The following is a 95,552-nucleotide window of genomic DNA, read 5'->3' on the forward strand; positions in this document are numbered from 1 at the left end:
AGAGTTCGAGGATCGGGATGCCCTCTCGGGCGGCTGTCGCCCCGATGTCCTCAGCTTTCGCACCGTCGACGGTCCACAGTCCGCCGCCGTCGCCTCCCTCCAGTGCGAATCCGGCGCGGGTCAGTGCGGTGCGGAGCCGGTCCGGCTCGGTGGTGCGCAGCCTGACGCGGGGCCGGCTGCGGGCGTCGAGGAACTCCTGCATCGGGGTGTCGGCCAGCAGCCTGCCGCGACCGAGGACGACGAGGTGGTCGGCGAAGGACGAGGTCTCATTCATCAGGTGGCTTGAGACGAGGACCGTGCGGCCCTCGCGGGCGAGCCTTTTCATCAGCTCGCGGATCCAGATGATGCCCTCCGGGTCGAGACCGTTCGACGGCTCGTCGAGCATCACCACCGATGGGTCGCCCAGCAGGGCGGCGGCGACACCCAGCCGCTGCCGCATGCCCAGCGAGAACGTTTTGATCCGGCGCGTGGCGACCTGCGCGAGGCCGGATTCCTCCAGTACCTCGTCGACGCGGCGCAGGGATATGCGGTTGCTGGCGGCGAGGATGCGCAGATGGTCCCGGGCGGTGCGCGACCCGTGCGCGGACTGGGCGTCGAGCAGCGCGCCGACCCGCCGCAACGGCTCGTCGATCGCTGCGTATCGCTGACCGCCGATCGTGGCTGTGCCGGACGTGGGCCGGTCCAGGCCGAGGACGAGGCGCATGGTGGTGGACTTGCCGGCGCCGTTCGGGCCGAGGAATCCGGTGACGCGGCCCGGCCGCACCGTGAAGGTGAGCCGGTCCACGGCGCGTTTGGTGCCGTATTCCTTGCTGAGTTCTTGGACGTCGATGCTGTTCATGGATCCAGATTGGCTTCGGCGCCCTGCCTGCTGCCTCCCCCACGCGTGGGGATCATCTCCCCCGTGCGGGGGAGCCGTCGCACCATGGCCCGCTGGCAGGATGACCGCATGTTCCGATATCTCCGCCGGCTGACCCACGGGGTCACCTACACACGATGGCTGCACCTGTGCATCCCGGTGTCGATCTTCAGTGTGTGGATGTATATCTCGCTCGATACGTGGTACTTCCCAGCGCTGTTGATGCTTCCGCTGGGTCTGATTCGCGCGGTGAGGCTGGAAGAGGGGCTGCAGGCCCAGCTGTTGCTGACGCCCGACGAACGGGGGCGAGCCGATCCCACCATCGCCGCCGCACCGTCCGTCACCTGGGCCGAGCGCTGGAAGACGGTGTGCTGGATCGAGGTGCGGATGGCCCTCTCCGTGGTCGCGACGATCGTAACCTTCTGGCTGCCGATCCTCACCGTCGAAATGATCCTGTTCTCGTCCGGAGCGGCCACGACGGGAAATATCTGGCTGATGTCGGACATGGAGCCGCACTGGTGGTACGCGCCGCTCGCGCCGGTGCCGCTCGCAGTGATGCTCGTCAGCATTCCGGCTCTTGGAGACCTGGTCACGTTGATGGCCCGCCGCCTGCTCGGCCCCTCGCCCAAGGAGCGGTTGCTGGCCATGGAGGAGCGCACCGAGCAGCTTCTCGAGCGAAATCGCATCGCGCGCGAACTGCACGACTCGATCGGGCATGCCCTGACCGTGGCCGTCGTTCAGGCAGGCGCGGCGCGGGCGGCGAAGGACCCGGAGTTCACCGGCCGGGCGCTGGCCGCGATCGAGGAGACCGGGCGGGACGCGCTGGAGGACTTGGAGCGGGTGCTGCGCGTGCTGCGGGAGGAGCGGAAGCCGACCACCCAGCGTCCGACACTCGCCGAGGCGAGCCGCCTGTTCGATTCCGCCCGCGCGTCGGGGGTGAAGCTCGACGTCGAGGTGGCCGGGCCCCTGTCCGGCGTGCCGGGCCCGATGTCACGCGAGGGTTATCGCATCCTCCAGGAGTCGCTCACCAATGTGCTGCGCCACTCCGGCGCTGTCCCGGTCCGGGTGCGGATGGCTGTCGCGGATGGGCGGCTGGAGCTACAGGTGTCCAACCCGCTGAGCGGATCGCCCGGTTCCCCCGGCGGTGGCAGTGGGCTGCGAGGGATCCGTGAGCGGGCCGCGCTGCTCGGCGGGAACGCCAAGACTGGTCCGTACAACGGGGAATGGATGGTGCACGCGAGCCTGCCGCTGGACCGAATACGCTGATCGAATGCCGGTTACCGTTCTTCTGGTCGACGACGAGCCTCTGGTGCGCGCGGGTCTGCGCGCCGTCCTTGAGGCACAGCCCGATATCGAGGTGGTGGGTGAGGCGGCCGACGGCGCCGCGGTCGTGCCGCTGGTGCGCCGGCTACGTCCCGATGTGGTCGCCATGGATGTACGGATGCCTCTGATGGACGGCATCGAGGCCACCCGCGTGGTGCTGCGCACCATCGACTCGCCGCCGAAGATCCTGGTGGTGACGACATTCGAGAACGACGAGTACGTGTACGAGGCACTGCGGGCCGGGGCCGATGGCTTTCTGCTCAAGCGCGCCCGGCCGACCGAGATCGTGAATGCGGTGCGGCTCGTTGCCGAGGGCGAGTCGCTGCTGTTCCCCGCCGCCGTCCGCGCCCTCGCCGCCGAGTACGGCAGCAACAAGGCGCGCGCGGCCCTGGACCGTGCCGCGCTCACCGAGCGGGAGGAAGCGGTGCTCCGGCTCATGGCGCGCGGGCTGTCCAACGCCGAGATCGCCGGGAAGCTCGTCGTCGGCAGCGAGACGGTGAAGACCCATGTCAGCGCTGTGCTGGCCAAGTTGGGTGCCCGGGACCGCACCCAGGCGGTGATCGCCGCATACGAGTCCGGCTTCGTCTCCCCGAGCTGATCCGGCCCCGGTGCGCAGACCTGCCCGGGCGCGGCTCGCTGTGCTCCGGAACCAGCGAGTACGATCCGGCAAACACGCGACGAGCTGGGAGGAAACACCGTGGGGCGGTTGACCGGCGGGGACCCCTCTCTGCTGCGGCGGATCAATTCCGCCGTGGTCCTGCACGCCCTGCGGGGCGCCGGCTCCCCCACCCTCACCGACCTGACCCGCGTCACCGGGCTGTCCCGGCCGACGGTCGAGGGTGTGGTCGAAGGGCTGATGGTGACCGGGCTTGTCGTCGAAGCCCCGCCCGAAGAAGGTGAGGCCCGACGCCAGGGGCGGCCCGCGCGCAGGTTCCGGTTCCGGGCCGAGGCGGGCCACCTGATGGGCGTCGAGATCGGTCCGCACCGGATCGCCGCCCTGCTCTCCGGCCTCGACGGCCGCGTCATCGGAGCCGGCTCCCGCGAGGTGTCCGAGACCGCGTCGGCGGACGAGCGGCTCGACCGGGTACGCGCCATGGTCGCCGACGTGCTGCGCCGCGCCGGCGTCGCGCGCGGTTCGCTGCGCGCCGTCGGCGTCGGCACTCCCGGCATCGTGGAGGCGGACGGTACCGTTCGGCTCGGTACCGCCCTGCCGGACTGGACCGGGCTGCCGCTCGGCGAACGGCTCCGCCGCTCCTTCCGCTGCCCCGTGCTGGTCGAGAACGACGCCAACGCCGCGGCGGTCGCCGAGCACTGGAAGGGCGCCGCCGTCGAATCCGACGACATCGTGTTCGTCATGGCCGGGCTGAGCCCTGGCGCGGGTTCGCTGATCGGCGGGCGGCTGCACCGCGGCTTCGGCGGCGCCGCCGGCGAGATCGGCGCGCTGCACCTGCTGGGCCGCGAAGTCACGCCGGAAAGGCTGCTGTCGACGACGGACGAGCCGCTGCATCCGCTGGACGAGCAGGCGGTGGCCGCGGTGTTCCGGCAGGCCAGGCAGGGGGATGCGGGCGCGCAGCAGGCCGTCGAGCGGTTCATCCAGCGCCTGGTGCACGATGTGGCTGCGCTGGTCCTCGCGCTCGACCCCGAGCTGGTCGTGGTCGGCGGGTGGGCGGCCGGTCTGGACGGCGTACTGGAGCCGCTGCGGGGCGAGTTGGAGCGCTACTGCCTGCGTCCGCCGCGGGTGGCCCTGTCCCTGCTCGGTGAGGCGGCCGTGGCGACGGGCGCGCTGCGCCTCGCCCTCGACCACGTCGAGGAGCAGCTTTTCGCCGTCGAGGGAACGGTAACGGCCCGCCGCTGAGTGCGACGGGCCGCCCGAAGTCCAGCAGCGGGGCGGGCGATCAGGACGCCTTGCGCTCCTGCGTGTGGTGACTGATCTCCAGGTCGCCCGAGTCGCCGAAGGTGAGCCGGCAGGTGTCGGCCCGGTACGTGGCCACCGAGACCGCGGCGGTCCTGCCCTCGGCGAAGTAGCGCGTGGTGACGACCAAGACGGGCGCCCCGGGCAGCCGGTCCAGCTCCTTGGCGTCGTCGGCGCGGGCGGAGCCGAGCTCGACGGCGCGGTCCTGGCCGTCCATTCCGAGGCGCTGCAGACCGCGCAGCACGCTGCGCGCGCGTGCCGCTCCGGACGGGGCTTCGATGGCGGGCAGTTCGGGCACGGACGCGACAGGAACGTACAGCAGCTCGGCCGCGACCGGCTGGCCGTGGGTCACCCGGATCCGGCGCACTGTGTGCACCTCGTCCTCGCCCGCCACGTCGAGCAGCCGCGCCACCGCTCCCGGGGGCACGGCATCCGTGCAGTCGACGGGCTGCCAGGCGTCACCGGCGGCACCGGGCCACCCGTGCTGCGAGGTTCCGACGTCGACGCCCATGCGTGGCGGGGCGACTGTCGTGCCGACGCCGCGGCGGCGTTGCAGGCGGCCTTCCAGCTCCAGCTGTTCCAGTGCCTGGCGGAGCGTGGCGCGGGCGACGCCGAAGCGCGCGGCGAGTTCACGCTCGTTGGGCAGGATCTCTCCGACCGCGAAATCGGAGTCGAGTGCCTCGCTGAGGACGGTCTTGAGGTGCCAGTACTTCGGCTCCGGCACAGTGTCGAGCTGCGTGGTCCCCACCCTGATCCTCCGCAATCTCCGTGTCCGCGAACGCATCCGCGGACGTGTCCACGGACATGTCCCCGACGTGCCCGTGACGGCTTTCCGTGCCCTTGTTTATTAAAGGTTCCTGCACTAACTCTGCGACCATAAGTCTGCGGTCCCCCTTGGTCAAGACCAATCCCAGGGGGCAAACGCGGACTTTACGGGGCGAGTGCGGCAATTTTGTCGGGGTTACGCACGATATAGACGCACTGGACCAGACCGTCCACCACATCCAGCTGGAAGACGGCGTCCGGCACCCCGCCGGACAGGATCAGCAGCGCCGGCCCGCCGTTGAGCTCCAGGAACCGGAACTCGCTCTGCACGATGGGCTGCTTGGCCACGGCGAAGAGGAATCGACCCACCTTGTCTGCGCTCTGCATGACCCGCAGCGGCGCCTTTGCCTTGCCGCCGCTGTCGCCCACCAGCCGGACGTCCGGAGCAAGCAGCAAGAGCAGTGCGTCGAGGTCCCCTCCCGACGCGGCGGCGAGGAAGCGCTCGGTGACGTCGCGGCGCTCGGCCGGGTCGACGTCGAATCTGGGCCTGCCCTCCTCGACGTGCCGGCGCGCACGTCCCGCCAGCTGCCGTACGGCCGATTCCGAGCGGTCGAGCGTGGCGGCGATCTCTGCGTACGGAAAGCCGAACGCCTCCCGCAGGACGAAAACGGCGCGTTCCAGCGGCGAGAGCGATTCGAGGACGACGAGGACCGCGAGCGAAACGGAGTCGGCGAGCATCGCGCGCTCGGCGGTGTCCGGGACGGCGGCCCCGAAGTCGGTCACGACCGGCTCGGGCAGCCACGGCCCGACGTACGCCTCGCGCCGTGCCTGTACGTGCCGCAGCCGGTCGATCGCGAGCCTGGTGGTGATGCGGCACAGGTAGGCCCGTGGTTCTCGCACGTCGTCGCGCGTCTCGGCCGACCAGCGCAGCCACGCCTCCTGTACGACGTCCTCGGCGTCGGCCACCCGGCCGAGCATCCTGTAGGCCACTCCCGTCAGGACGGGCCGGTGCTCTTCGAAGACGTCGGTCACGGTGTCGGCAGTCACGTTCCCCATCCCAGCCGACCACTTCCACGCTGTCCAGGCGGCATCGGTGCGGGACAGAGCACATTGGCCGGTACGGGTTGGCCCCTTGAACTCCAAGCTACTGAGCGGTAATTGTTGTTGACGCGGTGTCTAAACGCCGACCCCCGACCCCAGGGAGCAGCAGCATGGCCGCAAAGGTCTCCTTCACGACCGAGTCCGCCACGGGCAGTCACACGCTCTCCGTGGCATACGAACGGGCGGGCGCCGGCGAGCCGCTCCTTCTGCTGCACGGCATCGGCCATCACTGGCAGGCCTGGGAGCCGGTGTTCTCCGCACTGGCCGCCGAGCGGGATGTGATCGCCGTCGACCTGCCCGGTTTCGGCGAGTCGCCCGCGCTTCCCGACGGCCTGTCCTACGACCTGTCGACGGTGGTCCCCACACTCGGCGCGCTGTGCGAGGCCCTCGGCATCGAGCGTCCGCACGTCGCGGGAAACTCTCTCGGCGGCCTGCTCGCCCTGGAGTTGGGCCGCCACAAGCTCGTACGGTCGGTGACGGCCCTCTCCCCCGCAGGTTTCTGGTCGCAGAGCGAACGCCGGTACGCGTTCGGGGCTCTGCGCGGAATGCGCTTCGGGGCGCAGGCCCTGCCGCTGCCGCTCATCGAGCGCCTGGCGGGCACGGCCGCCGGGCGGGCGGCGCTCACCAGCACCATCTACGCGCGGCCCGGGCGGCGTTCACCGAAGGCCGTCGTCGCGGAGACCCTGGCGCTGCGCGACGCGACCGGGTTCAGCGAGACGCTCGCGACCGGGGGTTCAGTCCTGTTCACCGACGACGTGCCCGGCATACCCGTCACTGTCGCGTGGGGCAGCAAGGACCGGCTGCTGCTTCGCCGGCAGGGCATCCGGGCCAAGCGCGCCATACCCGGGGCCCGGCTGGTCAGGCTGCCCGGCTGCGGCCACGTCCCGATGAACGACGACCCCGCGCTGGTGGCCCGTGTCATCCTCGACACCAGCCGCTGAGACGACGGGTACGACGGGTGCGACGGGTACGGCAGCCGCTGCAACGGGCCCGGGGCGCCCGCCGAACGCGCCCGATCCGAGCCCCACACCGGCGCACACCAGCGCGCTGCCCGCGATCTGTGCCGCACCGTACGCCCCGGTCCCGACCAGCGGTGCGGTCATCGCGGCCGCGACGGGGATGAGCCCGGAGAAGAGCGTGGCCCGCTCGGCGCCGATCCGCTGCACGCCCATGTACCAGCACACGAAGCCGACGACGGTGACGACCACGGCCTGCCACACCAGCGCAACGCCCTCACCGGGACTGGGCAGCCGCAGCCAGTCGGCGCCGTCGTGCAGCACGCCGATCAGGGTGGATTCGACGGCGGCGACACCGCAGCCCGCGGCGGACAGCAGCTTGGGGCCGAGCGGTCGCAGCACGGGCACGGCGATGACGGCGAACCCGACCTCCCCTGCAAGTGCCGCGACGGACCAGCCGATCCCGGCCGCGTCGGTACGCCCCCACCCCTGCACCGTGAAGGCACCGGCGGCGACCAGCAGGGCGCCGTATACGACGAGCCGGGTGGGGCGTCGGCCGTCCAGGAGGGGGACGAGCACGGCGACGACCACCGGGGCGCAGCCGACGAAGACGCCGGGTACGGCCGGCTCTGCGGTGCGTTCCGCAGCAAGGACGGCCAGGTTGAAGCCGACCATTCCTACGGCGGAGAGCAGGGCGATCCTGCCCCACTGGCGGCGAGTCAGTTTCCGCAGCGGTGCGGTGCCGCCGCGGCCGAGGAGGGGCAGGAGGAGCAGGCAGGCAAGGCCGTAGCGGATTGCCTGGCCCCCCGCGTACGGATAGTCGCCGAGGACACTATTGGCGGTGAAGGAACCGCCGACCAGGACACAGGCGAAGGCGGCGAACAGCGACCCTCTTACGGATGTGGCGTTCATGGAGCCCACGCTAGGCAGTGAACCGGCCTCCTTTAAGGTCCACTTCCATGGCGCTGTCGGAGACCAATTCGGCGGCGTACGCCTCCGATTGGGCCGCCGCTCGCCTGCGCGACATCAGTGGTTCGTCGAACCGGTTCCCCCTTGCCCGGGGCGGTTGTTCACTTGGGGTTCGCGTGGTCGCCGTGGCCGGGCACTAGGCATGGCGTCGCACACCGGACCCGACCGAATCGCCCCTGGAGGCGCCTCGATGCCGTACCGACCGCAGAGCCTGTCCCCCGACCGACGCGCCCTCCTGCGCGGCTCGCTCGCCGCATCGGCCGCGCTGGCGTTGCCCGCTGTCGGCGCGGCGGCGGCCCCCGCCCTGGCACTCTCCGGGCGGCCGCGCGCCGGATGGGGCGTACAGGCCGGCGATGTCACCGCCTCTTCCGGGCTGGTGTGGGTACGGTCCGACCGCCCGGCCCGGATGATCGTGGAGACGTCGGCAACCGAATCGTTCCGCCACTCCCGCAGATGGCACGGGCCCCTGCTCGGGGCGGGTACCGACTTCACCGGTACGACACCGCTGCGCGGGCTCCCCGCGGGCGAACAGGTGCACTACCGCGTGGTCCTGGCCGATCCCGACGATCCGCGTCGCACCGGAGAGCCGGTCCACGGGACGTTCCGTACGGCCTCGGCGAAGCGCAGCGACGGCGTCCGTTTCCTGTGGTCCGGCGACATAGCCGGGCAGGGCTGGGGGATCAATCCGGACATCGGGGGCTATCGGGTGTACGACGAGATGCGCCGCCTCGACCCGGACTTCTTCCTGTGCAGCGGCGACACCGTATACGCGGACGGGGTGATCAGGCCGACCGTGACACTGCCGGACGGACGGGTCTGGCGGAACATCACCACGGAGGAGAAGGCGAAGGTCGCCGAGACGCTGGCCGAGTTCCGGGGGAACTTCAGGTACAACCTGCTGGACGAGAACCTGCGGCGATTCAACGCACAGGTGCCGTCGATCGTGCAGTGGGACGACCATGAGGTACGCAACAACTGGTACCCGGGCCAGATCCTCGACGACGTCCGCTACACCGAGAAGAACGTGGACGTACTGGCTGCGCGGTCCATGCGCGCATTCGGCGAGTACTTCCCGGTCTCCACGCTGCCCGCCCGCGGCAAGGACCGCGACGGCCGCATGTACCGGGTCGTCAGGCAGGGCCCGCTCCTCGACGTCTTCGTGCTGGACATGCGGACGTACCGCAATGCCAACTCCCCCGGCCGCCAGCCGGACGACACGACCGGCATCCTCGGCGCCGCACAACTGGCGTGGCTGAAGCGGGAGCTGTCGCGCTCGCGCGCGGTGTGGAAGGTCATCGCGGCGGACATGCCGCTGGGCATCGTCGTCCCGGACGGGGCGGCCAACTTCGAGGCGGTCGCACAGGGCGATCCCGGGGCGCCGCTGGGGCGGGAGCTCCAGATCGCGGAGCTGCTGCGGCACATCAAGCACGCCCGCATCACCGGCACCCTGTGGCTCACGGCCGACGTGCACTACACCTCGGCCCAACACTACGACCCGTCCCGCGCGGCCTTCAAGGACTTCGCACCCTTCTGGGAGTTCGTGTCCGGCCCACTGGCCGCGGGCGGCTTCCCGGCGACCGGACTCGACGCCACCTTCGGTCCCGACCAGGTCTTCCTCAAGGCACCGACGCGGGCGAACGTGTCGCCGATGGAGGCCCCGCAGCATTTCGGCGAGGTCGAGATCGACGGCGGGAGGGGTGAGCTGACGGTGCGGTTGCGGGCCGAGGGCGGCGCGGTGCTGTTCAGCAAGACGCTGCAGCCGGGCCTCGTCGGCCAGTAGAGACGGACCGTAGAGATGGACCGTAGAGATGGATTCGTAGAGATGGTTGAAAACGGTCACTAAACTCCCAGAAGCACACTTAACCCATCAGTCACAAAGCGTTCGTGATCACGCAACACCGGTCGGCCACAGTGGTGCCATGAGGAAACTGACTGACCCAGCTCCCGCAACTGACGTAACGTCCGCGAAGAGGACCCGCCGTACACACCACTGGCGGCGGGACCTCGTCGAACTCGCCGCCCTGTTCACCGCGGTGGCCGTCGCCGACGCTATCGCGAACATGGTCGCGCACGGGCCGGACGGGCCGTTCCTGCTCATCGCATCGGCCGTGGTCCTCACGGCCACGGCCGGATTCCACACGTGGTGGGCACGACGGCACAGCCATTCCCCGCCGACCGCCGCACCGGGCAACGGGAAGTCGGACAAGAGCGAGTCCGGTGCCCCGGAGCCCGGCCCGGACACAGCGCTGTGGCGAATGCGCACCACCGTCAAGGACGAGCCCGGCAGCCTGGCGCTGCTGTGCACTGCCCTGGCCAGGCACCGGGTGGACATCCTCACCCTCCAGACGCATCCGCTCGCCGAGGGCACCGTCGACGAGCTCCTGCTGCGCGCCCCCGCCACGCTCCAGGCCGCGCAGCTCAGCGGGGAGATCGCTGCCGCCGGCGGCAGCGACACCTGGCTGGAGCGCGCCGACGCCCACGACCTGGTGGACGCGCCCACCCGGGTGCTCGGTCTCGCCACCCGTACAGCTCTTGATGCTGCGGAACTGCCGCTGGCCCTGCGCCAGTTGCTCGGCCGTTGCACCATCCACTCGCTGCCCGCCACCACCCTCACCGGCCGCCCCACCGGCGAGACCGCACCCGTCGAAGGGGTGCTCGACAGCACGGTGATGAAGCTGCGCGACCCGTCGGGCGGCGCCATCACGATCGAGCGCCCCTATCTCCCGTTCACTCCCACCGAGTTCGCCCGGGCCCGCGCCCTCGTGGAGCTCGATGCCCGGCTCGGCCCCCGTATGCCGCGCAGCGAGGACATCCTGACTCTCCCGGAGGGCAACGAGATCACCGTGCGCAGGGCAGGCCCCGACGACCTCGAAGCCGCCCGCGCGATGCACGACCGCTGCAGCGACCGCACCCTGAACCTGCGGTATCACGGCCCGGTCGGCGACGCCGACCGCTACCTGAGCCACCTGCTCAGCCCGCGCTACGGCCGCACCCTCGCCGTCCAGACCGCGTCCGGCCGCCTCGTCGCTCTCGGACATCTGCTCTGGGACGGCGACGAGACCGAGGTCGCGCTGCTCGTCGAGGATGCGTGGCAGCGCCGCGGCATCGGCTCCGAGCTCCTCGGCCGTCTGGTGGTCATGGCCCTGGACGCACGGTGCGAGAGCGTCTACGCCGTCACCCAGTCTTCCAACACCGGCATGGTCGCGGCCATGCGCGGCCTCGGCCTGCCGCTCGACTACCAGATCGAGGAGGGGACGCTGGTGGTCACAGCCCGGCTGAGTGCAGCGACCGTACGATCCCGCCTTCCGTACGAGCAGACCCAAGAGTCCGAGCTGACCCAGCAACATCACCAGACCCAGCAACCTCAGCAGGCCCAGCGGCGCTGAGTGCCCCGCACAGGTCCCGCCACGGGTCCTCGGTGTCCTCCAGCCCGACCGACATCCGCAACAGCCGGTCGTTGACGCCCGCGGTCCGCCGGTCTCCCTCGGCCACAATGCGGTGGCTGATGGAGGCCGGGTGCTGGACGACCGAGTCGACGCTGCAGAGGCTGACGGCCGGTGTGATCAGCCGTACGCCCGCGATCACCGCGTGCGGGTCGCCGCACACCTCGAAGGCCACCATCGCGCCGCCCACCTTCGGGTAGTGGACCTGCGCCACGCGCGGATCGGCGGCCAGCCGCCGGGCCGGCTCTGCCGCGGTCGCCGATGCCGCCCGCACCCGTACCGGCAGGGTGGAAAGCCCGCGCAGCAGCAGATATCCGGCCAGCGGATGCAGTACGCCACCGGTCGCGAACCGCACCTGCCGCAACAGCCGTGCGAACTCCTCGTCGCAGGCCACTACCCCGCCCATGACGTCGCCGTGCCCACCCAGGTACTTCGTCGCTGCGCCGATGCGGCGTGATTCTCGGGCATCAGCTGCGTCTGGATCCGGCCAAACTCGGCCGTGGCCTTGAAGCGCTGCTTTCGGTCCAGGTGCGGCCGCACCGCCGCGAGCTGATCGGCCCGTTCGTCGAACGGATCACGGCGCTGCCCGAGTCGCGCGCGCTCTAACCTCTGCTGCCGCCGGTCCAGGGCGCATCCCAAGACCATCGGCATCAGGCCGCTCACCCCGGACGGTAGTGACGCGGGGCTCATCCTCGTACGAGGATGTCCGCATGTCTGATACTTCGAGCAGCGCGCTCCCGCGCCAGGTCGCCGACGCGTACGTCGACGCACTCATCGCCCTCGACCCGATCCTCGGCACGTACCTGGGAGTCAAGGAGAGTTCCAGCAGGCTGCCGGACTTCTCCCCCGCAGGGCAGGAGGCAATCGCCGAGCTGGCCCGCACCACGCTCGCCGGGCTCGACGAGGCGGAGCGGCCGACCGGCGCGGACAGTGACGCCGAGCGCCGCTGCGGGCGGCTGCTGCGCGAGCGGCTGACCGCCGAACTCGCAGTCCACGAAGCCGGCGAGAGTCTGTGCACCGTCAGCAACCTCCACTCCCCCGCGCACAGCATCCGCGGCGTCTTCACGGTGACGCCGACCGAGACCGAGGAGGACTGGGTCGCGGTGGCCGAGCGGCTGCGCGCGGTGCCGGAGGCGCTTGAGGGCTACCGGGCGTCGCTCGCGCTCGGCATGGAACGCGGGCTGCTCGGCGGGCCGCGCGCCACGGAGACGTTCACCGGCCAGCTGACCGAGTGGGCGGGCACCGAGCGCGGCTGGTTCGAGGACTTCGCGGCGGCCGGCCCCGACGCGCTGCGCGCCGAACTGGACGCGGCGGCGCGCGGCGCCACCCACGCGGTCGTCGCGCTGCGCGACTGGATGCGTGATGTGTACGCCCCGGCGGTCAAGGGGGCGCCCGACACGGTGGGCCGTGAGCGGTACGCCCGCTGGTCGCGCTACTTCAACGGCACCGACCTCGACCTCGACGAGGCGTACGCGTACGGCTGGTCCGAATACCACCGGCTGCTCGGCGAGATGAAGGCCGAGGCCGAGAAGATCCTGCCGGGCGCGGCCACCCCGTGGGAGGCGCTGGCCTGGCTCGACGAGCACGGCACGCACATCGAGGGCGTCGAGGAGACCAGGGCCTGGCTGCAGGGCCTGATGGACGAGGCCATCGAGGCACTGGACGGTACCCACTTCGAACTCGCCGACCGCGTACGGAAGGTGGAATCCCGCATCGCGCCCCCCGGCAGCGCGGCGGCCCCGTACTACACCACACCCTCCGAGGACTTCTCGCGCCCGGGCATCACCTGGCTGCCGACGATGGGCGAGACGCGCTTCCCGGTGTACGACCTGACGTCGACCTGGTACCACGAGGGCGTCCCGGGCCACCACCTCCAGCTCGCGCAGTGGGTTCATGTCGCGGACCAGCTGTCCCGTTACCAGGCGACCGTCGGCATGGTCAGCGCCAACGCCGAGGGCTGGGCGCTGTACGCGGAGCGGCTGATGGACGAGCTGGGCTTCCTCGGCGACCCGGAGCGCAGGCTCGGCTACCTGGACGCGCAGATGATGCGGTCGACGCGGGTGATTGTCGACATCGGCATGCACCTGGAGCTGGAGATCCCGGCGGACTCGCCGTTCCACCCCGGCGAGCGCTGGACGCCGGAGCTGGCGCACGAGTTCTTCGGCATGCACAGCGGGCGGCCCGCGGACTTCGTGGAGAGCGAACTGACCCGCTATCTGTCGATGCCGGGACAGGCGATCGGCTACAAGCTGGGCGAGCGGGCCTGGCTGCTGGGCCGCGAGAACGCGCGCAAGGCGCACGGCGACGCCTTCGATGCCAAGGCGTGGCACATGGCGGCGCTTTCGCAGGGGTCGCTGGGCCTCGACGACCTGGTGGAAGAGCTGTCGAAGCTCTGACCGCTGTTTGTACGGGTGCGGTATCGGCGGCCGGGGTTCAGATGAGCTCAACTGAGCTCAACTCCATGAGCCCGGCCGCCGTCGCACGGAACCTGCGCCACCGCTCGGCGGTCAGCAGCCGCAGTTGTCTGACCCGACGGGCGCCGTCAGCGGGTCGGCGTCGCGCTGCTGCCGCCCCTCCCACGTCTCGACCTCGAAACCCTCGCGGATCCAGTACTCGATGCCGCCGAGCATCTCCTTGACCTGGTAGCCGAGTTCGGCCAGGGCGAGGGCCGCGCGGGTGCCGCCGTTGCAGCCGGGGCCCCAGCAGTACGTGACGACCGGGACGGACTTGTCCAGAAGCCGCTCCGCCTGCGCGGGGATCAGCGCCGTCGGCAGGTGCAGGGCGCCGGGGATGTGCCCCTGGTCCCACGACTCGGTCGAGCGGGAGTCGATCACTACGAAGCCGGGGTCGTCGCCGGAGGTGAGGACGGAGGCGACGTCGGACACGTCGGCGTGGAAGGCGAGGCCGGCGCCGAAATAGGCGGCTGCGGCTGCGGGAGAAGCCGGCGGGACGCGAAGAACGGCGTTCGTGGCGGCAGTGACGGTGGCGGACGTGGGGGCCTGGGGAGTGCTGAGCGGTGTCGTTGTCATGGCTGAAAATCTACGAGCGTTGATCAACTTCCTGAAGTGAGATTCCCCGGCTCTTCTCTTGATCTGCCGCTGGTTTCCCTGTTGTCTCTCCGCATGACCGGATATTCACCGGACGCCACCGACTGGCGCATCCTGGAAGCCCTGCAAAGCGAAGGCCGGGCCAGTTTCACCGAGCTGGCACGCACCGTCTCCATGTCCGCGAGCGCCGTGACGGAGCGGGTACGGCGGCTCGAAGAGGCCGGTGTGATCTCGGGCTACATGGCTGTCGTCGAGCAGGACCGGCTCGGAATGCCCATCCTGGCGTTCGTACGGCTGCGCTATCCGCACGGCAACTACAAGCCCTTCCACGACCTGCTGGACGTGACGCCCGAAGTTCTGGAGGCGCATCACGTCACCGGTGACGACTGCTTCGTGCTGAAGGTCGCGGCCCGCTCGATGAAGCACCTCGAAGAGGTGTCGGGCCGGATCGGCTCGCTGGGCTCGGTCACCACGAGCGTCGTCTACTCCTCCCCGCTGCCGCGCAGGGCGCTCAGCCGCTGATCCCCGTCATGTGGTGCCGCACCGCGGAGCCGTGCCGGTCCTTCACCACCTCCAGTTGTGTGGTGACACGGCGGCGCAGGTCGGCGACATGGCTCACGATGCCCACGCTGCGGTCCCGCTCGCGCAGCGAGTCCAGTACGTCGAGGACCTCGTCCAGGGTCTGGTCGTCGAGGCTGCCGAAGCCCTCGTCGATGAAGAGCGTGTCGAGCTGTACGCCGCCGGCCTCGTCGGTGACGACGTCGGCAAGGCCCAGCGCGAGCGCCAGGGAGGCGAAGAACGTCTCGCCGCCCGAGAGCGTCGCCGTGTCGCGCTCGCTGCCCGTCCAGGCGTCCACGACGTGCAGACCGAGCCCTGAGCGGCCGCGGCCGCCGGACCTGGCGTCGGAGTGGACGAGGGTGTAGCGGCCCGACGACATGCGCTGGAGGCGTGCGGTGGCCGCGGCCGCGACTTGTTCGAGGCGGGCCGCCAGGACGTACGACTCCAGGCGCATTTTGCGTTCGTTGTCGGCGGAGGTGCCTGCCGTGAGCGATGCGAGGCGGGCAACCCGCTCGTACTGCTCGCGCAACGGACCGAGGCGGCGCATCTCCTCGGCGGCCTGCTGCGACAGCCCGTCGAGCGCGGCGCAGCGCTCGCGGGCGGCGTCGAGTGCGGAAGCGGCATCGAGCAGTCCGCGCTCCGCGGCGTCGAAGGCGGCCTGGGCCTGCTGCGGCGCGGCGTCGGGCCGTTCGGCAGCGGCGGCGGTGTCCGGCTCGGCCAACCGGTCGGCGACGGCGGCCTGTTCGCGCTGCCAGGCGTCGAGTTCGTGCTGGAGGTCGCGCTGCTCCGCGTCGCCGAGCAATGCCTCTGCTGCGGCGCGCGGCGTGTCGAACCCGGCCTTGAACGCGGCGTCGGCAAGCCGGTCGTCGGCCTCCTTGAGGCGCCGGGCGGTGGTTTCGAGCGCCCGTACGGCTTCGGCGGCCTCGCCGAGGAACCGCACCCTGCGCTCCAGCAGCGCGGCATGCTCGGCGACGCTCCCGGCATCACCGCGAGCCCGGACCAACTCCGCCTCCAGCGACGCCTGTTCCCGGTCGAGGGCTTCGCGCTGCGAGGTCCGGGCGGCGACGCGCCGCTCCGCCTGCTGCTGAGCGTCGACGCGCCCGGCGTGCTCACGCTCGGCACGGTCCAGCGCCTCGCGGGCGTCGTGCATGCCCCCGGCCACGGCATGCGCCTCGGCGTGCTCGCGCCGCAAGTCGTCGACGAGGGAGGCCAGTTCACTGACGTCGACGTCGCAAGACCGGTCGGCCGAGACGCTCCCGGCCAAGGCGCCGGAACCGCCGTCCGCCTCGGCAGCGCCACCAGCACCCCAGGTCACACCACGGACGCCCGCCCGCTCCGGCCCAGAGCTCGCGTCACCCTTGCCATGGCCGTCGACCCCGGCGGCGCCAACCGCATCCCCGGCCAAGACGCCGGTGCCCCCCGGCGCCGGCCCAGAGCTCGCGCTGCCCGCCCCGCCGATGCCGCCCGGCTCAGCGGTCCCGTCCGCTGCTTCCCAAGGTGCCGTCGTACCGCCGACGCCCCCGCCCACCTCGGCTCGTGCCGACGCGTGGGCCTCTCGTACCGTCGCCAGTGCGCGCTCTGCTTCGCCGCGCGCCCTCTCCGCGGTCGTGTGCGCTTCGTACGCCGCTTCTTCCGCCGCGCGGTCCACCTGGTCGTCCGCGGGGCGTGCCGGCTCCGGGTGTTCGGCGGAGCCGCATACTGCGCACGGCTTCCCGTCGCGCAGTCCGGCCGCCAGCTCGGCCGCGATGCCCCGCAGCCTGCGCTCCTTGAGGTCGAGCCACCTCTCGTGTGCGTCGGCGGCCCGCTCGCGGGACGTGCGCAGCCGGTCGTCGGCGGCGGTGACCTGCTCGGCGAGTGCGTCGCGGCGGCGGGCTGCGTCCAGTCTGCGGCGGGCCGGTTCGAGCCGGCCCGCCAAGTGCTCCGTGCGCGTCACCGCCTCCTGGGCGGCCTCGATGCGCTCCTGGCAGCGGCGGCGGGTCGTGTCCCACCCGGTGAGCCAGTCGGCCGCGTCCCTCAGCAGTTCGTCGTCGGCGCGGGCCTGCCGCTCCAGCACGGTGCGCTCCCGGCCGATCTCCTCGCTCCGCTGCTCGGCCCTGCGGGCGGCTTCGAGCCCGCCGAGGTCCTGGCGGATCTTGCGCTCCAGCGCGGCGAGCTGCTCGGCCCCGGCGTCGGCGAGATCCGGCGACAGTACGGCACGCGAGCGCTCCCGCGCCGTGCTCGCCGCCCGGTGCTCGCGCTCGGCGTCGTCGCGCAGCGACAGTGCGGGGGCGACACGGTCGGCGCGGCGGGCGCGGTCCTGCCGCTCGCGCAGCCGCTCGTACTCGGGGCGCCGGGCTTCGAGGACGTCGGCGCGTCGGCGCGCGTCGGCGTAGCGGTGCTGGAGGGCGGCCAGTTCACGCTCGGCCTCCAGCGTGCGGCGGGCGGCCGCCTGCCTGCTCCCGGCGGCGGTCACGGCCAGTTCCGCGATGTCGAGGCGCTCGCGCGCACCGCTGCGCGCGACCGCGGCCCACTCCCGTACGGCCTCGGCGAGTCCCGGCTCGCCCGGCTGCGCGCCGGGCAGCGGCCAGTCGCGGGCATCGGCGTTGTCGCCCGCCGCTTGCGCCATCCGCTGCGCGACGGCCAGGAGGCGCTCGTCGCCGCTGCGCACCTGCTGCTCGGCGGAGCGGCGCAGTTCGGCGAGACGGTCCTCGACGGCGGCGAAGCGGCGGGTGTCGAAGAGGCGGCCGAGGAGCTTGCCGCGTGCTTCGGCGTCGGCGCGCAGGAAGCGGGCGAAGTCTCCCTGGGGCAGGAGCACCACCTGGCAGAACTGCTCCCGGCTCATGCCGACGAGCTGGGTGATCTCCTCGCCGATCTCCTGGTGGGAGCGGCTCAGCGCCTTCCAGCCCGCTTCGGGGACGTACTCGCGGAGCCAGCTCTGTGCCTTCTCCGTGGTGAAGCCTGTGCCCTTCTTCTTCGGGCGCGGCTGTGCGGGCCGCCGGGTGATCTCCAGCCGCCGCCCGCCGACGGTCAGTTCGAGGCGGACCTCGGTCGGCAGGTCCTGCGGAGCGTGGTCGCTGCGGAGCGAGGCGCCGGGGCTCTGGCGCGCGCCCGGCACCGCGCCGTACAGGGCGTAACAGACGGCGTCGAGTACGGAGGTCTTCCCGGCGCCGGTCGGTCCGTGCAGCAGGAAGAGCCCGGCGGCGCTGAGCGCGTCGAAGTCGACTTCCTGGGTGGCGCCGAAGGGCCCGAAGGCCGTGATCTGCAGGGCGTGCAGTCTCATCGGGCGACCTCGCGCACGACGTCGTCCACGCGTACGTCGTCGAACGCCCCTGAGAGCACGGTGCGTTCGAGGTCGTCGGGACCGCTGCCGCCCCGCACATGCGCCACGAAGTCCTCCGCGATCTGCTGGTCGTCGCGGCCCCTGAGCCGCTGCGCGTACGAGGCGAGGGGGTCCTCGGCGGCGCGCTCGGGGTCGAAGACGAGGCTGATGGTGTGCGGGAAGCGTGCGCAGAGGCGTGCCATGGGTTCGGCGGGGCGGACTGGATCGGTGAGCGTCGCCTCGGTCCACGCGTCCTCGTGGCGTTCCAGGGCCGGGTCGGCGAGGAGTTCCTCCAGGCGGCCCCGGATCCGGGCGACCGTCCTGGGCACCGGGCAGTCGATGCGCTCGGCCGCGATCTCCCCGCCGGGCCCGAGGTCGACCAGCCACATGGTCTTGCGGTGATCGGCCTCCGAGAAGGAGTACGCGAGCGGGGAGCCCGAGTAGCGCACGCGCTCGGTGATGGCCTGGGAGCCGTGGAGGTGTCCGAGGGCCACATAGTCGACGCCGTCGAATACGCCGGCGGGGACGGCGGCCACGCCGCCGATCGTGATGTCGCGCTCGCTGTCGCTCGGTTCGCCGCCCGCGACGAAGGCGTGTGCGAGGACGACGGACCGGGTGCCTTCGGGACGTGCGGCGAGGTCGGCACGTACGCGCTGCATGGCCGCCCCGATGACGGCCTCGTGTCCTGCCTTCGCGGCCTTGAACTCCTCGCGGACCAGGGCCGGTTCGAGATACGGCAGTCCGTAGAAGGCGACTTCGCCGTGTGCGTCGGAGAGCACGACGGGAGTGGCGCAGGCTGCCGGGTCGGTACGGAGGTGGATTCCGGCCCGGTCGATGAGTCCGGCGCCGACGCCGAGCCTGCGGGCCGAGTCGTGATTCCCGGAGATCATGACGGTCGGTACGCCCTCGGCCGCGAGGCGGTGCAGGGCCTGGTCGAAGAGCTCGACGGCGGCGAGCGGCGGCACCGCCCGGTCGTACACGTCACCTGCCACCAGCACGGCGTCCACGTCGCGCTCGCGCACGGTCGCCACCAGGTGGTCGAGGAACGCGGCCTGGGCGTCGAGAAGGTTCACCCGGTGGAACGACCGCCCGAGGTGCCAGTCGGAGGTGTGCAGAATTCTCAAGAGACGACTCCGACCTGCATGTTTCCCTTCCAGCGCCCTCAGAATCAGCACGGCAACGGGCCGAGCCCGCTCCGGAGCCCGGTTACCGGCACCCAGTCACGCTAGCGCCGGCCGGTACCGGATCCACCACTGACCTCAGTTTTCCACTCTCGCCCGACGCCAGGTGACCGTCCGCCGTCCGCGCAGGGACGGCCGCCACCGCATCATGCGGGTCGCCAGTGCGGCGTACGCGATGCCCACGGCGAGTGAGGCGACCAGTGCCAGCACCGCGAACTGGTCCTCCAGGCGCGGGAAGACCTGCCAGTGCGTCACATAGATGTAGAGCGAGCTGCCCGCGAGTACGCCCGCCACGCGGTTGACGGAGGCGAGGCTCGGCAGCTTCGGCACCCACACCAGCAGCGCGAAACCGGCCATGATGACCGCCTCACGGGCGGGCTGCCCGAACAAGCCCGGAACGGTGACCAGGGCCACAGCGGTCACCAGCAGCCGCTGCCGCACGGTGGTCGCCTTCGCGGCGGCCCAGCCCATGGCGAACAGCCAGAAGAGGCCGGCCACAAGCGGAACGTGCCCCCGGGCGTCGAGACCGAAGACGTCGTAGCGCCCGATGAGCCCGAGAGCTGTCAGGACGGCCGGGAAGGCGAAGGGGAAGCGTCGCTCGGTGCGGTCCAATCGGGGGACGGCGAGCACGGCGGCCACGACGACCAGCATGTAGACGAGGGCCTCGATGAACCAGAAGCCGTCGTTCGGTCCGACGAGGCTGGTGAGCAGCAGGACCGTGGTGAGCCCGTAGTCGTCGGTGACGAGCGTGATCAGGGCGAGCCAGGCCATGCTCGGCACGGCGATCCGGGTGATGCTCCGGCCGAGGTTTCGCAGGCGTTCGCGGCGGTCGGCCGAAGTCAGGTGGAAGCGCGCGAAGTTGTAACCGGCGACTCCCAGCAGTACGTGGGCTCCGCCCTTGATCGTGAAGAGGTGGATGTGCGAGCCGACGATCAGCACGATGGCGACGGCGCGCAGGGCGACCCCGGTCTCCAGGGTGCGGGTGCGGCGCCGGGTGTTCGGCCGGTCCCCGGCCTGCTGCCCCGGCGGCTTCCTGAGTTCGCGGATCGGGAGCGTGTGCCAGTTGTCGGGCAGACGGCCGAGTACCTCTTCGAGGCGCAGTGACATCTCGACGTACGACAGTGAGTCGCCGCCCAGGCCGACGAAGCTGCTGTCCTCGGTGACGTGGTCCCGGTCGAGGATCTGTGCGTACAGCCGGCACAGGTCGGCCTGTGCGGACTCCGCCGCGACGGCCGGGGCTTCGGGGTCGGGCCGGGTCAGTTCGCGTACGGCCCGGTAGTCCGGCTTTCCGGTGGCGAGCCTGGGCAGTTCGGGCAGGACACGGACGTGTACGGCGCGGGGTGGCAGGCCGCACTCGCCGGTGACCAGGCGCCGTACGAGAGCGGCGTCGGTGGTGTCCGGATCGCCTGCGACGGCCACCGACAGCGCGTCGTCGTCACCGGTGCAGCAGGAGGTGATGCCGCGCTTGCCGAGCATCGCCTCCACCTGCTGCGGGTCGATCCGCAGTCCGAGGATCTTCGCGAACCGGCTGCGCCGCCCGATCACTTCGTACAGACCGTCGGGGCTCCGGCGGGCGATGTCCCCGGTGTGCAGCTCGTCGACGGTCCGACCGAGCCGGAGGTCTTCGGGGCTCTCGGCATAGCCCAGCATGACGTTGGGTCCCGCGTACACCAGCTCCCCGGTGTCCTCTCCGGGCCAGTCCTGGTGCGGCTGGAGCCGGAAGGAACCGCCGGGGATGGCGACACCGGCGGCCTCGGGTCGGGTTGCCGCGAGATCCGGTGGCAAGTAGGCCATGCGGGCCGTCGCCTCGGTCTGGCCGTACATGACGAACAGGTCCCAGCCGGCGGCCCGGCCGAGGGCCGCGTACCGGGCCACCCGGTCGGGCGCCAGCCTGCCGCCCGCCTGCGTGACGTAGCGCAGATGAGGGAGCTCCATCGCGGCGAAGCCGACCCGGTCGAGCAGGTCGAAGGTGTACGGGACGCCGGCGAGGGTCGAACCGCGGCCGGTCCTGAACAGCTCCCAGAAGCAGGAGTCGGCGACCGACAGGTCGGTGAGGATCACGCCGGCGCCGCGCAGGAGATGGCTGTGGACGACGGAGAGGCCGTAGCAGTAGTGAAGGGGCAGGGTCGTCGCCGCGCGGTCGGTGTCCCGGATGCCCAGGTATTCGGCTATGGACTCGGCGTTGGCCTGCAGGTTCTCGTGCGAGAGCCGGACGAGTTTGGGCGAGCCCGTCGAACCGGAGGTGCTGAGGAGTAGCGCGAGGTCCGGGTGCAGGGTGTGTGCGGAGATCTCGCGTCGTTCGTCGAGCACCCATGCGCCGCCGTCCGGGCGTGCCACGACGTCCGGGTCGTACTCGTCGATCAGCGAACGCACGGCTTCGGCGTGGTCTCCGGGCACCAGGAGGACGGGGTGTCCGGCGGCCAGCGCGGCGAGGTGGACCACGAGGGCGTCGGTCGTGTTGGCGCCGACGAGCAGGATGAGGCGCCGTTCCCGGCCGAGGCGGCGTGCGGTCTGCTCCACCCGTGCGGCGAGTTCGCGGTAGGTCACCGGGCCGTCGGCGGTGATGACCGCGGTGCGGTCGCCGTGAGCCGCGAGGCCTGCGGCGAAGGGGACGGTCTTGGCGCCTTTGAGCAGGCCGGGAGCGGGTATCACGCCTGCATCTTAGGAAAGGCTTACCTTGTTGGATAGTCACAGGGACGTCACAGCCGACCCATTGAAGATCCACAGAATCGACACCAGTAGGGTCGGCTCCGCCGCCTGGTCGACACTGCTGAAATGTTGTGTGCGTCACTCTTGACGTTTAGGTTAGCTTTACCTTATTCATAGGGCGTTCGAAGGTTCCTCCGCGGCACCGCTACGCCGCTCGCTCCTGGACGACGCGACGCGCGGCGGCGGAAGTGAGCCATGCAGGAAGGCATCCACATGCGACGCCCCTTGTCCCGACGTCTGACCGCGCTCGTCTCGGCAGCCCTGCTCCTGCCCGCTCTCGCGAGCTGCGGCAACGACGAGGAAGACGCCGGGCTCGTCATCTACTCCGGCCGCAACGAGAATCTGGTCGAGCCACTGCTGGACGAGCTGGAGAAGGCTGTCGGCACCGACATCGCCGTCCGCTACGGCGACAGCGCCGAACTGGCCGCCCAGATCCTGGAAGAGAGCGACAAGACCAACGCGGGGCTGTTCTTCTCGCAGGACGCCGGAGCCCTCGGGGCCCTCTCCACGCAGGGCCGCCTGAAGAAGCTGCCCAAGTCGTCACTGGACAAGGTCGACAAGGCGTTCCGCGGCAGCGAGGGCGACTGGGTGGGAACCTCCGGTCGCGTGCGCGTCCTCGCGTACAACCCCGGCAAGGTCACCAAGGTGCCGGACAGCGTGCACGAGCTGACCAAGCCGGAGTGGAAGGGCAAGGTCGGTTACGTCCCGACCAACGCCTCCTTCCAGGCGTTCGTCACCGGCATGCGCGTCCTTGAGGGCGACGAGGCCACCCGCAGCTGGCTGAAGGGGCTCAAGGCCAACGACCCGAAGGTCTACGAGAACAACCTGAAGGTGCTGGAGGGCGTCGGCAAGGGCGAGGTCTCCCTCGGCCTGGTCAACCACTACTACTGGTACGAGCAGGTCGCCGAGAAGGGCGAGGACGAAGTCGGCGCGAAGATCCACTTCTTGCCGGGCGGCGACCCCGGTGCGCTCGTCAACGCGGCCGGAGTCGGCATCCTCAAGGGCAGCGACCAGACCCCTGTGGCGCAGAAGGCCGTCGACTTCCTGCTCTCGAAGAAGGCGCAGACCTACTTCGCCGACGACACCAAGGAGTACCCGCTGGCCGCCGGTGTCACCAGCAAGGTCAAGGACCTGCCGCCGCTGGAGTCCCTCGACGCCCCCAAGATCGACCTCGGCAAGCTCGAATCGCTTCAGGAGACCCTGAAGATGCTGCAGGACGTCGGGATGGTCTGAGCCGTCATGCCTGCGAAGGAACCCGTCGTACGAACGGGTCCCGCCACCGGGCCGGCCGGTCCTCCGGGGCCGGTCGGCCCTCCCGGCCCGGCCGGTCCTCCCGCGTCGGCCGGTCTGCCGCGTGCCGCGAAGGGTGCCGGGACCACCAGGCCGCCGGCCGCCCTGGTGGTCCCCGCCGCCGTCGCCGCGGCGTTCGCGCTGCTGCCGCTGGGCTACCTCGCGGTCCGCTCGCTGGAGCGCGGCCCCGGATTCGCCTGGGAGGTCGTCGCCAACGAGCGCACCGCTCTGCTGCTGGGCCGCAGCCTGGGACTCGCCGCCGTCGTCGTAACGGCCTGCCTGGTGCTGGGAGTTTCCCTGGCCTGGCTGACGGTACGGACCGCGCTGCCCGGCGCCAGAGCCTGGTCGGTCCTGGTGACCCTGCCGCTGGCCGTGCCCAGCTATGTCGCGGCCTTCGCCTGGCTGTCCGCGTTCCCCGGACTCGCGGGCTTCACCGGCGCCGCACTCGCACTGACCCTGGTGAGCTTCCCGTACGTCTACCTGCCGGTGACCGCCGCACTGCGCGGCACCGACCCGGCTCAGGAGGAAGTGGCCCGCTCGCTCGGCCTCGGGCCGCTGCGGACCTTCCTGCGCGTCACACTCCCGCAGGTGCGCCCCGCGGCCGCCGGGGGCGCGGTGCTCGTCGCGCTGTACGTGCTCTCCGACTTCGGCGCGGTGTCCCTGATGCGCTACGACACCTTCACCCGGGGCATCTACACGTCCTACCGAGCCAGTTTCGACCGCACCCCGGCCGCCGCGCTGAGCATCGTCCTGGTGGTGATGACGGTGGCTTTGGTCGCCGCCGAGGCGCGTACGCGCGGCCGCGCCGGGCACGCCAGGACCGGCACCGGCACTGCGCGCCCCGCCGCCCCAGCGCCGCTGGGCCTCTGGCGGGGGCCGGCGCTGGCCTGGTGCGCGGCGGTCACGGCGGTCGCGGTCGTCACTCCGCTGGCCACCCTCGGGTACTGGCTCGCCGTGGGCAACTCCGCGACCTGGGACCCCGTGCGGCTCCTCGACATCGCCGGTACGACACTCGCGGTCGCCGCCGCGGGCGCCGCGCTCACCACCGCGCTCGCCCTGCCCGTCGGGGTGATCGCCGCCCGCCACCGGGGCCGGCTCGCGCACCTGCTGGAGCAGTCCGCCTACGCGGGCCACGCCCTGCCGGGCATCACCGTCGCCCTCGCGCTGGTCTTCTTCGCGGTCCGCTACGCCAACCCGCTGTACCAGGAACTGCCGTTGCTGGTCTGCGCGTACGCCGTGCTCTTCCTGCCGGTCGCGGTGGCGGCCACCCGAGCGGCCGTTCTCCAGGCCCCGCCCGTACTGGAGGACGTCGCCCACTCCCTGGGCCGCACCCCGCTGCGGGTCCTGCGTGACGTCACCGTGCCGCTCGCCGCTCCGGGCGTCGCGGCGGGGGCCGCTCTGACCTTCGTGGTGTGCATGAAGGAACTGCCCGCCACCCTCCTGCTGCGCCCCACCGGCATGGACACCCTGGCCACCCGTCTGTGGACCGAAACCGGCACCGGATCGTTCGCCGCCGCCGCCCCGTACGCCGCGACCCTGATCCTGCTGGCCGCCGTTCCCTCCTACCTCCTCGGGAGGCACCGCACATGACCGATCTGCAGATCGCCGGAGTGTCCAAGGCGTACGGCCGAGGTCGCCCGGACCAGGCAGCCGTACTCGACGGGCTCGATCTCACTGTCCCCAGCGGCGCGTTCGCGGCCGTGCTGGGCCCGTCCGGCTGCGGAAAGACCACCCTGCTGCGCATCATCGCGGGCTTCCTGCGCGCCGACGCGGGCACCGTCACGGTCGGCGGACGCACCCTCGCCGCGCCCGGTACGCATCTGCCGCCGGAGAGCCGCCGCGTCGGCATCGTCCCGCAGGAGGGCGCGCTCTTCCCGCACTTGAGCGTGGCCCGCAACACCGCCTTCGGCCTGTCGGGGCTCGACCGCGCCGCACGCCGCAGGCGTACCGAGGAGATGCTGGAACTGGTCGGCCTCGGCGGCTACGGCAACCGGATGCCGCACGAGCTCTCCGGCGGCCAGCAGCAGCGCATCGCACTCGCCCGGGCCCTGGCACCGGAACCCGCGGTGGTCCTGCTCGACGAGCCGTTCAATGCCCTCGACAGCGCCCTGCGCGCCGGCGTACGGGCGGATGTCCGCGCCGCCCTGCGCGCCACCGGCGCCACCGCCCTGCTGGTCACCCACGACCAGCAGGAGGCCCTCTCCACAGCCGACCTCGTCGCAGTCGTACGGGACGGCAAAGTCGCCCAGTGCGACACGCCCCAGGAGGTCTACCGGCACCCCGCCGACCCCTGGGTGGCCCGTTTCGTCGGCGACGTCGTCCTTCTGCCCGGCAGCGCCGACGACGGCACTGCCACCACAGCGCTGGGCCGGCTGCCCCTCGGTCCGGCCGCCCGGGACGCCGGCGACGGAACTGTTCTGTTGCGGCCCGAGCAACTGCAACTCACCGATACAGCAACGGCGGTTCAGGGCACGGTGACCGAGGTCAGTTTCTACGGTCACGACGCCATGGTCACCGTCGACGTCGACGGTCTTGCGACTCCGGTGGAAATCCGGGTCGCCGGATTCACCGGCGTACAGCCCGGCCAGCGCACCGGCATCCGTGTCACGGGCGAGGCGACCCTGCATTCCTGAGCGATGGCCCGGCAATCCTGAGCGGTGGCCCGGCATTCCTGAGCGGTGGCCCGGCATTCCTGAGCGGTGGCCCGGCGTTCCTGAGTGGTGGCCCAGCGTTCGCGAGTGGCTCAGGCGTCGCCGTACGCCTCTCCGCCCACCTCGAACCCCGCCGTGCCCGCCGTCGCGTCGGCGAGCCAGGCACGGAAGGGTTCGACGTCCGCCTCCGGCAGGCCGACCTCGATCGTGACCGCCTCGGCGTACCGCACCTCGCGCACCGCCCGCCCGGTCGCCCGCAGGTCGTTCTCCAGCTTTCCGGCCCTCTGGTGGTCGACGGTGACCGTGGCGAGCCGGAAGCGCTGCCTGGTGATCGTGCCGATCTCGTCCAGGGCTTCGCCGACCACGCCGCCGTACGCCCTGATCAGACCGCCCGCGCCGAGCTTCACGCCGCCGTAGTAGCGGGTGACGACGGCGACGGTGTACCGCACCTCGCGGCGCATCAGCATCTGGAGCATCGGTACACCGGCCGTGCCGCCCGGCTCGCCGTCGTCGCTCGCCTTCTGCACGGAGGCGTCCGCGCCGATGACGTACGCGAAGCAGTTGTGGGTGGCCGTCGGGTGTTCCTTGCGGATGCGCGCGATGAAGTCCTGCGCCTCGCGTTCGGTGGCTGCGGGCGCGAGCGCGCAGAGGAAGCGCGACCTGTTGATCTCGGCTTCGTGCACGCCCGCGTGGGCGACGGTCCGGTACTGCTCCTGCATTCGGCCCACCCTATGCGGCGGCCGGAAGGGACGCGTCGGGCGCCTTGCTGCCTGTTACTTCTTGAGCAGCAGGACGACGGCCGCGAGCACCAGGCCGAGCGCCACGGCGGCGACTCCGTACGCGAGACGGTGGGTGCGCAGGCCGGGCAGGAAGCGGTCGACGGCGTACCGGCCGGGGCCGGTGAGCGCGAGGGCGGCCGATGCGGCCGTGAGGAGCAGTACGTACTCGACGCCCTTGGGGGCGAAGAAGCCGCCGCTCCAGTGCATGGCGAGGGCGTTGACCATGGTGCCGACGATGGCCGCGCCTGCCAGCGGGGTGAGCAGGCCGATGACGAGCCCGAGGCCGCCGAGGGTCTCGGTGAGGCCTGCGACGGCAGCCATCACCTCGCCCGCCGGGTAGCCGCTCGCGGTGAAGAACATCCCTGTGCCTTCGATACCGCCGCCGCCGAACCAGCCGAAGAGCTTCTGCGAACCGTGCGCGGCCATGGTCAGGCCGAGGGCGATACGGAGTATGAGGAGACCGGCGTCGTAGCCGTGAAGTGAGGGGATGGGGCGGTCGGTCCCGGCGGTTACGGGGGCGCCGAGGGTACTGGTGGGGGGAGTCATACGGGGGCTCTCTCCTGTGTCGGATGCTCGTTCCTGGCATTGCTTGAAACTTCAAGTCACCAGACGATACACAGCCGTCAAACCTTGAACAACCGCGCATCGATGAAGCCTGGATTAAAAAATTCTTCGTGCAGGATCCGGTCTCGCTCCCTCGCGAAGGGCTTGCCATCCGTGGGAAACGCCGACGAGCGGCCCGACCTGGACGCGATCCCGGCCCGGGGCCTGCGCGTTCCGCGGGACATCCCGCTCGCCGCCTTCGACGACATCCCGTGGTTCGTGCACACCCATCCGCCGATCCCGGCGATCGCCCAGCCGACCGGCGAACTCGGCCGGGCCGCCGTACGGTCGCTGGTGGACGTCATCGAGGGCCGGCCCCCGCAGTCCGTCACCCTTCCTGCCCGTCTCGTCGTACGCAGTCCCTGCGGCGAGGACGCTTCGAACCAGAGGAGCAACGTGTGAGCGGCCCCGACGAGTTGCTGCGCATCGAAGGCATCCGCAAGACGTTCCCCGGCGTCGTCGCGCTCGACGCCGTCGACTTCGCTCTCCGCCGCGGCGAGGTGCACGTCCTGCTCGGTGAGAACGGGGCTGGCAAGAGCACCCTCATCAAGATGAAGAATGTCTCCGACTTCTCCTGACTTCACCCGACTTCGTCTGAGTACCGAAAGTAGGAAACAGGGATGCACAGCTACGACCTGCTGGTCGTAGGGTCGGCCAATGCCGACCTGGTGATCGGCGTCGAGCGACGCCCCGCGCCCGGCGAGACCGTGCTCGGCTCCGATCTGACCGTCCACCCCGGCGGCAAGGGAGCCAACCAGGCGGCCGCCGCCGCGCGTCTTGGCGCCAGTACGGCCCTGCTCGCCCGGGTCGGCGACGACGCCCACGGGCAGCTGCTCCTGGAGGCGCAGCGCGCGGCCGGGGTGGACACCGCCGGCGTACTCGTCGGCGGGGCGCCGACCGGAGTTGCGCTCATCACCGTGGACCCGTCGGGCGACAACAGCATCGTGGTCTCCCCCGGCGCCAACGCCCGGCTGACCCCCGACGACATCCGTGCCGCCGGGAGCCTGCTCGCGCCGGCCAGGGTCGTCTCGGCTCAGCTGGAGGTCCCCCTGGACACGGTCGCGGAGGTGGTGCGCACGCTGCCGGCCGGCACCCGCTTCGTACTGAACCCCTCGCCGCCGGCGCCGCTGCCGTCGGAAGTGCTCGCGGCCTGCGATCCGTTGGTACTGAACGAGCACGAGGCCCGGTTCATCCTCGGGGATTCGGCCGGCGATGCTCCTGAGGACTGGGCGCGGGGACTGCTCGCCCTCGGTCCGCGATCGGTGGTCGTCACACTGGGTGCGGCGGGCGCGCTGGTCGCCGACGGCCGTACGGACGCGCTTGTGCGGGTACCGAGCCCGAAGGTCGAGGCCGTGGACACGACCGGGGCCGGTGACGCATTCACGGCCGCCCTGGCCTGGCGGCTCGGCCTGGGCCAGGACCTCGCGGCGGCGGCAGCGTACGCCGTGCGGGTGGGGGCTGCGGCCGTCACCAGGGCGGGTGCGCAGGAGTCCTTCCCCACGGCGGAGGAGGTCTCCGCCCTGTGAAGAAGGCCGGCATCCTCAACCAAGGTGCGGTGTGGTGGGGCGCGGTTGGTGGTACGGACGGGGGAGGCGCGACCGTACGCGAATGTACTGCTGCGGTGCGGGGTCTTCTTCTGGGACCGGGGTCTGGGGTGGAGCCCCCACGCGGCGGCAGCCGCAAAATGTCACAGCCGGGAAGGGGCGGGGAGGGGAAGCGCCGCAGGCAACCCGCACTGCACAAGGCCCGCACACGCACCCGCACCCCTCCCCCACGGGAATCCGCCGCCCCCGGCCATGCGTTATATGGCCCACCGACACGCTGGAGGCCGTACATGCATGGCGACCCCGCCACCATCCGCAAGATCCTCACCGAGCTCGGCGACACCTGGGCCGTCGTAGGCCTCTCCTCCAACAGGAGCCGCGCAGCGTACGGCGTAGCAGACGTACTGCAGCGTTACGGCAAGCGGATCATCCCCGTGCACCCCAGGGCCGAGACGGTGCACGGCGAGCAGGGCTATCCGTCGCTCGATGCCATCCCGTTCGACGTCGACGTCGTGGACGTCTTCGTGAACAGTCGCCTCGCGGGCCCCGTCGCCGACGAGGCCGCCGCAATCGGCGCCAAGGCCGTCTGGTTCCAGCTCGGCGTGATCGACGACAAGGCGTACGACCGCACGCGCGCGGCCGGCCTCGACATGGTCATGGACCGCTGCCCCGCAATCGAGATCCCCCGGCTGCGCTGACGCACGTCAGATGCACGTCGGATGCACGTCAGACGCCCAGCCCGTCGATCATCACCGCACCCAGCAGTCCCCCGAACACCTTGCCCGGCACGATGAGCTTGCCCCGGCGGCGGCCGCTGCCGATCAGTACCCATTCGGCGTCGACGACGGCGGAGTCCACCAGCAGCGGCCAGCCGGCCGGCAGCCCGATCGGCGTGATGCCGCCGTACTCCATGCCCGTCTCGCCGACAGCCGTGTCCATCGGCGCGAACGACGCCTTGCGTGCGCCGAGTTGCTTGCGGACCGCGCCGTTGACGTCGACGCGCGTACGGGAGAGGACCAGGCAGGCGGCCAGGGAGGTTTCTCCTCCCCTCTTGCCCGCGACGACCACACAGTTCGCCGACGCGTCGAGGAGCTCGCGGCCGTAATGCTCGACGAAGGCCGCCGTGTCGGCGATCTCGGGGTCGGTGTCGACGTAGATCAGCTGCTCGGCGGGTACGTCGTGGCTCCATCCGCGCACGGCGTCCGCGACGGGCGCGGTGAGCAGGTCGAGGCAGTCGGGGGCGGGCCTGGCATCGTCGAAGTTTCCGAGTGGAGCGCGCATACGCGCACGCTAACAGGTGCCCCCGCAGGCCGGTTTGGCCGTCTCAGCGCACCGGCGGGATGGATACCGCCATCGTCATCTCGACCGTCTCCGACCCGTCGTTGCGATACGCGTGCGGGACGTTCGCCTCGAATGTCGCCGAGCTGCCCGCCGGCACGGAGTGCGACGCGCCGTCGACCACGAGGGTGAGCTCGCCCGCGGTGACATGGAGCAGCTCGGTCGTGCCGTCCGGGTGCGCGTCGGAAGAGCTCACGTCGCCCGGCATCAGCCGCCAGGCCCACAGTTCGAGCGGGCCGCGCGTCTCCGTGCCGACGAGCAGCGTGGTGTAGCTGCCGGCCTCCGTGGACCACATGCGGACCGCCTGCTCCGGCGGTACGAGCCTGACCTGCTTCCCCTGCTCGTAGTCGAGGAGCGTGGTGATGCTGACGCCGAGCGCGTCGGCGAGCTTCACCGTGGTGCCGACGCTCGGGTTCGTACGCGCCTGCTCGATCTGGATGATCATGCCGCGGCTGACGCCCGCGCGGGCGGCCAGAGCGTCCAGCGTGAATCCCCGCTCGCCCCGCCAGCGCTTGAGGTTGCGGGCGAGCGACTGCGTGAGCTGGTCGAGGTCCGACACATTCCGTCCAATATTTTGAATGACAGAGTGCAATGAAATGCACTACGGTCTGGTGTACCAAACCGTTCACCACACTGTACTGCGAGGCACCGTCATGACCGCACTCTTCGCCCTGGCCACCAGCCTGCTCTGGGGGCTGGCCGACTTCGGCGGCGGGTTGCTCACACGACGTACGCCCGCCCTCACCGTCGTCGTCGTGTCGCAGGCGATCGCGGTCGTGGTCCTCGGCGCGATCGTCGTCGCGACCGGCGGCTGGAGCGAGGCGGGGCCGGAGCTGTGGTTCGCGGTGGCGGCCGGCGCGGTCGGGCCCGTCGCGATGCTCAGCTTCTACAAGGCCCTGGCGCTCGGCCCGATGGGCGTGGTCTCCCCGCTCGGTTCGCTGGGCGTCGCCGTGCCGGTCACGGTCGGCCTGGTCCTCGGCGAGCGCCCCGGGCTGCTTCAGTTCGCCGGGATCGCGGTGGCCGTGGCCGGAGTGCTGATGGCCAGCGGTCCTCAGCTGCGCGGGGCGCCGGTGCAGCGGCAGGCGATCGTACTCACGCTGATCGCCGCGGTCGGCTTCGGTGCGGTGCTGGCCCTGATCTCGGAAGCCTCCACGACCCTCACCGGGCTCTTCCTCGCGCTCTTCGTCCAGCGCGTGACCAATGTGGTCGTCGGCGGCGGGGCGCTGTACGTATCGGTGAAGCGCGGCGCGAAGGCCCTGCCGGAGGACGGCGGGATGCGCGTGATCTGGGCTGCGCTGCCCGCCCTGGCGTTCGTCGGCCTCGCCGACGTCGCGGCGAACGGCACGTACTCCATCGCCGCGCAGAACGGCCCGGTGACCGTAGCGGCCGTACTGGCCAACCTCTACCCGGTGATCACGGCCTTGGCGGCCCTGCTCATCCTCAAGGAGCGGCTGCGCGGCGTACAAGCGGCGGGCGCGGGCCTCGCGCTGGTCGGTACGGCGCTGCTCGCGGCGGGCTGACGGGGCCCGCTCACTCCGCGGCTTCGGTCTCCAGCTCGGCCAGATACCTCAGCTGCTCCGGAGTGACACCCTCCGGAATCGGTACGGGCGCGGGCGTCCGCAGCGGCGGCTGCCAGCCCTCCACCGCGTCCCAGCTCCGTACGACCCGGGCGGGCGCCCCGGCCACCACCGCGTGGTCGGGCACTTCACCGCGTACGACCGCGCCTGCCGCGACGACGACGTTACGGCCGAGACGGGCGCCGGGGAGTATCACGGCTCCCGTGCCGATCCAGCACCCCGGGCCGATCTCCACCGGCTCCATGCGCGGCCACTGCTTGCCGACGGGGATGCCGGGATCGTCGTAACTGTGGTTCGTGGACGTCACATAGACGTACGGGCCGAAGTAGCAGTCGTCCCCGATGGTCACCGTCGTGTCGGCGATGACGTGGCTGCCGCGGCCGAGGACCACACCGTTGCCGAGCCGCAGAATGGGGTCCGGGCCGAGGTCGAGGCCGGGCATCATCCCGGCGGTCAGAGTGACCTGTTCGCCGATGATGCAGTGGTCGCCGAGGTGGATCCACGGCTCGCCGAAGACGGTCCCCTGCGGGAAGGCGAGCTTCGTACCGGCGCCGATCGATCCGAAGCGCAGGCGGCCCGGGCGCTCGGCGCTCACCGCTCCGGCCTGCTGGACCCAGCGCCACCCGCCCTGCACGGCGCGGGTCACCAGGCGGCGGCGCCAGACGGTCAGCGCAGACGGCGATGAGAACGTGTTTCTGTTCTTCGGCACTCGCATACGGTAGTCGGCCCCGCCCGAGATGATCAGGGCGGCCTGCTGTGATGTTCACCCCACCCGTCGCTTACGGTTCCCCTTGCGCGACAGTCCGAGGCACTGAGGAGCACGTGATGGCAGAGCAGGCGTTGATCAGCGGCGTGGGCGGCAAGGACCCGAAGATCGACCCGGCGGCATTCGCCGCGCCGACCTCCGTCGTGATCGGGGATGTCACGCTGAGCGCCGGCGCCAGCGTCTGGTACCACACCGTGCTGCGCGCCGACTGCGGGCCGATCGTTCTCGGCGCCGACAGCAATATCCAGGACAACTGCACGGTCCACGTCGACCCCGGCTTCCCCGTCACCGTCGGTGACCGTGTCTCGGTGGGCCACAACGCCGTCCTGCACGGCTGCACCGTCGAGGACGACGTGCTGGTCGGCATGGGCGCCACGGTCCTCAACGGGGCGCACATCGGCGCCGGTTCGCTGATCGCGGCACAGGCGCTCGTACCCCAGGGCATGCGAGTGCCCCCGGGCTCACTCGTCGCCGGCGTACCCGCCAAGGTGAAGCGGGAGCTGACCGACGAGGAGCGCGAGGGCATCAAGCTGAACGCCGCGATGTACCTGGAGCTGGCCAAGGGCCACCGCGAGGCACACGCGGAGTAGGCGCAGGAGGCGTCCGTCAGTCGGCCGTCGCCGAGATCTTCTCCGGCACGGCGGCCGCCGGCTGGTCCCCGGCCTCTGCCTCGGCGCCTGCGCCCGCCCGGGCTTCCGCCTCCGCCCGCGCCTCCGACTGCTCCGCAGCCTTCTTCGCACGGTTCTTGAGAACCAGCATGGACGTGAGGCCGATCAGCACCGCGAGCACCAGGCCCAGCCACGAGAAGCGCTTGAGCCACGCCTCGGCGACGACGCCCACCGAGTAGATGACGGCGGTGGTGCCGCCCGCCCACAGGATGCCGCCGAAGACATTGGCGATCAGGAACTTCCAGTACGGCATGCGCAGTACGCCCGCAAGCGGACCCGCGAAGATCCGGAGCAGCGCCACGAAGCGGCCGAAGAAGACCGCCCACATGCCCCACTTCTCGAAGGACCGCTCCGCCATCGCGATATTGGCTTCGCTGAAGTGCTTGGGGAACTTGCGGCCGAGCTTCGCCAGCAGCGGCCTGCCGCCCTTGCGCCCGATCGCGTAGCCGATCGAGTCGCCGATGATGGCGCCCGCCGTGGCGCATGCGCCCAGGACGTACGGGTCGATGTCGCCGTGCTGGGAGGCGAGGAGCGCCGAGCTGACGAGGACGATCTCGCCCGGCAGCGGAATACCCAGACTCTCCAGCCCGATGACGATCCCCACCAGGAGGTAAATGCTGACGGCCGGGATGGTCTCGAGCCACTCCGTGATGTGCAACGCCGGTTCCTGTCGTCGAGAAGATGCGGCTGCCCTGCCCGCCGTGCGCCCCCGTGGCACACGGCGGGCAGCCTACCTGGTCACGCCGTGGCGGCGGCGTCCCAGAGGTCGCACCGGTGCTCGCGGCCCACCGTCGTACTGATGGTGTTGCCGCCCGCCGACGCGGTTTTCAGGGAGAGCACGTGCCCCGGGTCGCGCCGCTGGTCGGGCATGTCCGGGCCGCCCGTCGCGCGCGGCACGCCGTCGTGGATGAAGGAGCCCCAGTACTGCGTCATCTGCCGCGCGAGCACCCGCTGCTCCGCGTTGAGCGGGCTGTCGAGGCCGAAGTGCCGGAAGAGGTACTGCACCTCATTGACGTGAGTCGCCCCGAAGTCGAAGTCGGTGTCCAGGTCGCGCAGCGAGGCGAAGGGCGGCGACGTACGGTCGGCGAATTCGTACGCGTACACCGGCCCGCGCCGGGCGAGCGCCCCGTCCATGCGCAGGGCGGGGCAGGCGAAGAGCCGGTCGCCCATCGCCGCGCCGTACGCGAGGGTCGGGGACGCGTGGTCGCGCAGCGGATAGCGGGCCAGGACCTTGGCGCCCAGTTCGGGACCGTACGCCCTGGTGAGCGCGGCGGGGTACTGGGCGGCCGTCAGTGGCTCGCCGCGTCCGTCGAACTGGCCGAAGGCGAACAACGTCCCTTCGTCGCTGTTGGCGCCGTTCAGTACGGGCACGCGCGCGGAGCGGCCCGTCGCGTACGCCGTGGCGGGCTGGACCGGCAGGAAGGAGCCCCCGGCCACGGGCGCCCAGTCGAATCCCGCCTGTGCCTCAAGTACCTCCCTCGCGGGCTTCCGCCGCAGGCAGCCGGCGGCCGTACGGGCGTCCGTACAGCCGAGACGGGCCGCGAAGTCCGCCCCCTGCCGAGCCGCCTGCTCGCGGGTCCTGGCGGCACAGTCTTCGTACGCGCCGCTCTGGATGATCGCTGCGCCGAAGAGGCCGCGAGCGGGCGGCGAGGCGAGCTGGGTGCAGACGGAGCGGCCGCCCGCCGACTCGCCCGCGATGGTGACGCGCGCCGGGTCGCCGCCGAACCGGCCCGCATTGGCCCGCACCCAGCGCAGCGCGGCCTGCTGGTCGAGCATGCCGTAGTTCCCGGACACGCCGTCCTTCGCCTCGTCGTCGAGACCGGCCGTCGCGAGGAACCCCATCGCGCCGAGGCGGTAGTTGACGGTCACGACGACAGTCTCGGTCGCGGTGGCGAAGGAGTCGGGGACGATGTCCTCGCCGCCGCCCGCGACGAGTGCGCCGCCGTGCAGCCACACCATGACCGGCAGCCCCCTCCGCTGCCGGTCGGGAGTGTAGACATTCAGGTCGAGGCAGTCCTCGGTGTGGCTGGGCTGCTCGTATCCGGGGTCCCAACTGGCCGTCTGTACGCAGCGGTTCCCGAACTCGGTGGCGTCCCTGACTCCCTGCCAGGCCGAGGCCCGGCGGGGCGCCTTCCAGCGCAGATCGCCGACCGGCGGCTCGGCGTACGGGACGCCGAGGAACTGACGGCCGTCGCCGGTGGCCGTCCCGCGCACCCAGCCCGCGTCCGTCCGTACGAGCGTGTTGTCCGTGTTGTCCGCCGCCTGCGCGGGAACGGGCGCCAGGACTGCCGCGCCGCAGGTCGCCCAGGCGGCGACCAACAGCACGGCGCGGCGCATCCGGCCTTTGCTCATCATGTTCTCCCTTGCCCTTGCTGAGGAGATGGCTGGCTGCATGAGCTGATTACACGTGCCAATGAAAGTGCCCGACGAAGCTAGGACCAGCCCTTCGAAGAGTCAATAAGTTGAACAAGAAACAGCCGGACCGCCCCTCCGAACAGGGGGCGGCCCGGCTGCCTTCAAAGCAACTACGGACGTCAGCTGTTGGGCCGGAGCGTCCAGACGACGGTCATCTCGCCCGTCACCGCACCGTCCTCACGCGTGATCGAGATGACCACCGGGAACTCGGGACGCTGCCCGGCGTCCAGCTCCGCGACGACGTCCGCCACCGGACGGCCGAGCGTCGCGGTAGCCGTCACCACACCCATGGCGAGCTTCTTGTAGCCGATCTCTGCACTGACGGCGAGCGGCACGGCTCGCGACAGCTGGTCCCCGAAGGCGGCGATGACGATCGCGCCGCTCGCCGACTCGGCGAGGGTGAACATCGCGCCGGCGTGCGGTCCGCCCACGTGATTGTGGTAGTCGGCCTGATCCGGGAGGCGCACAACGGCACGCTCCGGGGTGGTCTCCAGGAACTCGAGGTTGAGGGTACGGGCCATGGGAACCGTGGCGACGAGCATCTCGCCGACGGACATCTGATCTGCGCTCATGGGGCTCGATGTTACCCATGAGTAGGCAGGCTTGACCATCCCCTCGGGGGGCGGACGTGGCACCCGTGATGCCGCGCCTCTATGGTTACTCGCCATGTGGCAAGGACAGCAGCCGCCCGGGGGCGAGCAGAACCCGCAGGACCCTAACCAGAACCCGTATCAACAGCCGGGATACCAGCAGCCGGGTTACCAGCAGCCGGGCCGGCCGTCCGGATATCAGCAGCCCGGGTACCAGCAGCCGGGATATCAGCAGCCGAATCCGTACCAGCAGCCGACCGTGCCGCAGTACGCCGTTCCGATGCCGCCGGGCACGCCCGGGCCGCCGGGCGGCAACCGGAAGAAGACCACGATCGTCGCGATCGTCGCGGCCACCGCCGTCGTCGCGGCCGCCGTGATCACCGGCGTAGTGGTCATGGGCAAGGACGACGAAGGAGGCTCCACCGAGGCGGACAAGAAGGCGAAGTCCTCGCCCTCCGCCACCGCCACATCGGAGAAGCCCTCAGCTCCCGCCTCGCCCGCCGAGAATCCGCGCGGCGGCTCGACCGAGGAGGCCAAGCCGACGATTCCCGGCTGGAAGGTCGTGACCAACCCGAATCACGGGAGCCGCTTCGACGTACCGCCGGAGTGGGAAGTGCAGAAGCCCGGCCTGACCATCAGCTACGAGAATTCCAAGAAACCGGACGAGCTTCTCATCGGGATGTCGTCGCCGGCGTATTTCAAGAGCAAGTGGTGCACCGCCGTCGTCGACGGCCGCAAGGACGAGTACAGGCTCGGCGCAGCCGGGACCCGGGGCGCGAACGGCGCCAGTAACGGGGGCACCGAGGCCGAGAATGTGGCCGGCAATTGGGTCTTCGCCGCGTACGACCAGAACGAGACCGGCAAGTTCAAGATCTCCAAGGCCGTGCCGTTCACCTCCACGTCCGGACTCAAGGGCAGCGTGTCCACCGCGACCGTCACGGGCGTCAGCAAGAAGAACACCTGCGACAGTGACGGCAAGGCGATCGCCTTCGCATTCAAGAACGCGGACGGCGACTTCGCCGTCTGGAGCCTGCACACGGCAAAGGGCGTCAAGGGCGAACTGCCGGAGACGACGATCCGCCAGATCCTCGGCACCGTCCGCCTGTCCGACTGACACGGCCGCCCGGCCGGCCGACTGACCGGCCGTCGGCTGGCCGGATTCTGAGCAAATCTGTCGCTCAATCGGTTTGGCAACGCGGGGCAATGACAGCGATAGTCCGGAAGTGACATCTCCTGCCGCCGCCCCTCGCCGCATCAGCCGCCGCCCCGAGTGGGCCGGCCGCAACTACACACTGCTGACCGCCGCCGCGATCGTGACGAACCTGGGTACCCATGGTGCGTTGATCGCGGCGGCGTTCGCGGTTCTCCAGGCGGGCGGCGACGGCAGTGACGTGGGCCTAGTGGCCGCGGCCCGCACTCTGCCCCTCGTCCTGTTCCTCCTCATAGGCGGCGCGGTGGCCGACCGGGTACCGAGGCACCGGGTGATGGTCGCCGCCAACGCCCTCAACTGCGTGTCCCAGGGGGCTTTCGCCGTCCTGGTCCTGGCCGGCGACCCCCAGCTGTGGCAGATGATGCTGCTCACCGCCCTGTGCGGCACCGGCCAGGCGTTCTTCAACCCGGCGGCCGAGGGCATGCTGCTCTCCAGCGTCAGCGGCGAGCAGGCCAACCGTGCCTTCGCCCTCTTCCGGATGGCCATGCACGGCGCCGGCATCGGCGGCGCAGCGCTCGGCGGTGCGCTGATCGCCGCGTTCGGTCCCGGCTGGGTGCTCGCCGTCGACGCCGCGGCTTTCGCGGTGGCCGGCGCGCTGCGCGCCTTCCTCGACGTGAGCCACATCGCGCCGCGCGAGCCGGGCGGCGGGATGCTGTCCGATCTGCGCGAAGGCTGGCAGGAGTTCGTCGGCCGGCCGTGGCTGTGGAGCATCGTGGCGCAGTTCTCGGTGGTCGTCGCCGTCGTCGGAGCTGCCGAGGCGGTGTACGGGCCGTTGGTCGCCCGCGACGAACTGGGCGGCGCGGCGCCCTGGGGCCTGGCACTGGCCGCGTTCGGTGTCGGCACGCTCGGCGGCGCGCTGCTGATGATGCGGTGGAAGCCCCGGCGCCTGCTGCTCGCCGGAACGCTGTGCGTCTTCCCGCTCGCGCTGCCCTCGGCGGCGCTCGCCGTACCGCTGCCGGTGGCTGCGCTCGCGGCGGTGATGTTCTTCAGCGGCATCGCGATCGAGGTGTTCGGCGTGTCGTGGATGACCACGCTGCACCAGGAGATCCCGGAGGAGAAGTTCTCGCGGGTGTCGGCGTACGACTGGTTCGGTTCGGTGGCGATGCTGCCGCTGGCCACCGCGGTCGCGGGCCCCGTGGAGAGCCTCTTCGGGCGGCACGAGGCGCTGTGGGGATGCGCGGCGCTGGTGGTCGTCGTCACGGCCGCGGTGCTGTTCGTGCCCGACGTACGGAATCTGACGCGGCGTACGCACGAGGTGGCGAAGGCGGTCGCGCCGGCCTCGTCAGCCTCGTCAGCCGATGCTGAAGGCGCCGCCGGGCGGCTCGGGTGACTCCACCGCGTCCTCGTCCCGTACGACGTCGGCGGCGGCGATGAAGCGCTCCAGCGAAGGCCCATGCTCCACGCGCGCGGGGAAGACGTCCGCGGCGGTGCGGCGGGCCAGAGCGGCCGTGGGCAGTGGCTCGTGCGAGGCGAGCAGCACCGCGTTGCCGAAGCGGCGGCCGCGCAGTACGCCCGGCTCGGCGATCAGCGCTATCTCTTCGAATGCGGCCGAGAGGTTGGCCAGTTGGGAGCGGAGGAAGGCGAACGGCGCACCGTCGGCGAGGTTGGCGGCGTAGATCCCGTCGGGACGCAGGACGCGTTCGGCTTCGCGTGCGTACTCGACGGATGTGAGGTGCGCGGGCACGCGGGAGCCGCCGAAGACGTCGGCGATCAGTACGTCGGCCGAGTCGGGCGCGGCGCTTTCGAGCCACTGGCGCGCGTCGGCGCCGTGCACCCGTATCCCCGCTCCGTCCGCGAGCGGCAGATGTTCGGTGACCAGTGCCAGCAGGCCCCGGTCGGCCTCGATGACGTCCTGGCGCGAGCCCGGCCTGGTCGCCGCCGTGTAGCGGGGCAGTGAGAGCCCTCCGCCGCCGAGGTGCACCACGTCGATGGCCGCGCCCTCGTCGGCCGCGCAGTCGACGACGTGGGCGAGCCGCCGGGCGTACTCGAACTCCAGGTAGGTGGGCTCGTCCAGGTCGACGTACGACTGGGGCGCACCGTCGACCGTGAGCAGCCACGCCCTCGGCCGGTCCACATCGGGCATCAGCTTGGCGGTGCCCCAGTCCACGTCCCGGATCACGGGTATCGGCTCGTCCACCCCACCATTGTGCGCCGCCGGGTCACCCGGACCAGACCGCGGCGACCGCCCGGGCGTGCGCGGCCGCCTGGGCGTAGCCCGCGCGGGCTGCCGGTGCGCGGCGGGTGGGGTCGAGGGTGTTGCGGCCGAACGCCTTCCTGGCGGCGGCGTCCGGCGTGATCACCTCGACGCGCGCGCCCGCGGCGGCGAGCGCTGCCGCCTGGGTGCGCGGTGAGGCGATGGCCTTGGTGCCCCAGGCGTTCGGGGCGATGATGACGACGCGTCGATATCCGGCTGCGAGGTGGGCGTTGGCCGAGGAGTGCAGGGCGCCGTCGATCCATTTGCGGCCCTCTATGGTGACGGCCGGCCAGACCCCCGGTACGGCACAACTGGCGCCCACCGCGTCCACGACCGGGACACCGCTGTCCCGGTCGAAGGGGCGGAGTGCGCCGGTGAGGGCGTCGACGGCGGTGACGACCAGGGCCCTTTCCGGCCAGTCGTGGGACACAAGACGCCCCGCGATCACCTTGCGCCGCGCGGCCTCGTCCCCGTCCATGGTGTCCGCTTCGAGCGCCATGCGCCCCAGTTTCTGTCCGCACGACTCGGGGGTACGGGAGGACAGCACCGCCCGCGCGTAGCGCAGGAACGTGGCGCTGCCGATGCGTGCGGGAACCTCGCCCGCGGGGTCGCGGAGCTGGCGCTCGTACAGCTCGGCGAGGGTCAGCAGCCCGGAGGTGAGCTGCGCGCCAATGATCGACCCCGCGGAGGAGCCCACGACAAGGTCCGCGTCGCTCAGATCCGTGCCGCCCTCGGCGAGCCCATGCAGTACGCCCGCTTCCCACCCGGCTCCGGTAAGCCCGCCGCCGCCCAGTACCAGTGCCGTATCCGTCATGCGAAGAGTGTGCCGCACCCCCGAACGCCCGCCTCCCCGGGGTTGCTCAGGACAGCCAAGTGCTACCCCCCAACACACACCTAGGCACCGCCACCCGGGCCGCGCCCGAAGCACGGCACGCATCAGGCCCCGACCCAAGCACGTGCCCTGCCCGATCCGCCCCGCCCCGCCCTCATGCGACGCGTCAGGACGTCCGCCCTGTCCGGCCTCCCGTCAGAGCCCGGCCAGGCCGACGCGTCGGCGAGCGCCCGTGCGCTCGCGCGACGCGTCGGGCCGGATCGGGTCGCGTCGGGCCGGGTCGGGCGATCAGCCGGGCCACCACTGTCGGGCGATCGGCACGGTCAGCGCGTCAGGCGACCAGCCCCGTCACCGTTCCGGCGCCGACCGTGCGGCCGCCCTCTCGGATTGCGAAGCCCAGGCCGGGCTCCAGGGGCACCGCGCGGCCCAGCTCTACGGTCAGGGTGACCGTGTCGCCGGGGCGCGCTACCGGCGTCTCGCCGAGGTCGATGTCGCCCACGACGTCCGCAGTGCGGATGTAGAACTGCGGCCGGTAGCCCGTCGCGACCGGTGTCGTGCGACCGCCCTCCCGCGCCGACAGGACGTACACCTGCGCGGTGAAGCGCCGACTGGGCGTGACGCTGCCGGGGGCGGCCACCACGTGGCCCCGGCGCACCGCGTCGCGCGGCATGCCGCGCAGCAGCAGCGCGACGTTGTCCCCGGCCTCGGCGGACTCCATCGGCTTCCCGAAGGTTTCCAGGCCGGTGACGACCGTCTCGCCCGCTTTCCATGTCACAGTCGCGCCCAGGACCTCCACCCGGTCGCCGACCCTGATGGTGCCGCGCTCGACGGCGCCGGTGACGACCGTGCCGCGCCCGGTGATGGTCAGCACGTTCTCGACGGGCATGAGGAACGGCGCGTCCGTGTACCGCTCCGGAATCGGTACGTACGTGTCCACCGCGTCCAGCAGTGCCTCGATCGCCGCCGCCCAGCGCGGGTCTCCCTCCAGGGCCTTCAGCCCGGAGACCCGTACGACCGGCACGGCGTCGCCGCCGTAACCGTGCGCGGAGAGCAGTTCGCGTACCTCCAGCTCGACCAGGTCGGTCAGCACAGCGTCCTCGCCGTCGTCGACGGCGTCGGCCTTGTTGAGGGCGACGACGATGTGGTCGACACCGACCTGGCGGGCGAGCAGGACGTGTTCGGCGGTCTGCGGCATGATCCCGTCGAGCGCGGACACGACGAGGATCGCCCCGTCGAGCTGCGCGGCTCCGGTGACCATGTTCTTGACGTAGTCGGCGTGGCCGGGCATGTCGACGTGGGCGTAGTGCCTGGTGTCGGTCTCGTACTCGACGTGCGCGATGTTGATGGTGATGCCGCGCTGCGCCTCCTCGGGGGCCCGGTCGATGCGGTCGAACGGCACGAAAGTGCCCGCCCCGCGCTCGCTCAGGACCTTGGTGATGGCGGCGGTCAGGGTGGTCTTGCCGTGGTCGACGTGGCCCATGGTGCCGATGTTCAGGTGCGGCTTGGTGCGCACGTATGCCGTCTTGGGCATGGTGATCTTCCTCGGAAGCTCGAAGCGTGATGGGGACCCCTGGGCCTTGCCGACCCTCCCCCTGTGGGGTCCGCCGGACGATCCGGGAAGGGTCAGCTTCGGGCGCCGCCGAAGGGCGCTGCGGCAGCGGCGAATGCCGGTGCCAGTGCGGTTGCGAGCGCGGTTGCGACTGCGACTGCGGCCGCTGCGGGGAATGCCCGGAACGCGGCAGCCTTCGGCGCGTCCGCGACTGCGGACCGCGCTGCGAGGAAGGCGTACCTGGACATAGCGCTGATCATGGCTGACGGGCGGGGCCGCGTCGAATGGTTTTCGCGCCCCTGGTACGGGAGTTCAGCAGGGAGGTCAGAGGTTCTTGAGTGCCTCGCGCACCGACAGCGGCGCGAGCCGGTCCCTTGATCCCTCGACGAAGTCGCGTACCGCCGCCGGATCGGTCTTGGCGTACTCGCGCAGGCTCCAGCCGATGGCTTTGCGGATGAAGAAGTCGGCGTGGCGGGACTGGCGCAGGCAGTAGCCGAACAGCCGCTCCGCGTCGGTCGCTTCCTTGTAGCGGAGCTGGTGGAGCAGCGCCGTGCGTGCGACCCAGAGGTTCGCGTCCTCGATCCACGCGTCCATGACGGCCTTCAGCTCGGGATCGGCGGCGACCATCGGGCCGACGACATGCGCGGCGAGCGTGTCGACGGTGTCCCACCAGGGAGTGGTGACGACAAGATGCCGTACGACGGGCAGGAAGCCGGACGAGCAGCGCGCGACGTGGCGGCGCAGATAGTCGACGGCGAAGTAGTGGTACTCGCGCTCACGCAGGTCCCACGCCCTCAGCGCGATCGCCGTGCAGTCCGCCTCGTCGGGACGCGGGAGGCCGCTGAGGACCGTACGGGAGAGGACCCGGCGCTCGGGCGTGGGGATGCCGAGGAACGGTGCGATGCCCTTCATGTACGCCGCGGCCTGCGCGGCGCGCGTCGCGTCGGCGGCGGCCGGGTACACGGTGGTGAGCCGCTCCAGCACGGTGTCGGCGAGTTCGCTGGGCGGGACTCCCAAGGTCATGCGGTGCACATTACGGCGATCACATACCTTTCTCGGTTACTCTCCCCGGATGCTCCAGCCCGCCGCCGAGCCCGCGGCCCCGCCCGCACTCCCCCCGCCCGCTGTCCCTCCCGCCGTCCCGCCCGCCGGTTTCACTCTCCGCTGCACCAAGCTGCTGCTCTCCCCGTGGTCGCGGCTCTCGCTGCTCGTGGTGGTGCTGGCCTCGGCCGCGACGACGATGTTGGTCCTCGAACCGCAGCGGCTGATCGGCGCGGGCTGGCCGCCGCAGGTGAGCGGCGGCGCGGCCGTCGTGCTGTTCGGGGTCGCGTACGGGCTGTGCACCGCAGCGTTCGTGCCGCGGCCGCTTCTCAATCTGGCGGCGGGCGCCCTGTTCGGTTCTCAGGCCGGGCTCGCATCGGCCGTCGCGGGAACGGTACTTGGTGCCGGAATCGCATTCGGGCTCGGCCGCGTGCTCGGCCAGGACGCGCTGCGGCCGCTGCTGCGCGGGCGGGCGCTGCTGGCGGCGGACGGCCAGCTGAGCCGGCACGGATTCCGCACGATGCTGGCGATCCGGCTGTTCCCCGGTGTGCCGTTCGCGGCGGCCAATTACTGTGCGGCGGTCTCGCGCATGGGGTGGCTGCCGTTCCTGCTGGCGACGGGGCTCGGTTCGATCCCGAACACGGCGGCGTACGTCGTCGCGGGCAGCAGCGCTTCGTCCCCGACGTCCCCCGCCTTCCTGATCTCGATGGCGTGCATCGCGCTGCCCGCGCTGGGCGGGGCGGTGGTCGCCTGGCGAAAGCGCCACCGCCTGCGCGGCCGTTGATCCGGCGGATCGATCCATCGATCGAATCGATCCTTCGATAATCCAATCGATCGACGATCCAGCAGTCAGAGGGCTTCCAGCACAGTGGCGTTCGCGAGTCCGCCCGCCTCGCACATGGTCTGCAAGCCGTAGCGCGCTCCGCGTGCGCGCATCGCGTGGACGAGCGTGGTCATCAGCCGCGTGCCGCTGGCCCCCAGCGGGTGCCCCAGCGCGATCGCGCCGCCGTGCACGTTCACCTTCTCCGGGTCGGCGCCCGTCTCCTGGAGCCAGGCGAGGACGACGCTCGCGAACGCCTCGTTGACCTCGAAGAGATCGATGTCGTCCAGGCCGAGACCGGCCCGCTGCAGCACCTTCTCGGTGGCGGGCAGCACGCCGGTGAGCATCAGCAGCGGGTCCGAGCCGGTGACGGCGAAGCTGTGCAGCCGGGCGAGGGGGCGCAGGCCGAGCCGCGTGGCCGTCTCGCCGGACGTGATCAGTACGGCCGATGCACCGTCGTTGACGGGGCTGCTGTTCCCCGCGGTGACCGACCAGTCGATCTGCGGGAACCGCTCGGCGAAGACGGGGTCGACGAAGGACGGCTTCAGGCCGGCGAGTATCTCCGGTGTGGTGGCGGGCCGTACGGACTCGTCGGCTGCCACCCCGGCGATGGGCGCGATCTCGGCGCCGAAGAGACCGTCGGCCTGTGCCCGCGCGGCCCGCCGGTGCGAGGTGGTGGCGAACTCGTCCATCTGCTCCCGGCCGATGGACCACTTCGCGGCGATGAGCTCGGCGCTGATGCCCTGCGGGACGAGCCCCTCCGGATAGCGGGCGGCGACACCGGGGCCGAAGGGGTCGGCGCCCGCGGGCACGTTCGACCACATCGGTACGCGGCTCATCGACTCGACGCCGCAGGCCACGACCATGTCGTACGCACCGGACATGACGCCCTGTGCGGCAAAGTGCACGGCCTGCTGGGAGGAGCCGCACTGCCGGTCCACGGTGGTGGCGGGCACGGCCTCGGGGAATCCGGCCGACAGCCAGGCGTACCGGGTGGTGTTCATGGCCTGTTCGCCGACCTGGTCCACGGTGCCGCCGACGACGTCGTCGACGAGGGCGGGGTCGATGCCGCTGCGGTCGACGAGAGCCCGCAGCGCGCGGGCGAGCAGCTCGACGGGGTGTACGTGGCTGAGGGCGCCGTTGGCCTTGCCCTTGCCGATGGGAGTACGTACCGCTTCGACGATGACGGCGTCACGCATGGGTGTCTCCTTGCCCAGCCAGTGAGGGTTAGTTGGAAAACTGGATCCACAATAACTCCGCGAGTTGGAAAAACAAACCCTCCCCCTTAGAGTGGCCGCATGAAGGACCCTCGCCCGTGCTCGATCGCCGACACCCTCGCCCTCGTGGGCGAGAAGTACTCGCTGCTCGTACTCCGCGAGGTGTTCCTGGGCGTACGGCGCTTCGACCGCATCGCGCGCAACATCGGCGCCCCGCGCGACATCCTCACCACGCGCCTGCGCCGCCTCGTCGAGGCCGGAGTACTGGAGAAGGTCCCCTACAACGAGCGCCCCCAGCGCTTCGAGTACCGCCCCACAGAGGCGGGCCTCGAACTGGAACCCGTACTGCTCACACTCATGGCCTGGGGCGACCGTCACCTCGCCGACAAGCCCCCGGTGGATCTCGAACACTCCTGCGGCGCCCGGCTGACCCCTGTCGTCACCTGCGCGACCTGCGGCGACAAGGTCGAACACGACGCCCTGACCCCGCACGTCCGCGCGCCCGGCTGGACACCGGCGGGCCCGGTCTCCACCTGATCCGGTACGGATACGGGGGCTTCCCGCAGCGGCGTTCCGCGCGGACGATACGCTGCGCACCAACTGACCTGACGGCACCTGCACGCTGCTGCACAAATACATCTGGGACGGCATTAGCCCCATGAGTTGGTTCGAATCATTCATCCTCGGACTCGTCCAGGGGCTCACCGAGTTTCTGCCGATCTCGTCCAGCGCCCATCTGCGGCTCACGGCGGCTTTCGCCGGCTGGCACGACCCGGGTGCGGCCTTCACCGCGATCACCCAGATCGGCACCGAGGCGGCCGTCCTCATCTACTTCCGCAAGGACATCGCCCGGATCATCTCCGCGTGGTGCCGGTCCCTCTTCGACCGCTCGATGCGCGGGGACCACGACGCCAAGATGGGCTGGCTCGTCATCGTCGGCTCGATCCCCATCGGCGTGCTCGGTGTCACCTTCAAGGACGAGATCGAGGGCCCGTTCCGCGATCTGCGCCTGATCGCCACCACGCTGATCGTCATGGGCATCGTCCTCGGCATCGCCGACCGCCTCGCGGCCCGCGACGAAGAGGGCGGCAAGCACCGGGCGGTCAAGGAGCGCAAGACGCTCAGGGAACTCGGCGTGCGAGACGGTCTGATCTTCGGCGTCTGTCAGGCGATGGCCCTGATCCCGGGCGTCTCCCGCTCCGGCGCCACGATCAGTGGTGGCCTCCTGATGGGCTACACCCGCGAGGCGGCGGCCCGTTACTCCTTCCTGCTGGCCATTCCCGCCGTGCTGGCGTCAGGCGCGTTCGAGCTCAAGGACGCGAGCGAGGGCGGCCATGTGTCGTGGGGCCCGACGATCTTCGCGACGATCATCGCTTTCGTCGTCGGATACGCGGTCATCGCATGGTTCATGAAGTTCATTACGACCAAGAGCTTCATGCCGTTCGTGATCTACCGGATCGTGCTCGGCATCGTGCTGTTCATCCTGGTCGGCATGGGCGTACTGAGCCCGCACGCGGGCGAGTCGGCAGGCTGATCAAGGCAGGCCGCCAGGCCGGCCGATCACCAATGCGAGGGGCGAGTCAGTGACGGCGAAAGCCTGGTACTGGCGTCGCCCTTCGCCGCGTTGACCTGGGACTGCGTCAGGAAGAAACTCCCCGTGAGGTCGGCGCCGCCGAGGTCCGCGTCCCGCAGGTCGGCGCCGATCAGGTCGGCCACCCTCAGGTCGGCACCCCTGAGGTCGGCGCCGATGAGGTAGGCGCCTCTCAGGTTCGCACCGTGCAGATCGGCGCCCCTGAGGTCGGCCCCGATGAGGTCGGCGCCCCTGCGGTCCTTCTTCTTGGTTCCCTTGCGGCCCTTCTGGTGCCGGACTCCGGCCCGGACCAGTTCGCTCGTACGCAGCAGCAGAACGTTCACCTCCTGCCGGTGCGCCGCCACGTCCAGCTCCAGCAGCGAGTCGGGGCTCCCCTGCGAGAGGCGTTCGATCGTGTCGAAGGCGACGCGGAGGTCGGCGTGTATCTCGCGGGCCGGTTTCAGCGTCAGGGCCTCGGTCAGGTACCAGAGCAGCTCGTGGAGCTGGCGCACGACGGGGAGCAGGGCGAACATCTGCGGTGCGGTCTGCGGTGCCTGCCGCCAGTCCTGTCCCGCGTAGGTCACCTGGGAGATCTTCTGGCCCGCGCCGAAGCAGTCGTACACGGTGCAGCCCTGAAAGCCCTGCGGCCTCAGGCGCTCGTGAATGCCGCAACGGAAGTCCGTGTCCAGATTGGGGCACGGCTGCCCGGCGTCCTTGTCGATCGCGAAGTCCGCGGAGGCCGAGAAGGCCAGTGCGACACAACACAGTCCGAAGCAATTCCCGCAGTCGGACCGGAGGACGGAGACACCGCGGCCGGGGCGGGATTCGGCGAGTTCGCGCTGATCGGACAAGGTGCGCAGTCTCCTGGCGTACGGCGGGCTCCGCGGCTCGGCGCCCGGCTCCCCCACCGTATCCGGTGGTCCCACAGCGAAAACCGCTGACGCCCTGGTGCTTACTGTCAGTGCCTGCGCGTACTCTTATCGCATGTACCGCTCTCCCCCGCCGTCTGGTTCCGTGCGCCCCCTCACCGAGGCGAACGAGGCGATCCGCGCGCTGGTCGAGTCGCGCGCGGACGGCGCATGGCCTGCGGACGAGTACGAATCGCTGCTCCTGCAGTGGGCCGCGGCGGTGCGCGGCGAGGTGGCCGAAGCCGCCTGACGCTCCGGGGCGCCGCTGCTCACGCGGTGTGCACGGGCAGAGCGCGGGCCCAAGTGGGGCAACCGCCGTTCCGCAGAGATCCCCGAACACAACCCGTACAGATCATCGAGCGCCGAGTAGCGCCGTACGGGCTCTTGGCGCGGAGCCCGCGCTGCCACAGACTGAGCCGATGACACAGCGTGTGGAGCTTGCGACCGTGCTGGACCGACTGGCCGTCGATGCGGTGATCACCGGGTACGCGGTCGCCGTGGACGACGCCAACTGGTCCGACTACCGCGCCCTGTTCACCCCGGACGGCCGCGCCGACTACCGCACGGCGGGCGGCATCGAGGGCCCCGCCACCGAAGTCGCCGACTGGCTGGCCGAGACGATGCGGCTCTTCCCCGTACGTCAGCACCTCATCGTCAACCGGCGCCTGCGGCTGGAGGACCTGCACGGGGACACGGGCGACCGGGCGGAGCTCCAGGCCGACTATGTGAACCCGATGCGTTTCGAAGCCGTGCCCGGCGGCGATTCCGAATCCTCCACGGCCCCCAATTTCCTGTCCGGCGGGCGGTACACCTTCGGTCTGCGGCGCACGGAAAGCGGCTGGCTGTTGCGTTCCGTGGTCGTCCACGAGAAGTGGCGGCGTACGAGCTACTGATCCGCCGCGGCGCCCCGCCGCCCACTGTCCGCGATCGCCGCGCTCATCCACACTGGGGACAGGACTAGGAGGCGCAGCATGCGGATTCCGGCCGACCGGTGGGACTGGCTGTCGTCGCGCTGGCGGCGCGGCGCGGTCGCGGTGGTGCTCGGCGCGCTCCCCGCACTGGCCTTCCCCGAGCCGTCGCTTTGGTGGTTCGCGTACGTCGCCCTGGTGCCGTGGATGCTGCTGATCCGCACGGCGCCGACGGGCCGGCGCGCGGCGCTGGACGGCTGGCTGGGCGGCATCGGCTTCATGATCGCTGTGCATCACTGGCTGGTGCCGAGCCTGCATGTGTTCATCGTGGTCCTGGCCGGGCTGCTGGCTGTGCTCTGGCTGCCCTGGGGCTGGCTGGTCAGAAAGATGCTCGGAGGTACGCCGTCACTCACCCGGGCTACGGCCGCCCTGGTAGTCGTCCCCTCCGGTTGGCTGACGGCCGAACTGGTCAGGTCCTGGGAGGGGCTGGGCGGACCCTGGGGGCTGCTCGGGTCGAGCCAGTGGCAGGTCGACCCGGCGCTGCGGCTGGCTTCGCTCGGCGGCATCTGGCTGGTGAGCCTCCTGGTGGTCGCGGTGAACACCGGCATCACCGTGCTCGTGGCAGTGCCCTCCGCCCGCAAACCGGCGGCGGCCGGGGTGGTGGGCTGTGCGGTGGCGGCGGGCGCGGCCTGGGCGTGGGCGCCGCGCACCGAGGAGACCGGCCGGGTGCGGGTCGCGGTCGTTCAGCCCGGAATCGTCGGCGCCCAGGGTGGCCTCAGCGGCCGCGAGGGGCGCTTCGCGCGCAGCGAGGCGCTCACCCGAGACCTCGCCGGGCAGGACCTCGATCTGGTGGTCTGGGGCGAGAGCAGCGTCGGCCAGGACCTGGCGGCCCGCCCCGATCTGGCGGACAGAATAGCCGCTCTGTCCCGGACCGTCGGCGCCCCTCTGCTGGTCAATGTGGACGCGCGGCGCTCCGACCGGCCCGGCATCTTCAAGAGCTCCGTGCTCGTCGGCCCGCAGGGCCCGACCGGCAACCGCTACGACAAGATGCGCCTGGTCCCCTTCGGCGAGTACATCCCGGCGCGCGATGTGCTCGGCTGGGCCACATCGGTGGGCAAGGCCGCGGCCGAGGACCGCAGGCGCGGCGAGAGCCCGGTGGTGATGACCCTGCCGGGCAGCGGCACGGCCGGCCTGCGGGTGGGTCCGCTGGTGTGCTTCGAGTCGGCGTTCCCCGACATGAGCAGGAAGCTGACCCGGAGCGGCGCCCAGGTCCTGGTCACGCAGTCGGCGACCTCGACGTTCCAGGAGAGCTGGGCGCCCGAGCAGCACGCCTCGCTCGCGGCAGTGCGGGCGGCGGAGAACGGCCGCCCCGTCGTGCACGCGACCCTGACCGGTGTCACCGCGGTGTACGGCCAGGACGGCGAAAGGATCGGCTCGACACTGGGTACGGACGACAGCGCGTCCGCGGTGTACGACATCCCGCTGGCCCAGGGCACCACGGTGTTCGTCCGCACCGGCGACTGGGCGGTCTACAGCGCACTGGCCGTGCTGGCGCTGCTGTGCGTGGCCGAGGGCGTACGGGCCCTCAGGCGGCCTGCTCCTGAGCCGCCCGAACCACCCGCTCGCACAGCTCGTGAGTCAGCAGCGCATCCTGGGCGCTGAGCAGCTTTCCGGCCCGTACGGCATCGAGGAAGGACACGACGGCCTGCTCGATGCCGCGCTGGCGAGCCACCGGCACCCAGTCCCCGCGGCGGCGGACGGTCGGCTGCCCCTTGTGGTCCACGACCTCGGCGAGGTTGATGACCTGGCGCTTGGTGTCCTGCCCGGAGACTTCGAGAATCTCCTCGGTGGATCCGTTCATCCTGTTCATGGTGCCGATGGCGGTGAATCCCGCACCGGAGAGCTGGAGGACGACGTGGTGCATCAGCCCGTCGACAACCCTGGCCCGTACGTCGATGTGGTCGACCGTTCCGGGCACCAGGAAGCGCAGGGTGTCGACGACATGGATGAAGTCGTCGAGGACGAGGCTGCGCGGCTCCTCGGGGAGGCCGACGCGGTTCTTCTGCATGAAGATCAGGTCGCGCGGATGCTCGATGCATTGTGCGTAACCGGGCGCGAGACGGCGGTTGAAGCCGACGGCCAGGCTGACGCCGCGCTCGTCCGCGAGGCGCACCAGCCGCTCGGAGTCGGCGAGTTCGTACGCGAGGGGCTTGTCGACGTACGTCGGTACGTCCGCTTCCAGGAGCCGGGTCACGATCTCGGGGTGCACGGCGGTGGGCGCGTGTACGAACGCGGCGTCCAGGCCCTGGGCGAGCAGCGCGTCGACGCCGGTGTGGCGCTGGGCCGGTGGGATGCGGTAGGTCTCGGAGACCCGCTCCAGGGTGGTGGGAGTGCGGGTCTGCAGGTGGAGTTCGAGCCCCGGCACGGTCGTCAGTACGGGCAGATATGCCTTCTGCGCGATGTCTCCGAGACCGATGACGCCGACCTTCACAGGGGCCTCCCTAACGCTGACTTACTGGTTCCGGACCTGAGAGTCCCGTGCCTCGGCAGCATACGTGCGCTGCGGCGGCTGCCAGTCGGCGATGCGGTCGAAGGCGCGCAGGGCGAGGCCGGGGCCGAAGCGGGCGAGGGTCATCAGGGTGTCGCGCGCGGCGACGGCGGGGGCGCTGCTGAGGGACACCAGCTTGGCGATCTGCGCCGACTTCCGGACGATGCCGCTGGTACGCGGCAACCGGTCGGCGCTGTACGCCGCGAGGCCGGCCCCGAGGGCACCGGCGTCCGGGATGTGGTGCGCGAGGACGATGCCGTCCTCGATGGCCTGGTTGCCGCCCTGCCCCATGGTCGGGGCCATGGCGTGCGCGGCGTCGCCGAGCAGCGCGGTCCTGCCCCGGTGGAAGGCGGGCAGGGGCGTGATCAGGTGGTGTACGTCGTGCCGCAGGACCTGGCCGGGTTCGGCGGCAGCGATGATCCCGGGTACCGGGTCGTGCCAGTCGCCGAACCTGCGCAGCAGTTCGGCCTTCTCGCCGTCGGGCGCGTGGCCTCCGGCGGGGGTCACGGCAGCGGCGTACGCGTAGACGCGGCCGTCCTTGAGCGGCTGGGTGCCCCACAGGGCGCCGCGGCCCCAGGTCTCGTGCGGGGCGAAGGGCCGGCCGGGGGCGGGCACGACGACGCGCCAGGTGGTGATTCCGGCGTACGCGGGGCCGGGGTGGCCGGGGAACAGGGCGCGGCGCATCGCGGAGTTGATGCCGTCGGCGCCGATGACGAGGTCGGCCTCGATGTCCCCGTCGGGCGTACTGACCACGGCTTTGCGGCCGCCGTGCCCGTCGGCCGCGGCCGCCGTGCCCGGGTCGGCGAGCGACGCCGCTGCCCCGGTGCGTACGGCGTCGTCGGGCAGGCGGGAGACGAGGCGGTCGACGAGGATGGCGCGGTGGACGAGGACGAGGGGGCCGCCGAAGCGTTCGGTGGCGGCGGAACTGCTCATCCGGGAGAGCCAGCGCCCGGATGGGGTGCGCATGCCGCCGTCGCCCTGCCACGCGGCCAGTGCGCGGATCTCGTCGCCGAGGCCGATGACGTCGAGGGCCCGGTGCGCGTTGGGGGCGAGGCCGATGCCGGCGCCGACGGCTTCCAGGGCCGGGGCGCGCTCCAGGACGGTGACGTGCCAGCCGCGCTGGTGCAGGGCTACGGCGGCGGTGAGGCCACCGATGCCGCCTCCGACGACGACGGCGTGGGGCTTGGGAGTGGTGCGCATAACGCCTCCTCGGCAACTACAGGTGTAGTGACTCCGCCAACCGTACTACAGCTGTAGTCCTCGCGGTAGGTTGTTCCCATGACCGCCGCACGCACCGCCACGGGACGCTCCCGCGCTGAGCTGATCACCGACACCGCGCTGACTCTGCTCGTCGAGCGCGGCATGCGCGGGCTCACCCACCGGGCGGTGGACGAACTCGCCGGACTCCCCCAGGGCTCGACGTCCAACTACGCGCGCACCCGGCAGGCCCTGCTCGAAGCGACGGTGCGGCGGCTGGCGGAACGTGAGGCGCAGGTGCTCGCCCTGGAGGAGATGCCGTCGCCGTCGGCCGGTCTGGACGGCCTCATCGACGCGCTCTCCCTCGTCCTGCACCGCCATCTGACTCAGCACCGCGCGCTGCTCGTGGCCCGTTACGAGCTGGGCCTGGAGGCAACGCGCCGGCCCGAGCTCCGGGAGTTCTACGACGCGGCGGGCAGGCACCGCTTCCGGGAGCCGCTCAACGCGCTGATGGCAGCGGCCGGTTCGACGGAACCGGAGCGGCACGCTCTGTCCCTGGTGGCCTGGTGCGAGGGCCTGATGTTCTCCTGCGCGGCGGGTGCGTACCACTCGTCGGTGCCCGGCCGGGAAGAACTGCGCACGGGCTTCGCCGAGTTGCTGCGCGGGATGCTGGGCAGCCGGCCGGGCGAATAAGTCCTGGCGGTGAGCTGCCCGGTGAGTGACGATGGCCGTCATGACTACACCTGAGCGCACCGAAGCGTCCACCACAGCCGGCGAGCGCGACATGCTGGAAGGCTGGCTGGAGTTCCACCGCGAGACACTCGCCCAGAAGTGTGCGGGCCTGACCGATGAGCAGTTGCGGGAGACGGCGGTACCGCCGTCGGAGCTTTCCCTGCTCGGTCTCGTACGGCACATGGCGGAGGTCGAGCAGGCCTGGTTCCGCAATGTGCTCGCCAACGAGCAGGTTCCGCCGCTCTACTACACCGACGAGGACAGGGACGGCGACTTCCATGTCACCGACCAGGACACGTGGGCGGAGGCGGAGGCGAGCTGGCGCGATGCGATCGCCCGGGCGCGGGAGCTGGCCGCGCCGCGCTCGCTCGACGACCTCGGCGAGGGGAAGCACCGCCGCGGGGACATCAACCTCCGCTGGATCTACGTCCACATGATCGAGGAGTACGCCCGCCACAACGGCCACGCGGACCTGTTGCGAGAACGCATCGACGGCACGACTGGCGACTAGGAGCGCCTTGCGGGGCGGGCCCCCACCCCGCCCCTTCCCGCTGTGACATTTACGGCTGCCGCCGCGCGAGGGGCTCCGCCCCAGACCCCGCCCGAAAAGCCTCCGGGGCCTGGGGGCTTGCCCCTCGTTACGGGAAGGGGCGGGGTGGGGAAAATCCAGCGTCCCGCCCCCGCGTCACCCATGTGGGCCAATCTGCGCCCCGGCCTCCCAGAAACACGCTCACGCCCACGAGAGTTGCGCGGGTGAACCGAACTCGAACCACAGCGATGATCCTGGCGGGCGTGGCCGTCTCGGCCGTCTCCGGATGCGTGGCGGTGGAACCGCAGCCCGCCCGCTTACCGGCGACGGAACCCCCGCGTCTCTCCCAGGACGTACAGCCGCACATCCTGAAGCCACCGATCGTGCAGGCCCCCGCGCTGGAGGCCCTCGACGCCGCTCTCCCGCCGAAGCCGTCGCCGAGCGCCACGCCCAGGACGTCGCCGCGCGAGACCCCCGCCGTACGGCGTACCGCACCCCCCGCACCGCCCCGGAAAGCCACGCCCGCGCGGCCCGCGCCCCCGAGGACCGCCGCACCGAAGCCCCGCAGCCTGCCGGTCTTGCCCGATCCCGCCGCCCCTCCCTCCATCCCGCAGACGGACGTGTGCGCACTCGGAGAGGGCTACGGCGGGTGGCAGCCCGGCAGCCCCGAGGCGCGCATCTGCCGTGAGGCGTACGGACGTTGACCGCGCATCACGCACATCTCGCGCATCTCGCGCATCACCCCGCTTCCGCGAGCCTTCTCTCCAGACGTTCGATGGCCGCACGGACACCGTCCCCGTAACCGTCGTCCCCCAGCGCGTCGGACGCCGCCCGTGCCCGGAACAGATGGGTGCGCGCGGCGTCGGGCCGGTGCAGCTTCAGGTAGTCGGCGGCGAGATTGAGATGCAACGAGGGGTAGAAACCACGCACCGCCACCGACGAATCGTGTTGCGCGACCCTCTCGTCTGTCAGCCCGTCGGCGGCGGCCAGCGCCCTGAGATCCCAGGCGAGTTCATCACCGGCGTCGTCCTGGGTGTCCGCCATGTAGTGCGCGAGGGTGCAGCGGTGGAAGGGATCGCCGTCCTCTCCGATCTCGTCCCACAGCACACCGAAGCGGTTGCGCGCCTCCTCGCGGTCACCGGCGTGGAGAAGCATGACCGCCTGCCCGATCCGCGTCATGGTGGCGTCCTCCGACGTCTCCTGCTGCTCCATCGCCGCGCTCTCCTGCCGTCCGCGAGCCCATTCAACATGCTGACGATCTCGACGCTAGACCCCACCACTGACAATCCGGCTCAGGCAGAGCCCTGGTAGCGCTCAGCCAGTCCTGTGACCGTCCGGGCCAACTCCGCGCGCAGCTCCGGCGGACCGAGCACCTCCACCTCGAGCCCGAGCCGCAGCAGATCCCCCACCGCGACGGGCAATGCCTCTATGCGCAGTACGGTCTTGAACCAGCCGTCCGCATCCGGCGGCCCTGCCTCGCGCACCGCCTCCGCACCGGCCGCCCCGTACTGCACCGGCAGCAGCTTCGCGCCGCGCTGAGACACCCGCAGCAGGGCCTCGCCGCGCAGCACCCCGGATTCCATCCGGCGTGTGCTCTCGTTCCAGTACGCCGCGAGGTCGAACCCGGCCGGCCGCTCGAAGGTCTCCTCCAGCGCCTGCACCGCGAGCATCCGCGACACCCGGTAGGTGCGCACCGACCCGCCCGCGTCCGCCGCGAGATACCAGTTGCCGCCCTTGAGTACGACGCCCAGTGGCGCCAGTTCGCGGTGCACGTCGCCGCGCCAGGCCCGGTAGTGGACGCGCAGTTTCCGCTGCCGCCAGACCGACCCGGCGACCTCCGCCAGGTACGGCACGGGATCGGCGTCGCGGAACCAGGCAGGAGCATCGAGATGGAACCGCTCCTGGACGAGCCGGGTGCGCTCCCCCAAGCCGCCGGGCAGGGCCGCTCCGAGCTTGAGCTGCGCCGTCGTCAGGTCGGCCGCCAGCCCCAGTTCGGCCGCGGCAGCAGGCATTCCGGCGAAGTGCAGCGACCCGGCCTCGTCGACTGTCAGACCGGTCAGCCGGGTGCGGTAGCCGTCCATCAGGCGGTAGCCGCCGGCGGGTCCGCGGTCGGCGTACACCGGTACTCCCGATGCGGCGAGTGCCTCGACATCCCGGTAGACGGTACGGACCGAGACCTCCAGCTCGGCGGCCAGTTCGGGGGCGGTCATCCGGCCCCGGTTCTGGAGCAGCAGGAGCAGCGAGAGCAGACGGTCGGCGCGCATGGCCCAAGTCTGACCTCCGTACCTGACAGAAGGTGTCAGGTACGGACCGGAGGCTGGTTCCCAGGAGCGCGAGAACAGTCGCGCCGGATCTTGAGAGGAACGTCCATGCCCACACAGGCCACCGGAACCTTCACCTTCACCGACTGGGAAGAGAAGCCGGTCAGCGGCGCGGAGGACGGCCCCAGGACGGCCGTCGCCACCGTCACCAATGCGTTCAGCGGTGTCGTCGCGGCGGCCGCGACGTCGTGCATGTACACGATCGCGTACGTCACCGCGAAGACCGGCAGCTTCTCCGGTTACGAGCTGATCAGCGGCTCGGTGGCAGGCCGCGAGGGGACGTTCGTGCTGGAGGAGCGGGGCACCTTCGACGACGCGGGCACGGTCTGCGCCTTCGAGGTGGTGCCGGGCTCGGGCACCGGCGAGCTGGCCGGGCTGAGCGGGACGGGCGGCTTCACCGCGCGGCACGGCGAGCCGGCCGTCCCGTACACCTTGACGTACGGCCTCAGCTGATCAGGGCGGTCAGCCCAGGTTGGGTACGGTCCAGTCGATCGGCTCGTGGCCCTGCGCCGCCACCGCCTCGTTGATCTGCGTGAACGGACGGGACCCGAAGAACTTCTTCGCCGACAGGGGCGACGGGTGCGCGCCCTTCACCACCGCGTGCCGCTCCTCGTCGATCAACGGCAGCTTCTTCTGGGCGTAGTTGCCCCACAGCACGAAGACCGCGGGGTCGGGCCGCGAGGCCACGGCGCGGATCACCGCGTCCGTGAACTTCTCCCACCCCTTGCCCTTGTGGGAGTTGGGCTCGCCGGCCCGCACCGTCAGTACGGCGTTGAGCAGCAGGACACCCTGCTCGGCCCACGGCATCAGATAGCCGTTGTCCGGGATCGGGGTGCCCAGCTCCGCGTTCATCTCCTTGTAGATGTTCCGCAGGGACGGCGGCACCCTGACGCCGGGCCGCACCGAGAAGCACAGGCCGTGCCCCTGGCCCTCGCCGTGGTAAGGGTCCTGGCCGAGAACCAGGACCTTCACCTTGTCGTACGGCGTCGCGTCGAGCGCGGCGAAGACCTCCTCGCGCGGAGGGTAGACCGGACCGTTCGCCCGCTCCTTCTCGACGAATTCGGTGAGCTGCTGGAAATAGGGCTTCTGCAGCTCGTCCCCGAGGACGCCGCGCCAGGATTCGGGCAGCATGTCGGTGTCGGTCACGTCAACAACCTCCGGTAGGTAATCAGTTCTTCGTCACTGAACCTACCTGCGGCCACTGACAGCCGGACCTACCAGCTGGTCTTCCGGTGCAGCTGCCACACCTGCATGATCGTCTGCGGGTCGAGGGCCCGCTCGCCGCCCGCGATGTCGGACGAGGCCGCGACGTACAGCTTGCCCTGCCACAGCGGCAGCAGGCGAACGTCCTCGAGGAAGATGTCCTGGGCACGCTTGAACTGCTTGGCCACGGCGATGCGGTCGCTCTCACGGCGTGACTGCGGCAGCAGACTGGAGGTGATCTCCGGTGTGTCGTACGGCGTGCCGACGGCGTTCTCCTTGCCGACGAACGGCGCGATGAAGTTGTCGGGGTCGGGGAAGTCGGGGGCCCAGCCACGGCCGAAGACCGGGTACTCGCCCTTCAGGTAGCCGTCCTTGAACTCTTTCCAGGGGCGGTGCTTGAGGGTGATCTTGAACAGCCCGGACGAGTTCAGCTGCCGCTTCAGCTCGGCGAACTCCTTCGCCGTGGACGATCCGTACCGGTCGGAGGTGTACCAGAAGGTCAGCGGCACGGGCTCGGTGATGCCCGCCTTGGTCAGGATCGCCTTCGCCTTCGGCACGCTCGGCTCGCCGTAGCTGTCGAAGAAGCTGGTGGCATGACCCGCGACGCCGCTCGGGACCATCGAGTAGAGGGGCTCGGCAGTGCCCTTGTAGGCCTTGTCGACGAGCGCGCCCCGGTCGACGACCTGCGCGATCGCGCGGCGTACCGCGGGATTGCGCGCGGCCGGGTCCTTGGGGTTGAACACCAGGTAGCGGATCTCCGCGCCGACGGCCTCGACGACCTGGAGCCCCTTCTCCTTCGGCTGCGACTCCAGGTCGATGACCTGCTCCGCGGTCAGACCGCGGAACGTCGCGTCGATCTCCTTGCTCTTCAGCGCCGCGACCATGACGTTGGAGTCCTGGAAGTACCGGATGGTGACGGCGTCGTTCTTCATGTCGGCGAACCCGTCGTACTTCGGGTTCTTCACGAGCTCGGCCATGCTCTCCGGCTTGTACGACTCGAGGGTGTACGGCCCTGAGCCGGTGATCTCGTCGCCCTTGCGGAGCTCGTCCTTCGGGTAGTCCGCGGGGTTCACCAGCGACATCGCGGGCGTGGCGAGGACGAACGGGAAGGTGGCGTCCGGCTTGTTCAGGCGGAAGGTGACCGTGCGGTCACCGTCGGTCTCCACCTTGTCCAGGCTGGTCAGAAGGCCGCTCGGGCCTCCATCCACATCGATCTTGATGATGCGGTCGATCGAGTACTTGACGGCCGCCGCGTCCAGCTTGGCACCGTCGGAGAAGACGAGGCCCTCGCGGAGCGTGCAGGTATAGACCTGGTTCGAGCTGTCCGCGAAGGCGCACTTCTCCGCCGCGTCCGGCTCGGGAATTGTGCTTCCCGTTGGGTAGCTCACCAGGGTCTGGAAGATGTTCCTGTAGAGCTCCCAGGAGCCATCCCAGGCCCCGGCCGGGTCGAGCGTGCTGGGCGTGCTCGTCGTACCGACAGCGAGCTTCTGCTCGGTGTCCGATTCATCACTGGAAAGCAGCCCGCATCCGCTCAGCAGGGATATGGACGCAAGGGCTGCAGCGGACTGCAGACATCTGGTCCGGTTGAACACGTGCACGCTCCTCGATCAGCCATGGGTCGGCAGACCATACCGCAGTGCCCTGTCGGGTCAACGCGTTGACCCGACAGGGCACTTGGTGTGAATACCGAGTAAATCCGGAGTAAAGCGACTCAGCCGACGCCGGCGTTCAGGAAGATACCGCCGTCCACGACGAGGGTCTGTCCCGTGATCCAGTCCGATTGGTCCGAAGTAAGGAAGGCCGCCGCTCCCCCGATGTCCTCGGGAACGCCGAGCCGTCCCAGAGGATACGCCGCCGTGACCTCGGCCTCCCGGCCCTCGTAGAGCGCAGCGGCGAATTTGGTCCTCACCACGGCCGGCGCGATGGCATTGACACGCACGAGCGGCGCGAATTCGTGCGCGAGCTGGAGGGTCAGATTCACCATCGCCGCCTTGCTCATGCCGTACGCGCCGACGAAGGGCGAGGCGGTGAGCCCGGCGACCGAGGCGATATTGACGATCGCCCCGCCGTTCTCCTTCTGCCACGCCTTCCAGGTCTGCTGCGCGAAGCCGAGCGCCGAGATCACATTCGTCTCGAAGACCTTGCGGGCGACGCCCAGGTCCAGGTCCGCGATCGGCCCGAAGACCGGGTTCGTACCGGCGTTGTTGATCAGGTAGTCGACGCGGCCGAACGCCTCCATGGTGCGCTCCACGGCGATCGCCTGGTGCGCCTCGTCATGGGCCTTGCCCGCGACGGCGATGACCCGGTCGGAGCCGAGCGCCTCGACGGCCTCCTTGAGGGCCTCCTCGCCGCGCCCGGTGATGCACACCCGGTCGCCGCGGGCGACGAGCGCCTGGGCGACGCCGTAGCCGATTCCGCGGCTTCCGCCGGTGATCAGTGCGACCTTTCCGCTGTCCTGCACTTCGGTTGCCTTGTTAGCCTCAGTAGCCATGTTCAGTCCCTCGCGTCAGTTGAGCGGGCCGCCGGCCACGTACAGGACCTGGCCGGAGACAAAGCCGGCGTCCTCGCCCGTGAAGAAGGCGATGGCGTTGGCAATGTCTTCCGGCTTGCCGACGCGCTGGACCGGGATCTGGGTGGCCGCGGCGGACTGGAAGTCCTCGAAGCCCATGCCCATGCGGGCGGCGGTCTGGGCGGTCATCTCGGTGACGATGAAGCCGGGCGCGACGGCATTGGCGGTGATGCCGAACTTGCCGAGCTCCTTGGCCAGGGTCTTGGTGAAGCCCTGGAGGCCGGCCTTGACGGCGGAGTAGTTCGCCTGGCCGCGGTTACCGAGCGCCGAGCTGCTGGAGAGGCTGACGATGCGGCCGAACTTGGCGTCCACCATGTGCTTCTGGCAGGCCTTGGACATCAGGAACGCGCCCTTGAGGTGCACGTTCATCACGGTGTCCCAGTCGGACTCGCTCATCTTGAAGAGCAGGTTGTCGCGGAGCACGCCCGCGTTGTTCACCAGGATCGTCGGCGCACCGAGCTCCGTGGCGACGCGCGCGACGGCGGCCTCGACCTGCGCACTGTCGGAGACGTCGCAGCCTACGGCGACGGCGGTGCCGCCGGCCGCGGTGATCTTCTCGACCGTGTCCTTGCAGGCCGCCTCGTCGAGGTCGAGTACGGCGACGGCGCGGCCCTCGGCCGCGAGACGTACCGCGGTGGCGGCGCCAATGCCGCGCGCCGCCCCCGTCACGATCGCGACGCGCTGCTCGGTGGTGGACATGCTGGATCTCCTCGCCCTTGGATGCGGATCGGCCAGGTGGACCGAGAGTGAGTTCTCGATCACTGAGCAACCGCTTAGTCTTCAGCAGACGTGACGCTAGAAGGCATGGCACGCGGTGTCAACGGCCCAAGGATCCGCGCAAGGTCTCAGCGGCGCATTTCAGCGCACCAGCAGGTCCAGCAGTCGCTCGACCTCCGCCTCCGGATCCGTCGTGAGCCCTGTGTGCACAGGCCCCGGCTGTACGACGGTGCTGCGCGGCGCGATCAGCCAGCGGAAGCGCCTGCCCGCGTCGTCGCCCGCCGCCTGTCCGGCCGCGTCCCCGCCGCCGCAGACGCCTTCCACGGCACGCAGGGCGGCCCGTACACCCGCGACATCCGCCTGGGGGTCCAGAGCCTTGAGCTTCGCCTCGTCCAGGTGGGTCCTGGCGGCGACGAAGGACTTGGCGCGGCAGTAGACCAGCACGCCCGCGTTGAACATTTCGCCGCGCTCCACGCGCGGCACGACGCGCACCAGCGCGTACTCGAAGACATCCCGCTGCGTGCTCACGTGCCGCCATCCCTCTTGCCTTGCTTGTCCTGCTTGACCTGCTCGCCCTGCTTGTCGCGCTTCGTCGGGTGCGGTCGTGTCCGGCGCGGGCTCAGGTGGTCCGTCAGCCAGCCCGGTGCCTGCGACGGCTTGCCCCTGGAGGGCTCGCTGAGAGTGATCCGCTCGTGGATCGTCGCGGCGCGCGGCAGCAGCGCTTCGACGTACGCGCGGCGCAGCGCGCCGGTCGTCTCGAAGCCGGGCTCGTCGACCAGCCACTCGGCCGGGACCTGCGCGGCGATCTCCGTCAGCAGCTCCTCGGTGACAAGGGGCGCCAGCTCGGCGGCAGCGGCGGCGACGTCGGGGCCGAAGGGGGCGAGTGCATGGTCGGAGGCGTTGTACGGCTTGGCCGATGCGCTCTGCGCGGTGGGCCAGTTGTGGTGCCAGATCATGGTCGCGCCGTGATCGATGAGCCACAGATCGCCATGCCAGACCAGCATGTTGGGGTTGCGCCAGGAGCGGTCGACGTTGTTGATCAGCGCGTCGAACCAGACGACCCGACCGGCCTCGACCGGGTCCACCTCGTACGCGAGCGGGTCGAAGCCGATCGATCCGGGGAGGTAGTCCATCCCCAGGTTCAGCCCGCCGCTCGCCTTGAGCAGTTCCTGGACCTCCTGGTCCGGCTCGGCGAGGCCGATCACCGGGTCGAGCTGGATGGTCACCAGCTCGGGAACGCGCAGGCCCAGCCTGCGGGCCAGTTCGCCGCAGACGACTTCGGCGACCAGGGTCTTGCGGCCCTGCCCCGCGCCGGTGAATTTCATGACGTACGTACCGAGATCGTCGGCCTCGACGATCCCCGGGAGCGAGCCGCCCTCACGCAAGGGCGTGACGTAGCGGGTCGCTGTGACTTCGGAGAGCATTTCCCCACATTACTGCCGGTCGGGTGGCCTTCTCGATCAGTTATTCGCCTGCCCGGGTGTCGCGCATGGATGTTGAGAACTTCCCGCGCCAGTTCGCCCGTACCCGCCGCTTCTCGCTGGGTGTGCCCCGCCGGTTCACCGTCCCTCGCCCGACGGGAGGCTCGTCGCATACGTCACCGGGGGGCGCCCTACGCGTCGTGAGCACCGATGGGCGGGGCGACGACCGGCTACTGCCGGGCGCGAGCCATCTGGTCACGCAGGAGGGCGTGGCGGACAGCCTGCTGCTGCTTGAGCTCGACTTCCGGAAGAAGTCGCTCGGCGCGTGAACACCACGGCGCGGCCGGCCGTACAACATCACGTAGCCAGAAGCGGAAGGGGAATGCCGGCATGACGGGATCTCAGGAGACAGGGCGGTTGCTCGGCCGCCGCACGGTCGTCGCCGCGGTGGGCGCCGCCGGAGTCGCGGCGGCGCTGACGGCGTGCGGTGGTTCGGACAGCCCCGCCGACACCGCCGTCGAGAAGCCGGCGGGCAGCGGTGGTGACGCGGGCGGGAGCGGCGCAGGTGGAAGTGATGCGGGGGCCGCGCTTGCCAAGACCAGCGACATTCCGGAGGGCGGCGGCAAGGTGTTCGCCGACCGGGGCGTGGTGATCACGCAGCCCACGGCGGGGCAGTTCAAGGCGTTCTCGTCGAAGTGCACGCATCAGGGCTGCGCGGTGAAGGACATCGCCGACGGCACCATCAACTGCCCCTGCCACGGCAGCAAGTTCGACGCGACGGACGGCAGCGTGAAGGCCGGTCCGGCCACGCAGCCGCTTCCCCCGGCCGCCATCAAGGTCGACGGGGGCTCCATCACGCTGGCCTGACCCGCCTCGGCCGGCGCTTCCAGCAGGCCAGCACCTCGTCGGTCGTCGTGATGGTGGCGACGAAGGCGAGTGTGTTGCGGATCATCGCGGGGGTGTACTCGGCGGGCACCCCCGCGATGGCGTCCGAGGGCACGACGGCTGTGTAGCCGAGGTTGACCGCGTCGAAGACGGCGTTGGGAATCGCGACATTGGCCGAGACGCCGGTGACGAGCAGGCTCCGGCAGCCGAGATTGCGCAGCAGGGCGTCGACGTCCGTGCCGGCGAGGGGCGAGAGCCCGTGCAGGCGGCGTACGACGAGATCCTCGTCCGTGACCTCGATCGGCTCGGCGATCCGGACGGCCGTCGTCCCGGTCAGCTGCTGTACGGGCAGGCGTGCGGCGGCGCGGAAGAGGCGCGCGTTGTGGCTGGCGCCGCGTCCGTCGGGACGCCGTTCCGCCACGGCGTGCAGCACCTGTACGCCGGCCTCGTGGGCACCGTCCACCAGGCGCGCGACATGATGGAGAGCGCCCGACGAGCGTGCCACTTGGGCCAGTTCGGGCAGTGCGCTGTCCCGCCCGACGACACCCTGCTGGCATTCCACGGTGAGCAGCACCGTGGTCGCGGGATCGAGCTGCTCCGCGAGCTGTTCGTACGACGGCAAGGCTCCCCCTCGGGTCTGATCCGGACCGGGCGAACGGGCGACCGGGCGCGCGAGGCTAATCGCCATTGCGTGATGAGGGAAGAGACCCCATGATTTCTGACACCTAGTCAGAAACGATGAGGGGACGATCTCGGATGACCGCCACACAGCGCAGGGGCCGCCGGATCATGATGACGGACGCCGAGCGGGACGCGTACCTCACCGAGCAGCGCACGTGCCGGGTGGCGACGGTCTCGGCGGACGGCAGCCCGCATGTCGGCGCGCTGTGGTTCGTCTGGGACGGTGGTTCGATGTGGCTGTACTCGATCACGCGCAGCCGTCGCTGGGCGCAACTGCGGAAGGACGCCCGGCTGGCCGTGGTCGTCGACGACGGGGTGGAGTACGGCGAACTGCGCGGCGTGGAGCTGTCGGGCACGGCCGAGTTCGTGGGCGAGGCTCCGCGTACGGGCGAGCCGTGCCCCGAGCTCGAAGAGGCGGAACGCCTCTTCCCGCGCAAGTACTTCGGCATGACGGAGATGCCGCACGACGGGCGGCACGCCTGGCTGCGGCTCACGCCGGACGCGGTGACTTCGTGGGACTTCCGCAAGCTCGGCTCGGCCGCAGCGGGCTGACGACCTCCACCGGCTGACGACCACCGACGCCTGACGACTCCCCCGACTGACCACTGCCCCCGGCTGACGACTGCCACTGGTTGAAGACTGCCCCCGGCTGAGGACTGCCACTGGTTGAGGACCGCAGCCGGCTGACGGGTGCCACTGTTTGAGGACGCCGCTAGCTGACGACCGCCGCGCCCGCCGCGCACAACGCGTCGACCGCCGCCCGGATCGAGGGCCGCCGGTCGGCGTCCGCGCGCCAGACGGCGTACACATGCCGTCGCATGGCGTGCCGCACCGGTACGACGCGGACCCGGTCCGGCACCGGCCCGCGCCCGAGCCGGGGCGCCACGCACACCCCGAGACCCTCGGCGATCAGCGCGAGCTGGGTGGCGTGCTCCTCGGCGACATGCGCGATACGGGGCTCGACGCCCTTGCCGCGCAGGGTGAACATCAGCCACTCGTGACAGAACTCGCCCTCCGCCCAGGTGACCCAGTCGTCGTCGGCGAACTCCTCCAGGTCCACCGCGGTCCGCCCGGCGAGGGGGTGGTCGACGTGCATGGCGACGTCGGCGGGGTCGTGCAGCAGCTCACGCTTCGCGAGCCCTTCGGGCATGGAGAGCGGCCTGTTGTACCAGTCGAGTACGACGGCCACGTCGAAGTCGCCCCGCACGACGCCCCGTACGGACTCGGCCGGCTCCATCTCCCTCAGCTTCACCCTCAGTTGCGGGTGGTCGATGCGGAGCGTGGCGAGGGCCGAGGGCAGCAGGCCGCGGGCAGCCGTGGGGAAGGCGGCGACGGCCAGATCGCCGACGACCCGGCCGCTCTGCGCCTCGATGTCGGCCTGGGCGAGCTCGACCTGGGAGAGGATGCGGGCCGCGTGGTCGGCGAGCAACCGCCCGGCGTCGGTGAGGCGGACACCGCGGCCGTTCTTGGCGAGCAGCGGCTGACCGACCTCACGCTCCAGCTTGGCCATCTGCTGGGAGACTGCGGAGGTCGTCACATGCAGACCCTCGGCGGCGCCGCTGACCGAGCCGTGCCGCGCGAGGGCGTCGAGCGTACGCAGGCGCTCCAAATTCAACATGTAAGCAATGCTAAGCGATCGGCGGAACAAAATCTCGCTTGTACTAAGAGGTCGGCTGGGCCAGGGTGAGCACCATGAGCCCCGTCACCAGACCCAGCGCCGCGCCGGCCACCACCCCTGACCTCCCGCCCGCGCCGGACGTCCCACCCGCGCCCGCCGGCCGCCGTCCCGCTCTCGACTGGCGTATCCGATTCGCGGCGCTCTCGCTCACCTGGGGCTTCAGCTTTCTGTTCATCAAGGTCGGCACGGAGGCGTACGCACCCTTCCAAGTCACCCTGGGGCGGCTCCTGTTCGGTACGGTCGTACTCGCCGTCGCGATGGCCGTGAAGCGGGTGGGGCTGCCCCGCGGCGCCCGCACCTGGGCCCATCTCGCCGTCGCCGCGTTCTTCCTCAACGCCCTGCCGTTCTCGCTCTTCGCCTACTCCGAGCTGACGATCCCCTCGACGCTCGCCGGCATCTGCAACGCCACCTCGCCGCTGTGGGGCATGGTGCTGTCGGTGGTCGCGTTCTCCGAGGACCGGCCGACCCGCCGCCGCGTCGCCGGACTCGGCATCGGCTTCATCGGCGTACTGACCGTGCTCGGCGCCTGGCAGGGCTTCTCGGGCCTGGACTTCGGCGGTACGGCGATGGCGCTGCTGGCCTCCCTCAGCTACCCGGTCGGCTGGATCTATCTGCGCCGTACGCTCGGGGGCAGCGGCCACTCCGCCCTCTCCATGACCGGCGCGCAGCTTCTTCTCGGTACCGCCCAACTCGCCGTGGTGACACCGTTGTTCACCTCCCTGCCCAGCTCGTTCCCGGTCGTTCCGCTGCTCGCGGTGGTGGCTCTCGGCGCGCTCGGGACGGGATTCGCCATGCTCGTCCAGTACAACCTGGTCGCCGAGATCGGCCCGACCACCGCCCAGATGGTCACGTACTTCGTCCCCGTCATCGCGACGGCCGCGGGCGTCACGTTGCTGGGCGAGCACCTCAGTTGGAACACCCCCGTCGGCGCACTCATCGTCCTGGCGGGAGCCGCACTCACTCAGAGCCGCGGGCGGAGCCGCAGTCGGAGCCGGAGCACCGGCACGCCGCAGCCTCAGTCGTAGCGCCTGCCCGCCGGCGTCGCGGGACCGGCCGCCGAAGCGACGGCGTCGGCGACGGCCCCGATGTCGTCCGGAGCCACGGCCGAGATGGTGAGGCGTACGCCGGGGGGCGCGGACATCCGGAACCGCGCTCCTGGCGCGACGGCCCAGCCCGCGTGCAGCAGCCTCGCCACCACTCCCGTCTCGTCCGCGACGGGCACCCACACGTTGAGGCCACTGCGCCCGTGCCCCTCGGCCCCCCGCTCCGCCAGCGCCCGTACCAGCGCGTCCCGCCGCTCGCCGTACGCACGCGAGACGGCCCGGACATCCACCGCGCCCGTCACCCACAGGTCCACGACGGCGCGTTGCAACAGGCGGCTGACCCACCCCGGTCCGAGACGCTGACGACCCATGACCCGGTCCACTGTGACCGGGTCGCCGGTCATCATGGCGAGGCGCAGATCCGGACCGTACGCCTTCGCGACGGAGCGTACGAACACCCAGTGGTCCGTCACGCCGGCGAGCGGATGCACCGGCAGATCGACGATGCAGTGCCCGTGGTCGTCCTCGATGAGCAGCGCCCCCGGATACGCCGCCAGGACCGTGCGCAACTCCTCGGCGCGCGCGGCGCTCACCGCCGCACCCGTCGGATTCTGCGCCCGGTCCGTGACCACGATCGCCCGCGCCCCTCCCCTCAGCGCCCGCTCGACCTCACCGGGCAGCGGCCCGTCGTCGTCGAGCGCGACCGGTACGGCCCGCAGCCCCAGGGCCGGGATGAGGTCGAGCAGGGCGCCCCACCCCGGGTCCTCGACGGCGACCGCGTCACCCGGCTTCAGGTGCGCCGCCAGTACGCGCTCGATCGCGTCCAGCGATCCGGAGGTGACGGCGACAGGGCCGCCCGGCACGCCGTCGGCGTCGAAAGCGGCGCGCGCGAGCCGCGCGAACTCCGGGTCGACGGGGTCCTGTCCGTACAGCACGGGACGCTCCGCGTTGTGCCGGGCCGCCGCCGCGAACGCGTCGTGCAGCGGCGGAAGCAGTGCGGGATCCGGGTTCCCCTCGCTCAGGTCGCGCACGCCCGGCGGCACGTCGACCCGGATGGAGTCGCGCGCCGTACTGGCCGGGCGGGGCCGCACCCGGCTGCCGCGGCGGCCCGACGTCTCGATCACCCCGCGCTCACGCAGGGTGCGGTACGCGGCCGCGACCGTATTGGGATTTACGCCGAGGTCGCCCGCCAACTCCCGCATGGGCGGCAGCAGTTGTCCGGGCTCCAGCTCCCCGGAACCCACCGCACGCTCCACGCTCGCGGCAATCTCCGATGCGCGCCGTCCACTGATCCGATACTCTCCTAGCACAAAGAACACTATGCACTAATACAATGGAGAACGCAATGCCGGACACCACCATGCCGGAGACCACCACCTCGTACGCGCCTTCCGAGCGCACCGTCCCGACCCGTTCCCGGGAACGGGCCTCGTACGACCGCGACCTGGTGCACGCGATCCTCGACGAGGGCTACGTCTGCCACCTCGGCTTCGTCCGCGACGGCGCCCCCGTCGTTCTCCCCACCCTCTACGGGCGCATCGGCGAGCGCCTCTACGTGCACGGCTCCACGGGCTCCCGCCCGCTGCGCATGACGGGCCAGAGCAACCCCGGCCTCGCCGTCTGCCTCACGGTCACCCACGTCGACGGCCTGGTCCTGGCCCGCTCGGCCTTCCACCACTCCATCAACTACCGGTCCGTGGTGGTCCACGGCATCGCTCACCAGGTCGTCGACGAGGAGGAGCGGCGCACGGCGCTCGACGCACTCGTCGACCATGTCGTCCCCGGCCGCTCCTACGACTCGCGCGCGGCCAACGCCAAGGAGCTCGCCGCGACTGCTGTGATCCGCCTCGACCTGGAGGAGGTCTCCGCCAAGGTCCGAACCGGCGGCCCCAACGACGAGCCCGAGGACGCCTCGCTGCCCCACTGGACGGGCGTGGTCCCGCTCGTCCGCGGATACGGAGCCCCGATTCCGGCGGACGACCTGGACCCGGCCGTCGTCCTCCCCGACTACCTCACCACCCTCTGAGGAGTTCCCGTGCTGATCCACCCCTGGGACGCGCCGCAGAGCGACGGCGAGTGGCAGCAGTGGCTCGCCACCCACGACTTCGGCCAGCTGGCGGTCAACGGGCTGCCGGACGAGGCGCCGTACGTCCAGCCCACACACTTCGTGTACGACGCCGAACGCGGCCGGTACGGCGAGGTCCTCACCCACCTGGCCCGCCCGAACCCGCTGTGGAAGGCCGTCGAGGCCGATCCGCACGTCCTGCTGAGCGTCGTGGACGACTACGCGTACATACCCGGCCCCTGGCAGGCACCGACGGACACCCCTCCCGAGCACGGCGTGCCCACCAGCTTCTACGCCGCCGTACAACTGCGCTGCACGGCACACGTCGTGGACGACCCGGCGGAGAAGGCCGACCTGCTGAACCGCCAGGTCGGCCACTTCCAGCCGGAGGGCGGTTCGGCGGCCGCCGGAGTCGGCGAGGCACCGTACGGCCGCATGCTGTCGGGCATTCGCGGCCTGCGCCTCGAAGTGACGGAAATCCGGGCCAAGTTCAAGTACGGCAGCCACAAACCGGAGGATGTCCAGGACCGAACGGCAGCGGGCCTGGCCGGGCGCGGAGCCCCGCACGACGCAGCGGCCCACACCCACCACCTGCGCCGCCGCACGTAGACACGTACTTTCCCCGTATGGGAGGGGGCGGGGTGGAAAGAACCCCCGCCTCCTCCCATCGGAACCACCTACGTGGAACCACCTACGCGAGAACCGCCGCCGCCCGACGGCCGACCGCCGCAATCCGCGCCTCGGCAACCGCAAGTCCCGCCACCGCCGCAAGCAGCAGCAACGTCCCCACCACCGTGGCCACCGTCAGCCGCTCCCCCAGCAGGGCAACCGCGATGACCGCCGCGCTCACCGGCTCCAGAAGCATGATGACCGAGACGGTTGCCGACCGAATGACGGCCGCTCCCGCGAAGTACAGGGCGTACGCAAGCGCCGTAGGCACCGCCGCCACGTACACCAGTAGCCACACCACCCTCGCAAGTTCCGCGCTGTGCGGCAGCAGCCCTTCGGCGACCGCGAGCGGCAGCATCCCGACCGACCCCACACCGAAGGCCCACGCGGTCGTCGAGATCGGATCGCCTCCGCCACCGTCACGCCCCAACCACCGCGTCAGCAGAGTGATGGCTGCGTACCCCGCCGCCGAAAGCAGCGCGAGGGCGATGCCCGCAGGGCGTACGGTCCCGCTGTCGTTCCCCAGCACCAGCACGCCGAGACCGACGAGCGCGCCGGTCACGGTCACGATGCCGCCGCGCCCCAGCCGCTCCCCCATGGTCAGCCACGCACCGAGCGCGATCAGGACAGGCCCGGCCCCCAGGGTGACGACGGTGCCGACCGCGAGCCCTGTCGCCTGGACAGCCGCGAAGTAGGCGCTCTGGAAGACGGTGAGCCCGATGCCGGTGACGAGGATGCGCGCAACCCGCCGCCTGCGCGGCTCGGGCGCTGCGGACATGGCGGACACGGCGGCCGCCGTACGCCGTCGGCGCCGCCGCACCGCACAAGCGGGCAACAGCAACAGAAGCCCACCGGCGCAACGCCAGAAGGACAGCGACAGGGGACCGAGATCGCTGATGAGGAACACCATGGAGGCAGCCGCCCCTGCGGTGCCCCAGGCAACTCCGGCAAAGATCAGATAGAGCAGGCCGCGCCCGGTGGGCAGGCCGGTGGGCACAAAAGAATGATCCGACACGTGACTTCTCCGCGTGAAGACGGGACTGGTGGTCGCTCGGCTCCGCACGCGGGCAGCGACGAACCGCTCGGGGACTGCCCGAGCCCGGTCTTCGTCTTCGGCAAGCCGCCCGCGTTACGCGGCAGGAGGCGGAAGCACAGTCATTGGCATGGGCGTGACCCTACGGCGCGGTCCGCCCGGCGGACAACTTTCCGTCCGCGTCCGGGAGATCAGTCGCACCGGCGGACTCACCGGCAACCGGCCGACTCGGACCCTTGGGTCCCGTGGGCTCCTTCGGCGCCTTGGGCGCGGACGACTGAGCGATAAAAGCGCCGATGAGCACCACCGCCCCACCGAGAATCTGCGGCGCCGAAAGATGCTCGCGGAGCAGTACCCACGCAAGTACGGTCGCGATGACCGCCTCCAGGCAGGCGACTACGCCCGCCACCTGCGGCGACAGCCTCCGTACGGACACCACCCCGGTGACGTACGCGACGACGGTGGCGATCAGCACGATCCAGCCCAGCAGCAGCGCGGCCGGCACCTCGGTCCCGCCCATGTCCGCGCTTCCGGCGAGCAGCGACCAGTCCATGCCCCACGGCCGCGCGACGACGGTGAGCACGGCGGCGCCGATGAGCAGTCCGTACGCGATGACGCCGAGCGGATCAGCCGCGTCCTCGCCGGAGCTGCCCTGGTCGGACAGGACGAAATAGCCGACCTGGCAGCAGGCCGCGCCGAGCGCGAGCAGCAGGCCGAGGGCGTCGAAGCTCAGCCCGGCCCAGACCTCGACGACGCACGCGAGGCCGCCGACCGCCAGGACAACGCCGACGGCCGCGGCGCGCGTCACCGGCCTGCGCTGCACGAAACGCACCCACCCCAGCACCAGCGCCGGGGCGAGGTATTCGACGAGCAGGGCGACGCCGACCGGGATCCGGGATATGGAGGCGAAGTAGAAAGCCTGCACGCCGGCGACCGCGAGGAGGCCGAACCCGGCCAGCAGGGCCGGCTTACGGCGCAGCAGCGTACGGTGGCGCCAGGCCACGGGCAGCATGACGAGGGCGGCACCGGTCACCCGGAGCCACACCACGTGCAGCGGGTCGAGCCCCGCTTCGATCAGCGGCTTGGCCGCTACACCTGAACCACCGAATGCGAACGCCGACGCCAGGGCAAGTCCCAGGCCGGCGCTCTTTCCCTGAGACGCGTGCATCGGCACATCATGCCAGTTGCCGTCAGGAGCGACACCCCTGTCACACCTGTCGAGATTCGTCCTGCAGGCGCCCGGCCAGCGACTCCGTGTCCACCCCTGCCCGCTGGAGCACCTCGACCGCCCGGCAGTCCCGGTCCGCGGCGAGAACGGCGAGGAGATCGAGCCCGCAGGCACGCTGATCACCGCGCGACGCAGCGCGCTCCAGGGCGCCTTCCATGGCGCTGACGGCGGCAGGCGACCATCCGGCCACACCCGCCGTACCCGCCGCCTCACACATCACCGGCACCGCGCCGGAGTCCTCCACCGTCCCCTGCCAGCGCAGCCCGTAGCCGATGCTGCGCTGGACGAGATAGCCGAGCACCCTGGCGACCTGCGGGGCGCCGTCGAACGCGGCCCTGACGGCGGGGTCGGTCTCGATCACCGAGTGCAGCAGATGCGCCGTGTCGATCTGCCGGTCGCCGTCCCGCAAGGCCCGTCGGCGCGCGCCCGCGACCACCGAGGCGAGCTCCGCGGTGAGCCTCGCTTCGATTTCAGCACGGACGTCTGCACGGAGGTCTGCACGGCTGTCCGGTCGGTTCACGGCAGGCTGCTGGGGAACCCGCGGGGTACGGCTTTGCACACTCCCACCCCATCAGGCACCGGCGGCTGAAACATCCCCGTGGGGAAGCATTCGCGCATCCCACCGGAGTTGGGCAACCCCGCCCGGACCCTCCTCCTTGCGGATGAGATCCGGATTTTCTCCCCCAGGGGCGCGCGCCGCCTTGCCCTGCGCCCCACGCGCAACCACGGCTCCCCTCAACCTCGTCCCCTCCGGACAACGCCACGCGCCCCTCGGAGCCGGGAGAGGAGCCCCATCGCCCATGCCCATGCCCATGCCCATGCGCTGGATGGTCGCCCTCCTCGCCCTGGACGGGCGGCAGTACGTGTACCGGGTGTACGCGCCGTTCGACGCCCTGCTCGCGGATGTCTTCTGGGCGGCCTTCCACTGCCACGACGAGAGCCCGTATCCGCGCGCGTCAGACGCCTTCGACTCCGCCGAGATCTGGCAGAGCTGACAGTTCATCAGTATTGAATGTTCCGCCCCTTACGGCTACGTTCCGCGACACGAGCCGACGAAAAGGGGTGGTCGCATGGCCGAAGCCAGCGCGGAAGCACGCATCGGGGCACCGGCCGAGAAGATCTGGGCGCAGCTGACGGACTTCGCGGCGTACGGCCAGTGGAACGTCACCCACACCAGCTTCCCCAAGGGCGGCCCCGCGGTGCTAGAGGTCTCGGCGACGTACGAGGAGAACATGAAGCTCATGGGCTTCCCCGCCGAGGTGACCTGGACGGTCGAGGAGCTGGAGCCGGCCCGGCTGCTCGCCACCAAGGGCAAAGGCCCGATGGGCGTCAACCTCGCCATGCGCTACTCGCTGACTCCCGACGGCGACGCGACCCGGGTCCGTATCGACGGCGAGTTCACCGGCGCCGCCGTATCGCTGATGGCGGGCAAGCTCAAGGACTCGGCGGGCGCGGCCCTGACCGAGTCGCTGCGCAAACTCGGCGGCCTGGTCACCTGACCGCACGACGGCGGCGCCCCGCGGACGATGCCCGCGGGGCGCCGCCGGGCAATTAGCCGGCTCAGTGTTCGTCGGCAAGGATGAGATAGAGCTTCTTGCGGGACTCGTTGATGACCGCGATCGCCTTCTGCCGCTGCTCGGCGGAGCCGGTCTTCCAGACCTGGCCGAACGCCTCCATCAGGCCGAAACCGGCCTGCCGGATCTCGTTCATCATCTCCCAGTCGACGCCGCGCCCCTCCTCCTCCCACGGAGCCTGTGGCCCCCCTTCGGCCTCGGCGCGCCCGGCGTCGGTGAGCGTGAACAGCTTCTTGCCGCCCTCGCTCTCGCTGACGATCAGGCCTTCGTCCTCCAGCAGCTGGAGCGTCGGGTAGACCGAACCGGGGCTGGGCCGCCAGGCCCCGCCGCTGCGCTCGCCGATCTCCTGGATCATCTCGTAACCGTGCATGGGCCGGTCCGTCAGCAGCGCCAGGATCGACGCGCGTACGTCGCCGCGCCTCGCCCTGCCCCGGGGCCCGCCCCGACCACGCCCGCCACCACCGCCGGCACCCCACGGCCCGCCGAACGGCGGCCCGAACGGGCCGAAGGCGGCACGCCGCCCCTCCGAGTCACCCCGACCGCGATGGCCGGGCCCGCAGTCCCCATGTCCATGTGAACGCATCGCTACGCTCCTTCCATCGCTGATCTGTCGCGATGCGTCAACGATATATCGGAATGGCTCGTCCGACAAGAGTCGACAGGAGTCAAATGAGGCCAGCCACCCACAATTGGCCTTGGCCTGCGGCTTTGCTCCGCCTCTACGTTCAGGGTCATGCGGATTCGAATCGTCGACGCCTTCACCGACCGCCCCTTCGCCGGCAACGCGGCCGGAGTCCTGCTGCTGGACGCCGACTCCTTCCCCGACGACACATGGCTCCAGCAGGTGGCCACCGAGGTGAACCACCCGGAGACCGCCTATGCGCACCCGCTCCCGCCCGGCGGCGAAGCCGACTGGGCGCTGCGCTGGTTCACCCCGGCCACCGAGGTCGACATGTGCGGCCACGCCACCCTGGCCACGGCACACGTCCTGAACACCACGGGCACCGCGACCGGCACCGTGCGCTTCGCGGCGCGCTGCGGCATCCTCATCACCACCGCGCACGAGAACGGCACCATCACGATGGACTTCCCGACCGCGCCGCTCACCCCGGTGGCGGTCCCCGACGGCATCTCCGAAGCCCTCGGCGCACAGGTCCTCTCCGCCCACGACACAGGACCGCACATCGGTGACCTGGTCGTCGAACTGGCCGACGAGCGGACGGTACGCGCGCTCACTCCCGACTTCGCCGCTCTCGTGGCCCACTCCAAGCGCGGCATCATCGCCACGGCCGCCGCCGAAGTTCCCTCCCTCGGCTACGACTTCGTGTCGCGCGGCTTCTTCCCGCGGGTCGGCATCGACGAGGACGCGGTGACCGGCAGCGCGCACACGGCCCTGGCCCCGTTCTGGTCGGCCCGGCTCGGCCGCGACGAGCTGACGGGCCTCCAGGCGTCGGCCCGCTCCGGCCTGGTCCGTACATCACTGCGCGGCGAGCGCACCCTGCTGACCGGCCGCGCCGTCACCGTCATCGACGGCGAGCTGCTCGCCGCCCCCTGACAGCACGAATGACAGCACGGATGGGAGCGTACGGAAACCTCCGCACGCCCCCGTCCGTGCTTCCTCAAGGCGTCGGCAGCCAGCCGACATGCCCGGCCAGCAGCGCGTATCCGACGAACGCCCCGACATCGAGCAGCGTATGGGCCACGATGAGCGGCCCGACCCGCCCCCAGCGCCGGTACAGCAGTACGAAGACCACGCCCATCACCACATTGCCGATGAAGCCGCCGATCCCCTGATACAGGTGGTACGAGCCGCGCAGCACCGAACTCGCCATCAGCGCGGCCGTCGGCGACCACCCCAATTGCCCGAGTCTGCGCAGCAGATACCCGACGACGATCACTTCCTCCAGTACGGAGTTCTGCATCGCCGAGAGGATCAGTACGGGGAACTTCCACCACACCGCGGGCAGCGACTCCGGCACCACCGTGAGGTTGAACCCCACCGCGACGGCGACCAGATAGAAGGCGAGCCCGGCGCTGCCGATGCCCGCCGCGACCAGCGCCCCCCGCCCCAGGTCCGGCCACGGCCGTGTCCGGTCGAATCCGATCGCGCGAAGCCCCGCCCCCTCTCGCATCAGCAGGTACGCGACCAGCGCGACAGGCACCAGCGCCGAGGTGATCCCGAAGAGCTGCCAGGCGAGATCGAGCCACGGCCGCCCGGGAGCGTACGACGCATTGAGCCGCGCGGCCTGGTCCTTGAGATCGCCCGGCCTCGTCACTGCTCCGACGAACCTGATCAGGGACGAAAGCCCGCTCGCGCCCAGCGAGAGCGCGAGCACGATCAGGACTTCGGCCCGGAAAATCCCACGTGTCAGTCCCTGCCCCGGTTGAGAATCGGCCACCAGCCCCGCCTCCACCTGCACACCAGCCTCCAGTTGAGCATTCCCGCCTCATCCCCGACACGGCCCCGCTAGGGTCTCGAATGCAGGTACGAAGATCGCGCGCGACAGGCCGGGGGACGAACGCCAACCGATGGCGCGGTCCCCTTTTCCTTGTTCGAGATTCGAGGAGGGGCACCACTTCCATGGGACGTCACAGCTTGCCCGACGACGCCGCGACGGACGGAACCAGGTCCCGCCCACCCGTACACCGTCGCACGGTCGCCATCGCCACCATGCTCGTCCTGAGCGTGGCTGCGGGCACCGCGGTCGCGGTGCAGGGCGGCCTCCTGTCCTTCTCCGGCTCCTGCGCCGACTCGGCCGTACGGCTGAAGGTGGTCGCATCCCCCGATGCCGCCCCCGCCGTACGCGCGGCCGCCCAGTACGCCCGCGACGAGGAGGTCACCTCCGACGGGCGGTGCCTCGACGTGGCCGTCGTCGCCCGCGACGCGTACAAGGTCGCCGACGCCGTCACCGCCGGTACGGCCGAGCCCGACTACCAGGTGTGGATTCCGGATTCCGATCTGTGGGTCCAGCGCGCAGAGAGCTCCGGCGACGGATCACCCCTCACGTCGGTCGGCAATGTCGCCTCGTCGCCGGTCGCCCTGGCCATGGTTCCGTCGGCGGCCAAGTCGCTGGGCTGGCCGAGGAAGACGTACACCTGGGCCGAGATGTCGGCCGCCGCGACCGAGAAGGACACCTTGCGCCTCGGAGCGGCGGACCCCGCCCGCAGCGCCACCGGTCTCCTCGCGCTCACCAGCATCGGCCGGTCGGCGCACAAGAAGTCCCCGGAGGGCGATACGAAGGTCGCGGCCACCGCCAAACTGCTCTCGCAGCGCATATCGGACACCGACGCCCAGGTTCTCCAGACACTGGCCCAGGACGACTCCGGTACGGAGAAGGGCAACCCCCGCCGCAACCAGGCCGTACTCCTCTCGGAGCAGGCGGCCTTCGCGCACAACACCGCCGGCGGCAGCCCCGGCCTCGAACTCTTCTACCCGAAGGACGGAGCGCCGCAGCTCGACTACCCGTACACGCTGGTCAATGAGCCCGAGCTGTCCACCGACCAGAGCCGGGCGGCTCTGCGTTTCATGACCCTGCTGGGCGAGCCGGAGAGCCGCAAGTTCCTCGTCGACCGAGGCTTCCGTATGCCCGACAAGCCCGTGTCCGAAGGCGTTGTACGGGTGGCGGGCGGCCGCGCGCCCCAGCCGTACGCCCTGGCCACGACCGAGCCGCCGTCCCAGAAGGACATCGAGGAAACGCTCGGCATGTGGACCATCACCGTGCAGAGCGCCCGGCTGACGACGGTGGTCGACGCCTCGGGTTCGATGGCCACGGCCGTGCCCGGTCGCGGCAGCCAGTCGCGCATGGATGTCACCAAGGCATCACTGCTCCAGGCCCTCTCCCAGTTCACGCCCGAGGACGAGATCGGTCTGTGGGACTTCGCCACGAACCTCGACGGTGACCGCGACTACCGCAAGAAGGTTCCGACCACCCGGCTCGGCGACCCCGCGTCCGGCGGCGGCACTCACCGCGACAAGATCTCGGCGGCCTTCTCCGCGCTGGCCCCTGTGCCGGGCGGTGCGACGGGCCTGTACGACACCACTCTGGCCGCGTACAAGGACGCCAAGGCCAACTACGCGAGCGGCAAGTTCAACGCCGTCGTCATCCTCACCGACGGCTCGAACCAGGACGCGGTCAGCATCTCGCGCAGCGCCCTGATCGCCGAACTGAAGCGGATCGCGGACCCGCAGCGGCCGGTCCCACTGATCGCCATCGCGGTGGGCCCCGACGCCGACAGGGAGGAGATCGAACAGATCGCCACCGTGACGGGCGGTGGCGGTTACCAGGTCAGTGACCCGGCCGAGATCCACGCCGTAATCCTCAAGGCGATCATGGAGGCGGGCCAGGGCGGCTGAGCGCCGCGTCCGCCGCGATCACCCCGATCCGCCGCCATCACCCGGCTTCTCACCCGGGAGCCGGGAACCCCACCGGCCAGGTGTGCACCGGCTCGCCCTCGTGCATCAGCTCGCTGTAGCGGCGGGTGGTGGCCGCCAGCGCCGCCTCGCGCTCCAGACCGGCGTCCAGGGCCCTGTGGTACGTGTCCACCTGCCAGGACGCCCCGTTGACGCGCCGCCTGCACCGCTGCTCGATGACCCCGAGGTAGAGGTCGCGGTCCGCGGGCTCGATACCCCAGGCGTCGAGCCCCGCCGCGGCCAGCGGGAGCAGTTCGTCCCGTACGAGCTTCACAGCCGGCACCCGCGTCGTGCCGCTCCCCCGGCCCGGCTTCGGCCAGACGATCTCGGCGTCGATGCCGTCGCGGCAGGCGGCGTCGAAGTTCGCGGCCGCGACCTCGAAGGGCAGCCGCGTCCACACGGGACGCGCGTCCTCGGCGAGGGCCCGGACCAGGCCGTAGTAGAAGGCGGCGTTGGCGACCACATCCGTCACCGTGGGCCCCGCCGGCAGCACCCTGTTCTCGACGCGCAGATGCGGTACGCCGTCGGCCAGCCCGTAAACGGGCCGATTCCAGCGGTAGACCGTACCGTTGTGCAGAACGAGTTCCTGCAGACGCGGTACCCCGCCGTCGTCGAGCACGAGCAGTGGGTCTTCCTCGTCGCATATCGGCAGGAGGGCGGGGAAGTAGCGCAGGTTTTCCTCGAAGAGTTCGTACGCCGAACCGACCCACCTTTCGCCGAACCACGTCCTGGGCCGCACGCCTTGGGCCTGCAGCTCGGGCGGCCGGGTGTCGGTGGCCTGCTGGAACAGCGGCGGCCTCGACTCGCGCCACAGCTCACGGCCGAAGAGGAACGGCGAGTTGGCGCCCACAGCGATCTGCGCGGCGGCAACCGCCTGCGCCGCATTCCATACGTCCGCGAACCGGGCCGGTGTGACCTGGAGGTGCAACTGCACGGAGGTACAGGCCGCTTCGGGCGCGATGGAGGCAAAGGAGCAGGTCAGCCGCTCCACCCCGTCGATGTCGAGCATGAAGTCCTCGCCGCGCGCCGCGACGATCTGATCGTTGAGCAGCTGGTAGCGGTCGACGTCGGAGAGGTTCGCCGAGACCAGGTCGTGGCGGCCGAGCGTCGGCAGAATTCCGATCATCACGATGCCCGCGTCGACCTCGTTGGCTTTTCTGTGGGCATATGCGAGGCCGGTACGCAGTTCCTCGGCGAGCTGGTCGAGAACGCGGCCTCCCAACCGGTGCGGAACAATATTTACTTCCAGATTGAACATACCGAGTTCGGTCTGGAAATCACGGCTGGCGATCCGCTCAAGGACCTCCGCGTTCATCATCTTCGGCGTACCGTCGGGCCCGGCGAGATTGAGCTCGATCTCCAGCCCCATGAGGTTCTTGGGACGGTCGAATCGCTTCTCCTCCAGCAGCCGCCCCAGACCCTCCAGACACTGCTGGAGTTTCCTGCGGTACCTCTGCCGATCCGACAGATCGAAGCCGCCCGCCACGACCTTCTCCCCCATCGAAGCGTCCCTCCTCGAGTGGGCGGCCCACAGCATCGGGCTCTCATGTCACGGTCGATGATGCCCAGACGGGCTGATCAATAACGCCCCGCAGTCACCGAGTACCGGGTACGCTCGATGCGGTGTCCCGGCGGCACATTCACTCGGCATGAAGCAAAAAGCAGTTTCCACCGGTGGCTGCTCGTGAAAAATGCCGATGAGTTTCGGCCTACCGCTGCCGCTCGGACTTTCGAGGCCACGGGCCTGCGCTCCCGGAGAATTGGGAGATTCTCCGCAGGATAAGAGCCGAATACCGCCTTGCCCGCAATGCGCACGTCGGCTAGCAGAAACACCGTGTGAACACGTATCGTATAAACTCCGTGAACGAGGCAGAGAGTTGGCGCCCGGCCATCGCCCCAAGGCCCCCCTCTGGCCCCGCACGCAGACAGCGCCGTCCGCACTGCCCACGCTCCAACGTGTCTCCCAAGTGAGAGGCGACCCACCATGCCGCTGCATGTCCCCCCGGCCCCCGCGCCCGCCCTGCGCAGCGTCCTCGCGGCACTCGGTTCCCCCACCGCCGTCCGCGAGGCCCGTCCCCCGGCCCTCCGCGCGGCACAGGGACCGCTCAGCCCCGAACTCCCGCTCCCTGTGCACGTACTGGACCGGATCATCCCGTCCGGCCGCCCGCCACGCACCCGGCTGACCGGCTGGCGATTCCTGATCCGCAACGGCGACCGCACCGTGGCCGCGGCGGACACCATGCTCACACCCGACGGCTGGGCCTTCGCGCACTTCTGCGAAGGCCCTTACATCGCATCCAGCGAGCGCGCGCTGCATCAGGCGGAGACAATGACGACGACGACCCGGTACCAGCCGCGCCTGCTGTCCGTACCGGAGCTGTACATGCTCACGCTGTGGCTGCACGAGGAACCGAACCCCGAGGCCGACGCCGCCGACGGCATGCCCCTTCCGACGGACCTCCTGGTGCCGCTGGCCCCTGCACCCCCCGGCATCGCATCCCATCGCCCACACCGCGCCGCCGACCTGCTGCCCGTACTGACGCACCGACTCACGCCCTCTCCCCCTCCTGCCGTCCCGGCCACCCCGCTCCTCGGCCAGCCCGCCTGACAACTCGGCCCAACAGCGCCCCACGGTGCGCTTTCCGCCCCCTGTGCCCCGTGCCCGCTCCGGTCACGGGGCACAGTGACGCCGGCGCCACCCCCCATCCGGACTAGTCCGTACCGGCCACTCCGAACCACCCGAAGAGAGACCCCAGTTGACGTGAACCGTCCGCACGAGTGATGCGTCATTAATCAGTAAGGAGAGCTGCCGCGAAATCCCTGCGGATTGACGCCCGTGGGGCAACACTGGGACCGGACCGATTGATACGGGGGGCGGCCATGAACACCGCATCGAGCCGCAGGACACTCACTACAACGCAGCGAAAGAACCCTTCCATGTGCCAGCACCAGCCAGCCTGCCCGACCGCCGAGTCAGCCGATCGGGAAGCCGCGATCCTCGTGGCACACCACCCGGAACAGGGCTGGAGCCTGCTGTGCAACGGCGTCCTCGTCTTCGAGGACACCGGAGAGCTTCTGCCGGACGGCCAGATCATTGCGCCGCACCGGCCGCTCGACGTGGTCAAGGCCGCGTAGCACAGCCGATACAACCGGATACGACGAGGGGCCGGCCCGGAGGAAGTCTCCGAACCGGCCCCGACGCATGTCCGCGCCTGTGTACGTTACGCCCGTCAGTTGTCGTACTCATCCATCGGCGGGCACGAGCAGACGAGGTTGCGGTCACCGAACGCACCGTCGATCCGGCGCACCGGCGGCCAGTACTTGTCCGCGGCCGACACTCCGGCCGGGAAGACCGCCTCCTGGCGGCTGTACGCGTGCTCCCACTCCCCGCCGAGCGCGGCCGCGGTGTGCGGCGCGTTGTGCAGCGGGTTGTCGTCCGCGGGCCACTCGCCCGAAGCGACCTTCTCGATCTCGCCGCGTATGGCGATCATGGTGTCGCAGAAGCGGTCGATCTCGCCCAGGTCTTCGCTCTCGGTCGGCTCGATCATCAGCGTCCCGGCCACCGGGAACGACATGGTCGGCGCGTGGAAGCCGTAGTCGATGAGGCGCTTGGCGATGTCGTCGACACTCACGCCCGTCGACTTCGACAGCGGCCGCAGATCGACGATGCACTCGTGCGCGACCAGCCCGTTGGGACCGGTGTAGAGCACGGGGTAGTGCGGCTCCAGGCGCTTGGCGATGTAGTTCGCCGCGAGCACGGCGACCTGCGTGGCCCGCTTGAGGCCCTCGGCGCCCATCAGACGGACGTACGCCCACGAGATCGGCAGAATGCCCGCCGAGCCCCACGGAGCGGCCGAGATCGGGCCCACGCCCGTCTCCGGGCCGGCCGACGGCTGGAGCGGGTGGTTCGGCAGGTACGGCGCGAGGTGGGCCCGCACACCGACGGGACCGACACCGGGGCCGCCGCCACCGTGCGGGATGCAGAAGGTCTTGTGCAGATTCAGGTGCGACACGTCGCCGCCGAACTTGCCGGGCTTGGCCAGCCCCACCAGCGCGTTGAGGTTGGCACCGTCGACGTACACCTGGCCGCCGGCCTCGTGCACCGTCGCGCAGATGTCGGCGACGTGCTCCTCGAACACCCCGTGCGTGGACGGGTAGGTGATCATCAGCACCGACAGCTCGTCGCGGTACTGCTCGATCTTGGCGTGCAGGTCCTCGACGTCGACCTCGCCGTCCTCGCGGGTCTTGACGACGACGACCTTCATGCCGGCCATGACGGCGCTCGCGGCGTTGGTGCCGTGCGCGGACGACGGGATCAGGCACACCGTGCGCTGGTCGTCGCCGTTGGCCCGGTGGTACGCCCGCACGGCCAGGAGGCCCGCCAGCTCGCCCTGCGAACCGGCGTTGGGCTGGATCGACACCGCGTCGTAGCCGGTGACCTCGGCCAGCCGCTCCTCCAGCTCACGGATGAGCGTCAGATAGCCCTGCACCTGCTCGACCGGCGCGAAGGGGTGGATCGCCCCGAACTCCGGCCAGGTGACCGGCTCCATCTCGGTGGTCGCGTTCAGCTTCATGGTGCAGGAGCCGAGCGGGATCATGCCGCGGTCGAGCGCGTAGTCACGGTCTGCCAGCTTCCGCAGGTAGCGCAGCATCGCGGTCTCGGAACGGTGCTGGTGGAAGACCGGGTGCGTCAGGTAGTCGTCCGTGCGGAGCAGCCCCTCGGGCAGCGCCTCGGCCGTGGCGGCGTCCAGCGCCTCCAGGTCGGCCTCTACGCCGAATGCGGACCAGACAGCGGCGATCTGGGCGCGGGCCGTCGTCTCGTCGCAGGCGACAGATACGGAGTCGGCGTCGACGAGGTGCAGGTTGACGCCGCCCTGCCGGGCCGCGGCGACGACATCGGCGGCCTTGCCGGGGACGCGCACGGTCAGGGTGTCGAAGTACGAGCCGTGCACGACCTCGACACCGCCGGCCCGCAGGCCCTCGGCGAGCAGCGTCGCGTACCGGTGCGTGCGGCGTGCGATGCCGCGCAGGCCGTCGGGGCCGTGGTAGACGGCGTACATCCCGGCCATGACCGCGAGCAGCACCTGAGCGGTGCAGATGTTGCTGGTGGCCTTTTCCCGGCGGATGTGCTGCTCACGGGTCTGCAGCGCCAGCCGGTAGGCCTTGTTGCCGTCGGCGTCGACGGAGACACCGACGAGCCGCCCCGGCAGGCTGCGCGCGAACTTCTCGCGTACGGCCATGAAGCCCGCGTGCGGACCGCCGAAGCCCATCGGCACACCGAAGCGCTGGGTCGTGCCGACGGCGATGTCGGCGCCGAGCTCGCCGGGCGAGGTCAGCAGCGTCAGGGCCAGCAGATCGGCGGCGACGGTGACGATCGCCCCGAGCTCGTGCGCCTGCTCGATGACGGGCTTGATGTCCCGTACGACGCCGGACGCGCCGGGGTACTGGAGCAGCACACCGAAGACGCCGCGCTCGGCGACCTCGGCGGGAATCCCGTCGGAGAGGTCGGCGACGACGACCGCGACACCGGTCGGCTCCGCGCGCGTCTGGATGACGGCGACGGTCTGCGGCAGCGTGTCGGAGTCGATCAGAAAGACGCCGTTCTTGACCTTGCCGACGCGGCGCGCGAGCGCCATGGCCTCGGCGGCGGCGGTGCCCTCGTCGAGCAGCGAGGCGCCCGAGGTCGGCAGGCCGGTCAGGTCGGCCACCATCGTCTGGAAGTTGAGCAGCGCCTCAAGGCGGCCCTGCGAGATCTCCGGCTGGTAAGGCGTGTACGCCGTGTACCAGGCCGGGCTCTCCATGACGTTGCGCAGGATCACCGGCGGCGTGAAGGTGCCGTAGTAGCCGAGCCCGATCATCGGGGCGAGTACCTGGTTCTGGTCCGCGAGCGTGCGCAGCTCGGCCAGCACCTCGGCCTCGGTGCGCGCGTCCGGCAGCCCGAGCGCCCCGGCGCTCTTGATGACGTCCGGCACCGCGGCCGCGGTCAGCTCGTCGAGCGAGCCGTAACCGACCTGGGCAAGCATCTTGGCCTGCGCCTCGGCGTCGGGCCCTATGTGGCGCTGCTCGAAGGGGATGCCACGCTCAAGCTGCGAGAGCGGAATGCGGTTTGCGGTCATCTGCGGAAGGCCTCCTGGTCTGACACGACCTGCGAGGGGCACCACGGCACGGGTGCCCGGACGGCCTCCCCCTCTGTCATCTCAACCTGAGAGCTTCACCGGAGGGCCATTGAAGGCACGCTCCGGCTTTCACCGTCGGTGAGGGAGGGTTCCGTTCCGGACTGTGCTCTCTACGAACACAAGCCCGACCGGCGCCCACCCTGCTTTCCAGAGTGACCTCAACCGTGCGGTACGGGGGCCTGAGAGATTCCGGGGAGGATTTGCTCCTTCGGCGCCTCCGATACGTTCACCGAAGGACTCTCCCGCACGGGGTCAGCAGCCATTGGCCAGCCTACCAGCGAGGCCCGTCACCCATCCCTCGAGTGGCCGGGGCCCCCGATGTGCACTTTCGTAGTGTGTACGGGGAGCAGCTGCGATCAGTTGGAGGGACCGTGCAGACCGACATCGATCCACGCAGCCTGATTGGCCGGAAGGCGTTCGACCGCAACGGCAACAAGATCGGAACAGTGGACGAGGTGTACCTCGACGACGCCACCGGGGTCCCCGAATGGGCAGCTGTACGCACCGGCCTGTTCAGCCGGGACGCCTTCGTCCCCCTGGAGCCCAGCGAGGTCGTGAACGACTCCCTCCGCGTCCCCTACGAGCGCTCGCTCATCAAGGACGCCCCCGACTTCGGCGTCGGCCGCCACCTCTCCCCGGCACAGGAGCTGCAGCTCTACCACCACTACGGGCTCGATATCTCGTTCCCCGCTCCCGACACGCCTGAGGCGTCTGACAAGGACTTCGGCAAGATCGCCGGCGACGACACCGCCTGATCCTCCCCATCCTCTGCGACGGGCACCAGCGGGAGCGGATCCGACGGCACGAGGTCCGGATCGTCGACCTTGAAGGTCCTCACCCGCCCCGGCGCCGACGTCGGCTCCTCGAACCGCACCGTCACCCGCCCCACTCCGCTGCCCTGCACCCACCCCGCGCCGTACTCGGCGTGCCGCACGTCCTGTCCGGCCAGCCACCGGCGCTCCGGCGGCGGCTCGGACGCGTGCGCCGCCCCGTCGCCACCCCCGACCGGCTCCGCCTCCCCCACCTGTCGCACAGCCACATCCCCAGTCCCAGTCCCAGCCCCGGCCTCCGCTTTTGCCTGCTCGCCCGCTGCCTGGGCGAAGAGGTCCTCCTGGGTGTAGTCCGCGAGACCCGTGACGCCCACCCCGAGGAGCCGCACCCCGCCTGTCGTGTCCACTGCCTCCAGCAGCCGCCCCGCCGCCTCGCGGACCACGCTCGGATCGTCGGTCGGCCCACGCAGGGTCTCCGAGCGCGTCAACGTCGAGAAGTCGTACCGCCGTACCTTCAGCACGACCGTCCTGCCGGAATGCCCGGACGCCCGCAACCGCTGGACACACCGGTCGGCCAGCCGGCCCACTTCGATCCTGATCCTGACCCGGTCGTGCAGGTCCACCTCGAAGGTGTCCTCGACCGACACCGATTTGGCGTCCCGCTCGGCGACCACCGGCCGGTCGTCGTGCCCGACCGCCATCTGGTACAGCGACGCGCCGTGGGACTTCCCCAGCAGCCGTACAAGCTCGTCCTCGCCCGCCTCCGCCAGATCGGCGACGGTCGTCATCCCGGCCCGCCGCAGGTGCTCCCCGGTCGCCGGACCGACCCCGGGCAACGTCCGGACCGGCAGCGGTCCCAGCAGCTCCCGCTCGGTTCCCGGCTCGATGAGCACAAGACCGTCGGGCTTGGCCTGCTCCGACGCGATCTTGGCAAGCATTTTGGAGCCCGCGAGCCCCACGGACGCGGTGAGCCCCGTGACCACTCTGATGTCCGCCCGCAGCCGCTCCCCGGCCTTCCGGGCCGACACCGAGTCGTCGGCCACCCCTCCCGCCTCCAGGTCCACGAAGGCCTCGTCCAGGCTCAGCGGTTCGACCAGCGGGGAAAGCCGGCCGAGCAGCTCCATGACCTGTTCACTGACGGACCTGTAGAGAGCGAAGCGCGGCATGAGATAGGCGGCGTTCGGACACAGCCGCCGGGCCTGCGCCACCGGCATCGCCGAATGCACCCCGAAGCGCCTGGCCTCGTACGAGGCGGTGGCCACGACACCGCGCGTCCCGATCCCGCCGACCACGACCGGCTTTCCGCGCAGGCTGGGCTTCGCCGCCTGCTCCGCGGCAGCGTAGAAGGCATCCATGTCCAGATGCAGGATGGTCGGCGTGGATCTCACACCATCGATGCTGCCGCACGGCACTGACAATCGACCGGCGGCAGCACGGAAGGCAGCGTCTCAGACAGCCTTGTTACGGCGCCGTGCGAGCTCGTCGGTGGGATTGTGCCTGATCAGGGTCTCGCCCGTGTCGACGCGCTCGCCGTGCAGCTGGGACAGAGCGCTCTCCACATCCCGCCACACCACGCCCACGGCGATCCCGAAAATGCCCTGTCCGCCCTGGAGGAGTTCGACGACCTCGTCCGGCGAGGAGCACTCGTAGACGGTCGCCCCGTCGCTCATGAGCGTCATCCGGTCGAGGTCCTGGAAGCCGCGGGCCCGTAGATGCTGGACGGCGGTGCGGATGTTCTGCAGCGCGACACCGGTGTCCAGGAAGCGCTTGACGATCTTGAGGACGACGACGTCCCTGAAGCTGTAGAGACGCTGCGTGCCCGAGCCGTACGCGGCCCGGACACTCGGCTCGACCAGCCCTGTACGCGCCCAGTAGTCGAGCTGCCGGTACGTGATTCCGGCCGCCGCACAGGCGGTGGGCCCCCGGTACCCGATGCTCTCAGTGCTCTCGGCCGCGGCCGTTTCATCCCTGGCCGAGGCCGCGCCCTGCCGCCCCACCCGGGGGTCGACTGAACCGCCGTGAAGCGGATACGGCCCGCCCGCCACCGTACCGTCGCCGCTGCTTCTCACGCCGACCTCCGTCCTTGACCTGCCTTGTCGACGGTAGGCAGTCACCCGGGGTGCGTCAACGATCGCCACACTCGGCACGCCGAGTGATAATCACCCTGAGAGTGGTTTCCCGTACCTCTCTCCGGGGAAAGGCTACTCGAATGTGCCGACGGTCCGTGGCGTGAAGCTCACTGACTGTTGGTCCCGAAGTCCTCGGGAGAGATCTGATCGAGGAACTCGCGGAACTTCTCCACCTCGTCCTCCTGCTCGTCCGGGATGGCGATCCCGGCATCGTCCAGCACCCCGTCACTGCCGTAGATCGGCGTTCCGGTGCGCAGGGCCAGCGCTATGGCATCCGAAGGCCTCGCGCTCACTTCGACACCACTGGCAAAGACCAGCTCGGCGTAGAACACCCCTTCCCGCAGGTCGGTGATGCGTACTTCGGTGAGCTCCTGGCCAACCGCCTCCAGCACGTCCTTGAAAAGATCATGCGTCAGCGGCCTGGCAGGGGCCATCCCCTGCTGGGCAAAGGCGATCGCGGTCGCCTCTCCCGGCCCAATCCAGATGGGGAGGTACCGATCGCCTCCTACTTCACGCAGGAGCACGATCGGCTGGTTGGAGGGCATTTCCACCCGGACACCTACGACGTCGAGCTCGTTCACACAGCAACCCTAGGACGTGCCCGGCAGGTTTGGGTAGTCGGGCTCCTCCACGCTCAGTGCAGCCGCACGCCGAGCGCACTCTGGACCAGCGCCGCATGAAGCCGTACTGACAGCTCGGCGAGCTCCTTGGCTGTCGCCTCGGCATGTGCCCTGGTCTGCGGATTCCGGTGACGGCGCAGCGGCGCGACAATCTGTTCGACCAGGCCGGCCTCGCGGTCCGCCGCGGCTTTCACCGCACGCAAATGCCGCGGCTCCAGACCGAACCGCCCCAGGTCCGCCACCAACTTGGCCACCGTGACGACCTCGGCGTCGTAATCGCCACCCGGCAGGGGCGTGATCAGCCCGTACGACTCCCACTCGTCGAGCTCGTCCTCGCCGACCTCGGCGGCCGCGAGCAGCTCCGACCGGCCGATCCGGGCGGCGGTAGGACAATCGGCCCCGGTTTCCGGCGTACCGCCGGAAACCGGCAGCTGGATCTGTTCGCCGCGCTCCAGCGCATCGAGATGCTCCCGGATGACCTTGAGCGGAAGATAGTGGTCCCGCTGCATACGCAGCACCTGGGCCAGCCGCTCGACGTCCTCGGGACTGAATTTGCGGTAGCCGGACGGTGTCCGCTGCGGCTCGACCAGCCCCTCGGTCTCCAGAAAGCGGATCTTGGAGATGGTGACCTCGGGAAACTCGTCACGCAGCACGCTCAGCACGGTGCCGATACTCACCAGGCGATCGTCCGCGGTGGCGGTGCCGTGTCCGGCACCGCCCATCGGTGTTCGCAGCATGGACCTTCCCGTAAGGGTCAGATGCCCCGCTGGCTCGCATAGAAGACCAGCCGGTACTTACCGATCTGCACCTCGTCGCCGTTCGACAGCGCGACGGAGTCGATCCGCTCACGGTTGACGTAGGTGCCATTGAGACTGCCGACATCCGCGACGGTGAACCCGCCGTCCGCACCCCGGCGGAACTCCACGTGCCGTCGCGAGACGGTCACGTCGTCGAGGAAGATGTCACTCTGCGGGTGCCTGCCGGCCGTGGTCAGCTCACTGTCCAGCAGGAAGCGGCTGCCCGAGTTCGGACCGCGTCGTACCACCAGAAGCGCCGCACCGAGCGGAAGGGCATCAACGGCGGCCTGGGCCTCGGGCGACAGCGACGGGGCCGCGGTCTGTCCCGTTGCCTCCGCCTCGTACGCCTCCAGTCCGGAGATGGAGATGGTCGACGTCGTCTCCGAAGGACGCTCGCCGGACGCGCCCGCCCTCAGCGGAGCACCGCAGTTGGAACAGAAACGGCTGGCCTCGGCATTGCGGTGCCCGCACCTCGTACAAACCGGCAAGGCCGACATGGACGGATCCTCCTGCCGCGGATCTGATTCCCCGAAACCTATGCGGCCGGGACCCGCAGGGTCAACAGACGACGCGCCCTGGCCACCCGAAATGTCGCCGCCGGGACCAGCGACCTCGTCCCGGAAGAGCGGGCGCTCCGCACCCTGCTCCTCGGCTTCTCCACCACGCGGGGCACGATGCCGGGCGGTGCTGTTCGCACCGTCCTCGCGTGCACTCTTGCCGAACAACTTCGAAAACAACTTCACGGGCGATTCCCCTTGACTGAAACAGACCCGCCCGTGGGGCAGGACGAACCCTGAATGAACACACCTGCCGAACCGGACATCTTTACAACGTCCGTATCCACCAGACAGTTTCCACCACGCACCACGCCTTCGGTGCGCCGACCCCCCGCAACCTCATGCCCTAGTCCCGCAGCCGCCATGCGCCCCCGCCTCACCGCGGTGACGACTGAGCGTAGTCAGGCTGCTTCGCCGGTCGCAAGGCGTCCACAACGATCTTCTCGGACCGGGTCACTGTGGCGGTGGCCTGCTCCTTCTCCAAGGTCTGCACAATGCCGCCAGGGATGTTGAGCGCGGGTTCCAGATCCTGCGGCTTGCCGATCACCTTGAAGCGGTACGGCGCGGAAACCTTCCGGCCGTCCACCTCGATGCCGCCGTCCTCGTCCAGGAAGTACGTGTTCGCCACCACCCTGACGTCATTGATCTGGACAGCTTCCGCGCCCGCCGCCCGCAGTTCCTGGATCGTGTCCAGCAGCATGTCGGCCTCGACGGTGGAGTGTGGGTCCGTGATCGTCAGGTTGATGCCGGGGCCCTGTGCCGCCACGGTACCGGCCAGTACGCCGAGTTGCCGTTCCTTTTCCAGGGTCTGCTTGCGGGCCTCTTCAGCCTGGTCCGAGCTGTTCTCCAGCTCTGTCTTCTGATCGTCGAGGCGCTGCTTCTCGTCTTCGAGGCGCTGCGTACGGTCGTCCAACTCGTCGAGGATTCGCACCAGGTCCTCCTGGCGCGCTCCCCGCAGCGCACTGTCGTCGGTCGACCTGACCTGGATGGCAAGCCCGAGCCCGAGAACGAACAGCAACAGCGCCACGATCAGCTGGGCGCGTGTGACACGCGGCGGCCAGAGCCCTGCGATCAGCCGCTGACGTCCCGTCGGCGGCGGCAGTTCGGCCGACTGCCCGCTCCTCGACGCCGTCTCTTCGTCCCGCTGCGGCTCGGGGTTCTCTTCCGTACTCATCGGCCTCACGCCCGGAACACGTGACGGCGAATCGCCGCCGCGTTGGAGAAGATCCGGATGCCGAACACCACCACGACACCCGTGGACAACTGCGCGCCGACGCCCAACTTGTCGCCCAGGAACACGATCAGGGCGGCCACGACGACATTCGACAGGAACGAGACGACGAAGACCTTGTCGACGAAGATGCCGTCCAGCATGGCCCGCAGACCGCCGAAGACCGCATCGAGCGCGGCGACGACGGCAATCGGCAGATAGGGCTCGACCACCGCCGGTACCTCGGGTCGGACCAACAGTCCGACCACGACTCCCACGACGAGGCCCAGTACGGCGATCACGATCTGCCCTTCCCTGTGTTGGCCACGCTCTTCCCGGCGTCCGTGGCCAGCGGCTCTGCTGTATGTACGATCAGGCTCGACGCCGCGGGAAGCCGCACGTCGTCCTGATGGGAAATGCTCCACCTGATGCCGTAGTCGTCCTCCAGCACCTTCAGGTACTGGCCGTCCGCACTGTCCCGGAACGCAATCCGCAGATGAGGCTCGCGCCCCACGGCCAGCAACGTGTACGGCGGCACCAGCGGCTTGTTGTCGACCAGTATCGCTTCGCCCGCGTGACGGATCGCCGACAGCGACGTCAGCCGCTGTCCGTTGATGGCGACGGCCGTGGCGCCCGAGGACCACAGGCCATTGACGATCTGCTGCATGTCGCGGTCCCGAAGTCGGCCCGTATCGGAGAAAGTGGTGTTCTCCCTCGGCCCGCCGCCGCCCGGGTCGGTGTTCTCCGCGTCGTCGACGACCAGCTTCACACCCGCGCCCCGGACCGCCGTCGCACCGGACAGCAGGGCCACCAGTCCGCCCTGGTCACCGCCGTGCTTTTCCAGTGCCTTGCGCTGACGCTCCCCCACGTCCTGTCTGAGGGTCTCCACGTCCTGTTCGAGCTTGTCGGCCGCCGAGGTCTCCGCCTCGATCCGGTCGATGAGCTCCTCGCGCTCCTTGGCCACAACGGGAGCCGCTATCCGCGCCTGCGCCGCACCAAGGGTCACCACAAGGGCAGCCAGCACAAGCCCCGCGGCCAGCCCGAGCTTCGCCCGCAAGCTGCGCGGCATGCCGGCGCTGCCGTCCGCCTGTCTACGGGCCGTTGCCTCGGCGTATCCGTCGTCGAGGCTGTGGTCCATGACATTCGTCAGCAGCGACATGGACGCGTCGGGGCGCCGATGTGGAGGAGAGGTGCTCCGAACGGGGGGCTGCTGCGACATGCCGCACATCGTCGCACGTCGGGACTGCTACCACCGAATGGCCCCACCGGTGTGCCCGAGGGCGTCGTCGACGCACCCCGGGCACACCGGTGACACCTCAGTGACCTGCGCTGTCCACGACGGCCGACCACTCGTCGAGCAATGCCTGGGCCGACTCGTCGTCGGGCCCCTCTGCCCACAGATGAGTGACGGCTTCCGCGGGATCGGGCAGGACCATCACCCATCGGCCGTCCGCCTCGACCACGCGCACGCCGTCGGTCGTGTCCACGAACCGATCCCCCGCGGCCTCGACCACACGTCGCATGACGAGACCCTTCACGGCCCAAGGCGTGGCCAGGTTACGTCGCAGCACATGGGCTCGCGGTATACGTGCGTCGATCTGGCTCAGCGTGAGCTGTGTTCTGGCCACCAGCCCGATCAGCCGCACAAAGGCGGCCGCGCCGTCGAAGACGCTGCTGAACTCGGGCACGATGAACCCGCCGAGTCCGTCACCACCGAAGATCGTGGACTCCTCGCGGCCCACGCGCGTCAGATCGTCCGGCGACGTGGTGGTCCACTCCACCTGCGTTCCGTGATACGCCGCGACCTGTTCGGCGATTCTGGTGGTGGTCACGGGCAGTGCCACCCGGCCGCTCCGCCGTTCAGCCGCGACAAGGTCGAGCATCACCAGAAGCGCCCGGTCGTCCTCAATGATCCGCCCGCGCTCGTCGACGAGCGACAACCGCTCGCCCACAGGGTCGAACCGCACGCCGAAAGCCGCCCGTGCCGATGCGACGATCTCGCCCAGCCGGACCAGGCCCGAGCGACGTGTGTCGCTCGTCTCGGTCGGCCTGGACTCGTCGAGCCCCGGGTTGATGGTCAGCGCATCGACTCCGAGCCGCCCCAGCAGGCTCGGCAGCACCAGACCGGCGCTTCCGTTCGACGCGTCGACGACAACCTTGAGCCCCGACTCGGCGATGCCCGTGACATCGAGATTCCGCAGCAGCGACCCGGTGTACGAATCGAAGACACTGGCCGGGAAGTGCAGGTCCCCGATCTCGCCCGGGAAGGCCCGGCGGTACTCCTGCCGGGCGAACACCCGGTCGAGCTTGCGCTGTCCTGCCTGGGACAGGTCCGCGCCACGCTCGTCGAAGAACATGATGTCGACGGAGTCTGGCACTCCCGGTGTCGTACGGATCATGATGCCGCCGGCACTGCCTCGCGCCGTCTGCTGACGTGCGACAGGCAGCGGCACGTTCTCCAGGTCGCGTACGTCGATGGCACTCGTCTGGAGCGCCGAAATCACCGCCCGCTTCAGTGCCCGCGCACCACGCGAGTGGTCGCGCGCGGTGGTCACTGTGGCGCCCTTCTTGAGCGTGGTGGCGTACGCGCCCGCAAGCCGTACCGCCAGCTCCGGAGTGATCTCGACGTTCAGGATGCCGGAGACCCCGCGGGCACCGAAGAGATGCGCCTGCCCGCGCGACTCCCAGATCACCGAGGTGTTGACGAAGGCGCCGGCCTCGATGGTCTTGAACGGGTAAACCCGCACATTTCCCTGGACAATCGATTCTTCGCCCACGAGGCACTCGTCGCCGATAACGGCACCGTCCTCGATACGCGCCGCCCGCATGATGTCGGTGTTCTTGCCGATCACGCATCCGCGGAGGTTGCTGTGCTGGCCGATATACACGTTGTCGTGCACGACGGCTCTATGGAGGAAAGCCCCGCTTTTTACGACGACATTGGACCCCACGACCGTGTGCTCACGGATCTCCACGCCGGCTTCGACCTTGGCGTAGTCCCCGATGTAGAGCGGCCCGCGCAGCACCGCGTCCGGGTGCACCTCGGCGCCTTCCGCGACCCACACACCCGGAGAGATCTCGAACCCGTCGAGATCCACATTGACCTTGCCCTCGAGGACATCGGCCTGTGCCTTGACGTAGCTCTCGTGCGTACCGACGTCTTCCCAATATCCCTCGGCGATGTAGCCGTAGATCGGCTTGCCTTCCTTCATGAGCTGAGGGAAGACATCACCGGACCAGTCGACGGAGACGTCCGCTTCCACATAGTCGAAGACCTCGGGCTCCATCACATAGATGCCCGTATTCACGGTGTCGGAGAAGACCTGCCCCCATGTCGGCTTCTCCAGGAACCGCTCGACCTTCCCGTGTTCGTCCACGATCGTGATCCCGAATTCCAGTGGATTCGGCACGCGCGTCAGACACACCGTGACCAGTGCGCCCTTCTCCTTGTGGAAACGGATCAGGTCAGTGAGGTCGAAATCGGTGAGGGCATCGCCCGAGATGACGAGAAAAGCATCGTCCTTCAATGCTTCCTCGGCATTCTTCACGCTGCCCGCAGTGCCGAGTGGCTTCTCCTCATTGGCATAGGTGAGCTCCATTCCGAGCTCTTCGCCGTCACCGAAGTAGTTCTTGACGAGCGAAGCCAGAAACTGCACGGTTACGACGGTCTCATTGAGCCCATGCCGCTTGAGCAGCCTCAGCACATGCTCCATGATCGGCCTATTGGCCACCGGCAGGAGCGGCTTGGGCATGCTCGAGGTCATAGGGCGAAGTCGCGTACCTTCGCCACCGGCCATCACGACGGCCTTCATGTCGGAAACGTCCTCCTTGAAGAGACGACGGTCTAGCCGACTTCGCCTGTCCGGGACTGGCCCGCAGGCATCATGCGCGGACAACCAGGCGCTGCGTTGCGCCGCATCGGCAGACTCAATCGGCCGCGGCGTCCGCCTTCACCAGCCGACGGACCTGAACCACGTAGAGGATTCCTGCCCACCAATAGAGAGTTGTACCCCATCCGGCGAACGCCCATCCGAAAATAGCAGCCAGCGTCGCCAGCCACCCGCTGCCGTCACTGAGAAGCAGTAGCGGGAAGGCATACATCAAGTTGAACGTGGCTGCCTTCCCCAGGAAGTTCACCTGCGGCGGCGGATAGCCGTGCTTCCGAAGGATGCCCACCATCACCAGAAGCATCAGTTCGCGCGCCAAGAGTGCGGCGGTCAACCAGAGAGGAAGGATCTCCCGCCAGGTGAGCCCGACCAGCGTGGAAAGGATGTAGAGCCTGTCAGCGGCGGGGTCGAGCAGGCGCCCGAGACGGCTGATCTGGTTCCAGCGCCGGGCGAGCTTTCCGTCGAGATAGTCGCTGATGCCGCTGAGCATCAACACCAGCAGTGCCCAGCCGTCGGCCTTGGGCCCACCGAACTCGGGCAGCAGAATCAACCACAGAAACAGGGGTACGCCGAGGAGGCGAGCCATGCTGAGGATGTTCGGGATGGTGAGGACCCGGTCCGTCTGAACGCGAGTCTCCTGGACCTCCACCCGGGGGCCTCCTGTGGGAACGTGCCAATGATGCCCCCTGACCCTACCCTCAGCGACGGCCGGCAGAAGCACAGGGGTTCCGCTACCTCCCTTGAACGCAGAAAAGCCCCGCACCATAAAGGTGCGGGGCTCCCCCACAATGATTGTTCGGCGGCGTCCTACTCTCCCACAGGGTCCCCCCTGCAGTACCATCGGCGCTGAAAGGCTTAGCTTCCGGGTTCGGAATGTAACCGGGCGTTTCCCTAACGCTATGACCACCGAAACACTATGAAGTTAAACAAACCGGTGCCGTCACAGTTCGTTACTTCAGAACTAACACAGTGGACGCGAGCAACTGAGGACAAGCCCTCGGCCTATTAGTACCAGTCAGCTCCACCCGTTACCGGGCTTCCACATCTGGCCTATCAACCCAGTCGTCTACTGGGAGCCTTAACCCCTCAAAGGGGGTGGGAACACTCATCTCGAAGCAGGCTTCCCGCTTAGATGCTTTCAGCGGTTATCCTTTCCGAACGTAGCCAACCAGCCATGCCCTTGGCAGGACAACTGGCACACCAGAGGTTCGTCCGTCCCGGTCCTCTCGTACTAGGGACAGCCCTTCTCAATATTCCTACGCGCGCAGAGGATAGGGACCGAACTGTCTCACGACGTTCTAAACCCAGCTCGCGTACCGCTTTAATGGGCGAACAGCCCAACCCTTGGGACCGACTCCAGCCCCAGGATGCGACGAGCCGACATCGAGGTGCCAAACCATCCCGTCGATATGGACTCTTGGGGAAGATCAGCCTGTTATCCCCGGGGTACCTTTTATCCGTTGAGCGACAGCGCTTCCACAAGCCACTGCCGGATCACTAGTCCCGACTTTCGTCCCTGCTCGACCCGTCGGTCTCACAGTCAAGCTCCCTTGTGCACTTACACTCAACACCTGATTGCCAACCAGGCTGAGGGAACCTTTGGGCGCCTCCGTTACTCTTTAGGAGGCAACCGCCCCAGTTAAACTACCCATCAGACACTGTCCCTGATCCGGATCACGGACCGAGGTTAGACATCCAGCACGACCAGAGTGGTATTTCAAGATTGACTCCACACACACTGGCGTGCATGCTTCACAGTCTCCCACCTATCCTACACAAGCCGAACCGAACACCAATATCAAACTGTAGTAAAGGTCCCGGGGTCTTTCCGTCCTTCTGCGCGAAACGAGCATCTTTACTCGTAGTGCAATTTCACCGGGCCTATGGTTGAGACAGTCGAGAAGTCGTTACGCCATTCGTGCAGGTCGGAACTTACCCGACAAGGAATTTCGCTACCTTAGGATGGTTATAGTTACCACCGCCGTTTACTGGCGCTTAAGTTCTCAGCTTCGCACGCCCGAAAGCGCACTAACCGGTCCCCTTAACGTTCCAGCACCGGGCAGGCGTCAGTCCGTATACATCGCCTTACGGCTTCGCACGGACCTGTGTTTTTAGTAAACAGTCGCTTCTCGCTGGTCTCTGCGGCCACCCCCAGCTCACCGTGTAAAACGGATCACCAGTGATGGCCCCCCTTCTCCCGAAGTTACGGGGGCATTTTGCCGAGTTCCTTAACCATAGTTCACCCGAACGCCTCGGTATTCTCTACCTGACCACCTGAGTCGGTTTAGGGTACGGGCCGCCATGAAACTCGCTA

92 protein-coding genes, 2 rRNA genes, 6 pseudogenes and 2 riboswitches (2 of these 102 only partly in view) are annotated in these 95,552 nt (G+C 70.1%); of the genes and pseudogenes, 44 read left to right on the forward strand and 56 right to left on the reverse strand.

Annotation, left to right across the window (positions count from 1 at the left end; translation table 11 throughout):
- Positions 1-838, reverse strand: the 5' portion of a protein-coding gene (locus PXH83_RS01115; RefSeq protein ID WP_274555604.1) for an ATP-binding cassette domain-containing protein. 98 nt of this gene lie to the left of the window's left edge; 838 of the gene's 936 nt are visible here — the first part of the coding sequence; it begins with the start codon at positions 836-838; its stop codon lies off the left edge, out of view.
- Between the two features lie 108 nt (positions 839-946).
- Between PXH83_RS01115 and PXH83_RS01120 the strand changes: the two genes are divergently transcribed.
- From PXH83_RS01120 to PXH83_RS01130, 3 genes are all read left to right on the forward strand, one after another.
- Positions 947-2,122, forward strand: a complete 1,176-nt coding sequence (locus tag PXH83_RS01120) for a sensor histidine kinase (RefSeq protein ID WP_274555606.1) — start codon at positions 947-949, stop codon at positions 2,120-2,122.
- Between the two features lie 4 nt (positions 2,123-2,126).
- The gene (locus tag PXH83_RS01125) at positions 2,127-2,777 is read left to right on the forward strand and encodes a response regulator (protein WP_274555608.1); all 651 of its coding nucleotides are present in this window, start codon (positions 2,127-2,129) and stop codon (positions 2,775-2,777) included.
- A 99-nt stretch (positions 2,778-2,876) separates the two neighbouring features.
- Complete coding sequence (locus tag PXH83_RS01130; protein ID WP_274555610.1) at positions 2,877-4,034, forward strand: ROK family protein; 1,158 nt, start codon at positions 2,877-2,879, stop codon at positions 4,032-4,034.
- 40 nt (positions 4,035-4,074) lie between these two features.
- Here PXH83_RS01130 and PXH83_RS01135 read toward each other — a convergent pair whose 3' ends face one another.
- Together PXH83_RS01135 and PXH83_RS01140 are read right to left on the reverse strand one after the other, a co-directional pair.
- Positions 4,075-4,839, reverse strand: a complete 765-nt coding sequence (locus tag PXH83_RS01135) for a GntR family transcriptional regulator (RefSeq protein WP_274555612.1) — start codon at positions 4,837-4,839, stop codon at positions 4,075-4,077.
- A gap of 182 nt (positions 4,840-5,021) precedes the next feature.
- Positions 5,022-5,903 (reverse strand): RNA polymerase sigma-70 factor, encoded by an 882-nt coding sequence (locus PXH83_RS01140; RefSeq protein WP_274555614.1) that lies wholly within the window; start codon positions 5,901-5,903, stop codon positions 5,022-5,024.
- Between the two features lie 164 nt (positions 5,904-6,067).
- Here PXH83_RS01140 and PXH83_RS01145 point away from each other — a divergent pair, with 164 nt between their 5' ends.
- Positions 6,068-6,898: an alpha/beta fold hydrolase gene (locus PXH83_RS01145; RefSeq protein ID WP_274555616.1), complete on the forward strand. Its 831-nt coding sequence runs from the start codon at positions 6,068-6,070 to the stop codon at positions 6,896-6,898.
- A 141-nt stretch (positions 6,899-7,039) separates the two neighbouring features.
- On the opposite strand, the pseudogene PXH83_RS01150 reads toward PXH83_RS01145, so the two are convergent.
- Positions 7,040-7,825 (reverse strand): annotated as a pseudogene (locus PXH83_RS01150) (EamA family transporter); the annotation flags it as partial.
- A 247-nt stretch (positions 7,826-8,072) separates the two neighbouring features.
- Between PXH83_RS01150 and PXH83_RS01155 the strand changes: the two are divergent.
- Positions 8,073-9,662 carry an alkaline phosphatase D family protein gene (locus PXH83_RS01155; protein WP_274555618.1) on the forward strand — a complete coding sequence of 530 codons (1,590 nt, stop codon included), beginning with the start codon at positions 8,073-8,075 and terminating at the stop codon, positions 9,660-9,662.
- Between the two features lie 139 nt (positions 9,663-9,801).
- On the forward strand, positions 9,802-11,268 hold the full coding sequence (locus tag PXH83_RS01160; protein WP_274555620.1) for a GNAT family N-acetyltransferase: 1,467 nt from the start codon (positions 9,802-9,804) through the stop codon (positions 11,266-11,268).
- On the opposite strand, the pseudogene PXH83_RS01165 reads toward PXH83_RS01160, so the two are convergent.
- Positions 11,195-11,767: pseudogene (locus PXH83_RS01165) on the reverse strand (PLP-dependent transferase); the annotation flags it as partial. The gene PXH83_RS01160 and the pseudogene PXH83_RS01165 overlap by 74 nt on opposite strands.
- Between PXH83_RS01165 and PXH83_RS01170 the strand changes: the two are divergent.
- Together PXH83_RS01170 and PXH83_RS01175 are read left to right on the forward strand one after the other, a co-directional pair.
- Positions 11,764-11,928 (forward strand): annotated as a pseudogene (locus tag PXH83_RS01170) (Lrp/AsnC family transcriptional regulator); the annotation flags it as partial. The pseudogenes PXH83_RS01165 and PXH83_RS01170 sit on opposite strands and share 4 nt — an antisense overlap.
- 107 nt (positions 11,929-12,035) lie before the next feature.
- Positions 12,036-13,721: a DUF885 domain-containing protein gene (locus PXH83_RS01175; protein WP_274555622.1), complete on the forward strand. Its 1,686-nt coding sequence runs from the start codon at positions 12,036-12,038 to the stop codon at positions 13,719-13,721.
- Positions 13,722-13,832: 111 nt separating this feature from the next.
- On the opposite strand, the gene PXH83_RS01180 is transcribed toward PXH83_RS01175, so the two are convergent.
- Positions 13,833-14,354 carry a rhodanese-like domain-containing protein gene (locus tag PXH83_RS01180; RefSeq protein WP_274555625.1) on the reverse strand — a complete coding sequence of 174 codons (522 nt, stop codon included), beginning with the start codon at positions 14,352-14,354 and terminating at the stop codon, positions 13,833-13,835.
- A gap of 93 nt (positions 14,355-14,447) precedes the next feature.
- On the opposite strand from PXH83_RS01180, the gene PXH83_RS01185 reads away from it, so the two are divergent.
- A complete protein-coding gene (locus tag PXH83_RS01185; RefSeq protein ID WP_274555628.1) occupies positions 14,448-14,894 on the forward strand; it encodes an Lrp/AsnC family transcriptional regulator in 447 nt (148 codons plus the stop codon).
- On the opposite strand, the gene PXH83_RS01190 is transcribed toward PXH83_RS01185, so the two are convergent.
- From PXH83_RS01190 to PXH83_RS01200, 3 genes are all read right to left on the reverse strand, one after another.
- The gene (locus PXH83_RS01190; RefSeq protein WP_274555630.1) at positions 14,884-18,189 is read right to left on the reverse strand and encodes an AAA family ATPase; all 3,306 of its coding nucleotides are present in this window, start codon (positions 18,187-18,189) and stop codon (positions 14,884-14,886) included. The two genes, PXH83_RS01185 and PXH83_RS01190, sit on opposite strands and share 11 nt — an antisense overlap.
- A complete protein-coding gene (locus PXH83_RS01195; protein ID WP_274555632.1) occupies positions 18,186-19,352 on the reverse strand; it encodes an exonuclease SbcCD subunit D in 1,167 nt (388 codons plus the stop codon). Before PXH83_RS01195 ends, PXH83_RS01190 begins: the two co-directional genes overlap by 4 nt.
- Positions 19,353-19,487: 135 nt before the next feature.
- Positions 19,488-22,061 carry an AMP-binding protein gene (locus PXH83_RS01200; protein ID WP_274555635.1) on the reverse strand — a complete coding sequence of 858 codons (2,574 nt, stop codon included), beginning with the start codon at positions 22,059-22,061 and terminating at the stop codon, positions 19,488-19,490.
- Between the two features lie 270 nt (positions 22,062-22,331).
- Here PXH83_RS01200 and PXH83_RS01205 point away from each other — a divergent pair, with 270 nt between their 5' ends.
- Genes PXH83_RS01205 through PXH83_RS01215 form a run of 3 tightly spaced genes read left to right on the forward strand, consistent with a single transcriptional unit; the run spans position 22,332 to position 26,041 of the window.
- Positions 22,332-23,351: an iron ABC transporter substrate-binding protein gene (locus PXH83_RS01205; protein WP_274555637.1), complete on the forward strand. Its 1,020-nt coding sequence runs from the start codon at positions 22,332-22,334 to the stop codon at positions 23,349-23,351.
- Positions 23,352-23,357: 6 nt separating this feature from the next.
- Complete coding sequence (locus PXH83_RS01210; RefSeq protein ID WP_274555639.1) at positions 23,358-24,998, forward strand: ABC transporter permease; 1,641 nt, start codon at positions 23,358-23,360, stop codon at positions 24,996-24,998.
- Positions 24,995-26,041: an ABC transporter ATP-binding protein gene (locus PXH83_RS01215; RefSeq protein WP_274555641.1), complete on the forward strand. Its 1,047-nt coding sequence runs from the start codon at positions 24,995-24,997 to the stop codon at positions 26,039-26,041. Before PXH83_RS01210 ends, PXH83_RS01215 begins: the two co-directional genes overlap by 4 nt.
- 110 nt (positions 26,042-26,151) lie before the next feature.
- Here PXH83_RS01215 and PXH83_RS01220 read toward each other — a convergent pair whose 3' ends face one another.
- Both PXH83_RS01220 and PXH83_RS01225 read right to left on the reverse strand, forming a co-directional pair.
- Positions 26,152-26,778 (reverse strand): YigZ family protein, encoded by a 627-nt coding sequence (locus PXH83_RS01220; RefSeq protein ID WP_274555643.1) that lies wholly within the window; start codon positions 26,776-26,778, stop codon positions 26,152-26,154.
- A 54-nt stretch (positions 26,779-26,832) separates the two neighbouring features.
- Entirely contained in the window at positions 26,833-27,384 is a 552-nt protein-coding gene (locus tag PXH83_RS01225) for a DoxX family protein (protein WP_274555646.1), read from the reverse strand.
- Positions 27,385-27,582: 198 nt separating this feature from the next.
- On the opposite strand from PXH83_RS01225, the pseudogene PXH83_RS01230 reads away from it, so the two are divergent.
- The 5 genes and pseudogenes from PXH83_RS01230 to PXH83_RS01250 form a co-directional block, all read left to right on the forward strand.
- Positions 27,583-27,843: pseudogene (locus PXH83_RS01230) on the forward strand (substrate-binding domain-containing protein); the annotation flags it as partial.
- Positions 27,804-27,995, forward strand: a pseudogene (locus PXH83_RS01235) (ATP-binding cassette domain-containing protein); the annotation flags it as partial. The pseudogenes PXH83_RS01230 and PXH83_RS01235, both read left to right, overlap by 40 nt.
- Positions 27,996-28,061: 66 nt before the next feature.
- The gene (locus PXH83_RS01240; RefSeq protein WP_274555648.1) at positions 28,062-28,967 is read left to right on the forward strand and encodes a ribokinase; all 906 of its coding nucleotides are present in this window, start codon (positions 28,062-28,064) and stop codon (positions 28,965-28,967) included.
- 27 nt (positions 28,968-28,994) lie between these two features.
- A pseudogene (locus PXH83_RS01245) lies at positions 28,995-29,078 on the forward strand (RbsD/FucU domain-containing protein); the annotation flags it as partial.
- Positions 29,079-29,275: 197 nt separating this feature from the next.
- Positions 29,276-29,683, forward strand: a complete 408-nt coding sequence (locus PXH83_RS01250; RefSeq protein ID WP_274555650.1) for a CoA-binding protein — start codon at positions 29,276-29,278, stop codon at positions 29,681-29,683.
- Between the two features lie 28 nt (positions 29,684-29,711).
- Here the strand turns inward: PXH83_RS01250 and PXH83_RS01255 are convergent, their stop codons facing one another.
- Positions 29,712-30,266: a YbaK/EbsC family protein gene (locus PXH83_RS01255; RefSeq protein WP_274555652.1), complete on the reverse strand. Its 555-nt coding sequence runs from the start codon at positions 30,264-30,266 to the stop codon at positions 29,712-29,714.
- A gap of 43 nt (positions 30,267-30,309) precedes the next feature.
- A complete protein-coding gene (locus PXH83_RS01260) occupies positions 30,310-30,882 on the reverse strand; it encodes a helix-turn-helix domain-containing protein (RefSeq protein WP_274555654.1) in 573 nt (190 codons plus the stop codon).
- Positions 30,883-30,976: 94 nt separating this feature from the next.
- Here PXH83_RS01260 and PXH83_RS01265 point away from each other — a divergent pair, with 94 nt between their 5' ends.
- On the forward strand, positions 30,977-31,843 hold the full coding sequence (locus PXH83_RS01265; RefSeq protein ID WP_274555656.1) for a DMT family transporter: 867 nt from the start codon (positions 30,977-30,979) through the stop codon (positions 31,841-31,843).
- A gap of 10 nt (positions 31,844-31,853) precedes the next feature.
- On the opposite strand, the gene PXH83_RS01270 is transcribed toward PXH83_RS01265, so the two are convergent.
- Complete coding sequence (locus tag PXH83_RS01270) at positions 31,854-32,615, reverse strand: acyltransferase (RefSeq protein ID WP_274555658.1); 762 nt, start codon at positions 32,613-32,615, stop codon at positions 31,854-31,856.
- 110 nt (positions 32,616-32,725) lie between these two features.
- Between PXH83_RS01270 and PXH83_RS01275 the strand changes: the two genes are divergently transcribed.
- The gene (locus PXH83_RS01275) at positions 32,726-33,256 is read left to right on the forward strand and encodes a gamma carbonic anhydrase family protein (protein ID WP_274555660.1); all 531 of its coding nucleotides are present in this window, start codon (positions 32,726-32,728) and stop codon (positions 33,254-33,256) included.
- Positions 33,257-33,272: 16 nt separating this feature from the next.
- Here the strand turns inward: PXH83_RS01275 and PXH83_RS01280 are convergent, their stop codons facing one another.
- The 3 genes from PXH83_RS01280 to PXH83_RS01290 form a co-directional block, all read right to left on the reverse strand.
- Positions 33,273-33,992 carry a DedA family protein gene (locus tag PXH83_RS01280; RefSeq protein ID WP_274555662.1) on the reverse strand — a complete coding sequence of 240 codons (720 nt, stop codon included), beginning with the start codon at positions 33,990-33,992 and terminating at the stop codon, positions 33,273-33,275.
- A gap of 80 nt (positions 33,993-34,072) precedes the next feature.
- Positions 34,073-35,686, reverse strand: coding sequence for a carboxylesterase/lipase family protein (locus tag PXH83_RS01285; protein ID WP_274555664.1), 1,614 nt, complete (start codon positions 35,684-35,686; stop codon positions 34,073-34,075).
- A gap of 182 nt (positions 35,687-35,868) precedes the next feature.
- Positions 35,869-36,306: a DUF4442 domain-containing protein gene (locus tag PXH83_RS01290; protein WP_214919882.1), complete on the reverse strand. Its 438-nt coding sequence runs from the start codon at positions 36,304-36,306 to the stop codon at positions 35,869-35,871.
- Positions 36,307-36,415: 109 nt separating this feature from the next.
- Between PXH83_RS01290 and PXH83_RS01295 the strand changes: the two genes are divergently transcribed.
- Together PXH83_RS01295 and PXH83_RS01300 are read left to right on the forward strand one after the other, a co-directional pair.
- Complete coding sequence (locus PXH83_RS01295) at positions 36,416-37,453, forward strand: DUF8017 domain-containing protein (RefSeq protein WP_274555666.1); 1,038 nt, start codon at positions 36,416-36,418, stop codon at positions 37,451-37,453.
- Positions 37,454-37,562: 109 nt separating this feature from the next.
- A complete protein-coding gene (locus tag PXH83_RS01300; RefSeq protein ID WP_274555667.1) occupies positions 37,563-38,879 on the forward strand; it encodes an MFS transporter in 1,317 nt (438 codons plus the stop codon).
- On the opposite strand, the gene PXH83_RS01305 is transcribed toward PXH83_RS01300, so the two are convergent.
- The 5 genes from PXH83_RS01305 to PXH83_RS01325 all read right to left on the reverse strand — a co-directional run bounded on the left by PXH83_RS01305 (position 38,841) and on the right by PXH83_RS01325 (position 43,147).
- Complete coding sequence (locus tag PXH83_RS01305) at positions 38,841-39,686, reverse strand: spermidine synthase (RefSeq protein ID WP_274555669.1); 846 nt, start codon at positions 39,684-39,686, stop codon at positions 38,841-38,843. The two genes, PXH83_RS01300 and PXH83_RS01305, sit on opposite strands and share 39 nt — an antisense overlap.
- Positions 39,687-39,708: 22 nt before the next feature.
- A complete protein-coding gene (locus tag PXH83_RS01310; protein WP_274555671.1) occupies positions 39,709-40,557 on the reverse strand; it encodes a patatin-like phospholipase family protein in 849 nt (282 codons plus the stop codon).
- A gap of 349 nt (positions 40,558-40,906) precedes the next feature.
- Entirely contained in the window at positions 40,907-42,106 is a 1,200-nt protein-coding gene (tuf, locus tag PXH83_RS01315; RefSeq protein WP_274555674.1) for an elongation factor Tu, read from the reverse strand.
- Positions 42,107-42,198: 92 nt separating this feature from the next.
- Positions 42,199-42,372, reverse strand: coding sequence for a hypothetical protein (locus tag PXH83_RS01320; protein ID WP_274555676.1), 174 nt, complete (start codon positions 42,370-42,372; stop codon positions 42,199-42,201).
- Between the two features lie 76 nt (positions 42,373-42,448).
- A complete protein-coding gene (locus PXH83_RS01325; RefSeq protein ID WP_274555679.1) occupies positions 42,449-43,147 on the reverse strand; it encodes a DNA alkylation repair protein in 699 nt (232 codons plus the stop codon).
- Positions 43,148-43,196: 49 nt separating this feature from the next.
- On the opposite strand from PXH83_RS01325, the gene PXH83_RS01330 reads away from it, so the two are divergent.
- The gene (locus tag PXH83_RS01330; RefSeq protein WP_274555681.1) at positions 43,197-43,949 is read left to right on the forward strand and encodes a TVP38/TMEM64 family protein; all 753 of its coding nucleotides are present in this window, start codon (positions 43,197-43,199) and stop codon (positions 43,947-43,949) included.
- 65 nt (positions 43,950-44,014) lie between these two features.
- Here PXH83_RS01330 and PXH83_RS01335 read toward each other — a convergent pair whose 3' ends face one another.
- On the reverse strand, positions 44,015-45,184 hold the full coding sequence (locus PXH83_RS01335) for a thiolase family protein (RefSeq protein ID WP_274555683.1): 1,170 nt from the start codon (positions 45,182-45,184) through the stop codon (positions 44,015-44,017).
- A 99-nt stretch (positions 45,185-45,283) separates the two neighbouring features.
- On the opposite strand from PXH83_RS01335, the gene PXH83_RS01340 reads away from it, so the two are divergent.
- Both PXH83_RS01340 and PXH83_RS01345 read left to right on the forward strand, forming a co-directional pair.
- Positions 45,284-45,739 carry a winged helix-turn-helix transcriptional regulator gene (locus tag PXH83_RS01340; protein WP_274555685.1) on the forward strand — a complete coding sequence of 152 codons (456 nt, stop codon included), beginning with the start codon at positions 45,284-45,286 and terminating at the stop codon, positions 45,737-45,739.
- Positions 45,740-45,860: 121 nt separating this feature from the next.
- A complete protein-coding gene (locus PXH83_RS01345; protein WP_274555687.1) occupies positions 45,861-46,736 on the forward strand; it encodes an undecaprenyl-diphosphate phosphatase in 876 nt (291 codons plus the stop codon).
- Between the two features lie 26 nt (positions 46,737-46,762).
- Here the strand turns inward: PXH83_RS01345 and PXH83_RS01350 are convergent, their stop codons facing one another.
- Complete coding sequence (locus PXH83_RS01350) at positions 46,763-47,623, reverse strand: pentapeptide repeat-containing protein (protein ID WP_274555689.1); 861 nt, start codon at positions 47,621-47,623, stop codon at positions 46,763-46,765.
- Between the two features lie 133 nt (positions 47,624-47,756).
- Here PXH83_RS01350 and PXH83_RS01355 point away from each other — a divergent pair, with 133 nt between their 5' ends.
- From PXH83_RS01355 to lnt, 3 genes are all read left to right on the forward strand, one after another.
- Positions 47,757-47,930 carry a hypothetical protein gene (locus PXH83_RS01355; protein WP_214919824.1) on the forward strand — a complete coding sequence of 58 codons (174 nt, stop codon included), beginning with the start codon at positions 47,757-47,759 and terminating at the stop codon, positions 47,928-47,930.
- 169 nt (positions 47,931-48,099) lie between these two features.
- A complete protein-coding gene (locus tag PXH83_RS01360; protein ID WP_274555696.1) occupies positions 48,100-48,573 on the forward strand; it encodes a nuclear transport factor 2 family protein in 474 nt (157 codons plus the stop codon).
- A gap of 78 nt (positions 48,574-48,651) precedes the next feature.
- Positions 48,652-50,250: an apolipoprotein N-acyltransferase gene (lnt, locus tag PXH83_RS01365; RefSeq protein WP_274555698.1), complete on the forward strand. Its 1,599-nt coding sequence runs from the start codon at positions 48,652-48,654 to the stop codon at positions 50,248-50,250.
- Here lnt and PXH83_RS01370 read toward each other — a convergent pair.
- Together PXH83_RS01370 and PXH83_RS01375 are read right to left on the reverse strand one after the other, a co-directional pair.
- Positions 50,174-51,079: a Gfo/Idh/MocA family protein gene (locus tag PXH83_RS01370; protein WP_274555700.1), complete on the reverse strand. Its 906-nt coding sequence runs from the start codon at positions 51,077-51,079 to the stop codon at positions 50,174-50,176. The two genes, lnt and PXH83_RS01370, sit on opposite strands and share 77 nt — an antisense overlap.
- 21 nt (positions 51,080-51,100) lie before the next feature.
- Positions 51,101-52,336, reverse strand: a complete 1,236-nt coding sequence (locus PXH83_RS01375; RefSeq protein WP_274555702.1) for an FAD-dependent monooxygenase — start codon at positions 52,334-52,336, stop codon at positions 51,101-51,103.
- Positions 52,337-52,414: 78 nt separating this feature from the next.
- Here PXH83_RS01375 and PXH83_RS01380 point away from each other — a divergent pair, with 78 nt between their 5' ends.
- The 3 genes from PXH83_RS01380 (at position 52,415) to PXH83_RS01390 (ending at position 54,298) form a co-directional block, all read left to right on the forward strand.
- A complete protein-coding gene (locus PXH83_RS01380; protein WP_274555704.1) occupies positions 52,415-53,026 on the forward strand; it encodes a TetR/AcrR family transcriptional regulator in 612 nt (203 codons plus the stop codon).
- Positions 53,027-53,057: 31 nt separating this feature from the next.
- Positions 53,058-53,576: a DinB family protein gene (locus PXH83_RS01385; RefSeq protein WP_420803103.1), complete on the forward strand. Its 519-nt coding sequence runs from the start codon at positions 53,058-53,060 to the stop codon at positions 53,574-53,576.
- Between the two features lie 242 nt (positions 53,577-53,818).
- Positions 53,819-54,298, forward strand: coding sequence for a hypothetical protein (locus PXH83_RS01390; RefSeq protein ID WP_274555708.1), 480 nt, complete (start codon positions 53,819-53,821; stop codon positions 54,296-54,298).
- Between the two features lie 34 nt (positions 54,299-54,332).
- On the opposite strand, the gene PXH83_RS01395 is transcribed toward PXH83_RS01390, so the two are convergent.
- Entirely contained in the window at positions 54,333-54,806 is a 474-nt protein-coding gene (locus PXH83_RS01395; protein WP_274555710.1) for a hypothetical protein, read from the reverse strand.
- Positions 54,807-54,886: 80 nt separating this feature from the next.
- Positions 54,887-55,858 carry a helix-turn-helix transcriptional regulator gene (locus PXH83_RS01400; RefSeq protein ID WP_274555712.1) on the reverse strand — a complete coding sequence of 324 codons (972 nt, stop codon included), beginning with the start codon at positions 55,856-55,858 and terminating at the stop codon, positions 54,887-54,889.
- Between the two features lie 105 nt (positions 55,859-55,963).
- Between PXH83_RS01400 and PXH83_RS01405 the strand changes: the two genes are divergently transcribed.
- Entirely contained in the window at positions 55,964-56,368 is a 405-nt protein-coding gene (locus PXH83_RS01405; RefSeq protein WP_274555714.1) for a DUF3224 domain-containing protein, read from the forward strand.
- Between the two features lie 9 nt (positions 56,369-56,377).
- Here PXH83_RS01405 and PXH83_RS01410 read toward each other — a convergent pair whose 3' ends face one another.
- The 6 genes from PXH83_RS01410 to PXH83_RS01435 form a co-directional block, all read right to left on the reverse strand.
- A complete protein-coding gene (locus PXH83_RS01410; protein WP_274555716.1) occupies positions 56,378-57,061 on the reverse strand; it encodes a uracil-DNA glycosylase in 684 nt (227 codons plus the stop codon).
- 68 nt (positions 57,062-57,129) lie between these two features.
- On the reverse strand, positions 57,130-58,710 hold the full coding sequence (locus tag PXH83_RS01415) for an ABC transporter substrate-binding protein (protein ID WP_274555719.1): 1,581 nt from the start codon (positions 58,708-58,710) through the stop codon (positions 57,130-57,132).
- Between the two features lie 119 nt (positions 58,711-58,829).
- Entirely contained in the window at positions 58,830-59,609 is a 780-nt protein-coding gene (locus tag PXH83_RS01420) for an SDR family oxidoreductase (RefSeq protein ID WP_274555721.1), read from the reverse strand.
- Between the two features lie 15 nt (positions 59,610-59,624).
- A complete protein-coding gene (gene fabG, locus PXH83_RS01425) occupies positions 59,625-60,386 on the reverse strand; it encodes a 3-oxoacyl-ACP reductase FabG (RefSeq protein WP_274555723.1) in 762 nt (253 codons plus the stop codon).
- Between the two features lie 159 nt (positions 60,387-60,545).
- Positions 60,546-60,932, reverse strand: a complete 387-nt coding sequence (locus PXH83_RS01430) for a DUF3037 domain-containing protein (RefSeq protein WP_274555725.1) — start codon at positions 60,930-60,932, stop codon at positions 60,546-60,548.
- The gene (locus PXH83_RS01435) at positions 60,929-61,828 is read right to left on the reverse strand and encodes a HipA family kinase (RefSeq protein ID WP_274555727.1); all 900 of its coding nucleotides are present in this window, start codon (positions 61,826-61,828) and stop codon (positions 60,929-60,931) included. The genes PXH83_RS01430 and PXH83_RS01435 overlap by 4 nt, the downstream gene beginning before the upstream one ends.
- 65 nt (positions 61,829-61,893) lie before the next feature.
- Here PXH83_RS01435 and PXH83_RS01440 point away from each other — a divergent pair, with 65 nt between their 5' ends.
- A complete protein-coding gene (locus PXH83_RS01440) occupies positions 61,894-62,154 on the forward strand; it encodes a hypothetical protein (RefSeq protein ID WP_274555729.1) in 261 nt (86 codons plus the stop codon).
- A gap of 61 nt (positions 62,155-62,215) precedes the next feature.
- Positions 62,216-62,692, forward strand: coding sequence for a Rieske (2Fe-2S) protein (locus PXH83_RS01445; RefSeq protein WP_274555731.1), 477 nt, complete (start codon positions 62,216-62,218; stop codon positions 62,690-62,692).
- Here the strand turns inward: PXH83_RS01445 and PXH83_RS01450 are convergent.
- Entirely contained in the window at positions 62,679-63,332 is a 654-nt protein-coding gene (locus PXH83_RS01450; protein WP_274555734.1) for a cysteine hydrolase family protein, read from the reverse strand. The two genes, PXH83_RS01445 and PXH83_RS01450, sit on opposite strands and share 14 nt — an antisense overlap.
- 134 nt (positions 63,333-63,466) lie before the next feature.
- Between PXH83_RS01450 and PXH83_RS01455 the strand changes: the two genes are divergently transcribed.
- On the forward strand, positions 63,467-63,943 hold the full coding sequence (locus PXH83_RS01455; protein ID WP_274555736.1) for a pyridoxamine 5'-phosphate oxidase family protein: 477 nt from the start codon (positions 63,467-63,469) through the stop codon (positions 63,941-63,943).
- A 160-nt stretch (positions 63,944-64,103) separates the two neighbouring features.
- Here the strand turns inward: PXH83_RS01455 and PXH83_RS01460 are convergent, their stop codons facing one another.
- Positions 64,104-65,009 (reverse strand): LysR family transcriptional regulator, encoded by a 906-nt coding sequence (locus tag PXH83_RS01460; RefSeq protein WP_274555738.1) that lies wholly within the window; start codon positions 65,007-65,009, stop codon positions 64,104-64,106.
- A gap of 74 nt (positions 65,010-65,083) precedes the next feature.
- Here PXH83_RS01460 and PXH83_RS01465 point away from each other — a divergent pair, with 74 nt between their 5' ends.
- The gene (locus PXH83_RS01465) at positions 65,084-66,094 is read left to right on the forward strand and encodes a DMT family transporter (protein WP_274555741.1); all 1,011 of its coding nucleotides are present in this window, start codon (positions 65,084-65,086) and stop codon (positions 66,092-66,094) included.
- Here the strand turns inward: PXH83_RS01465 and PXH83_RS01470 are convergent.
- Entirely contained in the window at positions 66,085-67,422 is a 1,338-nt protein-coding gene (locus PXH83_RS01470) for an aminotransferase class I/II-fold pyridoxal phosphate-dependent enzyme (protein ID WP_274555743.1), read from the reverse strand. The two genes, PXH83_RS01465 and PXH83_RS01470, sit on opposite strands and share 10 nt — an antisense overlap.
- A gap of 35 nt (positions 67,423-67,457) precedes the next feature.
- Between PXH83_RS01470 and PXH83_RS01475 the strand changes: the two genes are divergently transcribed.
- Both PXH83_RS01475 and PXH83_RS01480 read left to right on the forward strand, forming a co-directional pair.
- On the forward strand, positions 67,458-68,138 hold the full coding sequence (locus PXH83_RS01475) for a pyridoxamine 5'-phosphate oxidase family protein (RefSeq protein WP_274555746.1): 681 nt from the start codon (positions 67,458-67,460) through the stop codon (positions 68,136-68,138).
- Between the two features lie 9 nt (positions 68,139-68,147).
- Positions 68,148-68,786, forward strand: a complete 639-nt coding sequence (locus PXH83_RS01480; protein ID WP_274555748.1) for an FMN-binding negative transcriptional regulator — start codon at positions 68,148-68,150, stop codon at positions 68,784-68,786.
- An 82-nt stretch (positions 68,787-68,868) separates the two neighbouring features.
- On the opposite strand, the gene PXH83_RS01485 is transcribed toward PXH83_RS01480, so the two are convergent.
- The 3 genes from PXH83_RS01485 to PXH83_RS01495 form a co-directional block, all read right to left on the reverse strand.
- Positions 68,869-69,861 (reverse strand): DMT family transporter, encoded by a 993-nt coding sequence (locus PXH83_RS01485; RefSeq protein ID WP_274555751.1) that lies wholly within the window; start codon positions 69,859-69,861, stop codon positions 68,869-68,871.
- A gap of 160 nt (positions 69,862-70,021) precedes the next feature.
- Positions 70,022-71,047, reverse strand: a complete 1,026-nt coding sequence (locus PXH83_RS01490; protein ID WP_274555753.1) for an EamA family transporter — start codon at positions 71,045-71,047, stop codon at positions 70,022-70,024.
- Positions 71,048-71,087: 40 nt separating this feature from the next.
- Entirely contained in the window at positions 71,088-71,666 is a 579-nt protein-coding gene (locus tag PXH83_RS01495; protein ID WP_274555756.1) for a Clp protease N-terminal domain-containing protein, read from the reverse strand.
- Positions 71,667-71,907: 241 nt separating this feature from the next.
- Here PXH83_RS01495 and PXH83_RS01500 point away from each other — a divergent pair, with 241 nt between their 5' ends.
- Together PXH83_RS01500 and PXH83_RS01505 are read left to right on the forward strand one after the other, a co-directional pair.
- On the forward strand, positions 71,908-72,102 hold the full coding sequence (locus tag PXH83_RS01500; protein WP_274562987.1) for a hypothetical protein: 195 nt from the start codon (positions 71,908-71,910) through the stop codon (positions 72,100-72,102).
- A 75-nt stretch (positions 72,103-72,177) separates the two neighbouring features.
- Positions 72,178-72,606, forward strand: a complete 429-nt coding sequence (locus PXH83_RS01505) for a type II toxin-antitoxin system Rv0910 family toxin (RefSeq protein WP_274555758.1) — start codon at positions 72,178-72,180, stop codon at positions 72,604-72,606.
- Between the two features lie 61 nt (positions 72,607-72,667).
- Here PXH83_RS01505 and PXH83_RS01510 read toward each other — a convergent pair whose 3' ends face one another.
- The gene (locus PXH83_RS01510) at positions 72,668-73,264 is read right to left on the reverse strand and encodes a PadR family transcriptional regulator (protein ID WP_274555760.1); all 597 of its coding nucleotides are present in this window, start codon (positions 73,262-73,264) and stop codon (positions 72,668-72,670) included.
- 150 nt (positions 73,265-73,414) lie between these two features.
- Here PXH83_RS01510 and PXH83_RS01515 point away from each other — a divergent pair, with 150 nt between their 5' ends.
- A complete protein-coding gene (locus tag PXH83_RS01515) occupies positions 73,415-74,236 on the forward strand; it encodes a PhzF family phenazine biosynthesis protein (RefSeq protein ID WP_274555762.1) in 822 nt (273 codons plus the stop codon).
- 64 nt (positions 74,237-74,300) lie between these two features.
- Here PXH83_RS01515 and PXH83_RS01520 read toward each other — a convergent pair whose 3' ends face one another.
- Entirely contained in the window at positions 74,301-75,101 is an 801-nt protein-coding gene (locus PXH83_RS01520) for a CPBP family intramembrane glutamic endopeptidase (RefSeq protein WP_274555765.1), read from the reverse strand.
- A 161-nt stretch (positions 75,102-75,262) separates the two neighbouring features.
- Between PXH83_RS01520 and PXH83_RS01525 the strand changes: the two genes are divergently transcribed.
- On the forward strand, positions 75,263-77,035 hold the full coding sequence (locus PXH83_RS01525) for a substrate-binding domain-containing protein (protein WP_274555767.1): 1,773 nt from the start codon (positions 75,263-75,265) through the stop codon (positions 77,033-77,035).
- 49 nt (positions 77,036-77,084) lie between these two features.
- Here PXH83_RS01525 and PXH83_RS01530 read toward each other — a convergent pair whose 3' ends face one another.
- The gene (locus PXH83_RS01530; RefSeq protein ID WP_274555769.1) at positions 77,085-78,593 is read right to left on the reverse strand and encodes a glutamate-cysteine ligase family protein; all 1,509 of its coding nucleotides are present in this window, start codon (positions 78,591-78,593) and stop codon (positions 77,085-77,087) included.
- A 483-nt stretch (positions 78,594-79,076) separates the two neighbouring features.
- Here PXH83_RS01530 and PXH83_RS01535 point away from each other — a divergent pair, with 483 nt between their 5' ends.
- Together PXH83_RS01535 and PXH83_RS01540 are read left to right on the forward strand one after the other, a co-directional pair.
- Positions 79,077-79,700: a hypothetical protein gene (locus tag PXH83_RS01535; RefSeq protein WP_274555772.1), complete on the forward strand. Its 624-nt coding sequence runs from the start codon at positions 79,077-79,079 to the stop codon at positions 79,698-79,700.
- 329 nt (positions 79,701-80,029) lie between these two features.
- Complete coding sequence (locus PXH83_RS01540) at positions 80,030-80,227, forward strand: DUF5999 family protein (protein WP_338054695.1); 198 nt, start codon at positions 80,030-80,032, stop codon at positions 80,225-80,227.
- 95 nt (positions 80,228-80,322) lie between these two features.
- Here the strand turns inward: PXH83_RS01540 and gcvP are convergent, their stop codons facing one another.
- The gene (gene gcvP / locus PXH83_RS01545; protein ID WP_274555776.1) at positions 80,323-83,208 is read right to left on the reverse strand and encodes an aminomethyl-transferring glycine dehydrogenase; all 2,886 of its coding nucleotides are present in this window, start codon (positions 83,206-83,208) and stop codon (positions 80,323-80,325) included.
- Positions 83,209-83,274: 66 nt separating this feature from the next.
- Positions 83,275-83,424, reverse strand: a riboswitch (glycine riboswitch).
- Position 83,425: 1 nt separating this feature from the next.
- Positions 83,426-83,523, reverse strand: a riboswitch (glycine riboswitch).
- Positions 83,524-83,639: 116 nt separating this feature from the next.
- Between gcvP and PXH83_RS01550 the strand changes: the two genes are divergently transcribed.
- Positions 83,640-84,023 (forward strand): PRC-barrel domain-containing protein, encoded by a 384-nt coding sequence (locus tag PXH83_RS01550; RefSeq protein WP_274555777.1) that lies wholly within the window; start codon positions 83,640-83,642, stop codon positions 84,021-84,023.
- Here the strand turns inward: PXH83_RS01550 and PXH83_RS01555 are convergent.
- From PXH83_RS01555 to PXH83_RS01610, 12 genes are all read right to left on the reverse strand, one after another.
- Complete coding sequence (locus PXH83_RS01555; RefSeq protein ID WP_274555778.1) at positions 83,933-85,426, reverse strand: DNA polymerase IV; 1,494 nt, start codon at positions 85,424-85,426, stop codon at positions 83,933-83,935. The two genes, PXH83_RS01550 and PXH83_RS01555, sit on opposite strands and share 91 nt — an antisense overlap.
- Before the next feature lie 60 nt (positions 85,427-85,486).
- Positions 85,487-86,107 (reverse strand): MerR family transcriptional regulator, encoded by a 621-nt coding sequence (locus PXH83_RS01560; RefSeq protein WP_274555780.1) that lies wholly within the window; start codon positions 86,105-86,107, stop codon positions 85,487-85,489.
- A gap of 167 nt (positions 86,108-86,274) precedes the next feature.
- Positions 86,275-86,748: a bifunctional nuclease family protein gene (locus tag PXH83_RS01565; protein ID WP_006123076.1), complete on the reverse strand. Its 474-nt coding sequence runs from the start codon at positions 86,746-86,748 to the stop codon at positions 86,275-86,277.
- A gap of 53 nt (positions 86,749-86,801) precedes the next feature.
- Positions 86,802-87,524, reverse strand: a complete 723-nt coding sequence (gene ftsR, locus PXH83_RS01570; RefSeq protein WP_274555783.1) for a transcriptional regulator FtsR — start codon at positions 87,522-87,524, stop codon at positions 86,802-86,804.
- Positions 87,525-87,541: 17 nt separating this feature from the next.
- Positions 87,542-88,435 (reverse strand): FHA domain-containing protein, encoded by an 894-nt coding sequence (locus PXH83_RS01575; protein WP_274562622.1) that lies wholly within the window; start codon positions 88,433-88,435, stop codon positions 87,542-87,544.
- A gap of 82 nt (positions 88,436-88,517) precedes the next feature.
- A complete protein-coding gene (locus PXH83_RS01580) occupies positions 88,518-89,315 on the reverse strand; it encodes a DUF881 domain-containing protein (protein ID WP_274555785.1) in 798 nt (265 codons plus the stop codon).
- 5 nt (positions 89,316-89,320) lie between these two features.
- On the reverse strand, positions 89,321-89,653 hold the full coding sequence (locus PXH83_RS01585) for a small basic family protein (RefSeq protein ID WP_023543062.1): 333 nt from the start codon (positions 89,651-89,653) through the stop codon (positions 89,321-89,323).
- Positions 89,650-90,570, reverse strand: a complete 921-nt coding sequence (locus PXH83_RS01590; RefSeq protein WP_274555799.1) for a DUF881 domain-containing protein — start codon at positions 90,568-90,570, stop codon at positions 89,650-89,652. The genes PXH83_RS01585 and PXH83_RS01590 overlap by 4 nt, the downstream gene beginning before the upstream one ends.
- 97 nt (positions 90,571-90,667) lie before the next feature.
- Positions 90,668-93,163: a mannose-1-phosphate guanyltransferase gene (locus tag PXH83_RS01595; RefSeq protein WP_274555801.1), complete on the reverse strand. Its 2,496-nt coding sequence runs from the start codon at positions 93,161-93,163 to the stop codon at positions 90,668-90,670.
- Positions 93,164-93,278: 115 nt separating this feature from the next.
- Entirely contained in the window at positions 93,279-93,887 is a 609-nt protein-coding gene (gene clsA, locus PXH83_RS01600) for a cardiolipin synthase ClsA (RefSeq protein ID WP_274555803.1), read from the reverse strand.
- A gap of 145 nt (positions 93,888-94,032) precedes the next feature.
- Positions 94,033-94,149 (reverse strand): 5S ribosomal RNA (gene rrf, locus PXH83_RS01605).
- 74 nt (positions 94,150-94,223) lie between these two features.
- Positions 94,224-95,552 (reverse strand): 23S ribosomal RNA (locus PXH83_RS01610); it runs 1,812 nt beyond the window's last position.

The organism is Streptomyces spiramyceticus (assembly GCF_028807635.1).
Classification (GTDB): Bacteria; Actinomycetota; Actinomycetes; order Streptomycetales; family Streptomycetaceae; genus Streptomyces; species Streptomyces spiramyceticus.

Bases quoted from the DNA above. Each gene is read 5' to 3' on its own strand.
- PXH83_RS01120 (WP_274555606.1), top strand. From the start codon at position 947: ATGTTCCGATATCTCCGCCGGCTGACCCACGGGGTCACCTACACACGA.
- PXH83_RS01125 (WP_274555608.1), top strand. From the start codon at position 2,127: ATGCCGGTTACCGTTCTTCTGGTCGACGACGAGCCTCTGGTGCGCGCG.
- PXH83_RS01145 (WP_274555616.1), top strand. From the start codon at position 6,068: ATGGCCGCAAAGGTCTCCTTCACGACCGAGTCCGCCACGGGCAGTCAC.
- PXH83_RS01155 (WP_274555618.1), top strand. From the start codon at position 8,073: ATGCCGTACCGACCGCAGAGCCTGTCCCCCGACCGACGCGCCCTCCTG.
- PXH83_RS01160 (WP_274555620.1), top strand. From the start codon at position 9,802: ATGAGGAAACTGACTGACCCAGCTCCCGCAACTGACGTAACGTCCGCG.
- PXH83_RS01175 (WP_274555622.1), top strand. From the start codon at position 12,036: ATGTCTGATACTTCGAGCAGCGCGCTCCCGCGCCAGGTCGCCGACGCG.
- PXH83_RS01180 (WP_274555625.1), bottom strand. From the start codon at position 14,354: ATGACAACGACACCGCTCAGCACTCCCCAGGCCCCCACGTCCGCCACC.
- PXH83_RS01185 (WP_274555628.1), top strand. From the start codon at position 14,448: ATGACCGGATATTCACCGGACGCCACCGACTGGCGCATCCTGGAAGCC.
- PXH83_RS01190 (WP_274555630.1), bottom strand. From the start codon at position 18,189: ATGAGACTGCACGCCCTGCAGATCACGGCCTTCGGGCCCTTCGGCGCC.
- PXH83_RS01205 (WP_274555637.1), top strand. From the start codon at position 22,332: ATGCGACGCCCCTTGTCCCGACGTCTGACCGCGCTCGTCTCGGCAGCC.
- PXH83_RS01210 (WP_274555639.1), top strand. From the start codon at position 23,358: ATGCCTGCGAAGGAACCCGTCGTACGAACGGGTCCCGCCACCGGGCCG.
- PXH83_RS01215 (WP_274555641.1), top strand. From the start codon at position 24,995: ATGACCGATCTGCAGATCGCCGGAGTGTCCAAGGCGTACGGCCGAGGT.
- PXH83_RS01220 (WP_274555643.1), bottom strand. From the start codon at position 26,778: ATGCAGGAGCAGTACCGGACCGTCGCCCACGCGGGCGTGCACGAAGCC.
- PXH83_RS01225 (WP_274555646.1), bottom strand. From the start codon at position 27,384: ATGACTCCCCCCACCAGTACCCTCGGCGCCCCCGTAACCGCCGGGACC.
- PXH83_RS01240 (WP_274555648.1), top strand. From the start codon at position 28,062: ATGCACAGCTACGACCTGCTGGTCGTAGGGTCGGCCAATGCCGACCTG.
- PXH83_RS01250 (WP_274555650.1), top strand. From the start codon at position 29,276: ATGCATGGCGACCCCGCCACCATCCGCAAGATCCTCACCGAGCTCGGC.
- PXH83_RS01255 (WP_274555652.1), bottom strand. From the start codon at position 30,266: ATGCGCGCTCCACTCGGAAACTTCGACGATGCCAGGCCCGCCCCCGAC.
- PXH83_RS01265 (WP_274555656.1), top strand. From the start codon at position 30,977: ATGACCGCACTCTTCGCCCTGGCCACCAGCCTGCTCTGGGGGCTGGCC.
- PXH83_RS01270 (WP_274555658.1), bottom strand. From the start codon at position 32,615: ATGCGAGTGCCGAAGAACAGAAACACGTTCTCATCGCCGTCTGCGCTG.
- PXH83_RS01275 (WP_274555660.1), top strand. From the start codon at position 32,726: ATGGCAGAGCAGGCGTTGATCAGCGGCGTGGGCGGCAAGGACCCGAAG.
- PXH83_RS01285 (WP_274555664.1), bottom strand. From the start codon at position 35,686: ATGAGCAAAGGCCGGATGCGCCGCGCCGTGCTGTTGGTCGCCGCCTGG.
- PXH83_RS01290 (WP_214919882.1), bottom strand. From the start codon at position 36,306: ATGTCCGTCGGCGAGATGCTCGTCGCCACGGTTCCCATGGCCCGTACC.
- PXH83_RS01295 (WP_274555666.1), top strand. From the start codon at position 36,416: ATGTGGCAAGGACAGCAGCCGCCCGGGGGCGAGCAGAACCCGCAGGAC.
- PXH83_RS01310 (WP_274555671.1), bottom strand. From the start codon at position 40,557: ATGACGGATACGGCACTGGTACTGGGCGGCGGCGGGCTTACCGGAGCC.
- tuf (WP_274555674.1), bottom strand. From the start codon at position 42,106: ATGCCCAAGACGGCATACGTGCGCACCAAGCCGCACCTGAACATCGGC.
- PXH83_RS01320 (WP_274555676.1), bottom strand. From the start codon at position 42,372: ATGTCCAGGTACGCCTTCCTCGCAGCGCGGTCCGCAGTCGCGGACGCG.
- PXH83_RS01325 (WP_274555679.1), bottom strand. From the start codon at position 43,147: ATGACCTTGGGAGTCCCGCCCAGCGAACTCGCCGACACCGTGCTGGAG.
- PXH83_RS01330 (WP_274555681.1), top strand. From the start codon at position 43,197: ATGCTCCAGCCCGCCGCCGAGCCCGCGGCCCCGCCCGCACTCCCCCCG.
- PXH83_RS01335 (WP_274555683.1), bottom strand. From the start codon at position 45,184: ATGCGTGACGCCGTCATCGTCGAAGCGGTACGTACTCCCATCGGCAAG.
- PXH83_RS01340 (WP_274555685.1), top strand. From the start codon at position 45,284: ATGAAGGACCCTCGCCCGTGCTCGATCGCCGACACCCTCGCCCTCGTG.
- PXH83_RS01345 (WP_274555687.1), top strand. From the start codon at position 45,861: ATGAGTTGGTTCGAATCATTCATCCTCGGACTCGTCCAGGGGCTCACC.
- PXH83_RS01355 (WP_214919824.1), top strand. From the start codon at position 47,757: ATGTACCGCTCTCCCCCGCCGTCTGGTTCCGTGCGCCCCCTCACCGAG.
- PXH83_RS01360 (WP_274555696.1), top strand. From the start codon at position 48,100: ATGACACAGCGTGTGGAGCTTGCGACCGTGCTGGACCGACTGGCCGTC.
- lnt (WP_274555698.1), top strand. From the start codon at position 48,652: ATGCGGATTCCGGCCGACCGGTGGGACTGGCTGTCGTCGCGCTGGCGG.
- PXH83_RS01375 (WP_274555702.1), bottom strand. From the start codon at position 52,336: ATGCGCACCACTCCCAAGCCCCACGCCGTCGTCGTCGGAGGCGGCATC.
- PXH83_RS01380 (WP_274555704.1), top strand. From the start codon at position 52,415: ATGACCGCCGCACGCACCGCCACGGGACGCTCCCGCGCTGAGCTGATC.
- PXH83_RS01385 (WP_420803103.1), top strand. From the start codon at position 53,058: ATGGCCGTCATGACTACACCTGAGCGCACCGAAGCGTCCACCACAGCC.
- PXH83_RS01395 (WP_274555710.1), bottom strand. From the start codon at position 54,806: ATGGAGCAGCAGGAGACGTCGGAGGACGCCACCATGACGCGGATCGGG.
- PXH83_RS01400 (WP_274555712.1), bottom strand. From the start codon at position 55,858: ATGCGCGCCGACCGTCTGCTCTCGCTGCTCCTGCTGCTCCAGAACCGG.
- PXH83_RS01405 (WP_274555714.1), top strand. From the start codon at position 55,964: ATGCCCACACAGGCCACCGGAACCTTCACCTTCACCGACTGGGAAGAG.
- PXH83_RS01420 (WP_274555721.1), bottom strand. From the start codon at position 59,609: ATGGCTACTGAGGCTAACAAGGCAACCGAAGTGCAGGACAGCGGAAAG.
- fabG (WP_274555723.1), bottom strand. From the start codon at position 60,386: ATGTCCACCACCGAGCAGCGCGTCGCGATCGTGACGGGGGCGGCGCGC.
- PXH83_RS01435 (WP_274555727.1), bottom strand. From the start codon at position 61,828: ATGCTCTCCGAAGTCACAGCGACCCGCTACGTCACGCCCTTGCGTGAG.
- PXH83_RS01440 (WP_274555729.1), top strand. From the start codon at position 61,894: ATGGATGTTGAGAACTTCCCGCGCCAGTTCGCCCGTACCCGCCGCTTC.
- PXH83_RS01445 (WP_274555731.1), top strand. From the start codon at position 62,216: ATGACGGGATCTCAGGAGACAGGGCGGTTGCTCGGCCGCCGCACGGTC.
- PXH83_RS01455 (WP_274555736.1), top strand. From the start codon at position 63,467: ATGACCGCCACACAGCGCAGGGGCCGCCGGATCATGATGACGGACGCC.
- PXH83_RS01460 (WP_274555738.1), bottom strand. From the start codon at position 65,009: ATGTTGAATTTGGAGCGCCTGCGTACGCTCGACGCCCTCGCGCGGCAC.
- PXH83_RS01465 (WP_274555741.1), top strand. From the start codon at position 65,084: ATGAGCCCCGTCACCAGACCCAGCGCCGCGCCGGCCACCACCCCTGAC.
- PXH83_RS01475 (WP_274555746.1), top strand. From the start codon at position 67,458: ATGCCGGACACCACCATGCCGGAGACCACCACCTCGTACGCGCCTTCC.
- PXH83_RS01490 (WP_274555753.1), bottom strand. From the start codon at position 71,047: ATGCACGCGTCTCAGGGAAAGAGCGCCGGCCTGGGACTTGCCCTGGCG.
- PXH83_RS01500 (WP_274562987.1), top strand. From the start codon at position 71,908: ATGCCCATGCCCATGCCCATGCGCTGGATGGTCGCCCTCCTCGCCCTG.
- PXH83_RS01505 (WP_274555758.1), top strand. From the start codon at position 72,178: ATGGCCGAAGCCAGCGCGGAAGCACGCATCGGGGCACCGGCCGAGAAG.
- PXH83_RS01510 (WP_274555760.1), bottom strand. From the start codon at position 73,264: ATGCGTTCACATGGACATGGGGACTGCGGGCCCGGCCATCGCGGTCGG.
- PXH83_RS01515 (WP_274555762.1), top strand. From the start codon at position 73,415: ATGCGGATTCGAATCGTCGACGCCTTCACCGACCGCCCCTTCGCCGGC.
- PXH83_RS01525 (WP_274555767.1), top strand. From the start codon at position 75,263: ATGGGACGTCACAGCTTGCCCGACGACGCCGCGACGGACGGAACCAGG.
- PXH83_RS01530 (WP_274555769.1), bottom strand. From the start codon at position 78,593: ATGGGGGAGAAGGTCGTGGCGGGCGGCTTCGATCTGTCGGATCGGCAG.
- PXH83_RS01535 (WP_274555772.1), top strand. From the start codon at position 79,077: ATGCCGCTGCATGTCCCCCCGGCCCCCGCGCCCGCCCTGCGCAGCGTC.
- PXH83_RS01540 (WP_338054695.1), top strand. From the start codon at position 80,030: ATGTGCCAGCACCAGCCAGCCTGCCCGACCGCCGAGTCAGCCGATCGG.
- gcvP (WP_274555776.1), bottom strand. From the start codon at position 83,208: ATGACCGCAAACCGCATTCCGCTCTCGCAGCTTGAGCGTGGCATCCCC.
- ftsR (WP_274555783.1), bottom strand. From the start codon at position 87,524: ATGCTGCGAACACCGATGGGCGGTGCCGGACACGGCACCGCCACCGCG.
- PXH83_RS01580 (WP_274555785.1), bottom strand. From the start codon at position 89,315: ATGAGTACGGAAGAGAACCCCGAGCCGCAGCGGGACGAAGAGACGGCG.
- PXH83_RS01590 (WP_274555799.1), bottom strand. From the start codon at position 90,570: ATGTCGCAGCAGCCCCCCGTTCGGAGCACCTCTCCTCCACATCGGCGC.
- PXH83_RS01595 (WP_274555801.1), bottom strand. From the start codon at position 93,163: ATGAAGGCCGTCGTGATGGCCGGTGGCGAAGGTACGCGACTTCGCCCT.